The 115,343-nt window shown below is 48.5% G+C and carries 102 protein-coding genes, 1 tRNA gene, 1 pseudogene and 2 other annotated features (2 of these 106 running past the window's edge); of the genes and pseudogenes, 25 read left to right on the top strand and 79 right to left on the bottom strand.

What is annotated here, in order from left to right; translation table 11 throughout:
- The 7 genes from ACYUJT_RS03150 to ACYUJT_RS03120 all read right to left on the bottom strand — a co-directional run.
- A protein-coding gene (locus tag ACYUJT_RS03150) for a methyl-accepting chemotaxis protein (RefSeq protein WP_460318762.1) crosses the window boundary here: on the bottom strand, window positions 1-1,564 show its 5' portion. The gene continues 263 nt to the left of window position 1, outside the view; only the first 1,564 of its 1,827 coding nucleotides appear in the window; its start codon is at window positions 1,562-1,564; its stop codon lies off the left edge, out of view.
- Window positions 1,521-2,018 (bottom strand): chemotaxis protein CheW, encoded by a 498-nt coding sequence (locus ACYUJT_RS03145; protein ID WP_460318761.1) that lies wholly within the window; start codon window positions 2,016-2,018, stop codon window positions 1,521-1,523. The genes ACYUJT_RS03150 and ACYUJT_RS03145 overlap by 44 nt, the downstream gene beginning before the upstream one ends.
- A gap of 72 nt (window positions 2,019-2,090) precedes the next feature.
- Complete coding sequence (locus ACYUJT_RS03140; protein ID WP_460318760.1) at window positions 2,091-4,184, bottom strand: chemotaxis protein CheW; 2,094 nt, start codon at window positions 4,182-4,184, stop codon at window positions 2,091-2,093.
- Window positions 4,185-4,680: 496 nt separating this feature from the next.
- Window positions 4,681-5,766 carry a Gfo/Idh/MocA family protein gene (locus tag ACYUJT_RS03135; protein WP_460318759.1) on the bottom strand — a complete coding sequence of 362 codons (1,086 nt, stop codon included), beginning with the start codon at window positions 5,764-5,766 and terminating at the stop codon, window positions 4,681-4,683.
- Window positions 5,763-6,917, bottom strand: a complete 1,155-nt coding sequence (locus ACYUJT_RS03130) for a Gfo/Idh/MocA family protein (protein ID WP_460319749.1) — start codon at window positions 6,915-6,917, stop codon at window positions 5,763-5,765. Before ACYUJT_RS03130 ends, ACYUJT_RS03135 begins: the two co-directional genes overlap by 4 nt.
- A 289-nt stretch (window positions 6,918-7,206) precedes the next feature.
- Window positions 7,207-7,926 (bottom strand): DUF981 family protein, encoded by a 720-nt coding sequence (locus ACYUJT_RS03125; RefSeq protein ID WP_460318758.1) that lies wholly within the window; start codon window positions 7,924-7,926, stop codon window positions 7,207-7,209.
- Between the two features lie 111 nt (window positions 7,927-8,037).
- Window positions 8,038-10,314: a tetratricopeptide repeat protein gene (locus ACYUJT_RS03120; protein ID WP_460318757.1), complete on the bottom strand. Its 2,277-nt coding sequence runs from the start codon at window positions 10,312-10,314 to the stop codon at window positions 8,038-8,040.
- A 312-nt stretch (window positions 10,315-10,626) separates the two neighbouring features.
- On the opposite strand from ACYUJT_RS03120, the gene ACYUJT_RS03115 reads away from it, so the two are divergent.
- Window positions 10,627-11,274, top strand: coding sequence for a transcriptional regulator (locus ACYUJT_RS03115; protein ID WP_460318756.1), 648 nt, complete (start codon window positions 10,627-10,629; stop codon window positions 11,272-11,274).
- 645 nt (window positions 11,275-11,919) lie between these two features.
- Here ACYUJT_RS03115 and rbsK read toward each other — a convergent pair.
- The 5 genes and pseudogenes from rbsK to ACYUJT_RS03090 all read right to left on the bottom strand — a co-directional run bounded on the left by rbsK (window position 11,920) and on the right by ACYUJT_RS03090 (window position 17,214).
- On the bottom strand, window positions 11,920-12,837 hold the full coding sequence (rbsK, locus tag ACYUJT_RS03110) for a ribokinase (protein ID WP_460318755.1): 918 nt from the start codon (window positions 12,835-12,837) through the stop codon (window positions 11,920-11,922).
- A gap of 178 nt (window positions 12,838-13,015) precedes the next feature.
- A complete protein-coding gene (locus ACYUJT_RS03105; RefSeq protein WP_460318753.1) occupies window positions 13,016-14,548 on the bottom strand; it encodes a 2-isopropylmalate synthase in 1,533 nt (510 codons plus the stop codon).
- Between the two features lie 93 nt (window positions 14,549-14,641).
- Window positions 14,642-14,870: a binding site (T-box leader), on the bottom strand.
- 105 nt (window positions 14,871-14,975) lie between these two features.
- Window positions 14,976-15,491, bottom strand: coding sequence for a hypothetical protein (locus tag ACYUJT_RS03100; RefSeq protein WP_330163281.1), 516 nt, complete (start codon window positions 15,489-15,491; stop codon window positions 14,976-14,978).
- A pseudogene (locus tag ACYUJT_RS03095) lies at window positions 15,468-16,370 on the bottom strand (endo-1,4-beta-xylanase); the annotation flags it as partial. The gene ACYUJT_RS03100 and the pseudogene ACYUJT_RS03095, both read right to left, overlap by 24 nt.
- Before the next feature lie 286 nt (window positions 16,371-16,656).
- On the bottom strand, window positions 16,657-17,214 hold the full coding sequence (locus ACYUJT_RS03090; RefSeq protein ID WP_460318752.1) for a DUF1697 domain-containing protein: 558 nt from the start codon (window positions 17,212-17,214) through the stop codon (window positions 16,657-16,659).
- A 159-nt stretch (window positions 17,215-17,373) separates the two neighbouring features.
- On the opposite strand from ACYUJT_RS03090, the gene ACYUJT_RS03085 reads away from it, so the two are divergent.
- A complete protein-coding gene (locus ACYUJT_RS03085) occupies window positions 17,374-18,564 on the top strand; it encodes an oxalate decarboxylase family bicupin (protein ID WP_460318751.1) in 1,191 nt (396 codons plus the stop codon).
- Between the two features lie 44 nt (window positions 18,565-18,608).
- On the opposite strand, the gene ACYUJT_RS03080 is transcribed toward ACYUJT_RS03085, so the two are convergent.
- The 7 genes from ACYUJT_RS03080 to ACYUJT_RS03050 form a co-directional block, all read right to left on the bottom strand.
- Complete coding sequence (locus tag ACYUJT_RS03080; protein WP_460318750.1) at window positions 18,609-19,220, bottom strand: flavin reductase family protein; 612 nt, start codon at window positions 19,218-19,220, stop codon at window positions 18,609-18,611.
- Window positions 19,220-19,834: an alpha/beta hydrolase gene (locus tag ACYUJT_RS03075; protein ID WP_460319747.1), complete on the bottom strand. Its 615-nt coding sequence runs from the start codon at window positions 19,832-19,834 to the stop codon at window positions 19,220-19,222. Before ACYUJT_RS03075 ends, ACYUJT_RS03080 begins: the two co-directional genes overlap by 1 nt.
- Complete coding sequence (locus ACYUJT_RS03070; RefSeq protein ID WP_460318748.1) at window positions 19,834-20,784, bottom strand: ring-cleaving dioxygenase; 951 nt, start codon at window positions 20,782-20,784, stop codon at window positions 19,834-19,836. The genes ACYUJT_RS03075 and ACYUJT_RS03070 overlap by 1 nt, the downstream gene beginning before the upstream one ends.
- Window positions 20,785-20,809: 25 nt before the next feature.
- Entirely contained in the window at window positions 20,810-21,436 is a 627-nt protein-coding gene (locus ACYUJT_RS03065) for a nitroreductase family protein (protein ID WP_460318747.1), read from the bottom strand.
- A gap of 40 nt (window positions 21,437-21,476) precedes the next feature.
- On the bottom strand, window positions 21,477-21,872 hold the full coding sequence (locus ACYUJT_RS03060) for a DoxX family protein (RefSeq protein ID WP_460318745.1): 396 nt from the start codon (window positions 21,870-21,872) through the stop codon (window positions 21,477-21,479).
- 102 nt (window positions 21,873-21,974) lie between these two features.
- On the bottom strand, window positions 21,975-22,415 hold the full coding sequence (locus ACYUJT_RS03055) for a MarR family winged helix-turn-helix transcriptional regulator (protein ID WP_460318744.1): 441 nt from the start codon (window positions 22,413-22,415) through the stop codon (window positions 21,975-21,977).
- 97 nt (window positions 22,416-22,512) lie between these two features.
- Window positions 22,513-23,169: a YdeI/OmpD-associated family protein gene (locus ACYUJT_RS03050; protein ID WP_460318743.1), complete on the bottom strand. Its 657-nt coding sequence runs from the start codon at window positions 23,167-23,169 to the stop codon at window positions 22,513-22,515.
- 181 nt (window positions 23,170-23,350) lie between these two features.
- Between ACYUJT_RS03050 and ACYUJT_RS03045 the strand changes: the two genes are divergently transcribed.
- Entirely contained in the window at window positions 23,351-24,007 is a 657-nt protein-coding gene (locus ACYUJT_RS03045) for an SGNH/GDSL hydrolase family protein (protein ID WP_460318741.1), read from the top strand.
- A 507-nt stretch (window positions 24,008-24,514) separates the two neighbouring features.
- Here the strand turns inward: ACYUJT_RS03045 and ACYUJT_RS03040 are convergent.
- From ACYUJT_RS03040 to ACYUJT_RS03005, 8 genes are all read right to left on the bottom strand, one after another.
- Entirely contained in the window at window positions 24,515-24,988 is a 474-nt protein-coding gene (locus tag ACYUJT_RS03040; protein ID WP_460318740.1) for a low molecular weight protein-tyrosine-phosphatase, read from the bottom strand.
- A 105-nt stretch (window positions 24,989-25,093) separates the two neighbouring features.
- The gene (locus ACYUJT_RS03035; protein WP_460318738.1) at window positions 25,094-25,999 is read right to left on the bottom strand and encodes an aminoglycoside phosphotransferase family protein; all 906 of its coding nucleotides are present in this window, start codon (window positions 25,997-25,999) and stop codon (window positions 25,094-25,096) included.
- Window positions 26,000-26,118: 119 nt separating this feature from the next.
- Window positions 26,119-26,862, bottom strand: a complete 744-nt coding sequence (locus ACYUJT_RS03030; protein WP_460318737.1) for an SDR family oxidoreductase — start codon at window positions 26,860-26,862, stop codon at window positions 26,119-26,121.
- Between the two features lie 15 nt (window positions 26,863-26,877).
- Window positions 26,878-27,285 (bottom strand): GNAT family N-acetyltransferase, encoded by a 408-nt coding sequence (locus ACYUJT_RS03025; RefSeq protein WP_460319745.1) that lies wholly within the window; start codon window positions 27,283-27,285, stop codon window positions 26,878-26,880.
- Entirely contained in the window at window positions 27,260-27,682 is a 423-nt protein-coding gene (locus ACYUJT_RS03020) for a VOC family protein (RefSeq protein ID WP_460318735.1), read from the bottom strand. The genes ACYUJT_RS03025 and ACYUJT_RS03020 overlap by 26 nt, the downstream gene beginning before the upstream one ends.
- 217 nt (window positions 27,683-27,899) lie before the next feature.
- Window positions 27,900-31,865 (bottom strand): fibronectin type III domain-containing protein, encoded by a 3,966-nt coding sequence (locus ACYUJT_RS03015; protein WP_460318733.1) that lies wholly within the window; start codon window positions 31,863-31,865, stop codon window positions 27,900-27,902.
- 196 nt (window positions 31,866-32,061) lie between these two features.
- Window positions 32,062-33,177 carry a response regulator gene (locus ACYUJT_RS03010; RefSeq protein WP_460318731.1) on the bottom strand — a complete coding sequence of 372 codons (1,116 nt, stop codon included), beginning with the start codon at window positions 33,175-33,177 and terminating at the stop codon, window positions 32,062-32,064.
- A gap of 3 nt (window positions 33,178-33,180) precedes the next feature.
- Entirely contained in the window at window positions 33,181-36,282 is a 3,102-nt protein-coding gene (locus ACYUJT_RS03005) for an ATP-binding protein (protein ID WP_460318729.1), read from the bottom strand.
- 230 nt (window positions 36,283-36,512) lie between these two features.
- On the opposite strand from ACYUJT_RS03005, the gene ACYUJT_RS03000 reads away from it, so the two are divergent.
- The 3 genes from ACYUJT_RS03000 (at window position 36,513) to ACYUJT_RS02990 (ending at window position 39,737) form a co-directional block, all read left to right on the top strand.
- Window positions 36,513-37,184 carry a DUF559 domain-containing protein gene (locus ACYUJT_RS03000; RefSeq protein ID WP_460318727.1) on the top strand — a complete coding sequence of 224 codons (672 nt, stop codon included), beginning with the start codon at window positions 36,513-36,515 and terminating at the stop codon, window positions 37,182-37,184.
- 786 nt (window positions 37,185-37,970) lie between these two features.
- On the top strand, window positions 37,971-38,951 hold the full coding sequence (locus tag ACYUJT_RS02995; RefSeq protein ID WP_460318725.1) for a glycoside hydrolase family 43 protein: 981 nt from the start codon (window positions 37,971-37,973) through the stop codon (window positions 38,949-38,951).
- Window positions 38,952-39,107: 156 nt separating this feature from the next.
- A complete protein-coding gene (locus ACYUJT_RS02990; RefSeq protein WP_460318723.1) occupies window positions 39,108-39,737 on the top strand; it encodes a DUF2306 domain-containing protein in 630 nt (209 codons plus the stop codon).
- 7 nt (window positions 39,738-39,744) lie between these two features.
- On the opposite strand, the gene ACYUJT_RS02985 is transcribed toward ACYUJT_RS02990, so the two are convergent.
- The 7 genes from ACYUJT_RS02985 to ACYUJT_RS02955 all read right to left on the bottom strand — a co-directional run bounded on the left by ACYUJT_RS02985 (window position 39,745) and on the right by ACYUJT_RS02955 (window position 52,216).
- Complete coding sequence (locus ACYUJT_RS02985) at window positions 39,745-41,337, bottom strand: extracellular solute-binding protein (protein ID WP_460318722.1); 1,593 nt, start codon at window positions 41,335-41,337, stop codon at window positions 39,745-39,747.
- Window positions 41,338-41,394: 57 nt separating this feature from the next.
- A complete protein-coding gene (locus ACYUJT_RS02980) occupies window positions 41,395-43,638 on the bottom strand; it encodes an AraC family transcriptional regulator (protein WP_460318720.1) in 2,244 nt (747 codons plus the stop codon).
- 229 nt (window positions 43,639-43,867) lie between these two features.
- Window positions 43,868-46,288, bottom strand: a complete 2,421-nt coding sequence (locus ACYUJT_RS02975; protein WP_460318718.1) for an S-layer homology domain-containing protein — start codon at window positions 46,286-46,288, stop codon at window positions 43,868-43,870.
- A 244-nt stretch (window positions 46,289-46,532) separates the two neighbouring features.
- Window positions 46,533-46,649 (bottom strand): YjcZ family sporulation protein, encoded by a 117-nt coding sequence (locus ACYUJT_RS02970; RefSeq protein ID WP_460318717.1) that lies wholly within the window; start codon window positions 46,647-46,649, stop codon window positions 46,533-46,535.
- Window positions 46,650-46,771: 122 nt separating this feature from the next.
- Window positions 46,772-48,712 carry a TOMM precursor leader peptide-binding protein gene (locus ACYUJT_RS02965; RefSeq protein ID WP_460318716.1) on the bottom strand — a complete coding sequence of 647 codons (1,941 nt, stop codon included), beginning with the start codon at window positions 48,710-48,712 and terminating at the stop codon, window positions 46,772-46,774.
- Complete coding sequence (locus tag ACYUJT_RS02960; protein ID WP_460318714.1) at window positions 48,709-50,256, bottom strand: hypothetical protein; 1,548 nt, start codon at window positions 50,254-50,256, stop codon at window positions 48,709-48,711. Before ACYUJT_RS02960 ends, ACYUJT_RS02965 begins: the two co-directional genes overlap by 4 nt.
- A gap of 193 nt (window positions 50,257-50,449) precedes the next feature.
- On the bottom strand, window positions 50,450-52,216 hold the full coding sequence (locus ACYUJT_RS02955; protein WP_460318713.1) for a glucuronyl esterase domain-containing protein: 1,767 nt from the start codon (window positions 52,214-52,216) through the stop codon (window positions 50,450-50,452).
- Window positions 52,217-52,447: 231 nt separating this feature from the next.
- Here ACYUJT_RS02955 and ACYUJT_RS02950 point away from each other — a divergent pair, with 231 nt between their 5' ends.
- Complete coding sequence (locus tag ACYUJT_RS02950) at window positions 52,448-52,909, top strand: RrF2 family transcriptional regulator (protein ID WP_460318711.1); 462 nt, start codon at window positions 52,448-52,450, stop codon at window positions 52,907-52,909.
- Between the two features lie 86 nt (window positions 52,910-52,995).
- On the top strand, window positions 52,996-53,913 hold the full coding sequence (locus ACYUJT_RS02945) for an NAD(P)/FAD-dependent oxidoreductase (protein WP_460318710.1): 918 nt from the start codon (window positions 52,996-52,998) through the stop codon (window positions 53,911-53,913).
- Window positions 53,914-53,996: 83 nt separating this feature from the next.
- Here ACYUJT_RS02945 and ACYUJT_RS02940 read toward each other — a convergent pair whose 3' ends face one another.
- Complete coding sequence (locus ACYUJT_RS02940; RefSeq protein WP_460318709.1) at window positions 53,997-55,328, bottom strand: sensor histidine kinase; 1,332 nt, start codon at window positions 55,326-55,328, stop codon at window positions 53,997-53,999.
- A 1-nt stretch (window position 55,329) separates the two neighbouring features.
- The gene (locus ACYUJT_RS02935) at window positions 55,330-56,016 is read right to left on the bottom strand and encodes a response regulator transcription factor (RefSeq protein ID WP_460318708.1); all 687 of its coding nucleotides are present in this window, start codon (window positions 56,014-56,016) and stop codon (window positions 55,330-55,332) included.
- Window positions 56,017-56,251: 235 nt separating this feature from the next.
- Here ACYUJT_RS02935 and ACYUJT_RS02930 point away from each other — a divergent pair, with 235 nt between their 5' ends.
- The gene (locus ACYUJT_RS02930) at window positions 56,252-57,307 is read left to right on the top strand and encodes a DJ-1/PfpI family protein (protein WP_460318706.1); all 1,056 of its coding nucleotides are present in this window, start codon (window positions 56,252-56,254) and stop codon (window positions 57,305-57,307) included.
- 23 nt (window positions 57,308-57,330) lie between these two features.
- The gene (locus ACYUJT_RS02925) at window positions 57,331-57,963 is read left to right on the top strand and encodes a DUF2306 domain-containing protein (RefSeq protein WP_460318705.1); all 633 of its coding nucleotides are present in this window, start codon (window positions 57,331-57,333) and stop codon (window positions 57,961-57,963) included.
- A gap of 10 nt (window positions 57,964-57,973) precedes the next feature.
- Here ACYUJT_RS02925 and ACYUJT_RS02920 read toward each other — a convergent pair whose 3' ends face one another.
- Window positions 57,974-58,858, bottom strand: coding sequence for a DMT family transporter (locus ACYUJT_RS02920; protein ID WP_460319743.1), 885 nt, complete (start codon window positions 58,856-58,858; stop codon window positions 57,974-57,976).
- 376 nt (window positions 58,859-59,234) lie between these two features.
- Here ACYUJT_RS02920 and ACYUJT_RS02915 point away from each other — a divergent pair, with 376 nt between their 5' ends.
- Window positions 59,235-59,891 carry a transcriptional regulator gene (locus tag ACYUJT_RS02915; protein ID WP_460319741.1) on the top strand — a complete coding sequence of 219 codons (657 nt, stop codon included), beginning with the start codon at window positions 59,235-59,237 and terminating at the stop codon, window positions 59,889-59,891.
- 729 nt (window positions 59,892-60,620) lie between these two features.
- Here the strand turns inward: ACYUJT_RS02915 and ACYUJT_RS02910 are convergent.
- Entirely contained in the window at window positions 60,621-61,052 is a 432-nt protein-coding gene (locus ACYUJT_RS02910; RefSeq protein ID WP_460318703.1) for an SRPBCC family protein, read from the bottom strand.
- 57 nt (window positions 61,053-61,109) lie between these two features.
- Entirely contained in the window at window positions 61,110-61,655 is a 546-nt protein-coding gene (locus tag ACYUJT_RS02905) for a TetR/AcrR family transcriptional regulator (RefSeq protein WP_460319739.1), read from the bottom strand.
- 266 nt (window positions 61,656-61,921) lie between these two features.
- Here ACYUJT_RS02905 and ACYUJT_RS02900 point away from each other — a divergent pair, with 266 nt between their 5' ends.
- Together ACYUJT_RS02900 and ACYUJT_RS02895 are read left to right on the top strand one after the other, a co-directional pair.
- Window positions 61,922-63,289, top strand: a complete 1,368-nt coding sequence (locus tag ACYUJT_RS02900) for a cytochrome P450 (RefSeq protein WP_460318702.1) — start codon at window positions 61,922-61,924, stop codon at window positions 63,287-63,289.
- Window positions 63,290-63,319: 30 nt separating this feature from the next.
- Entirely contained in the window at window positions 63,320-63,889 is a 570-nt protein-coding gene (locus tag ACYUJT_RS02895) for a TetR/AcrR family transcriptional regulator (protein WP_460318701.1), read from the top strand.
- A 103-nt stretch (window positions 63,890-63,992) separates the two neighbouring features.
- On the opposite strand, the gene ACYUJT_RS02890 is transcribed toward ACYUJT_RS02895, so the two are convergent.
- The 3 genes from ACYUJT_RS02890 to ACYUJT_RS02880 form a co-directional block, all read right to left on the bottom strand.
- On the bottom strand, window positions 63,993-64,679 hold the full coding sequence (locus tag ACYUJT_RS02890; RefSeq protein ID WP_460319738.1) for a formylglycine-generating enzyme family protein: 687 nt from the start codon (window positions 64,677-64,679) through the stop codon (window positions 63,993-63,995).
- 2 nt (window positions 64,680-64,681) lie between these two features.
- Complete coding sequence (locus tag ACYUJT_RS02885) at window positions 64,682-65,065, bottom strand: DUF4180 domain-containing protein (RefSeq protein ID WP_460318700.1); 384 nt, start codon at window positions 65,063-65,065, stop codon at window positions 64,682-64,684.
- A gap of 163 nt (window positions 65,066-65,228) precedes the next feature.
- Window positions 65,229-65,861: a DUF998 domain-containing protein gene (locus ACYUJT_RS02880; protein WP_460318699.1), complete on the bottom strand. Its 633-nt coding sequence runs from the start codon at window positions 65,859-65,861 to the stop codon at window positions 65,229-65,231.
- Between the two features lie 157 nt (window positions 65,862-66,018).
- Between ACYUJT_RS02880 and ACYUJT_RS02875 the strand changes: the two genes are divergently transcribed.
- The gene (locus ACYUJT_RS02875) at window positions 66,019-66,705 is read left to right on the top strand and encodes a response regulator (RefSeq protein WP_460318698.1); all 687 of its coding nucleotides are present in this window, start codon (window positions 66,019-66,021) and stop codon (window positions 66,703-66,705) included.
- Window positions 66,702-67,781 carry a sensor histidine kinase gene (locus ACYUJT_RS02870; protein ID WP_460318696.1) on the top strand — a complete coding sequence of 360 codons (1,080 nt, stop codon included), beginning with the start codon at window positions 66,702-66,704 and terminating at the stop codon, window positions 67,779-67,781. The genes ACYUJT_RS02875 and ACYUJT_RS02870 overlap by 4 nt, the downstream gene beginning before the upstream one ends.
- Window positions 67,782-68,298: 517 nt before the next feature.
- Here the strand turns inward: ACYUJT_RS02870 and ACYUJT_RS02865 are convergent.
- Entirely contained in the window at window positions 68,299-68,745 is a 447-nt protein-coding gene (locus tag ACYUJT_RS02865; protein ID WP_460318695.1) for an SRPBCC domain-containing protein, read from the bottom strand.
- 123 nt (window positions 68,746-68,868) lie between these two features.
- Here ACYUJT_RS02865 and ACYUJT_RS02860 point away from each other — a divergent pair, with 123 nt between their 5' ends.
- Both ACYUJT_RS02860 and ACYUJT_RS02855 read left to right on the top strand, forming a co-directional pair.
- Window positions 68,869-69,303, top strand: a complete 435-nt coding sequence (locus ACYUJT_RS02860) for a DUF6597 domain-containing transcriptional factor (protein ID WP_460318693.1) — start codon at window positions 68,869-68,871, stop codon at window positions 69,301-69,303.
- Complete coding sequence (locus ACYUJT_RS02855) at window positions 69,300-69,668, top strand: helix-turn-helix domain-containing protein (protein ID WP_460318692.1); 369 nt, start codon at window positions 69,300-69,302, stop codon at window positions 69,666-69,668. The genes ACYUJT_RS02860 and ACYUJT_RS02855 overlap by 4 nt, the downstream gene beginning before the upstream one ends.
- Here ACYUJT_RS02855 and ACYUJT_RS02850 read toward each other — a convergent pair.
- Together ACYUJT_RS02850 and ACYUJT_RS02845 are read right to left on the bottom strand one after the other, a co-directional pair.
- Entirely contained in the window at window positions 69,658-70,236 is a 579-nt protein-coding gene (locus tag ACYUJT_RS02850; RefSeq protein WP_460318691.1) for a dihydrofolate reductase family protein, read from the bottom strand. The two genes, ACYUJT_RS02855 and ACYUJT_RS02850, sit on opposite strands and share 11 nt — an antisense overlap.
- A 401-nt stretch (window positions 70,237-70,637) precedes the next feature.
- A complete protein-coding gene (locus ACYUJT_RS02845) occupies window positions 70,638-71,009 on the bottom strand; it encodes a winged helix-turn-helix transcriptional regulator (protein ID WP_460318689.1) in 372 nt (123 codons plus the stop codon).
- A gap of 132 nt (window positions 71,010-71,141) precedes the next feature.
- Between ACYUJT_RS02845 and ACYUJT_RS02840 the strand changes: the two genes are divergently transcribed.
- Window positions 71,142-72,317 (top strand): MFS transporter, encoded by a 1,176-nt coding sequence (locus ACYUJT_RS02840; protein ID WP_460318688.1) that lies wholly within the window; start codon window positions 71,142-71,144, stop codon window positions 72,315-72,317.
- A gap of 771 nt (window positions 72,318-73,088) precedes the next feature.
- Here the strand turns inward: ACYUJT_RS02840 and ACYUJT_RS02835 are convergent.
- From ACYUJT_RS02835 to ACYUJT_RS02815, 5 genes are all read right to left on the bottom strand, one after another.
- Window positions 73,089-73,658: an SF0329 family protein gene (locus tag ACYUJT_RS02835; RefSeq protein ID WP_460318687.1), complete on the bottom strand. Its 570-nt coding sequence runs from the start codon at window positions 73,656-73,658 to the stop codon at window positions 73,089-73,091.
- An 82-nt stretch (window positions 73,659-73,740) separates the two neighbouring features.
- The gene (locus ACYUJT_RS02830; protein ID WP_460318685.1) at window positions 73,741-74,172 is read right to left on the bottom strand and encodes a hypothetical protein; all 432 of its coding nucleotides are present in this window, start codon (window positions 74,170-74,172) and stop codon (window positions 73,741-73,743) included.
- Window positions 74,162-74,629: a MerR family transcriptional regulator gene (locus ACYUJT_RS02825; RefSeq protein ID WP_460318683.1), complete on the bottom strand. Its 468-nt coding sequence runs from the start codon at window positions 74,627-74,629 to the stop codon at window positions 74,162-74,164. Before ACYUJT_RS02825 ends, ACYUJT_RS02830 begins: the two co-directional genes overlap by 11 nt.
- A 211-nt stretch (window positions 74,630-74,840) precedes the next feature.
- Complete coding sequence (locus ACYUJT_RS02820) at window positions 74,841-75,614, bottom strand: DUF2935 domain-containing protein (protein ID WP_460318682.1); 774 nt, start codon at window positions 75,612-75,614, stop codon at window positions 74,841-74,843.
- Window positions 75,615-75,864: 250 nt separating this feature from the next.
- Window positions 75,865-75,937, bottom strand: a tRNA-Ala gene (locus ACYUJT_RS02815).
- A 306-nt stretch (window positions 75,938-76,243) separates the two neighbouring features.
- Between ACYUJT_RS02815 and ACYUJT_RS02810 the strand changes: the two genes are divergently transcribed.
- Both ACYUJT_RS02810 and ACYUJT_RS02805 read left to right on the top strand, forming a co-directional pair.
- Window positions 76,244-78,064 carry a hypothetical protein gene (locus tag ACYUJT_RS02810; RefSeq protein WP_460318680.1) on the top strand — a complete coding sequence of 607 codons (1,821 nt, stop codon included), beginning with the start codon at window positions 76,244-76,246 and terminating at the stop codon, window positions 78,062-78,064.
- A gap of 89 nt (window positions 78,065-78,153) precedes the next feature.
- Window positions 78,154-78,428: a binding site (T-box leader), on the top strand.
- A 91-nt stretch (window positions 78,429-78,519) separates the two neighbouring features.
- On the top strand, window positions 78,520-80,190 hold the full coding sequence (locus tag ACYUJT_RS02805; protein WP_460318678.1) for a 2-isopropylmalate synthase: 1,671 nt from the start codon (window positions 78,520-78,522) through the stop codon (window positions 80,188-80,190).
- Window positions 80,191-80,257: 67 nt separating this feature from the next.
- On the opposite strand, the gene ACYUJT_RS02800 is transcribed toward ACYUJT_RS02805, so the two are convergent.
- Complete coding sequence (locus tag ACYUJT_RS02800; RefSeq protein WP_460318676.1) at window positions 80,258-83,659, bottom strand: DEAD/DEAH box helicase; 3,402 nt, start codon at window positions 83,657-83,659, stop codon at window positions 80,258-80,260.
- 225 nt (window positions 83,660-83,884) lie between these two features.
- Window positions 83,885-84,517: a DedA family protein gene (locus tag ACYUJT_RS02795; protein WP_460318674.1), complete on the bottom strand. Its 633-nt coding sequence runs from the start codon at window positions 84,515-84,517 to the stop codon at window positions 83,885-83,887.
- Window positions 84,518-84,673: 156 nt separating this feature from the next.
- Between ACYUJT_RS02795 and ACYUJT_RS02790 the strand changes: the two genes are divergently transcribed.
- Window positions 84,674-85,171 (top strand): hypothetical protein, encoded by a 498-nt coding sequence (locus tag ACYUJT_RS02790; protein WP_460319821.1) that lies wholly within the window; start codon window positions 84,674-84,676, stop codon window positions 85,169-85,171.
- Between the two features lie 201 nt (window positions 85,172-85,372).
- Here the strand turns inward: ACYUJT_RS02790 and pstB (ACYUJT_RS02785) are convergent, their stop codons facing one another.
- The 6 genes from pstB (ACYUJT_RS02785) to nrdR form a co-directional block, all read right to left on the bottom strand.
- Window positions 85,373-86,131, bottom strand: coding sequence for a phosphate ABC transporter ATP-binding protein PstB (gene pstB, locus ACYUJT_RS02785; protein WP_460318672.1), 759 nt, complete (start codon window positions 86,129-86,131; stop codon window positions 85,373-85,375).
- A 12-nt stretch (window positions 86,132-86,143) separates the two neighbouring features.
- Window positions 86,144-87,031, bottom strand: a complete 888-nt coding sequence (gene pstA, locus ACYUJT_RS02780; RefSeq protein WP_460318670.1) for a phosphate ABC transporter permease PstA — start codon at window positions 87,029-87,031, stop codon at window positions 86,144-86,146.
- A complete protein-coding gene (gene pstC / locus ACYUJT_RS02775) occupies window positions 87,028-87,930 on the bottom strand; it encodes a phosphate ABC transporter permease subunit PstC (RefSeq protein ID WP_460318668.1) in 903 nt (300 codons plus the stop codon). Before pstC ends, pstA begins: the two co-directional genes overlap by 4 nt.
- Before the next feature lie 75 nt (window positions 87,931-88,005).
- A complete protein-coding gene (locus ACYUJT_RS02770) occupies window positions 88,006-88,944 on the bottom strand; it encodes a phosphate ABC transporter substrate-binding protein PstS family protein (RefSeq protein WP_460318667.1) in 939 nt (312 codons plus the stop codon).
- Window positions 88,945-89,128: 184 nt separating this feature from the next.
- Complete coding sequence (locus tag ACYUJT_RS02765) at window positions 89,129-89,323, bottom strand: hypothetical protein (RefSeq protein WP_460318666.1); 195 nt, start codon at window positions 89,321-89,323, stop codon at window positions 89,129-89,131.
- Window positions 89,324-89,362: 39 nt separating this feature from the next.
- A complete protein-coding gene (gene nrdR / locus ACYUJT_RS02760) occupies window positions 89,363-89,839 on the bottom strand; it encodes a transcriptional regulator NrdR (protein ID WP_460318664.1) in 477 nt (158 codons plus the stop codon).
- A gap of 153 nt (window positions 89,840-89,992) precedes the next feature.
- On the opposite strand from nrdR, the gene ACYUJT_RS02755 reads away from it, so the two are divergent.
- Window positions 89,993-90,214, top strand: coding sequence for a small, acid-soluble spore protein, alpha/beta type (locus ACYUJT_RS02755; protein WP_460318663.1), 222 nt, complete (start codon window positions 89,993-89,995; stop codon window positions 90,212-90,214).
- 78 nt (window positions 90,215-90,292) lie between these two features.
- Here the strand turns inward: ACYUJT_RS02755 and ACYUJT_RS02750 are convergent, their stop codons facing one another.
- From ACYUJT_RS02750 to ACYUJT_RS02705, 10 genes are all read right to left on the bottom strand, one after another.
- The gene (locus ACYUJT_RS02750) at window positions 90,293-90,856 is read right to left on the bottom strand and encodes a lytic transglycosylase domain-containing protein (protein ID WP_460318662.1); all 564 of its coding nucleotides are present in this window, start codon (window positions 90,854-90,856) and stop codon (window positions 90,293-90,295) included.
- The gene (gene coaE, locus ACYUJT_RS02745; protein ID WP_460318660.1) at window positions 90,853-91,449 is read right to left on the bottom strand and encodes a dephospho-CoA kinase; all 597 of its coding nucleotides are present in this window, start codon (window positions 91,447-91,449) and stop codon (window positions 90,853-90,855) included. The genes ACYUJT_RS02750 and coaE overlap by 4 nt, the downstream gene beginning before the upstream one ends.
- A 75-nt stretch (window positions 91,450-91,524) precedes the next feature.
- The gene (mutM, locus tag ACYUJT_RS02740; RefSeq protein ID WP_460318659.1) at window positions 91,525-92,391 is read right to left on the bottom strand and encodes a DNA-formamidopyrimidine glycosylase; all 867 of its coding nucleotides are present in this window, start codon (window positions 92,389-92,391) and stop codon (window positions 91,525-91,527) included.
- Between the two features lie 62 nt (window positions 92,392-92,453).
- A complete protein-coding gene (gene polA, locus ACYUJT_RS02735; RefSeq protein ID WP_460318658.1) occupies window positions 92,454-95,120 on the bottom strand; it encodes a DNA polymerase I in 2,667 nt (888 codons plus the stop codon).
- Between the two features lie 166 nt (window positions 95,121-95,286).
- Window positions 95,287-95,946 carry a phosphate signaling complex protein PhoU gene (gene phoU, locus ACYUJT_RS02730; protein ID WP_460318657.1) on the bottom strand — a complete coding sequence of 220 codons (660 nt, stop codon included), beginning with the start codon at window positions 95,944-95,946 and terminating at the stop codon, window positions 95,287-95,289.
- A 19-nt stretch (window positions 95,947-95,965) separates the two neighbouring features.
- On the bottom strand, window positions 95,966-96,721 hold the full coding sequence (gene pstB / locus ACYUJT_RS02725; RefSeq protein WP_460318655.1) for a phosphate ABC transporter ATP-binding protein PstB: 756 nt from the start codon (window positions 96,719-96,721) through the stop codon (window positions 95,966-95,968).
- 192 nt (window positions 96,722-96,913) lie between these two features.
- Window positions 96,914-98,107, bottom strand: coding sequence for a methyl-accepting chemotaxis protein (locus ACYUJT_RS02720; protein ID WP_460318653.1), 1,194 nt, complete (start codon window positions 98,105-98,107; stop codon window positions 96,914-96,916).
- 232 nt (window positions 98,108-98,339) lie between these two features.
- Window positions 98,340-99,083, bottom strand: a complete 744-nt coding sequence (locus ACYUJT_RS02715; protein WP_460318652.1) for a response regulator transcription factor — start codon at window positions 99,081-99,083, stop codon at window positions 98,340-98,342.
- Window positions 99,084-99,261: 178 nt separating this feature from the next.
- The gene (gene pnpS / locus ACYUJT_RS02710; RefSeq protein WP_460318650.1) at window positions 99,262-101,058 is read right to left on the bottom strand and encodes a two-component system histidine kinase PnpS; all 1,797 of its coding nucleotides are present in this window, start codon (window positions 101,056-101,058) and stop codon (window positions 99,262-99,264) included.
- 3 nt (window positions 101,059-101,061) lie between these two features.
- Window positions 101,062-102,606, bottom strand: a complete 1,545-nt coding sequence (locus tag ACYUJT_RS02705) for a fumarate hydratase (RefSeq protein ID WP_460318649.1) — start codon at window positions 102,604-102,606, stop codon at window positions 101,062-101,064.
- 165 nt (window positions 102,607-102,771) lie between these two features.
- Between ACYUJT_RS02705 and yfbR the strand changes: the two genes are divergently transcribed.
- Window positions 102,772-103,380, top strand: coding sequence for a 5'-deoxynucleotidase (gene yfbR / locus ACYUJT_RS02700; protein ID WP_460318648.1), 609 nt, complete (start codon window positions 102,772-102,774; stop codon window positions 103,378-103,380).
- A 113-nt stretch (window positions 103,381-103,493) separates the two neighbouring features.
- Here yfbR and ACYUJT_RS02695 read toward each other — a convergent pair whose 3' ends face one another.
- Both ACYUJT_RS02695 and ACYUJT_RS02690 read right to left on the bottom strand, forming a co-directional pair.
- Entirely contained in the window at window positions 103,494-104,363 is an 870-nt protein-coding gene (locus ACYUJT_RS02695; RefSeq protein ID WP_460318647.1) for an SDR family oxidoreductase, read from the bottom strand.
- Between the two features lie 161 nt (window positions 104,364-104,524).
- Window positions 104,525-105,403: a glycosyltransferase family 2 protein gene (locus ACYUJT_RS02690; RefSeq protein WP_460318646.1), complete on the bottom strand. Its 879-nt coding sequence runs from the start codon at window positions 105,401-105,403 to the stop codon at window positions 104,525-104,527.
- Window positions 105,404-105,573: 170 nt separating this feature from the next.
- Here ACYUJT_RS02690 and ACYUJT_RS02685 point away from each other — a divergent pair, with 170 nt between their 5' ends.
- Window positions 105,574-105,921, top strand: a complete 348-nt coding sequence (locus ACYUJT_RS02685; RefSeq protein ID WP_460318645.1) for a helix-turn-helix domain-containing protein — start codon at window positions 105,574-105,576, stop codon at window positions 105,919-105,921.
- Between the two features lie 104 nt (window positions 105,922-106,025).
- Here ACYUJT_RS02685 and ACYUJT_RS02680 read toward each other — a convergent pair whose 3' ends face one another.
- From ACYUJT_RS02680 to ACYUJT_RS02665, 4 genes are all read right to left on the bottom strand, one after another.
- Window positions 106,026-106,451, bottom strand: a complete 426-nt coding sequence (locus tag ACYUJT_RS02680; protein ID WP_460318643.1) for a DUF2269 family protein — start codon at window positions 106,449-106,451, stop codon at window positions 106,026-106,028.
- Between the two features lie 168 nt (window positions 106,452-106,619).
- A complete protein-coding gene (gene mdh / locus ACYUJT_RS02675) occupies window positions 106,620-107,561 on the bottom strand; it encodes a malate dehydrogenase (RefSeq protein WP_460318641.1) in 942 nt (313 codons plus the stop codon).
- A gap of 20 nt (window positions 107,562-107,581) precedes the next feature.
- Window positions 107,582-108,877 carry an NADP-dependent isocitrate dehydrogenase gene (gene icd, locus ACYUJT_RS02670; RefSeq protein WP_460318639.1) on the bottom strand — a complete coding sequence of 432 codons (1,296 nt, stop codon included), beginning with the start codon at window positions 108,875-108,877 and terminating at the stop codon, window positions 107,582-107,584.
- 85 nt (window positions 108,878-108,962) lie between these two features.
- Entirely contained in the window at window positions 108,963-110,075 is a 1,113-nt protein-coding gene (locus ACYUJT_RS02665; protein WP_460318637.1) for a citrate/2-methylcitrate synthase, read from the bottom strand.
- Window positions 110,076-110,411: 336 nt separating this feature from the next.
- Here ACYUJT_RS02665 and ytvI point away from each other — a divergent pair, with 336 nt between their 5' ends.
- Window positions 110,412-111,530 (top strand): sporulation integral membrane protein YtvI, encoded by a 1,119-nt coding sequence (ytvI, locus tag ACYUJT_RS02660; protein WP_460318635.1) that lies wholly within the window; start codon window positions 110,412-110,414, stop codon window positions 111,528-111,530.
- Between the two features lie 71 nt (window positions 111,531-111,601).
- On the opposite strand, the gene ACYUJT_RS02655 is transcribed toward ytvI, so the two are convergent.
- The 5 genes from ACYUJT_RS02655 to accD form a co-directional block, all read right to left on the bottom strand.
- On the bottom strand, window positions 111,602-111,994 hold the full coding sequence (locus ACYUJT_RS02655) for an FxsA family protein (protein ID WP_460318634.1): 393 nt from the start codon (window positions 111,992-111,994) through the stop codon (window positions 111,602-111,604).
- Window positions 111,995-112,075: 81 nt separating this feature from the next.
- On the bottom strand, window positions 112,076-112,495 hold the full coding sequence (locus tag ACYUJT_RS02650; RefSeq protein ID WP_460318632.1) for an acyl-CoA thioesterase: 420 nt from the start codon (window positions 112,493-112,495) through the stop codon (window positions 112,076-112,078).
- 112 nt (window positions 112,496-112,607) lie between these two features.
- Window positions 112,608-114,029, bottom strand: a complete 1,422-nt coding sequence (gene pyk / locus ACYUJT_RS02645) for a pyruvate kinase (RefSeq protein ID WP_460318631.1) — start codon at window positions 114,027-114,029, stop codon at window positions 112,608-112,610.
- Window positions 114,030-114,163: 134 nt separating this feature from the next.
- Window positions 114,164-115,261, bottom strand: a complete 1,098-nt coding sequence (locus tag ACYUJT_RS02640) for an acetyl-CoA carboxylase carboxyltransferase subunit alpha (protein WP_460318630.1) — start codon at window positions 115,259-115,261, stop codon at window positions 114,164-114,166.
- Window positions 115,262-115,343, bottom strand: partial view of an acetyl-CoA carboxylase, carboxyltransferase subunit beta gene (accD, locus tag ACYUJT_RS02635; RefSeq protein WP_460318628.1) — the end only. The gene runs 812 nt beyond the window's last position; the window shows 82 of its 894 coding nt (coding positions 813-894); the start codon falls outside the window, past its right edge; its stop codon occupies window positions 115,262-115,264.

The following is a 115,343-nucleotide window of genomic DNA, read 5'->3' as shown; positions in this document are numbered from 1 at the left end:
AAGTCGCCGAGTTTGCCTGCACGACCTGCGACACCTGAACCAAGCCTAAATTGATCTGATTTACGCCAGAGGCCTGTTCGTTAGAGGCTACGGCAATCTCGTTCACCAATTCGGCTACCTTCGCCACATCTTCTACGATATGCTGCAGGGCTGATGCCGTTTCGTTAGCGATTTTCGTGCCGTCCTGCACCTTGCGGATGGAGCCTTCGATCATTTCCGTCGTCTCCTTCGCTGCATTTGCCGAACGGGCCGCCAAATTCCGTACCTCCTCGGCAACGACCGCGAAGCCTTTGCCGTGCTGTCCTGCCCGTGCCGCCTCAACGGCAGCATTAAGCGCCAGGATGTTCGTCTGAAAGGCAATTTCATCGATGACCTTAATGATTTTGGAGATGCTCTCAGAAGCTTTGTTAATGTCATCCATCGCGCCTAACATTTCCTTCATCTGCGTATTGCCTTGGACGGCATTGTCCTTTGCTGTCTCAACCAGCGTATTGGCCTCTGTCGCATTATCGGCATTCTGCTTCGTCTGTGCAGCGATTTCCTCTAGCGAGGCCGTTAGTTGCTCCACGGAGCTCGCCTGTTCTGTAGCCCCTTGAGATAAAGACATGCTTGTCTCGGATACCTGGCGCGAACCGGAGGAGACTTGTTCTGCCGCCGTATTAATATTAGACAGCACATCGTTCATGTTATGCACCATGATTCTGAACGCTTCGGACAGCGCTCCGATCTCATCCTTCGCATGCACCTGTACCGTGACATCCAGGTTGCCGCCCGCAACCTGCTCGGCCGCCTGCTTCACTTCGAAGATTGGGCGCGTAATCAATCTTGTAATGATGAAAGCAATCAACAGCGACAGCAATACGGCTGCAGCAGAACCCGCGATAATCGACGTTTTTGTCATCGATTCTATTCTATCGACTTCCTGGCTGCGTTCTAGCAAGAGTTTTGACTCCATGCCCGAGCTCTCCGCAATAATAGACCTGAATTCGTCAAAGGCTGCTTTGCCCTTCGCAGCTTGCTCTGCTTTAACGATATCGTCCATCGAACCTAACCCATTAGCCACGTTGCGTCTTTGCTGAATGCTGTTCTCGGCGATTTGCACCCATTCCTGATGCACGGTTTGGATTTTGTTCATCAACTCCTGCTGATACGGATTATCCGCAGTCAGCTCCTTTACGTGATTAAAGCTCTGTTCAAAGTTGGCTTTGCCGCTTACATAAGGTTCAAGAGAACTTTCATTCCCCGTCAGCGCAAATCCGCGCTGCCCGGTCTCCATGTTGACCATGCTGTCCAGGACAGTTTGCAACCCCATTAGCACTTCATAAGTATGTTCGTTCCAATCCATTGCTTTGCTAGTTTTGCTGAAGTTCTGGTAGCTGATCACGGATAATGTCACCAAAACGACCAAAACAGCCATGAATCCGATGTTCAACTTTTTTCCAATGCTTAAATTTCGAAATGCTCTAACCAGGGGAACCACTTCCTCTCCGTTGTCTATGATTTCATCCTGTATTGCCGGATTATGGCTGGACGATCTCAGCCAAACCCTCAAACTCCTGCTCATGAAGCAGCTTCTCGCAGTCCAGAACCAGCTTAACGTCCTGCCCGACTTTGCCGATAGCCTTTATGAATTTAGATGTCGATTTATGAAACTCAGGCGGCGGAATCATCTCCTCCTCCGGAATGAACAATACCTCCGACACGCTATCCACGATAAGTCCAATGGAAATGTCCCTAATATCGACCACAATGACGCAGGTACGATCCGTGTAGTCACGAAAGCTCTTCTTGAAGCGAAGCCTCACGTCCATCACCGGAATGATCTTGCCTCGCAAATTAATAATTCCCCGTAAATAGTCAGGCATTTCCGGGACTACGGTAATTCTCTGAATCCCGATAATTTCCGTGACATACTTGATTTCGATGCCGTAAAACTCCTCTCCCAATTGAAAGGTCAGAAATTTACCTGTCTGCGTGTCCTCGATTTCGATATCCTCCTGCTGCATCTGACTCGACATGCTATACTTCCTCCTCTCTTGGGTAACCTAACTTAGTCGCAAAATAAAAAACAAAATGCGTCGCTGCCTCGCCTAGTTGCCGTTCAACAAGCCCTGAACGTCCAGGATCAGGCTGATGTTTCCGTCACCCAGCAGCGTGCATCCGGATACGCCTTCAATTTGCGCCAAATTATTAATATAAGGCGGCAGCGCCTTAACCACCACCTGCTGCTGGCCGATCAATTCATCCGCAAATATGCAAATCTGCCGATCATTCTGCTCGACCATGATGAGTATCCCTTGCGTCAATCCGGTGACCTCGGTCTGAACCCCGAAGCGCTGATGCAGCCTTACGATGGAATAACATTGCCCGCGCACCATAATCATTTCTCCACCCTCCGGATCGGTGATAATATCGCTGGCCTTCGGGCGGAAGGATTCCTTGATTGCCGTAGTCGGCAGCGTATAACGCGACTCACCTACTCTGACGTTCATGCCGTCGATAATGGCCAGCGTCAGCGGTATTTTGATCGTAATCGCGGTGCCTTCATGCAGGGCGCTGTCGACGGTGACGATCCCGCCAACGGATTCGATATTTTTGGTAACGACGTCCATCCCGACTCCTCGGCCGCTAAACTCCGTAATCTGATCTTTCGTCGAAAATCCCGGCAGGAATATAAGGCTGTAAATTTCTTTATCCGTCATTTCGCTCTCATTCTTCACGAGCAAATTGTTCTGCCTGGCCCGCTGCAGCAGCTTCTCTTTATCCAATCCCCGGCCGTCATCCTTGATCCGGATCAGCACCTCGCCACCAGCGTGACTCGCTTCAAGCGTCAATGTTCCATACGCTGGCTTCCCTCTCCGTGTCCGATCTTCACCGCTCTCTAATCCATGATCGATCGCATTGCGCACCATGTGCATAATCGGGTCGGCAATATGATCAATAATGTTCTTGTCTACCTCAGTGTCCTCTCCTACAAGATTCAACCGCACATCCTTCCCCAGCTTCTTGCCCATATCTCGAACGATACGATGCATCCGCTGAAACGTGCCAGATAAAGGAATCATCCGAATCGACATAACCATATCCTGCATTTCCGACGTAATTTTACGAAGATGGCGCGAAGCCTTCTGAAACTGCTCCAGTTCCAGACCAAGTCCTTGCAAATCAGGGTTTTGCGTGACCATCGCTTCGGCGATCACGAGCTCGCCAACTAAATCCATAAGCTCATCGAGCTTGGCAATATGTACGCTGATAAAGCTTGACTGCTGGGAGGATGCATTCCGCCTCGTTTCCCCCTGCGCCTTCAGTATTACTTCTTTCTGTGGAAGCACGGGAGATTCGAGCTCATGATGCTCCCTGGCAAGTTCAGGTGTAAATTCGCCGGCAGCCTGAACATTCAAGTCAGACTGTTCTTCAAGCACAAAGCTCCGAACATAACTGATCTGATGAAGAAGCTGGTAAATCTGGTCGTACGTCTTGTCCGTCTGGAACGACAAACGCAGACCTTCGCGGCGGATTTGCTCCACCGCCTTCTCATCTTCCAGCAAATCCTCCGGAACATGAGAAATCATTTTCAGCTCATTCTGCAGATTGGTTACAGCTTGGTATGCGCGAAGGTTCTCCATCTCACAGCCTTCATCGTAGCGGAGAACAGCCGTATACTGCTTGGAATGCTCGCTTTCAAGCAATGGCCCTGATTTCTCTTGCTCCGTGACGGGCAGCCAGTCAGGAACGCTTACGTTAGTGCCGCTGGCTGCATTGCCTGCCCCGTATGACTGTTTCATTTCCTCCAGCAATGCCCTTAATTGCTCAATCAAAAATGAAGCATCGCCGTCTGCCGGGTCGCCGTTTTTGATTTTCAGCATCTCCACCTTCATGAAATCGATGCTGCCCAGCATCAGCTCAGAAACGGCGGAATCATCAGCAAGCTGAAGCTGCCTTTCCCGAATAAACGAAAAAAGATCCTCCGTTACATGCGCCAAGGTCGAAATGTTGTGAAACTCCATCATGGTAGATGAGCCTTTAATCGTGTGCATGATCCGAAAAATCTCATTAACTACGCCTAAGCCGTAATCCTTTGTTTGCTCGCAATCGAGAATGGTCTGCTCAAGCTGTTCCAGCAAGGTGGATGTTTCGAAGATGAACATCTCAAGAAGCGTATCGATTGACGAAAAATCTGACATGCGGAACGATCACCTTCTATCTCATATGGAATAATGGGCAATTAGTCCTCTTTTACTAGGTATTTTATCATGTTACATGCAAAAACGGAACGAGAATATGTCGAATTATGATTTATTTTAATTTATTTTGTCGAATTATGTCGGTCAGTCCAAATTAAGCCTAATTGTTCAAGTTTGGAGGTACAGGTTTATGTTAGGGGATTTGTGGATGATGATGATGATGATGATGATGACAGCCAATTCACCGAGCGTTCCGGCCTGAGCGCCAAGACACTGCGGTTACCGAGCAGTTCACGATTATGCACAACAACGTTATTTGTTAATGCTGCCGGTCATTTATTATCAAGATATTTAGAAAGGATGAGTTCGAATATGTCCAAGCCTACCCAAGACTGTGCATTCTACGACCCCGAAGGTAGAGAGTTCGGAATGCTCGAGTTCTAAAAAAAAGTCAGCCCAACGCATTGGATCGAATATCGTTGGGCTGTATCATTTATTACCGATCCTGCGCCCAGCGCTGTCTCGTTGATGTAACGGTCTCCCCGGTCTGAATCGCCTTCTCGATCAACATGCCCAAATAATGATCCTGCGACGCTTCCGCAAGACTATAAAACTCGGGACCGCCTTGGATATACTCAGCCATACGCTGCAAACAGCGGGCGATCGCGATTTCATCATCGTATAGCCTCGCCGGGGTAAACGGATTGTCGTAGAGCCATTGATCGCCGAACAGAATGCCCTGCAGGAAATATCCCTCCTGATTTTCGAGTTCCCCTTTGTTTATTCGTTTTAACTCCATTTGCAGCGGTATCGTCGATTCCTGCTGGATCAGAATGCGGCTGTCGAAAATTTCTCCGCGCTCCCCGCGAACGGAAAGATGGTTCGAGCGGACCCAAGAACGATGCTGGTCCTTCGTAAAATCATAAATGCCCAGCCGATCCCCGAAATCAAGCCACGCTAAATCCCGCTGCAAAGGAATCATCGCATCTTCCGTCGGCGGGCCCTGGCGCGTCGGGCCTTGCACCCATTCGGATTGGAAGCGCATGCCTCTGATTTTGACCTCTTCGAAAGTGATCCCTAGCATTTTGCGGATCAAGCTGACCCCATGATAAAGCTGGGAGATGGAAACGGTCGTTTCCGTAATTCTTCCCAGCCTTCCGGAATGAATGAGGGCGAGCCGCGCTTCTTCGATAGGGTGAAAATGATATTGCTCCGCTACCTGAACGCGTGCGCCCGTTGCCGTTAGCCGGTCATGCAGCACCTCAAGGCCCTCCAGATCAGGTGCCGGTGGGGTCTCCATTAGTGCTGGTATTCCCGCCTCAGCCAGCTTGAACAAATACTCCATCCCTGCTGATCCGCTGACCGAGACGACGATAAAATCGGGACTTTCGCTCTTCAGCAGCTGTTCAAGCGAACGATAAGACGTCACGCCCCACTGTTCCTCCATTGCTCTAGCTTTGGACTCGTTCCTGACGACCATGCCGCTGACCCGAAAACGCTCTGGCAAAGCCTCCGCAATGCGCAAAAAATACTGGGCCCGAAAGCCCGCTCCGCCAATAATGCTGAATTTAACTGGCTTCATCTCGTTTTCCCCCCGGCTTCTTGATTTTCATTTGCATTCGATGCTGGCTTCGTTTTGGCATAAAAACGTGGAGCACGAGCCAACAAGCCTTCCCGCGTATAAAAGGGGTTGTCTTTCGTCAAAGGCAGGCTAACGGACTGCTTTGTGATGGATGCCTCATAAATGGCCGTAATTAGCTCCAGTACATTTCTTCCTGCCTGCCCATCGATGAGTACCTGACGCGAGCCACTCTCGATGGCCGTCATAATATCATCGATTTGCCCTTCAAAGCCGCTATGCACCAGCGGCTCAACCCCATCCCGATAATCTTTGATTTCCGTCTCCAATGCGGGGTTCCGCTCAGGAAACCCATTGTCTTTCGGCGTCGAAGCGTACACTTTCCAAGGTGAAGAAATACGGGCACGCTCACCCTGAAATACCATCTGGCGCTCCTCCCCATGATGGATGACCGAACTCGTAATTTGCGCCAAGCTCCCATCCGCATAAGAAAGGATCGCAATGGATATATCCTCTACCTCCGAATTGCGGTGCGAGGTGTTGCTCATGACGGCCTGAACGCTTTGCGGCATCCCCATCATCCACAGCAGCATGTCCATATGATGGACGCCATGGTTGAGCGTGCAGCCGCCCCCCTCCTGCTCCCAGGTTCCGCGCCACCATAGATCGTAATAACTCTCGCCGCGCCAGTGATACGAATCGACTTGGGCGTGAACGATTTTCCCCAGCAAACCGGAATTAAGTGTGTGCTTCAGCTTCCAATTGGGATCATAGAATCTGTTCTGCCCAACAACGGATAGAATGCAGCCTGATTCAGCTGCGGCGGCAAGCATTTGATCGCATTCCTCAAGCGACATCGCCATCGGCTTCTCGACGAGTACATGCTTTCCAGCCCGCAGCAAATCGCTGGCAATCTCGGCATGCGTTTGAGGAGGAGTACAAATCGCCACCAGGTCGATATCCTCATCTTGAAGCAGTTCTTTATAATCCTGCACAATTTTGCACTCGAACTGGAACTTGTCCCGAAGCAAAATGGCTTTATCTTCATGACGATTGACTAAGGCAACCACTTTGCAGCGCTCCGAAAAAGAGGCAAAAGCGGCCGCATGAGAATGTGCTATAGACCCTGTACCGACAATAGCTATGCGTATTATGACGGTTCACTCCCCGATGACAATAAGATAGCGCTTCCATTTGGTAACTGGCGAGCGCTTCGAAAAAATCTTCCATATCCTATATTAGCAATTCACACGGCTTGTTGGTATAAGAACAATGCACAATTTATTTTTAAATCCTCCAAAATAAAATAAGACCACCCCAACCCTGGAGCGGCCGGATCTTGTTCAGCTTACGGCGTTAAGCCAAGGAACAAGACTAAAGCTGCAACCATAATCGGTTGCAGCCTCGCAGTCATTCGCTCTGTTACTGACAGTGCGGCTTTACTTACATCGTGTTAATGATTAGCCCGATATGCGTAAAGTAATTCAGCGCTCCGAACAAGACGAAGAGTATTCCCGTTACTCTCCAGCACAAACCCATAATACGGGTGACCACTGGATTTCGAGTGGCCAGGGAAAATGGCAGGAGGATCGCCCCAATGCCGGTAATGGCATATAGCGCGGATATAAAAGAAGCTTCCAGCATCGGATAATTCGCAAAGCGTCCGGATATCGGCTCCTCGGGCGGCGCGGCGAACAGCTGATAATATACGCCGGCAATAGCTATGGATATAAGCGCAAGCCCCATAGCGGCAGCAAAATAGGACAGAGGCCGAATCATCTCGATCAGTTGCGAAGCCAGCACTCCAGATTGCTTTTTGGCTTCCTTGTCGCTTTGCTCCGACTTATGATGGAGATTCGATCTGCGCCAAATCAGAATAGCTCCGCCCAGCAGCATGACGCCGAACGCCAATGTAGGCTCACCAAATATGATGTCATCGAACGGAAACCCGATTTTTGACAAAGGCCAGGTAAGCGTCATCGCCCCGCCCGTCAAGGTTAATATAAAACCGGGAATGGCGAAGCCAATAGACCAGCCTTCGAGGCTAATTTTATCTCCGCGGGTGACATGCTGGCTGAAGCGGACTAGCATCAGCAGCGCGATTCCTGTTGCTACGGACATGATGGTGTTGTACACCTGTGTATGTGACCAATCGATATGCATGTAGTGCCCCCCGTATACGTATAATCCGCGCGTTACGTCCATTTATTCCCATAAAATAACGCAGCATACTATACGGGTGAGATCAAACTTTATTTATGTAGCTAAGCAAAATTATCTTGTAAGGATGAATTTCAATATAAATAAGATCGCAAGTATAAGAAGCCCGTAGTTGACTGAACTTCGCTGACCCTGGCTTCCTTCAGGACTTTGACTGTATTCGATTAACTCACGCTCTGAATAAATTGATTTTGATGTGGTACGGTCTCTTTCTTCAATTTCAGAAATAGCGTGTAAAGCTTGGTTACGGATCATATAATCTCCCATGTCACTTGAAAGGGTCATATCGAGCACAAATCTAAAGCTGGCCAGAGCCTGCTCGCGCTGTCCTCGGGCAACATAGCAATGTCCCAGCAAAATTCTTGTTTCAAGATGTTCAGGCCACATTTCTATGATGAATTCACACTCCAACTCGGCTAGTTCAAGTTGCCCGCTGTAGTAGTAACACTGAGCCCGTAAGTAATGACTTTCGATTTCATCCGGCCGCAGCTGCAATTCTTTTGTCAGTACATTTACCGCCGGGCTATACTGTGATGTTCTATAGTAATACTCACCAAGCAGGCGAAGCAAGTCAGGATCATCATTAAATAATTGAAGGGCATGCTTCAAAGCTTGTCCTGCTTCCTCAAGCTTGTTCTCTTTAAGCGACCGGTAACCATGCTCACGATGCTGCAAAAACTCATCTATATTAATATTATCTGCCTGAAGCAAGAATTCGTAATTTAATCCGTCTTCGTTGAGTTGTTCCATATAATATTCTTTAAAAGAAACTGGAATCTCCACGATATGAAGCTCCAAAGATTCCTTAAATACCTCTTCCCAGTGAAAGCAATCCTCCAGCAGCCTCCATATTGCTGATGGAAGATATCTATAGGTTTGCACGAGTTCAAGCATAGCCCTGCTGAGATTCGCCCTACGTACGGTGTCCCAGACAATATCCGAGTTCAGCAGCTTCAGCCACAGCTCAGGATTGATCCGCGAAGGAAAATGTTGATATAAAGCTGCCGCTTGCTCGATAAACTGCTGAACTGGATCGATTTCGCGTTGATGAATATCATAATTATGTAAATTAACATTGAACGGCAAAATCGGAATAATGATCCCTTCCGGAATTTTGTCATTATTATGACCATTATTGAATGTTTGCTCCTCAGCTTCGTTACGCGCTACTGGATATTCAATTTCAAAAATAGCATACAAAGCTTGTTTGCGAAGTTTATAATTTGCTTTATTATTTGGATCAGTCATATTGAGGACAGATCTAAAGATGGCTAGTGCTTGCCTGAGTTGTCCGCAGGCATTATAGCATTGACCCAGTAAAATTCTTACTTCTAGATGTTCGGGCCACATCTTTAGGATGAACTCACATTCCAGTATGGCTAGTTCAAATTGTTTGCTGTAGTAGTAACTCTGCGCCCGTTTGTAATAGCTAGAGACATCATCCGGCAGTAGCTGCAATATCTTTGTCAGTACATCCACCGCAAGACCATATTGCGATATTCTAAAGTAATACTCACCAAGCAGCCGAAGCAGGTCAGGATCATCGTAAAATATTTGAAGGGCAGCCCTCAAGGAATGTCCAGCTTCCTTCAGCTTGTTTTCTCTAAGCGATTGATGAGCATGCTCTCGATACTGCAAAAATTCATCGAAATTGATATTTTCCGCCCGAAGCAAAAATTCGTAATTTAATCCGTCCTCGTTGAGCTGTTCCAGATAATATTCTTGAAAAGCACCTGGGATCATTATAATATGAGGCTCCAGAGATTCCCGTATTTCCTCTTTCCAATGGAAAAAGTCTTCCAGCAGCCTCCATATCGCTGATGGAAAAAACCTATGGCTTTGTACAAAATCGAGCATTGCCCTGTTTAGACTCCGCTTATATGTGGTGTCCCAGGCAACATCTGAGTTCAACAATTGGAGCCACAGCTCAGGATTGATGCGCGAAGGAAAATGTTGATATAGATCTGCCGCTTGCTCGATGAACTGCTGAACTGGGTCGATTTCGCGTTGAAGAATAGCATAATTATGTAAAAAAACTTCATCGTATGTTTCGACTTCCGGGCTGACCCAGTCATCGGCATGATCGGAGCTGTGTTCATATGGTGTTTCTGTTTCTGTTTCTGCTTCTGCTTCTGCTTCTGCTCCTGCTTCTGCCTCTCTACTTACCTGCTCCTTGACGAATTTCAGCGCCCTGTCATAAGCCTCGCGAAGAGCTTGATAGCCTTCGGCATCCTCTTCTGGGTGGTAGACTTGCAGCATTTTCGCATAGGCGCGTTTTATGGTTTTTAGATCATGGGTCGGCTCAATGTCCAGTCTCTCCCAGATTGTCATGGTTTCGTTAGTCCGCCTTTCAAATAGACTCTTTGGAATTCACTTATTGCAAAACGTATATTCCTTTTATCGGATTAAAAGTAAATTTTTCAAACCCTGGAATCAGGATACCTGAATAGCTTGCTGACCAAGACAGTTTCATTCTATACTTACCTTAGACGAAATTAATTTCAATATGGAATCGGTCATGGAGCACATGCCGCTTTGATACAAATATCCCTTTCTTGCCAAAAGAAGGAGATGCTTGATCGGAGCGGCTTTTTTTTGGTTCTAGCTGTTGCTGATTCAAAATAATGAAAGGGTGGGCAGCCAATGCAGCGTTTTGAAGAAGAATACGACAAATGGATGCAGAAGCACATTTCGGAGGAAAAGAACCATCGGCGACTAGAGCTGCTTGAAAAAGGACTCGGACATGGGACGGTGGCGTTTTTGAGGTCAGTTTGGTTTCCTGCGGCCGGTAATTTAAACAACTTGTATCCCGAATGGGAGGTACGCGATTTCCATAGCGGATATCGCTATTTGGATTTGGCATACATGCCTGGAGATGCGAAAGGCGGAATTGAAATTCAGGGATATGGGCCTCACGCCAGGGATTTGGATGTTAGAAGATTCAAGGATCTTTGCCGAAGGCATTGTTTGCTTGCACTGGATGGTTGGGTTTTTCTACCGATTGCCTATTTGTCCATCCAGGACGAACCCGAGGAATGCCAGCAGCTCGTTCTATCCTTTATTGGAAAGTTTATTTCCACGGAAGTCCCTTCTCATTTATCTTGGCTTGAAGCTGAAACGATGCGCTTTGCCCGCCGGCTGCTGCGCCCTTTTACTCCTATCGAACTTGCCCATCATTTGCGAATCAGCGATCGCCATGCCAGACGGATTCTCCATAGGCTACTTGACATGAGCATCCTAAGCATAGCTAGCGGAAAGCAGCGAGGACGGAGTTATAAGCTTAGGTTGTAAATGCAGGAGCGGTATTTGAACCGTGTTAACGTATTTCGTGTGATAATGCTTGGCGTGTGCGGTGTCCTAGTGTGTCATTGCTTCTTCGAAAGATCATTTTGGTTACTTAACTAAATTGTTTGATTAAGCTATCGGACAGCAGATCCTCTATTTTACATTTTTACCCGTTTTTTTGAGGCTAACGGACATTGGATCCGCTATTGACCTATATACAGTGTAATTCTAGACGAATTATGCTTAATAGCGGAACTACGGTCCGTTAGCTTCAGATTTTGCGGCTTTTTAACAAAATAGCGGAACCAGGGTCCGTTAAGATTTGCTTCACACCAAATTACTTCGCATCGTATCGAACCACATCAGATCGCTTCACATCGCATCTTTTCGCATCTTTTCGCATCACACCTCATGTCGGTTCATACCACATCATTTCACGTTCTATTCCACATGCCGCTTCACACTGCATCTTTTCACGTCATATCCCCATCCCACCACACCACTTCACTTACATCACTTACATCACTTACATCACTTACATCACTTACATCACTTACATCACTTACACCCTCTCGCATCAATATAGTCGCTGGACTCGCACCATTTCTCGCATTATAGTTCAAACGTAATCCATTAAGTTACCTGCTCCTCCTACATTATAACGTCGACCTCTCTCCGCTCTGGAATCGATGTCTGTGCGCCCGCCTTGGTCACGACAATAGACGATACTTTTGTAGCGAAGGAAATGGCCTCTTGCACGCTCTTCCCCTCGGACAAGCTGGCGGCAAAGGCTGCCACAAATGAGTCGCCGGCCGCCGTTGTGTCCACGGCTTTCACCACTCTTGCCGGAACATGAACCGTCTCATTCACATCCACATACAGGGATCCATTGCTGCCGAGCGTAACGATGAGGCTGTCCACTCCTTTAGCAAGCAGGACTTTGGCTGCGTCCTCAGCGGACGCTATAGAATCTACGGTCTGTCCGCTAAGCTTCTGCAGCTCGGTCTCGTTGGGAATCAAATAATCCAATTTACCAAGCACCTCATCAGGAATTGAATCTGGTGCAGGCGCCGGATTCAATATAATGGTTTTACCATGCTTTCTCGCTAAATCAACAGCCTCGTAAACCGCCTCATGGGGAATTTCCATTTGCAAAATAACGATATCCGCTTCCTTAATTAATTTCTCATGCGCTAACACGTAATCCTTATCGCAAAGATCGTTCGCACCGGACAGCACAACAATGCTGTTATCCCCCTCGTCATTAACTTGAATGGCGGCGAGCCCCGAGGATGCCGCAGGTTCAAGATCGATATGATCGGTATTGACGCCAGCCTGCCTAAGGTTATCAATGAGCGGTCCACCAAATTCATCCCCTCCGACCTTGCCCAACATGGAGACGTCTGCCCCTAGTTTTGCAGCGGTCACCGCTTGGTTGGCTCCCTTGCCGCCAGGTACCCGTTCGACAGAGCTGCCAAGCAAGGTTTCCCCGACCTGCGGAATGTACGGAACTCGAAGCACCAAGTCCATATTAATGCTGCCTATTACTAAAATTTTGTTTGCTTCCATAGATTACACTCCTCAATTGCATTACCTTGATACCTACTAACCTCAATCCTAAACTAATCCTACTTTATCCTAATTTTCTCTCCGATACCAGTTGATTGAACCGGGCAATGACAACCAATAACAATAAGGTGGAAGCCATAATGAGCCTCCACCTTTATTCGTTTTCACTGATTTAGCTTCATGGAATTGACTTCTCGAGCAGAACTGCGTTAATGCCATTTAAGAAGGCAATCCCGCTGGCTTTGATGATATCCTTATCCATCGCGCGGCCAGAGTATATTTTGCCTTCATATTGAATTCGAATGTTAACCCGGCCAACGGCTTCCTTTCCTCGAGACAAGCTGTTGATCTTGTAATCCTCAAGCTGTACATCCAGGCCGGCCAGAGATCTGATGACGCTATACAGAGCATCAATCGGGCCATCTCCTACAGCACTTCCTTTTAGAGATTCCGAGCCTTTCTTCATCTCGACGATGGCCGTAGGATACAAATCATTCGTGATCACTTGGAAAGAGACGAGCTCATAAAGATACTTGTTATGATCATCAATTGCCCGGTGATTTGTAACCAGATAGAACACGTCGTGATCATATACCTCCTTTTTGGCATCGGCCAGCTGCAAAAACTTCTGGAAGAGCTGCTCGAAATCCGTATCATTTCCCGTGTCGAAACCCAGTTTCTCGACCGTATTCTTAAAGGCGTGCCTACCGGAACGGGCCGTCAGAACCAATTCCATGCTGTCCGCTCCAACCTCCTCCGGCGACATGACTTCATAAACCTGCTTATCCTTCAGCAAGCCGTCCTGGTGAATACCGGAGGAATGCGCGAAAGCATTTTCGCCCGTAATCGCCTTATTCACCTGCACATCCAGTCCCGTCAAATGGCTTACCAGTCTAGAGGTTTGAAGCAGTTCCTTCGTTCTGACATCGGTATGACACTGATAGAAATTCTCTCTTACCTTAAGCGCCATAACGACCTCCTCCAGCGAAGCATTACCCGCCCGCTCACCGAGTCCGTTAATAGTGCATTCGATTTTCTCAGCTCCGTTCTTGATTGCAGCAAGCGTATTGGCCGTAGCCAGCCCAAGGTCATTATGGCAGTGTACGCTTAGAAGGACTCGGTCATCCAAGTTTTTAAGCCGTTCCTGGATTTTGCGAATCATCTCGCCAAATTCCTCGGGTACCGCATAACCGACCGTATCGGGCACATTAATCATAGTTGCGCCTGCCTTTACGACAGCTTCGATCGTCGTCCACAAATATTCGAAGTCGGATCTCGATGCATCTTCGGTAGAATACTGCACATGGGAAAGCAGAGTTTTGGCGTATTTCACCGCATCAACCCCCATTTGAAGCACCGCTTCCTTTGAACGGCTGAATTTCTTCTCTACATGAATGTTCGACGTACCCAGTACAATGTGAATCAGCGGGTCTTGCGCCAATTTTATACTTTCGTATACGGCATCTATATCGCTCTTAACGGCCCTGGCCAGCGCCGTGATGGATACGCTATCCCCGACGCTTCTGGCAATTTCCTGCACGGCCTGAAAATCCCCCTCTGACGATGCTGGAAAGCCGGCTTCAATGATATCGACATTCAGACGCTTGAGCTGCTGTGCTGTCTCGATCTTTTGCTGCATGTTTAGTTTTGCGCCTGGAACCTGCTCCCCGTCACGGAGAGTCGTATCCAGTACGATGATTTTTCGACTCATGGATGGTTTCCTCCTAAGGTAAATTATAAATATATATGTGAAGCAGGGTTGGCTAAACCCGGAATTTAACCAACAAAAAACCCCGTCTCTATGTATAGAGACGAGGTTTAACCCGCGGTACCACTCTAATTCATTTCCTGTGAAATGAGCTCATTCGATGGCTAACACCATCTATCCCTGTAACGGTGGAATTCCGGCTGGCCCTACATGTCAGGCAGCTGTTCATAGACGAGTTCGAATTGAATGACGCTGCCGTTTCCCACCAGCCAACGGCTCTCTGCAAGGTCATTTCACTTCTACTATTTCTATTCATCACATTTAAGTTTGAAGTTATTGGATATTATATGCCCGGACTTTCTCATTGTCAACCAGCTCTAACGTGAAAAACTTGCTTCACAAATTACTCGGAGTATAATAACTCGAACCATTAATTCCACAAATATACGTTATCCACATATACGGAGGTTTGGCCGGACGCATTGCTTGCACCGATGAATTGAACGCCATATTCCTTAATATTGGCCTTGTCTACGCCGGATAAATTCAAGGTCAGATCGGTTTGGCCGCCGGCGCTGATTGTTTTCCAGCCGCTGTCTGCCCAGGCATAGTTGTTGCCATATTTCACATACAGCTTCACGCCTAATCCGGAGCCGTAATTACCGGAATTAGCGCCTTTTACTGTTGCTCTAAGCTGGTTGTAGCCGGTGAAATCTGCGTTGCCGCTCTTGAACATATAATGCCCGCTGCCGCTGGACATGTTAATCGTCGACTTCAGCGATCTTGTATCCTTCGAGCTCCAATCGGCTGAGGAAGATGGTCCGGATACGACGTTGCTGGCGGACCATCCATCCGTACCCGATTCAAAGTTTGCATAGGCGCCCGAACCCGTGCCTGTTCCTGGCTGGCCTCCTCCTCCGCCTAAATACTGCTTCAGCCATTGCATGGCTGGCCGCTCGGCACCGGAGCTGGTCACCAGATGCGTATTCGACGCCCAGGTCTGTCCTTGAATATATCCCCACAAGGTTATGCCTTTAACGGATGGGTGCTCCCACAGTACAGGAAACTTCTGTTGGTATCTCTGTAATTGAGTATTATCATCGCCCGTAATATCCAGCTCGGATACATAAATCGGAAGACCCGTCGACGCTAACGTATTCAGGACGCTGTTCATCGTGCTAACCGATACGTTATCCATGTTGAAGTAATGACACTGGATCCCAATGCCGTCAACCAGCCCTCTGGCTTTGAGCAAATTGATAATTTGCACATATTGGGCGGCTGCGTTAGGATCACTAATGATTCCATAATCATTGATCAGCAATTTAGAGTTAGGGAAGGCTTGTCTTGCCTGCTGGAAAGACCAGATGACCCAATCCCAGCCTGTGGCTCCATCCCCGCCGATGGCGTTTCTATACGAAGGCTTAGCATGCAGCGGTTCGTTCACGACATCGACAAATTCTGAGTTTCCATATCTCTGGCCGGCAGCTTGAATCCACTGGGTCACCTCTGCCTTTTGCTCAGAGGCGGAGAGGCCGCTAATCCAGGATGGCTCTTGACTTCCCCAGACCAAAGTGTGGAATTTAAAAGGAAACCCGCGACTCTTCGCATAGTTGTACGCCGTATCGGCCGCACTCCAGTTCATGCTGTTGCGCGTCGATTCCACCGCACCCCATTTCGTTGAATTCTCAGGCGTAACCTGATCCCAATACGTAGCAAAATTAGAAGGAACACTGTTTGCAATGATGTTGCCCAAAAACTTGCTGCCGTTAGCTATACCAGCGTGGGCATCTTTAACCAATGCTGGAGAGAATAAGGAAGCCATAAATACAATTGATGTTAGCCAAACCGTCAATTTCGATCTTGTCTTTAACACTAAATTACCTCCTTTTCAGCTTTCTTTTGCGCGGTTCCTCTTGTTCTAGAAACGGCATCACCTCCGGCTGCAAAAAGGCAGGCTTATTAAGCGCTTACAATTTCCATATTATATAATTTATAGAAATTTAGATATACTATAAATTAAAGATTTTACCATAAAAATTACAGTTTTTCCTAAAAAAATAACCTAGGCTACTCCGCCTAGGTTATGTGAGCGTAGAAGATGCAATATTTTATTCCATCGCGCCCGCTAAATCAATGAGCTTGTTCAACGTTTTGAAGTTGCGAACCGTCGCGGGAACGCCTAGCTTATCCAGTCTACTGGACAGCTTTGAATTCCGCGAGCTATTGCTGTACAGCAAATAGATTTCCTTGCCTAGTATGACGTATTTATCTTCACCAAAATCAGCAGCTTGCAGCTTCTCTACCTGCCCGGCAGGCAATTCCTCCTGCAAAATAGAGACGTACAGACTCTCGCCAACGGATGATTGGGCCGCTTTGGCAAGCTCCTCTTCAGTGAAGGGGCAGCGCGCTGCAATGCTCCGCAGTTCCAGAGCCGTCCTCAGTATAACGCTTACTGAAATGCCAAATGCAGATTCGCTCTCCTGTTCGATCCGCTTGCGCAGTACGGATTGCTCTTCACTCGATTCGAACAAGACGTTTCCGCTCTGAATGTAGGTTTGCACTCGCTCAAAACCTAGTTCCTCTTCAAATACGCGCCTGAGCTCCGCCATTTTGATAATATTTTTGCCTCCTACGTTTATCCCTCGCAGCAGAGCAATATATACCATGTTCCGTCACCGCCTTGTCCCATTCTAAGCGAAATTATAACATAGGGAATCATCGTTAATAAACCTGACATTCACCCTTCGGCTTCATAATATCCAAGCATTCTCCCATATAAATAATTGAAGGATTCGTAATTCCGATGCAATGGAGGAACAACTACCATGAAAGAGGCTTATCCTGGGCATGCCAAGCCCCTTATCGTGCCTCAGCCGATCCGCAGCGATGGTGCGGGAGGGCCGGATTTTGGCCCGCGGGATGTTTGGAGAGACCTTGAAAATCCAGATCTCCTCGTTCCCCCTCCCACGGACGCTGGCTTAGTGCCTAATCTGAAAATGTCATTTTCCGATACCCATATGCAATTGAATCATGGAGGCTGGTCTCGCGAAATTACCGTCCGCGATTTGCCAATCGCCACGACGCTGGCCGGTGTGAACATGAGCTTGACTCCTGGCGGGGTGCGGGAATTACATTGGCATCAGCAGGCGGAATGGTCGTATATGATTTGGGGAAAAGCACGCATTACAGCGGTGGATCAGAATGGCCGCAATTTCATCGCTGACGTCGGCGAAGGCGATCTGTGGTACTTTCCTGCTGGAATCCCGCATTCCATACAGGGCCTAGAGACAGGCTGCGAGTTTTTGCTCGTGTTCGATGACGGAAAATTCTCTGACCTGAACACGCTGTCCATTTCAGATTGGTTTGCCCATACGCCCAAAGACGTATTGGCCGCCAACTTCGGCGTTTCAGAAAACGCCTTTGCATCGATTCCTTCCGGACAGGTATATATCTATCAGGATGAGGTTCCCGGCTCTCTTGAAAGCCAGATGGTCGAGTCCCCTTACGGCACTGTACCGCTCAGCTTCAAGCACCGTCTCCTAGCCCAACAACCTCTCATAACGCCTGGCGGAAGCGTAAGGATTGTAGACTCCTCGAATTTTCCTATCTCGAAGACCGTCGCTGCCGCTTTGGTGGAGATCAAGCCCGGCGCCATGCGGGAGCTCCACTGGCATCCCAATAACGACGAGTGGCAATATTACCTCACGGGCCAAGGGCGGATGACCGTATTTGCCGGTAACGGAATCGCCCGTACCTTCGATTACAGGGCGGGCGATGTCGGGTATGTTCCTTTTGCCTTCGGTCATTATATTCAAAATACCGGAACGGAACCGCTATGGTTTCTGGAAATGTTCAAGAGCGACCGGTTCGCCGATATTTCCTTAAATCAATGGATGGCCCTCACGCCCCGGAGCCTTGTCGCCAGTAATCTGCATGTCGGAGCCGAACTGCTGGATGCCCTGCGCGCGGAGAAGTGGCCTGTCGTGAAATATCCTGCTGGCACCAAAAACCCCTAGCATCAAATGCCAGGGGTTAATTACGTCTAAATTTATTAATTTGTTTATTGCGGCCGTTCTATCTCGAACAGCTTGCCAAGGCCGGCATAGGCGCTGCCGGCGAGCCGGCTGACCGGATTCAGCTTCACAGGATCGATGCGACCCTGATCATAAATTTCCTCATCCACAATAAATCGCACGACGCGGGCAATAAGCAGATCCGTGGTTGGCGCATCCTCCGTCCCACCCAGAGTCACATGCTTTTCAAGCACGCATTCCATCCGAACCTTTGCTTCCCGAATGCCTGGTACAGCAACGGCCTCGCTTACGACCTTCGTCAGACTTGTCAAGGCAATCTCGCTTTCCTCCGGCGGCAGATTCGCCGCAGTCTCATTGACGGCAGCGGCCATACTTTCATCGACGATGTGAACGACCAGCTCCCCGCGATTCATCGCATTCCTAGCCGTATCCTTCGCCACTCCGTTCTTGCGCTGAACAGCTATGGACAGCATCGGAGGCGAGCTCGAGACGATCGAGAAATAACTGAATGGCGCAGCGTTGAGCACTCCGCTCTCGGACAAGGTCGTCACGAACGCAATAGGTCTAGGAATGATGCTGCCTATGAGCAGCTTGTAATTGTCCCGCTCGCTCTGCAATAACGGATCAATAGATATCATTATGCGCTCCCTATTTTTTCGCGAAACCAGGCTGCCGCGGCGTTAACCTCGCTGCTGGTCAACTGATGCCCGAAATTCTCCCAATGCACAGTTACGTCGGCCCCCGCTCCGCTTAACAGCTTCTCAAGCTCTTCCGTCTCGCTAGGGGAACATATCGGATCATTACTGCCCGCACCGATAAATACGGGAACCCCGGCCAGACTCGGAAGCTCGATACCCCGCAGAGGAACCATCGGATGATGGAGAATCGCTCCTTTGAAGGCATGTTCATAATGGAACAGCAGGCTGCCGGCAATGTTCGCTCCATTCGAGTAACCGATCGCCACCAGATTCCCCCGGTCGAATTCGTATTCCTTGGCAGAGTGATCCAGGAACTCTTGCAGTTCCTTCGTGCGGAAAATCAAATCCTCTTCATCGAACACGCCCTCCGCGAGCCGTCTGAAAAACCGCGGCATCCCGTTCTCAAGCACGTTGCCTCTCACCGAAAGAACGGAGGAGTTCGGCGATACCAGCTTGGCTAGCGGCAGCAAATCCCGCTCCGTTCCGCCCGTACCGTGGAACAGCACCAGCGTGGGCGCCTTCGTGTCGATCCCTTTTTCAAAAATATGTCTCATCACTTCGTCTCCTCCTTTAGCACCCTAACTTCAATCGGCTCAAGATTAGCCTCGATCTGTGCACGCACCGGTTCGAACCATGACGGAAGCATCAGCTTTTCCCCCAGCGCCTCCGGCTCCTCATCATGGGCAAAGCCTGGAGGATCGGTAGCTATTTCAAATAATATCCCGCCTTCTTCCCGGAAGTATATGGCGTTGAAGTACTGGCGGTCGATGATTTGTGTCGGATTAAATCCGCTTTGCCCGACCATTTGCTGCCATTGCTCATGTTCGTCGAAATCCTTCGCGCGCCAGGCGATATGGTGAACGGTGCCCGCTCCGCCGCTGCCCCATTCCATGTCCTTCAGCGGCACATCGATGATGTTGCCGATCTCTCCCGAAGCTTGGAACCGGGCGTAGAATTCGTTCTCCGCCACTTTGCTTAATCCGAGAACTTCCTCCAGAACCCGCATCGTTTGCTTAGCATTCACGCTGTACAAGACTGCTCCGCCAAAACCTTTGATCGCTTTATCTGCAGGTATGCCCCCGAAAGACCAGGTGCTGTCCGCGCCAGCCTCGCGTTCTACGAGTTCAATCCACAACCCTTCATTATCCCGGAAATGCAGGTAGTCTTCACCGAAGCGTGAGGTTTTTGTCAGTGAGATATCGAATCCTTTCAGCCGTTCCTCCCAGAAACCGAGCGCTCCTGGAGGTACGACATATGTCGTAATTCCTACCTGTCCGCCTCCGACCTTCCCCCGCCGAGAACCCGGCCAAGGAAAGAAGGTAATGATCGTTCCCGGACTGCCGTGTTCATCACCAAAGTATAGATGGTACACTTCGGGAGCATCAAAGTTGATCGTTCTTTTCACCAGTCTTAATCCTAGAATACTGGCATAGAAATCAACGTTCTCCTGCGGACTCCGCGCGAATGCTGTAATATGATGAATGCCTGCTGTTTGCAATTTCATAGTTATACACCTCTTTTATATAATTTTAGAAACCGTTATACGTAACGAACTCGCCAACCGGCTTGCGATAACCGCGCAGCCGCTGTCCGGATACATCCTCTTTGCCCAGTGCAATCAGCATCACCGGAACATATTGGTCCGGAATGTTCAGTTCCTCCCGCATTTGCTCGGGATCAAAGCCAATCATCGGGCAAGTATCCCAGCCTTTGTCTTTGGCAATCAGCATGAAGAGCATCGCCGATAAGCTCGCATTACGAATGGCCTCATCCCGCTTGAATGAATCGCCCCGATCCTCATAGAACTGAGTTACCGAATCCACTGTCATATCGAGCTCCTGCTTATTTATGATACCCAAATGCAGCATTCCCTCGTTAAGCTGCCTCACATTCTCATAAGCATTCAAATCGCCCAAAACGAGAATGGCTGCCGAAGCGGTCTTGATCTTGTATTGCTTGTTCGCCGCCTCGTACACTTTGCTCTTCTTCTCTGGATCTTGCACGACAACGTAGTGGGCATGCTGCAAATTAAATGCAGACGGTGCATACTTTACTAGACTGAATATTTCCTCCAGCTCTTGCTCGGAAATCTTCGCCTCCGGATGAAACTTCGTCGCAGACCTTCTGTCTTTTAACACATTCATAAGTTCGCTCATGATATAATCCTCCATCACCAAACGTATTAGTTTCTAATCATTACAACAGAGCATCCAGCGAAAAACCACCTGCGCCCGTCAATGCCATGGCAATCGCTACAACGAGCAGTACCAGCGGATATTCATAGCCGTTTGCCGTCGCCCACAAGCCATTCTTAAAGTGCACCTTGACGATCGCTCCCAGCATAGCCAACACAATCAGGGCAGCTGCCAGTGGCATCAGAAATCCAAACGTGAAGAGCAGTCCTCCGACAAATTCCATGAGCCCTGCCAACACTGCCATCAGTACCCCCGGCTTAATGCCGATCGATTCCATCCATCCGCCGGTGCCCTTTGGCCCGTAGCCGCCGAACATTCCGAATAATTTTTGCGCGCCGTGACCGATAAACAATATCCCTACAACTAAACGAATCAACAATAGTCCTACATCCAACATGAATTTTCATCCTCCAAATTTAATTTATTTTGAACTTCATTATCTTTAATTCAAGATATTTATGAAAAAAAAGAAGCTCGAAGCTGCTGCATTTCTTCTTCGCTAAGAGCCCTCTGCCCCTTTACCCAGACGCTTTAGGAGCTCGATCGCCTCCAGCTTCTCTTCATGGCTAAGTCCGCCCAGCTTCGAATGAACGAATTCGGAATGATCGGGGAAAATCCGCTCAAACAATTCGGTTCCTGCCGCCGTAATTTCGGCGTAAATCACTCTTCGGTCCTGTTCGCAAGGCACGCGCCGAAGGAGTCCTTTCTGAACGAGCTTGTCGATATTGTAGGTCACACTTCCGCTGGTGATCAGAATTTTATCTCCGATCTGCTGCAAAGGAATCCGCCCTTTGTTATACAGCACCTCCAGAATTGTAAACTCCGAAGGGGACAAGCCGCGCTGCTTCATATCCTTGATCGCCTGATCCATGATCGTCTTGTAAGCTTTGGAAAGCACAACGAACAATTTCAGCGAAGCAGTATGTTCTTGGTCCGGCATTTCGGTCACCCCCCATTTATCTTGTATTCAAATATCTTGAATTAAAGATATCTCACTTTTCTCCGCCTGTCAATCCTTTTTATAAATTTCAAATTTCCTACTGCTCTCTCCTTCTGTAAAGATCCAGCGACTTATAGCCCTGAGCCAAAATATCCTTCATCTGCAGCAGACGCTTCTCCTGCGTTTCGCTTCTTTTCGCGCTGTATACATAACGTGCCCAGTCTTTCTGATATCCAAGCGTTAAATGATCGTATTGTTCCAGCAGTTCCTTGTCGCTGCTCAAATGCTCGCGAATGCTGGAGATATAATCCACGTAATCGTCAACCCGCTGACTGCTCTTAGCATTTCCAGGCTTGCCCTTCTTTGGAGCGTGCGATTTCAAGCCGACAACTGTGAAGACATCATCCATACTGACCATCCGCGAAAACTTCAACGTACTGCCGGATAAGTACCCTTCCTCATTCACTTCGTTTTGTTCAAAGAAACTGTCCCGGTCGATATACTCCTTGTATTTAGGGTTATTTTTCTTCGGGTAAGCAAAAAATAAATATCCATTCTCCTGAATGACTTGCTTTCGAATGACGAGATCCAAATACTCCTTAAACTGATCCATATTAAATATGAATGTAAAAATAAGATCATATTTCTCCTTCGTCATTTCAGTATCGTATTGCAGCTCATTAAAGTACGCTATATCATCCGGCTGATTCAGGATCAGCTTCGATTCGTATTTGTTCAGATTTAGTTTGGTCACAACATTATTTGGCGATTTCATCATCGTCTCAGCCTTTCTTTTTATGAAGTCATGCTGCCTCATCTAAATGATAACATAAAGGGTAAGCAGGAATTAAAGAAGCCCAGGTAGAAATGTGATGTTAGTAGCGTTTTCATTTATTGGTTGTCAGTCACATATCCGAAGGGAGATTGAAGCAAGAATGCTGTTGGAAAAAGGACAAAAACTGTTGTTCATTGGAGATTCGATTACGGATTGCGAACGTCAACGGCCAAATGGAGAAGGATTGTTTTTCGCTTTGGGCAAAGGATATGTTGCTCTGGTTGACGCCCTGCTGCAGTCCGTCTATCCGGAGCTGGGAATACGCGTAGTGAACAGGGGGAATAGCGGCAACACCGTGCGCGACCTGCAGGAGAGATGGCAAGAGGATGTACTCGACCAAAAGCCGGACTGGTTAGCCATCATGATCGGAATTAATGATGTATGGCGGCAATATGATACGCCGCTGATTACCGAATGGCATGTTTATGCCGAGGAATATGAGAAAACTTTGCGTAATCTCGTAGCAAAGACGAAGCCTCATCTGCAAGGGCTCGTATTAATGACGCCGTTTTATTTGGAGCCCAACCCAGAGGATAAAATGCGCAAGACGATGGATGAATACGGAGCAATCGTGAGAAAGGTCGCCGCCGATACCGGCGCGGTATTCGTCGATACCCAAGCGGCGTTTAACGTGGTGCTTGAGGAACTGTACCCGGCAACGCTGGCCTGGGATCGCGTCCATCCTTCCTATGCAGGGCATATGATCCTGGCCCGGGCGTTCTTGAAGGAAGTTGGTTTTGAGTGGAACCGGGGTTAAGACTAGCTATTTGGTTTTATAGAGCCTAATTATCCATGTGTATTAATAGATGACCTCTGGATGGTGTTCGATCCGGGGTCATCATTTTTTTCTTAACTCAACTTTTACAGAGAAAAAAATAGCTTGTACGTAGGCGTTTCGTTAGTTTGAGGGTGAGGAGATTAACGGCTTGACGAATTTGGTTGAGCAATGAAGCAACGGTGATACTGTGCAGCAACTGCCGGATCTGGGTAATTCGTCAGGCAAAAGTCAGGCAAAAGCTCTCGGCGCAGATTCAGCTTCAACTCCACTTGCCGGCCTTCGGACCGCCCCAGACGACACGGCGCTTCATTGAGCCGTAATCGTTAATGCGGGCGAACGTAGACCAATGAATTCCAGTTTTGTTCCGCTTGCATCATGCTGCACGAGTGATTTTGATTTATATTTCATACACATTCCCAGCAGCAAAAAAAAAGCATATCCTTATTAGCAGAAGGACATGCTGTTTTACATATGTTTGAGCGGATATTATTTCAATCCCTGCTCTTCCCGAATGACTTGCAGCAGACGCTGGCAGCCCTCGTTCACCATTTCATATACTTCTTGAAAATTCCCTGTATAATAAGGATCCGGAACATTTCCTCCGGCATGCTTCGGCACGAAATCAAGCATCTTCTTCACTTCAACCTTACGGTCTTCCGGGAACCACTGCGCCAAATCCTTGACGTTCATATCATCCATGGCAATGATGTATTGGAAGTCATGGAAATCATTTTTGATGACCTGTCTGGCGAACATTCCCGCGTCATCGATGCCGTATTGCTTTAAAATTTTGCGAGTCCCTTCATGCGGCGGCTTGCCAATATGCCAATCTCCAGTTCCCGCAGAGTCAACTACGATCTGATCCGCTAACCCGGCCTCATTCACCTGGCTGCGAAATACAGCCTCTGCCATCGGAGATCTGCAAATATTACCCAGACATACAAATAACACTTTAACCATTGAGTATATTTCCTCCTCACTCGTACCATGCTATCTCTATTTTTTAAACACCAGCAAAATGCGCTTCTGTTAACTTTACTATTGAACGGGCACTTTTTCAATGTCCTAGCTTGGCAAATACCAGCTTGGAACCCAGGATTCGAAGCCATTATACCATTCCAGCACTTGCTCCGCCCGTTCCAGCATATAGTTCACTTCTGCTTCACCATAAGGAACGGACCAGGGAACAGACGCTATCTGATTGCACGCTATATATAACGCCATTAATTTAAAAAACGATTCAGGAACCTCATCTTGAAAATACCCATGAATCCGGCCCGAGGCGAATTCCGCGCTCTCATTGGCGCACCAGGTAATACGATTGAACTCCTCCCAAGGATCTCCATAATCTAAGCGGTTGAAATCGATGATGCCCAGTTTCCCAGAGCTCGATACGACCATATTTCCGAGATGATAATCGCCATGCTGAAAAGTCATCGGCCTTCTCTCCAATAAATATCGATGGGTTTCAATGTAGTTTAGAACTTGCTCCGCTCCCTTAAGGTGAATCCCACATGCGCTGTAATTGGCGATATATTTATCGATTTTAAGATTATAGCGCTCGGCCCAGGACGAAGATTGATTCGGCGCCGGATTTTTATGCATAGCTCTTAATATCTCGCCTGACTTCATGCCAAGCCGATATTGTTCAGAGGGAGGGAGCTTAGGTATAGCCTCTCTTGCATCCTTGCCTTCAACCCAAGTGAACAGGGTATAGACTAACTTACCCTCATTGCAAATCCCAAAATCCACGGGACGGGACATCAAAATATCCGTACATACAAGCTTTTTTACAGATTCAAATTCCAATTTCTTCCGATCGCGCTGCGATATGTCCGCCAATCTAAGCAGCAATTCCCGATCGTCGTTCGTCTGAATATAATATTTACTATCGCTCGACCATCCTGCATGTATCTGATTTATATTCGTCCATGTCCTTGCATCCGGTATTTCTCTGTACATAACAGTCACCTTTTCACTAAGCTGCTACAGTTCCCGCCCAAAATCGGACGAGCTCCCCTGCAGATGATTAGTTAATTTTGTTCGCAAATGGATGAGCCAACTAGATTGCATTTAATAGAAATTTCCCGTCATCTCAAATAGCAGCCATTATTTAAATCAAAGGTAGCCCCTGTATAGTGCTTGGACTTTTCCGATAATAAAAATATGACGGTTTCAGCTACATCCTCAGGAAGTACGGGAGAATCGATCAGCTGGTGGCTGAGATACTCCTGTTTTCTCCACTCTGGGATGACGTCCATCATGGACGTGCCTACCATCGTCGGTGCAACCGCATTTACGCGTATATAGGGCGAAAAATTCATTGCGCAGCTTTTCGTTAGCCCAAGCAGAGCTGCTTTAGACAGCCCATAGACAGCATCTGAGCTTCCTTCGATCCCCGATACGGAAGAAATATTCACAATCGTTCCCTTCCGCTTGTTAGATTCATCTCCAATCAGCAGCTTTCCGAACATCTGAGAGAAATAAACCGCCCCTTTAATATTTACGTCCATAACCTTGCTGAGCTCATCCTCTTGGTAGTCTAGAATACTTTTGGCCAAATAAATTCCCGCATTATTGACTAGGCCGTTCACATCGCTATGCTCCTCTGCAACAAACGCAAAAAAAGCAAGAACCTGGCTGTAATTGCTGACATCCAGTTGATAGGTTATGAGATTCCGTGGTGCATCCATAAATGACTTCAGTTTATGAAGCGACTGCTCATTGATGTCACAGGCTATAACTGAAGCCCCTTCACGCAGACAATGCTGTACAATTTCTTTTCCGATCCCCGAAGCCGCGCCAGTTACGATTATTTTTTCATTTAACAGCAATTGAATCTCCTCCCGCTAAAGCTGTAACTCCCAAGTTTCCCCAATCAATGTTGGACCAAAGTTATTGTGCTCTTCCTCGAAAATTAATTGAAATCCTTTATTACGGTAAATATGCCGAGCTTCTTTAAGCACATGATTCGTCCAGAGGACGATTTTATGATATCCCTTACGTTTAGCGAACCGGATCGCTTCCTCAACAAGGCGTGAACCTACTCCCATTCCACGTGCCTTCGAGTCGACGATGAGCAAGCGTATTCTAGCTGTATTTTCATTTTCCTGAGCGAGTACAATGGAGCCGACGTTATCCCCGCCCATCTCAGCAATCCAGCAATGTTCTTTCTCCGGATTATAGTTGTTGATAAATTCTGCAGCAATTTGGGATTTTCTAAATAAAAAATTATTGTTCCAATTCCCACGCCGGATTCCAGACTACCTCCCACAAATGGCCGTCCGGATCAAGGAAATGAGCCGAGTATCCGCCCCAGAACGTATCATGCGGCGGATCCGTAATCGTCGCGCCTGCCTTCTTGGCCTGCTCGATGAGCTGATCGACTTCCGCTTTACTGCCCACATTGTGGCCAATCGTCATTTCCGTTGAACTGGGTGCCGTCAGCGGCACCTTGGCCTCGTAAGAAATATCCTTGCGTTTCCAGATGGCGAGCTTCAAGCCTCCATACAGATCGAAAAAGGCAACCGCGCCATGTTCGAACTCTTGCCCCACAATGCCTTCAGTAGGAAAACCGAGGCCATCCCGATAAAAATGCAGCGCTCTTTCCAAATCGTCTACGCCTAACGTAAGCACAGTTATTCGCGGCTTCATATGTAAAATTCACCTTCCTAAGCTTCAAATACCCCCTTGCACAAGCTCGGGGCTTCACTTTTCATTAAAGCCTTTTCCTTCCATTTTGGCAACACCATTTCACGTTCCCGAAACATACTAACAACTGCATATACGGAGCGTCACCGTTTGATCCAGACAGTAAGCAGCATAAAAACCAACGCCATGGCCTCATTGACGGCATGGCGTTGGTTTACAGTTAAATTAAATCGGACTTTTGCAGCAGTCGCTGCACGATGGCTGCAACCTCGGCTCGCGTAATATACGATTTCGCTGCAAGCTCTGTACTGCTTCTGCCGGAGACGATGCCAGCCTGCAAGCAGTTCACAAGGCTTGCCTGTGCCCAGGCTGATGTATTTTGAGCATCCCCGTAAGGGCTGAGCACCGTATCGGCTGTGGCTGGCTGCTGCTGAAGCTTGGCTTTCAAATTCGTAATCTTCATCGCCTTGGCGATAATGACCATGGATTGCTCCCGAGTGATCGACTCCTTTGGACGGAAGGTTCCGTCTTCAAAGCCGCTGATTAAACCGTAGGCTGAGGCCGTGGCCACCGCATTATTATACCAGTCCGCTGCCGTCACATCCGAAAATGCTATTGGACCATTTTCCGGTTTGAGTCCTAACCCGCGAACGACAATCGCCGCAAACTCCGCACGCGTAATATTTTTATTCGGATTGAACATGTCATTGCCCATGCCCTCGACAACCATGCGCGACCCCATATCATTAACGGTATCCTTCGCCCAGTGCTCAGCAGCATCCTTAAATTCAACCGGATGCCATACTACCGAATATGTGCTATTGGTCAAGCTGTTGATCCGCGCATAGTACTTGCCGTCAATCTGCACGACCCTTGTCGGTACGTGCCGGACGGAACCATCCGGGTCGACGATGACGCCGGTCGTGATTTTACTTGCATCCACACCGTCCGGAATGGCCATGGTTCGTTCCACATAAGCATTGAACTTGCTCACTTCAACGACTCTATCGCCATAAACGCCGCGAACTGTAAATTCGACCGGAGGTACCAGCATAGTAAAAGTTCCTTCGGCTGCTGCATTCTCGACAACTTTCAGCATGCTGGCATCCGGCGTGGCGATTTCAACCTGTAACTTAATATCTTGCAAAGCTATTTTCCCTCCGATTTGCTCGGAAACAGCATCGATATTGATTTGTTCAGCGGGCAGGGTATATGTCGCATGATCAGTCTTGATCTCGAGCACCGCCTGCTTGGACTCCATATTTTTCACCATTTGGCCATTCAGTTCCCCTACGACCACATCGTAATTCCCATGAACAGGAATCGTGACAACCGCATGCTGCCCTTCAGCTGCGAGCTTGCTCTCCAGCTTGTTCTGATCCACAATCACCGTAATTACGGTCTGATTATTTCGCTGGCTTGATGAGGCAATACCGGCATTTTCCACCTTGCCATTGACCAGGATATCCACACCTGCGCTTGGCGTTTGCGGCGTACTCGGCTGTACAGGCTGGGTCGGTGCTTGTCCCGTTCCTCCGCTCGATCCACTGGAACCACCAGGCTGGCTTGGCTCTGAAGGCGTCTCTCCGCCGCTAGCGGGAGAATCTGGAATTACCGCATTAGATTCCACCGAAGAAGCGCTGCTTCCGGCAGCGTTAATTGCCCTTACGGTAAACGTATAACTCGTACCGTTTAAAAGGCCGGCCACCGTAATCGGACTTGACGCTCCAGTTGTAACTATATTGCCGGGCTGTGCGATAACCTCATATCCCGTAATCGGGCTGCCTCCGGTGCTAGCCGGAGGGTTAAAGCTGACCGTGGCCTGACCGTTGCCGGCTACCGCTCTCACATTGCTTGGCGCGGAAGGGACCGTTGCCGGAATAGCGCTGACCTGATTGGACGCCGGGCTGTCTCCCCCCGTATTCGTCGCTTTGACTGTGAAATAATAAGTCTTTCCGTTTGTTAATCCTGCTGCAACATAATTGTACGTCGACCCCGTAACCGTAGCTATTTCAGTCCCAGGATGGCCAGAAGCTTCGCTCTGATATACCTTGAAGCCAGCAGCACCGAGCACCGGGCTCCACTCGAGCGCAACCTGGGCGTTGCCAGCCGTTGCCGGGGACAGGATCGGAGCTGGTGGTGCATCAGGTACCGTGTGCTGCTCCGTCGGAGTCACGCTTGCCGAAGGTGCCGATAACGCGGAATCTCCAGCACTGTTCATGGCAACGACCGAAAAAGTATAGGCTGTGCCATTATCCAGTCCCGTGATACTAATCGGGCTAACCGAACCGGTCGCTTCATGTCCGCCCGGATATGCGATAACCCTGTACCCCGTAATCGGGCTTCCCCCGTCGCTAACAGGGGGATCAAAGCTGACCGTCGCTTGGCCATCACCTGCGGCTGCCCTCACATTCTCAGGCGCGCCAGGCACGGTAACTGCCGCAGCCACGTTAACCGCAGCGGTAGCGGTATAGTTTCCATCGAAGGTGGTTGCGGAAATAATTGCAATTCCGGGTCCTACCGGGGTCACAATACCATTTACAACCTGCGCCACGGTCTCGTCACTGGTGCTCCAAATGACGCTTGGATTCGTCGCATCCGCAGGCTCCACCGTCGCAACCAGCGTTTCCGGCGCATCACCCACCGTCAAATTCAATTCGGTTTGATTCAAAGTCACGCCTGTCACGACGGTCTCTCCGGTATCTCGTACCTGAAGAATAAACGAGTAAGCATTGCTCAGAAGACCATCGCTAGTAGTAACTGTGATCGTAGTTGTGCCATAAACATTCACTGCCGGAGTAATGGACAACACTCTCGTATCGCCGCTGCCGCTGATCATCAGACCGCTATTCGGAACCAAAGCGGTATTCGAGGAAACAGCGGATGCCATGACCGCATCTCCTTCCGGGTCAATAACCTTGAACTCTCTCTCCGCAGGGATGTTCTTGTCCGTCACCGTCATGCCGAAGAAACCTGCATACTGCGCCCAGTTTGCCCCTGTGATCGTCCCGTTTCTGTTACCGAGAGAAGACGGCGTGCTGTACGCGATCGTCTGGTCATTGCGATTGTTCAGCTTGTAGTTTGCGAACAGATCCGGCTCCCCGCCCGTCAAGTCCAAATCCTTATCTCGAACGATCTCTTCCTGGCTCTTCGCCTTGCTCCAGAACCGGACGTCCTTCATCCCTCCGGTAAAGTCGCCGTCCTGCATCCACGTGCTTTTGCCAAGCCAGTTATTAGGTCTTGCTACGTCCCAAGCCGGAGTTAATTTCATCGTTCCTGCAGCCTTGAGGACACCGTCCCAATAAATCAATCCCTTGTTCTGGTTCTGATCATAGACTATAGCCACATGCACCCACTTGTCCTGTGGAAAATCCTCCAGCACCTGAACTTCTCCGCCCGTTCCAATTGGACCGGCCTTCGCAACGAAGTTCATTTTTTTGCCGTTAAAGCCGACGAACACGTTGTAATTGTCCATACCGACCGAGGAATCAAAAAATCTCATCCACGTCGTAAATGCATCGACCTTCAGATTTCCTTCCACAGTGAAAGAACCGCCATATAATCTGAAGTCTGGGATGGTCACATAATCGCCGTTCCCGTCGAATTTCAGATAGTCCCCGCCTTGCGGCTCTACCAGGTAAGGGGCATCATTCACCGGATCCACCGTAATTTGCGCGGATCCCGTCTCCGTACTAAATGCCGGAGGGAATAGCAATGTATCGACATTCTTTTGATAATTAAATCCATACATCAGTGTATCCCATAACTTATAAGTAATGGTCGCAGTGCCATTCCAATCCCGTGCCGGGACAAAACGTATTCTCGCAGTATTATTAAGCAAGAACGAGCTAGTCATAGATACAGGCTCAATATTGTACCAAAGCCGCGCGCCCGTATGGTAATACTGCCAAGCTCCGTTGGCGTTATCCATCCCTACGATCGCAATGCCTGTATTCGAAGGATTCGATACCTTTCCAGCCAGCAGCTCGGAGACAGCAACTCCCGTACTGTTCGTATCGTCCTCGTTGATACTCGGCAGCGCTGCCTGACTGTTGTCGATCCACCCGACCACGGATGCGGCCTGTGCGACCGAGGGCTGATACAGGTTTGCCCCAGGAACAACCAGGCTTACTGCCAGAGTAATGCTTGCAGCTATTTTTATGAATGATCGCTTCATCTTCATCATGCCTTCCTTCCCCTCTAACAGGAAATAACTTTCCTGATTTCGACAATTTACGAGCTTATTATACAAAGACACGATAAACAAAAAATAAACAAAAGAGCCTCTGGATTCTCTCTCGAATTCCAGAAGCTCTTTGGATAACTGTATAATAGCCACCCGGCAAATCTTGTCCGCATTGTTCGATAATATAAATTGAAGCTTACGGCCGCAATCCCTTAACAAGTTCTTGAATATGCGGCCCAGGCTCCACGCCCAGTTCCCGCTGCAGTTCTTCCGCTAGCAAATGATACTGCCCCAAAGCTTCATTCGGCCGGCCAAGCTCGATAAGGAGCCGGATGACTTCATGGCCTATATCCTCTCTGAGCGCATCCATCTTCAATATTTCGCCAAAGTAATATAGCGCTTGGCGAGGCTGAGTCCGCTCCAAGCAGGATCTTGCAGCGAACTCCAAATGTTGAATGAAGCCATGCTCCAGCCGGCGTACCCTTTCGCCCGCCCACTCATAGGCTTTTCCCTTTAAGAGCGGTCCCGTATACAAAATCTCAGCTTCTCTCATCCAATCCGTGTTCTTATCTGACAGCTGTCTTTGCCTCAGTAAGCGTTCAAATGCATATAAATCACAGTCGAGCGCACGCTCATCGATGCGGATTTCGTTCCGGTCCGCAATGATACAGCCTCCCGTCTTGCTCTGTCCTATCGCCTTGCGGATATAGTAAAGGGTCGAATTTAAGTTTTTCCATGCCTTTTCAGGCTCCAGTCCGTGCCACAAAGTATCGATGATTTCTTCCCTGCTTACCGTCCGCTTGCAGATAAGATAGACGAATAGTTCCTCCGTCTTCGGGCTCCTAAGCTTCAGGGGTTCTGTATCCCCTTCCCGGAATACCTTGAAACCGTTGAACAGGCGAACCGTTAGAGCAGCTGCCTGAGCAGGGGCAGGAGATGAAGCAGGCAAGTTCTGGCTTCTTCTATACTTATTCAGCGTCTTGGACACACGCTCCGCCGTGACTGGCTTCAACAAATAATCCAGTGCGCTCATGTCAAAAGCTTGTACTGCATACTCGTCATATCCGGTTACAAATACGATTTCAAGCGAGTCGCCCAGTTCAAGTAACCTACCGGACAGCTTCATTCCGTTGATCTCCGGCATTGAAATGTCGAGAAAAGCAATGTCGACCGGATTCGCTTTTACAAACTCAAATGCTTCCAGCGGGTTAAGGAACGTATGGCAGGAGCCGACCTCTCCGCTTTCGGTCAGTATCCGTCTTAGACGTTTGATCGATAGTTCCTCATCGTCCACGATAATCGCTCTCAGCATACCCTAACCTCCAATCCGCTGAATGGGCTCGCCTGGAATATCGAAGGAAACCCTCGTTCCGGCACCCTCTGTACTGTCTATCCTGATCGTCGTGCCATATAGAAGCTTGATACGCTGGCCAATATTCCACAGCCCTACACCTTGCTTATCCGGATCATGCTTAAGTACTTCCTTCAGCTTAGGCTCGCTCATGCCGCATCCATTGTCCTCTACAACATAGCGAATGTAACCCCCAGCTGCCTTCTTAACGGAAATTTTGACTTTGCCGCCCTTTAAATTGGACATCAGTCCATGCCGTATCGCGTTTTCTGCCAGCGGCTGCAAAATCAGCGGCGGAATACGGGTGTAAGGGTCGGCATTCAAATCATATTCCACCTGCAGCCTTGCGCCAAAGCGCGCCTTTTCAATATGAATATATGCCTGTACCAGTTCCAGCTCTCGCTCCAGTGTCGTTAGGGAATCCAACTGCTTGAAATCAAAGCTGCCTCGCAAATACTGCGAGAGATGCAGCGTTAATTCCTCGGCCTGCTCAGGATCCTCCATACACAGCTCGGCAATGGAATTCAAGGCATTGTAGAGGAAATGAGGATTGATCTGGGAACGCAAAAAAGCGATCTCCGCGTCCCTGGCTTGTTTCACAGATGATTTCAATCCAGTCAGGCTTTTAACGCGAGCCATTAACTCCTCAGCTTCAAACGGCTTGCCGACAAAATCATTGGCTCCATTCTCCATCGACAGCTTCATATCCGCCACGCTATTTTTGGCCGTAAGCATCAGCACTGGAAGCTCAAGGGGAGAGAACCTCTCCCGAATGCGGTTCAGCACCTCGTATCCGGTCATATCAGGCATCGTGATATCGAGAATGACGAGAAAGAAGCCTGGGTGCCTGGCAATTTCATCCAGGGCGAGCTGACCGCGGTTGACCACGACGACCGAATGCTTCTCTAGCTTAAACAAATTGATCATCGATTGCAGGTTGGGGAAGTCATCGTCCACGACTAGAATCGGCTCGTCGATTTCCCCATGAAAATAAAGAGGGTATTCCGTGGCAGTCAGCTGAATGTCATGCCCGAGTTGCTCCTTTTCGCTCGGTGGCCAGGCCATTTTATTCTCAGCAGAAGAGGCGAGCGGAATCGTAAAAATAAATGACGAACCCTGCCCGGGAACGGATTCCACAACAATATGCCCGCCGTGAAGCTCGACCAGCCTTTTCGTAATGCTTAGACCGAGGCCCGTTCCGCCATAGCGGCTATAGCGAGCCTCATCCGCCTGCTCATAATCCTGAAAAATCCGTTCCTGCATATAGGCGTCAATTCCGACGCCTGTATCCGCTACCCGAACCTGGGCCATTCCAGCGATCACCTTGGCGCTTATCCTCACCATGCCGTGATCGGTGAACTTGACCGCGTTTCCGATCAGATTATGCAGGATTTGCGCTAGTCGATTAACGTCCGCATCTACGTCGGGAAAATCGGCGGAAATGGCATTCTCCAGCCTGACCGGTTTCCCGCCAAGCAGAAACAAGTGAATCCGGATGACTGAATCAACAGCGGATTGCAAATCCATCCTGTTCTTATAAAGTGCAATATCCCCATGCTTCATTTTCGAATAATCAAGCAGTTCATTGACGAGATGCGTCAACCTCCTGCCGCTCCCCATGACAATCGCCAAATTTTGCGCTTGCTTCTCGGTAAGCCTTCCTTCTACTCCTCTTAAAAGACTGTCCGTAATGCTCACGATGGCATTTAAAGGCGTCTTCAGCTCATGGGAGGTATTCGATAAGAAGTCGTCCTTAACCTTGTCCAGTTGAAGAAGGCGATTCTTCATTTCCTCGATCGTATGGTAAGCCTCGAAAAAACGCAGTACAATCAGAAAGATCATGATGATATTAAAGAAAATGATATAAAATTGCCCGAGCCAAAGATTTTCCTTAATAGATAGAGCTAACAGTATAGTATCTACGGAGTATAAATTAATCGTGAGAATCGACATGAATACAAGCAGCGGCTTCAAGCCAGAACAGTTAATATACAGCACGGCCGCCCGAATAAGCAGCCATATTAACAGCAGCTCGTATAATACGATAATGTAAGACTGAATGGACGTGTAAATATGAATCGGCAAAAACGGCCCAAAAATGAGTGAAAGGCCAAGCACGAACGCCACACCTTGCGTAAATTTCAATGAAATTATACTCTTTTGAAATTGATAGAAGAAGAAAGCGAGAACAATGAAGCAGGCCAGCGAACTCATATCTTTCAGTTTATATAACGCCTCGAACGGAATGCCGGGAAAAAATATTAATAGCGAACGTTCTCCCACCAAGCCGTGATACAACGCAAACAGCAGACAAATCATTGCGGAAAGCAGCAGAGCATAATCCTTCTTATGATAAATAGCAGCCGCAGCAAAACAAATGAGATAAATCAGCGCAAGCATGCCGAGAATAGCCAAAGTGCTGGATTCGCGCATCATGCTTTTCTCCTGGTATCCAGTCATGACGGACTGCTCGCCAAAATATAACGATAGCGGAATCCCGCCGTTGATATAGTCGTAGTTGGCAACCTGCACAATGATTTCGATATCGCCCTTCTCCGCTGAGAAAATGCCAAACTGCGGAATATTTCCCGGCCGATAATTGCCTGGCTGCTCAGACGGCTGCCCGTCCTCGAACAGCTTGACTCCGTTGACATATACCGCGCTGGAGAAGCGTATATTCGTTTTTTTCAAAGCAAAGACGCCGCTGAAGGGCAAATCCTCCAACACCATACGGTAAGTGGCAGAGCCATGCGCTGGCAGAGGTCTTCCGTTGATGATCGTCCCGTTCCACTGAGAAGGCACCTTCATATAAGAACTAGGCGAAGGCCTGCTCGTCCCTTCTTGTCTAAAGTCCGCAGGCGTCAACAATTGATCCCAATAAAACTCCCATTCACCGTCGAGCTTAATTCTTCCATCACTTGTGTAGTCCCATGCCGAAAGCTGCATAACCCCCTGACGAACCGGCAAATCCTCTCTTTGCGTATCCTTGTCGCTCATAGTCGACAATGGAATGAGGAAAATAAGGATCAAGCTGATCAACGCTATAGCCAAAGTCCTTCTGGGCACCGTAACGCTCCTTTGCTTTGTTGAAATTTGTCGGAACGACTCTCATTTTAATAGATTTTGGCAAATTTGCACACTTATTTTATGAGCGAATGTGTTACTCAGACTCTTATTCTGCTGCAACTGGTGTAACGGAAAAATTGGCAGTATACTATAATTAATGAGACGAAGGACGTCCCGATCTATTCCTAGCGAATGGAGGCGGGGCGTTTTTTTATTAAGGAGGGATAGGGATGGCAAGCTTTGAATTGATGCATGAGTCTTTTATACAATACCATTTGCAGCAAAGAACAGGAGAACGAAAGGGGCGTTTGGAGAGGGGACATCGAGAGGCGGAAGCGCTGTTTTGCCGTAATGTATGGTGGCCGCTTCTTGGTAACTTTGACGGACTTCAGCCCGAATATGAAGTACTGGATTGGCGCGGACGCTCCTATTTTTGTGATTTTGCGTGGTTAAATCCGGCTGCAAAGCTGATCATTGAAATCAAGGGATTCGGCCCCCATGTAAGAGATATGGACAGGCAAAAATACTGCAACGAGCTCAACCGTGAAACCTTCTTATCCGCCATGGGGTTCCAGGTTATCTCTTTTGCATATGACGACGTGGCCCACCGCCCTGAACTTTGCATTACGCTGCTGCGCATGGTGCTTAGCCGCTATCAATTGGATATTTCGCCTGCCAACCTGGTCGGTGTAGCGGAACGCGAAATAATACGCCTTGCCTGTAGTCTTGCTCGTCCTCTGCGTCCTATCGATGTCGAAGTTCATTTAAACGTCAATCATCGGACGGCTGTAAGAACGCTGCAATCGCTCTGTGCCAAGGGGTATTTCACCGCCACAACCGGGCCGAATGGCAAGTATATCGTAAGATACGAAATGCAGCCCAGCGCTATTCGCATACTCTAAAATTAGAAGGGTTGGCGTTCCGGCTGGGATTTTCTCGTAACATGCAACGTGTAAGGTGTAACGTGTAACCCTTGGTCGGACACAGGTTAAATCCTGCAATAGTACATCATTTTACTCAAATTTAACGGTTCATATCGTAGATTCCTGCAATAGTACATCATTTTACTCAAATTTATCGGTTCACACCGTTAATTCCTGCAATAATACATCATTCCTACAGAGAAAATGCAAAATTAGCCGTATACTAACCGAATTCCTGTACTTTTGCAGTAATCTTCCTCCAATGAGACTAATTCCGGAAAAATGATGCACTTTTGCAGCATTCCAAAGTCAAAGCAGCTTCCAGAACCAACAGGGCTAATATCGAGCTACTTTAATCGTCTGGGCCAACTAGGGTCTATGGCGACCAGGAACTGAGCCAACTAAAATCTGAATCAACTAGACTCTAAGCCTACCAAGATCTTAGGCGATCAGTAGCTGAGTCGGGCAGGAGTTAAGCCTACCACGAGCTGAACCGAACAGGAGATGAGGCCTACCACGAGTTGAGCCTAATAGGAGTTAAGCCGAGCAGGATCCAGACAAATCAGCATGCAGGTATTTTGATATAGATTTAGCTTGCATGTAGATGAATTTCACTTCAGCAAGCACGCTCCCCTTCATTCTTCGGAAATAAATATAGTTTTTTGGTGAAAAACAAAACATTCTATGGGTCTATCTCCGCCGAAATTTTGCTAAAATAAAAATAGTTAGCCCATTTTTCAAGGACGCTACCAAGGAGGAATCCCAATGAGCAAACCAGTAAAGCAAAACGAGCCTATAGTTACTCATATTTATACCGCAGACCCTTCAGCCCACGTATTTGAGGGCAAGCTGTACATCTACCCTTCGCATGACCTCGATCATGAAATGGAATCCAATGACAACGGCGACCAATACGACATGGAGGATTACCACGTTTTATCCATGGAAGATGAGAACTCCCCTTGCGTTGACCATGGCGAGGTTTTGCATCTTCGCGATATTCCATGGGCCAAGCAGCAGCTGTGGGCTCCCGATGCCGCTTACAAGAACAATACATATTACTTGTTCTTCCCTGCCCGGGATCATGACGGCATCTTCAGACTTGGCGTAGCAACCAGTTCTTCCCCAGCCGGGCCGTTCACACCGCAGCCGGACTACATGCCGGGAAGCTTCAGCATCGATCCTGCCGTTCTGGTCGATGAGGACGATAAAGCATACATTTATTTCGGCGGCCTGTGGGGCGGACAACTGGAGAAATGGCAAACCGGCACATTCGAGCCGGACGCGGAGGGGCCAGCTGTTGACGCACCTGCGCTTGGACCAAGAGTAGCTGAGCTGAGCGACGATATGCTTACCTTCAAAGACACGCCTGTAGAAATATCCATCGTGGACGAGGATGGCAATCCACTGCTAGCCGGCGATGAGGATCGCAGATTTTTCGAAGGACCGTGGGTTCATAAACACAACGGGTACTACTATCTGTCCTATTCAACCGGTTCGACGCACAAAATCGTCTATGCAATGAGCAAAAATCCAATGGGGCCTTACGTCTACAAAGGAACGATTCTGACACCCGTTCTCGGCTGGACAACCCACCATTCCATCGTACAATTCAAGGACAAATGGTATTTGTTCTATCATGACAGCTCCCTATCCGGGGGTGCGGACAACAAGCGCAGCGTAAAATTCACGGAACTGAAGTATAACGAAGACGGGACAATCCAGACGATCGATTATAATAAGTAAGACAACCACGACGGGGTCGTGCGGCCAAGCTATCATTGGCGAGCACGGTCCCGCATTTTATTATTGTTAAATATTGCTTTGTGGGGTATCATGTAGCCGTCCCGAGTCGCTACCTTCGCGGCGGGGCTGCATAACAATATGTGAGGTTACTTTAAATTGCTGAACAAGAAAGCGCTCTATCTTCTCTCGATCATTTCACTGGCCTTTATCATTTACGTCGTCTATTTCAATTTTGTTCACGACCCGCAAGCCACGGGCTTTTTAGGCCATAAAACGAATCTTAAGCGGCCCCTCCAAATTCCCGTTTGGCTCAATGTCATGTACGTTCATGTCATATTTGCCTGCTTGGCCATGGGATCGGGTATCGTCAATTTTTCAAGCCGCATGTTCAATCACTCCCGCAAATTTCACAGAATCAATGGCTACATCTACTTCGTCTCCGTGCTCATCGTCTCCCTGACGTCCGGCTATATGGCTCCGTACGCTACGGGCGGGAAACTGACCAGCATTCCTTTCAATCTGCTGAATATCATCTGGCCCGGTATGACGGTTATCGCACTGTACTTCATCAAGAAACGAGACGTGATTCGCCATCGTAACTGGATGTTCCGCAGCTATGCTTTCTGTTTTACGAATCTGTTCATTCATCTGATTACCTTTCTGTGCCGTAATGTGCTTGGAATCGCTTATGAGACCAGCTACATCATTGGGGTGTATGGCTCGATCACAATGCTGCTTATTTTGCCATCGCTGGTGCTGGCACGCAAAAAGGGATTATTCATCTAATTCGGGATTAACGCTTCAAATACCGCTCGTATGCCGCCTGTTGAATTTCCAGAGCGCGCTCGATGCCCAGCCTCTTCATCTGCTCGACGTACTTATCGTGGGCTTCGACAGGCTCTGCGCCGAGAATAATTTTCAGCTCTGCTTCCTTGACGAGCACGTTAATGTCGTTCATGATGCTGGCCATTTCATCCGCTTCTTCGGCCGTTGGAGTCACCGATAGCAGGAGATGGCTCGCGTGATTCGTATTCCTCCAAATGTCCAGCGCTTCCGCCGTTTGCGAATATTTCACAGGCAGATTATTATCGCGCTGGATCATCGGAAAGTTCGTGCTATGGGAATATTTCATCATCACCTGGTCGCTGCCCAGCCCTTCAGGGTTATTCACGACAAGGCTGGTATATCGAGGAACGCCATCCTTTAACTCGTATGTGGCCCCTTCAATGCCGAATGTATTCAGCATGCTGCCTTCCTCGGAATAAGCGTAATCCAGCCAACGCATGGCGGCCTCAATATTGTTGGTATTGGCGGAAATAGCCGCCGAGCTCGTTCCCGCGTAAGCATTGTCGAGCTGTCCGAATTCCGGCTTCGTTCCTTTGATAAGCGTCGGGTATGGCGCTGCCACGAAATTGGCGTTCGAATCAGTTTCCCGCACGGTGGAATTGTATTTCTCGATGTAGAACTGCCAGCCGAACGTAGCTCCGCTGACGGAGGAGGTCATTTTTTTATCAACGGTCGCTGCATCGACTGAGGCAAAATCCTTGTCGATCAATCCTTCCTTGTACCATTGGTTCATCGTTATCAGATACTCTTTATATTCCGGCTCCAAATAACCGTACACGACCTTGCCATCGTTGACGTAATAGTTGCCCATGACGCCGAATGCACCGGCAAATCCGCCAGTCCTCTCCCCCAGGAACAGCGTACGGAAGGTAATCGGCGATGCTGCGTTCTTCTCTTCTTTAAACGCTCTCAATACGGTATGCCACTCGTCGATCGTTTCCGGGATGCCTAGCCCAAGCTCATCCAGCCAATCCTTGCGGATAATCGGTCCGCCATAGACTCGGCCCGCTTCGGAACGGATAAATGGAAACGCATAATACGTTCCGTTATCTGTTTTAATCATCTTATCGATTTCCGGATGCTCTTCCAGCGTTCGCTTAAAATTCGGCGCGTACTTATCGATGTAATCGTTAAGCTTCAAAATGTACCCTTGCTCTATCGCCTTTTCTGGCCCTCCAGGATACTGCAGCCATGTGTTGAGGAAAATATCCGGCAGTTCGCCGGCAGCGAGCATCAAGCTGAACTTCGGATCCGTCATCGGCGTTCCGCCCAAATGCTTGATTGAAATGCCCGTGCGCTCCTCATATTCATTATCGATCGGTTCTCTTTCGGGAATTCCGCCAGATGCTTCCGTCATGAACGTCAGCTCAATGTTTCCACGCAGCGGATAAGAGAAGGGGTTCGCCGCTGCAACCTTGCCCATCTGAGACCCGGTTTCCTTGCTCTCTCTGATATGTCCGCCGCTGCAGCCCGCAGCAAGCAGTGTCATAGAAACTAAACCCATGAGTGTCCATCTTAAACGGCTTATTTTCATATTCATCTTCTGAGCCTGACCTCCCATTGTGTTGTAGTCTACATCGTCCACTGTTTCGCCCTTCTATTGAATAGACTTGTAACGGCCCGGCGTAATGCCTTCGTATTTCTTAAATACGCGGATAAAAGCACTGCTGCTGAGGAATCCGACTTTGGACGAAGTTTCATCGATCGAGGCATCCTGCTCCAGCAACCGCTTAGCTTCCCGAATGCGCGTCTTGCTGATGTAATCATGAAGTCCACCGCCAGCATACTCTTTAAACAGCTTCGATACATACTGCGGCGTGATTCCGAATTGAGTCCCGATCATCGAGACACTGAGGTTCACGTCGGCATAGTTCTGCTCCACGAAACCCGCCACCTGTTCGCCAATGCCCGCATTCGAAGCCATAGCCAGTTTGGTCTGGGACAGCTCGCAAACCGTAGACAGAAGCTCCTGCAGTCCCTGTCTGAACTCCGCACGGGAAGAGCATGCGAGCAGGCGCTTCAACGGGCGGCGTTCCTCCCAGATCGCGGTCATGCAACTATCCTGGGGAACGGCTTTTATCATTGTACTTGCTAAATCGATTAATAAGCATTTCACCATTTCAATCGAAGCCTGCCGACTGAATATGTTCGCAATCATATCGTCTACCATTTCTGAAGCCTTAGGGAACTCCCCGCTCTTAATCCAATTGATGAGCACCAGCTCTTCATTCATGGAATAGGAGTAGGCCGTATCGTCAGGCTTAATGTCGCCATACCAGATCAAGGCATTCTCTTCGAGGATCAGTCTGTATTCCTGGGCTTCGAGCGCTTGCAGGAAAGCCTGATGAATCCCCTCCACGGAGCAATTCGCCTCGCTTCCTGAGACCGCAAAGCTCAGCTTGTAGCGCTGCTGAATGAAATCGATCGCTTCCGAAACCGTCTCTTCCGTCTCTTCCCTCCATGACTCCAATTGATCCGGCTCCAGGTTAAGGATAGCTGCCAGCAATCCATCCAGCTCGGTGAAATGGATACTATAGCTTCTGTTGACCAGATCCTTCACGATATTGGAAACAATGAAATGAGAAAGATTCAAAGGAATATCCGTTTCTTGTTTCGGATCCATATAGAACAGCAGGACGGCAAAAAACTCCGACTGCCACTCGATACGGTGCATTTTTGCCACTTCCTTTAACGACATCGCTTGCTCCGACTGACCCTTCAACAATCTGGCCAAATAGTAGCTCTGGAGCACCCGCATCTGCTGCATCTGATGATTGCTCATATCGTCCTTCTCCCGCAAAGTCTTCAGCATGCTCTCACGAATAAATGCATATTCGTCCGTTACCTTGTCTTCTCTTGTCACTTGGGGGAAAATGCTCATCAGCTCCTGTACCGGATCATAGTTCCTTCGCGCGAAATACATAATCACTCCCCCGCCGACCAGACAGCACAGAAGAAGCCCCAACAAATTCAAATTGCGGATTTCGCGGGCTTTATCCCAGAACACGTCCGTAGGGAAAACGCTTACAAACCGCCATGCGGCAATGTCGGATTCCAGGAAGGACACCATGCTCTCTTCATCGTTCTTTAGCTGTAAATACGAATCGCCCGCCGGCTTGGCAGTACCGTTCTGGAACAGAACCTGGTCATGCTCATCAATGATATAGACCTTCCCTTTATTGACCCAATCCACATTCCCCAGCAAATGCTGAATTTTGCTGCTGTTCAGCGGCATGATCAAAGTCCCTTGCTGCATCCCCTGGGCTTTTCTCTCCAAAGCTTCCATGAAGACAGCCGTTCTTTCCTTCTTGCCCGCCTCCAGCACAGGCATCCCATAATACTTCCTTGGCTGCGGATGCTGCAAATCGGACAGCCAATGATCATATGTGTAGCCGTCCGTCCTGTGGGTGATGTCAAAGAACAGCTCACTGCCCGCATAAGTATCATTCGTCAGCACCTTATCCAATTGATAAGAATAAAGATAAATGCTGCTGATAAAATCGTTGGACGACTTATATTTGTTTAACTCTTGCTTCGTTTTGTAAATGAAGTACGCATGTTCCTCTTCCGAATCCGCATCAAGCTCTAGGAATTTAAGCACATCACTGTGAATCGAGAGCTGGGCCGCCAGCTTCTCAGCCTGTTTGAGCTCACTATCCACGATGTATTTAACCTGCTTGAGCATCCCGTCATTCGCACGCTGAATTTCATATTCGACGATTTGCGTCGTTTGCAAATATACAATTGCGCTGGCAATCAGCGGAATGAGCATAATGACAGCATAAGAGACGACCCACTTAAACGCCAGGCTCTGCCTGAACTTGACTCGGTTACGAAACATCCCCCATTCCCCCATGTCGTCATAGTCTATTTCATCACTAGATTTACATTATACCGAATCGGTCTTTTCTTTTATTATACATTTTCAAAACTCGGCTGATGATTATGTAACTGGGACAATATACAATTTGAAAATGATCGCCAATTTTTAATCTGTATCTTAAAAAATCAAACCATTTCCACAAAGCAGAAAGCCACGCCCATAGGCGTGGCTAATGATTTATTATCCATTATTCTTGAATGATTACATTTACATTTGTATTATTTTCCGCAGGTGTGCTAGCAATAAAGTGAACGTTCGAATCGATTACCATTACATCCCAGCCGGTAATAGTCGTTCCAAAAGCTGCGGCTATTTTCGATGCTACCTCAGCAGTAGTTTCAGTGCCAGATAACTTAACATTTACATGTACGGGTGTTGTTCCGTCTGTGAATGTTACACGAATCGTTCCAGCTGCTTTCGCAGCTTTTTCTATCGTTAAGGTTGCAATTTGCTCATTACCAATATTTGGGTCAGCCCCTAAGGTTGTAATCATGCTAGCAGAAGCAACCACTCCTGATGAGAACTCCGCTACCGTTACTTCCACATCCGGATTATTCGCAGCCGGAGATGGAGCAGTAAATACTACACTCGTTCCAAAGGGCACAACCTTCCATCCAAAAAAAGATGATCCAAATGTATCTGCAATTTTAGCTGCAACCTCAGCGGCAGTTTCAACTCCTGTCAAAGGAACACTCAAATATGCAGGCGTTATTCCATCCGTAAACTTGACTTTAAGCGATCCCGCGCCTGTCGAACCGTTAGGGATTTCCAACGTTACAACTTGTGATGTTCCAGTAGGTGTAGGATCACCTTCGGTTGTTATTATACTATCAGGCATCCCTACTCCCGTCATAGCTCCCGAAAACTTTGCCACAGCCTTCTCATTATTGTCTGCCGGCATATTGGCTGTAAACACAACATCTATATAGTTAGAAGTTACGCTCCAACCTGGAATTGAATTACCGAATGCGGCAGCAATCTTGTCAGCTAACTGAGCCCCCGTTTCCGGGAAATCCAACATCATGACGTCTACAATGACAGTGGATACACCATCTGTAAACTTCACGCTCACTGGCCCCCCGCTTGCTTGGCTAGCTTGAAGCCTCAATGTCACTACTTGTGCCGTATTTGACGCTAAATCCCCTAACGTTGTAATCGTACTAACTGGAGCTCCTACGCCTGACGGTTCCAATACTCTTACTCCAACATTTGGATTGTTAATTGCTGGCGTTTGGGCTGTAAACAGAACTTTCGTACCAACAGCTGTTACATCCCAGCCGCTAATTGATGTACCGAATCCAGTTGCAATATTCTCCGCTATTTCAAAAGCCGTTTCTGTACCTACTATTGACATACTTGTATTAACGGTTATATTACCATCCGTGAATCTTGCATATATTGTTCCCCAACCTGTGGCTCCATTCTCAATCTCCAGGGTAACTACTTGGGCAGTGCCTGCTGTCACGTCATTACCCAGAGTAGTAATCAAACTGCTTAGCGCCCCTACTCCGGTTCCTAAATCTTCTACCACAGCTGTAACATTGGGGTTGTTGAGCGCAGCAACGCTGGCAGTAAAAAGTACATTCGCCTCGTTTGTAGTTACATCCCAGCCTGGTATAGAGGAACCGAATGCGGCAGTAATTTTCGCCGCTACTTCTTCAGCGATTTCTGTACCTATTAGTGTTACATCCACAAACACAGGAACAGTTCCATCTGTAAATGTTACCCGAATTGTCCCGGCATCTGCTGCACCGGAAATAATCGGTAGTGTTATTTCTTGCTTAACACCTGCCGTTGATTCAGTGCCAGGCACAGTAATCAATGTCGTTCCACTTACGCCTGTAGTCGCTCTTAGCGGTGGATAAGAGGGGTTCGGTGACCAGGATTTTGGTGATTCTGACGATGTAGACGGAGCTGGTGTTTCACTACTAGTTGTCTCAGTAGATTCTGGCAATGACGGTTTCTCGTTTATTAATTGTTCAGACAACTCATTTAATTTTAAGTTCCTTACCTTTTCCAACATGACTACGGCTTCAGCACGAGTAATATTTGCCTTCGGTTTGAATGTGCGGTCTACATAGCCTGAAACGATATTTTTCGAAGCAGCAGCGCCTACAGCTCCCTTACTCCATGACGCGATTGTTGAAGCATCTTTAAAAACATTAGAAGCCAGCTCCTCGTCAGGCAAGTTTAATAATTGGGCTACAATAACTGCTGCTTCCTGTCGGCTTAAAGGAGCAGAAGACCGGATAGTCTGATCTTCGTATCCCATGATATACCCTGCTTCAATTGCTTTCTGAACGTCTGTATATACCCAGTCAGATGTTTTCAAATCCTTGAAACTAATGCTACTAGTTTTATAAATCTGAAATGAACGGTTAACTAGAGCCATAAACTCTCCACGCGTAATTACGTTATTAGGCTTAAGAGTGCCGTCAGTATACCCCTTAATTAATCCCTGAGATATCCAGCTATTTAGTTGTGTTTCCGCCCAATGTCCTTGAATATCCGAATACATTGTTTGGCCATGTACTCCGCTAAGAGGCATTACAATACTTATCGACAAAGCCAGCGGCAATATTTTCCTCACGATATTATTTCCTAACATGTTAACCTCAAACCTCCACATTAATCTATGTATTCTTAGCTTTCAATAAATAGGATTATATTCCTACTCACCACTCCCCAAGAACTAATTACTCACTTAGTAACTTTATCGGTCTTAATCAACCATTTGTTAACGCAACAAGGAGTCATATTCCAACTGATTCATCATCCCCTATCATAATAAAAAATGCCCAAGCCTGTCGGCTTGGGCATTAACTATACTAACGACGAACACAGTGCATCACTTAGTAAAGAAACGTACGAGAAACAATAACCAGCAGAATAAAGAGAACGAGGATTGTGGCTGTGCTTGTAAACAGACCTCCGCCACAGCTACCTACTCCACCTACTAAGTCTCCCATTGTACATCCTCCCTTCCAGGTTTCTTCTTAATTTTATGAAAAAACACCGTTCAGGGATTGGACTCCTATCTAAAATGAAAAAAACTTACAATTTGCCTAAAAGGAACTATTATTGCAAAACACTACGGGAATGGATGGGGATAAGGATTAAGATCTTCGGGGGTAAGCTTACGGTTCGCGTATCCAAGCTTCATCGGAACATCCAGAACTCGATTAAGACCGTTCAACCGGGTAAATTGATGACCGAAAGTCATCGGCAGCATTCCCGGAATTAATACTTTCACACAGTACAGCCCATTGCGCAGCGTCTCTTTCGATGATTGATCAACGACAATGACATCCAGCTTCAAATCGCGGAACAGTTGAAGGACTGATTTTAAGTCCTCTGTTAAATCTTCATTAACCGGAAATGGGTTAAATTCTTCCTCGAAAGTCCGAAGGGGGCGCTGCTCATCCAGCAGAAACCGCAGTCTTTCCTCCGCTTGCGGCAAGCTGTACAGCAGAGAATGATCTTCCATGTTCTCCACAAGGAAAGAATCCTCCAGCATCGCCTCAGCCTCCTCCCGGCGCTCTCCCAGCCTTTTCTCGGCCGACGGAAGCATGCTTGCAAGCTCGTGGAGTGCACTCTTGGCTGCCCTGACCGGGTCCAGATGAGCACCCGCGGCACATAGCAGGTTTACGCTCTGCGCCCTGCTTCCTTTGGCCAAAGCCCATATGCTCGGAATTCCGTTTTCCATTGTCGTATTATACAAATGCACCTCGTAGCCTGTAACCGCCTGCAATCGGCTTATTATCAGCGAGAGCTCCGCATCCCCCGACGAGGTATGCTCCAAGCGCGGCACGGGTAGTCCGGCGTACCAAGTCATCAGAAAAGAGTCTCGTTCAACGACCTCGAAGATCCCGTATAGAATTGCCTCTTCTAGACTTCCCCCAACGGCGCATCCGTTAGAGGTCTCGTAAATGAATCCCCCTGCATTGCTTACGCTGTAATAAGCGAGCAGTTTTGGAACAAGAACGGGCCGCCTCTGCAGGAACGAATAACCCCATACCCACTCTATAGGGGAATCCGGATCAAACCGTTTAAAAGAAAAATCCACCTGACCGTATTGCTCCTCAGCATGAACACCCACCTTGGAAGGATCGATTGCGACATCCTTCAAGCTGGCATAGCTGTCAAACACGACGGTTCGTTTTCCCCGGGGCTCGATACCGCAATATCGCTCCAACCCCTCTAATATTGCTGCGAGCTCGCTGCTCTCATAGGAATTCGAACGCCCGCCAGTCACTTCATTATAATAACTAACCGGCAGGTTTAAGCCTACGCCGGCAAACGGAGAGGCCGGATCCCAATACTTGTCGTTAAAAAAACCGGTACGGCGATCCCAATAGTCCTTGATCAGAACGCCCTGCAAATCACTCATCGATCGGCAGCGGTAGCTTTGCCCTAGCTTGGGACAGGGCTTCAGCGATATTTCGGCCGCTTCCGGCGTGTCATCCGGCAATTGGCCGCAAACCGGACAAGCTCCGCGAGGAAGAATATAATGGATGGTACAATTCAGACTGCCGAAATGAACGAGATATACATGCTCCTCGCAATTGGCCTTGTCACCCCGCATAATCCTCGCTGCTTCCTCCGAAACGATGTGTGCCATGTAAGTCAATCCTGCCCGTTGCGGCCTAGCCTGGAAAGAAGGAATATAATCAGGATCGACCAGCTTCATCAGCATTTCCTCTACTTCTTCCCGATGGCTTCCTGCCAAGGACAGCCTTGCCTCCGCACATTGAAAACACCCGGTTTCCCCCGGGCGAACTAACGGGCCGATCACGCCTTCCCCCAAAGATACATAAGCACATAACCAAGGAATACCCAGTGGTTGCAAAATGTTCTCCGCTTGGCGTGACAGTGAGGAATCATCCTGCTCCTCTTCTTGAAGCACCAATATGAGCTTCGCGTCCGGTACATCTCCGCTGAAATCAGGCCTCCGAGTGACGGGAAATCCAAACAACTGCTTGCACACGGCGTCTGCAAGCCTTCCCTCCCCAATGATTAATACGGAATTCACGGGACCTCCTCCTCCTCTTTGAGGATGACTCCATATATTGCAAACGGCCCTGCGCCGAGTAATGACTCGCTTCGCAGATCGAACACCTTCATGGAAGCAGAGAACTGCATCAATGTCTTGAGGGCCTCCTGCGTCAATGACGAATAATCGACGGGTTCGCCGTCAGATATCACTGCGGCCTCAATCTCTTGAGCCTCTTCAATCACAGGCGTAATCTCCAGAGGTTCCGCCTTATTCAGTGCTTTCATGAGGGAACTGCGAAGAGCCAGTGTGAAGCTAAGGTCTGCGCTCACATACCATAAAGAGCCCGAGCAGACCCAGACTACGGAGAAGCCAAGCAGCGGTTCACCCGCAGCAATCAGCACCTCACCTTCCGTAATATTTAAAGCGTCCAAATAAAAGCGGCAGCGGATATCTTCCACTTCCATCCATGTTATGCTCGTTACATGCTGTCTCTGGGAATGCAGCCGCCCTGCCAGCTTCTGGGCCAGGCTAAACCTGAGTGCACGCCCCACCGCCTCGGCAACCGTGCTTCCCGCTCCGATGAACACCCCCTCCTGCAAATGGAGGGGCAAGCCGGCGAACTGCAGCGGCAGCATCCGAGCAGCATAAGCTTCCAGACCCGCCAATGCCGACTCTCGCCGCGCCTCTTCATGCGTCAGCCCGCTGCAGACGATCGCAGGCAATAGCTGCGCTGGGCCTTCCGTTAACAGATCAACAGGCTGAACAAGACACTGGGCCAGCGGGAGCTGGATTAAATCGCCTTCCCCCCAGGTATGGAATATGCCTGTTACCTCCGAAGTCAAACCTTTAAAATATTTGGACCATTCCTCTGGGTTCAGAGAAACATCCCTTATTTCAAGACTACGGCTAAGCTCCGGGGTTAGTAACTGCTGTGCTGCTTCATACCCGGATACAAGAGGATGCGGAAGAACCCTGTGCCAGCTTCCGGTTAACTTCTCCGGCTCCAGGACGAAACATTGATTTCTGCAATCGAGCGCCTCATTCTGGCTTATTACTTTATGCCATTGATGCACGACAATATTCGCCAATACGGCGGCAGCCGCGGTTGAGAGATATTCGTGCTCTCGATTCTTAGGTAGAGCCGAGACATGAATACGCCGCCAAGCGGATTCCCAGCGTTCACAAGCACCAGGATCAACCAACGGGCCTGCCAAGCCCAATCCTTGAAGGGCTATAGCCGGAAGCAACAGTCTCCTTTCTGCTATACAAGCATCCTGGAGCTGATGGAGCTCCCGCCACTCGCCAGTCTCCGCGACATATATAATAAATTGAAACGGCTCAATGATACTCCTCCAATCTGGTTCCTCATCTCCTGCAGCTGTAAGGATTTTTAGTGAAGCCTCCGGGTTAGCGCCAAGCGCGCCTTCCCGGAGCTGCATCAATTTTGCCGTGTCTGTAGCGTCCATGTCACTTATGAATACCGTGAGCTTGGATAAACCTGCTTCGTACCATGATTCAGCAAGTGCGAGCAAAATTGGGCCGGAACCGACCGCGAGCGTACTCTCTTCCTGATGAGACATTTCAATAGAACCTCCTTCCCTCCATCGGTATGACCGTTTCCCGAACGACAAAATTACTTCAAGATATGTCGCCGCTTTTTTTTATATGACTAAATCTCAGCATGTCGCGGCTGAATTTCCGATATAAAATAGAAAAAAGGCTAACCAGAGAATTGGCTAACCTCTTAACACGAAAAATAACACTAGTTAAATCTTAAGGTTCTACTCCCCATACAAGTATTCCATTCTGGTAGAAAGTTACGCGATCCCAATCCGCATAGGAGGTCTTTGTGGCATCATACGAGTAGTCATTCGTTTCATCGAAATTCGACCAATCCGATTTCGACATGCGCAGTTGAATATCTCCTGTCTGCCCCCCTACTGAAATGACTCCCGCTCCCGAGCCAAAACCTAATTCAACATAAGCATCCGTAAATAAAGTTGTAATATTGGCGCCGCCGATCTGTGCCCAATCGATCCAGGCGTTCACCGCCGCGCTGCCATCCTTGCTGAAATAGTAGCGAAGCTTGAGATCGCTCAAATTGACGGCACTGGTCCCGTTGTTCTTAATATTGAAATGCGGTTTAATCTGATTGTCGCTCGCATTCGTATCACCAGCCTTATATTGTACAACCAAGTTCCTGGGTTGACTTGGCGTCGGTGTTGGTGTTGGTGTTGGTGTTGGTGTTGGTGTTGGTGTTGGTGTCGGTGTCGGCGTTGGTGTTGGCGTTGGTGTTGGCGTTGGTGTTGGTGTCTGCGTTAGCGTGGGAATCGTCCAGTCTACCCATCTTGCTTTATCAAATGAATAACCTCTATCCGTCTTCATAATGTTGGTGTTGCCAGTCCCCCCGCCAATAAGGAACTTTTGAATGTAAGCGGTTACCTCAGGTTGCTGTGATGACGGGAATGAACAGTGACCATGACCACCTACCTGTGAAAAGCCCATTTTATCAGGAACACCGAGCGCTTCCCATACCATTCGCGAAGTCATTGCAGACTGATATGCACTGGAAGGACCTAACCATTCAAAGTCGGGATTTTCGATGATCAATAGCGCACGAGGTGCAACTAATGCTGCAATCGAATGCATGTCAAAAGGGAGTTTATTGACGGCATTTCCAAATTGAGAAAATGAAGAAGTGAACCAGGTATTTTCCGTCACAATCTGTGACAAGGTTTGTACGTTTTGTCCTGAAGCTAGCAGGCTGTCGTTTATCCGCCAGCTTGATGATCCCCCTGCACCTGGTTCTTGGGGTATAGTCAAAGCAATTCGCTCATCCCACGCACCTGCTGCCAAAGCCCCTTTTCCATTACGTGAGCAGCCTGTTACGCCTAGCCTTTGAGCGTCAATCCTCGTTGCTGAAGTGGTCTCAATGGCATCAATCAGACGGCTGACGCCCCAGGCCCATGCCATAATCGAGCCGGCAGAATGATTACTGCCATAAAGGTCATAGAACTTTCCTTTTCCCCTCGAACTCGCATTTGTCTGATTAGCGATATCATCATTAGGCAAATTAATGACAGCAACGCCTAGCCTGGATAATTCCGCAATATTCAGATTAGACATGCCTATTCCTATGATCGCGGGATAAGGCGCACTCCCTGTGCTCGGATACTGTATGGTAGCCGTGAAGGAGACTGATTTGGAGCCAAGCTTACTTGTTACTGTAATGTTGTTATTGCCGACCGATCCTGTAACGGAATCTGGTTTTGGAGGCTTAATGCCATATTGGAAGTTCTCCGCTAAAGCTTTGATTTCATCGCGCCGGGACGACCATTGATCTTTCTGTGTCATCCGTGTGCCATTCAAAAACATAAAAGGATCAGGAAGCTTCGAATTTGCCTGGAGAGAGGAGAATGGCGGTATGACAACAGCCGCGGCAGCGCTTACTCCCTCTGATACATGAGCGCCTATAACTAGACACACTACAATAGAAAAACACAATAAAACCGAGATAAATCTTTTGATCTGTTTGAACATTCTTTCTCCTCCTTAATCATTGAATAATTCAGAATTCTCCCATTAGATGATGAATCAAGGAAAAATTCGTACTATTTTGATATATTCAAGAATTACTAATTAATTACAAATAATTCAAATATTAGAGTTCGTTTTCGATTATTTCGATAATTGCAAAATGAAGCCGAATCAGTTAATATGGATATCACAGATCCGCAATAGGAGAGTAGTTAGGAAAGGAGGGAAATCAACATGCAGTTTTCAAAAAGCACCGATTACGCTCTGCACGCCTTAATTCACTTGGCTCACTCGGAGCGTAGGAACAATGTGGGGATCAAGGAGTTATCCGCCATGCTTGGCGTTTCAGAAAGCTATTTATCCAAAATCATGTCCAAGCTGCGGCAGGATGGCATTGTACGCGCCGTACCGGGAGTTAATGGCGGTTACGAGCTCGCAAGGCCGGCAGGAGAAATTACGTTTCTTGATGTCATCCACGTGATCGAAGGCCGGCAGCAGCTGTTTGATTGCTCGAATTTGAATTCGCAGCAGCACCGGTTGTTAACAGAAGAGAGCACGGCCCAGCAGCAGCATGATGAGCAAAAACATGGCGAATGCTTGGTAAAAAAGGTGATGGATGGTGCAGAACAGCATCTCTATCAATACTTGCGGGAGCATACGATCCAGTCCGTGCTGAACGCAGCTTTAAAGGAATAGGAATGCAGCTATACTGAAGACAAGAAGTGATGTGCTTCTTGCATTTTAATTATGGATATTATAGATCCACGGAGGTGTTTGAATACATGCAAAGTCAATTATTCGATGTAGCGATTATAGGCGGAGGTCCTGCAGGTTTGAATGCCGCCCTCGTTCTAGGAAGAGCAAGGAAGAACGTAGTAGTGATCGATGAGGGCCGCCCTCGGAATGCAGTAACTCGCGAGTCCCACGGATTTCTTACCCGCGACGGGATAAAACCAAGCGAATTCCGGCGAATTGCACGGGAAGAAATCAGCGCCTATCCTTCCGTGTCTTTTGTAGAGGATACAGCGGTGTCGATTGCGGGGACGGACGGTCAGTTTCAAATCGCGACTGCGCAAGGAACAATCTTTGCAAGCAAAAAGGTGCTGTTTGCTGTCGGAATGAAAGATCGACCGCTGGACATACCAGGACTAGCGGAAGTCTATGGGAAAAGCGCCTTCGTCTGCCCGTACTGTGATGGCTGGGAATTGCGGGACAAGCCGCTTGTCATCATTAACAAGGGGGCTGAGCTCATGCACTTCGCTCCATTGATATCCGGATGGACGAACCATTTTACCATCTGTACGAACGGCCCCGATGAACTTACGGATGCTCAGCGCGAGGAGCTCAGGCGGCACCGCGTTCCCTTATTCGAATCTCCGATTCGATCCATCGACTCTATCGACGGGGCGGTTGAGCAAGTTGTTCTCGAAGACGGGACGACCATTCCATGTATGGGGATCTTTTTTAAGCCAGAGCTGGTTACGGGATCGGACCTGCCCCGAGCCATAGGATGCCGCCTTACGGAAACAGAAATGATTATCGTCGATGAATTCGGAAAAACAAATGTTCCTGGCGCCTACAGCGTCGGAGATGCCGCGTCGCGGATGCATCAGTCCATTGCTGCCGCCTCTATGGGGGCATTCGTCGCTGCAGCCATGAACAATGAGCTGAATCTGGAGGCTTGGGTGCAAAACGGATGAAGATTGGACGATGTGCGGAGTTAGCGTATTGATGCCAGCAAGGGGCATCTCCCATTGCATACAGCTTAATAGGGTTTATCCTATTAAGCTGTTGCTAAAGGGATCCACCCTGACAGAAGGGCTCCTTGATCGGGTTGGTTCGCTGCGGTAAGCTCGCCTCCGTGCTGCCTAATAATTCTCTGTGCAATAGATAACCCTAATCCGGCCCCTCCTGTTGAACGATTTCTTGAGGCTTCTCCGCGATATAGCAGATCAAATACATGCCCCAGTTCGTCTGAAGCAAAACCTGGACCTGTATCCTGAATAGTAAAGATTACTTTATGTTCATCCTTCTCGCATTGGACGAAAATTTCACCATGGTTTGGTGTATGCCTTACAGCGTTATCTATAATATTATTCATGGCCCTCTCCAATAGGAGCGCATCGCCTATAACGCAGCAATCATTCCCAGAATGTTTCATAATCACAGTGATGTTCTTTTGTCGGGCAAGCGGCTCCAAGCTATCAACCGCCTTTTGCAGGATAAACTTAAAGTCAATCGTGCTTTGGGATAGCTCGGCCTCCAAATACTCGACTTTCGTAAATGTGAACAGGTCCTCTACCAGTCTGTCCAGCTGCGCTGATTTTTCCTTGCAAACCGCCAAATATTTTGCCAATTTATCCGGGGACTCCGCAATGCCTTGTTCTATGCCATCTAAATAACCCCGCAAAGCAAATAACGGTGTTCTTAAATCATGTGCGACCGCAGCAATTACGAATCGGCGTTCCTCTTCCATTTCAAGTTGTTTCTGAAAAGATTGCTGCAGCCCCTCCACCATCACTTCGAAACCATTGCGTACTTCGGCAATTTCCGTAATTTTGGACGAGGGCAGCTGAACATCCCAATCTCCGGCCGCAATTTGCCTGGCAGCCATGCTCATCCTGTCGAGGGGTTTGAGAATCAACCTCCGCATTGCTTCAGCTACTATAATAAACGCCAGCAAAATCCCCGAAGCGATCGCAATCATTGAAACCGCCTTTGAATTCGGCAGGTAAATGACGACTCGGCCAAGTACTTGGCCATCCTCAATCATAGAGAACTGTTCGGTCGACAGCCATGCCCTTTCGCGCCCCGTTTTGGATCGGTAAATTTCCTGATCAGAGGCATCCAGAATGACCGCATCTAACTTCGCTTCCTGTAAAAGAGTTTGCAGCTCGTTTTGCCATATAGGATCCGTCCAGTTGTCCGTATTGGCTCCGATCAGCTGGGTTATTTCAGACAGACTTTCTTGTATCCGCTGCTTTTGAAACTGGTTCTCGCCTAAGCTCAAAGTTTTCGTTTGCAGGAAATGTCCCGTTAAGAAAAAGATCCAAGGCACTAAAAGTATGAAAGACAAGCCAAGCATTGTGAAGGTACGAATGTGAACAGTCCTCATATTATCCTCCCTCAAACCGGTATCCCACGCCCCATACGTTGATCAGGTATCTAGGGTGATTCGGATTAGCCTCGATCTTCTCCCGAAGCCGGCTAAGATGAACGCGAATGGTGTGCTTATCGCCCACTCCGTCCCAAAATTTATGAAGCAATTGATCATACGAAAAAACATGCCGCGGATGCTCGACAAACAGTCGCAGCAGCTCAAATTCCTTAGGGGTGAGCGAGATACTCTGCTCCTCTACCAATACTTCCCGTGTGGATAGATCTATTTTAAGGCCTCCATAGTCCAATATCGCTCTGCTGATTTCCTGCCCAGGATCAGTACGCCGCAATACGGCTTTTACTCTAGCAACAATTTCTCCAATGGAGGCTGTCTTGACAATATAATCGTCGCCGCCAAGGGTCAATCCTCGGATTTTGTCCACGTCATCACTGCGCGCGCTCAAAAATAGGATAGGAACGCTGCTCTCTGCACGTATTCGTCTGCATAACTCAAAACCATCCAGTCCCGGCATCATGATGTCAACAATCATGCAATCAATCGTACTCCGCCGGAATTCGGCAAGCGCTTGTGCCGCATCGCAGGCGGTTTCTACTCGAAAGTTTTCATGCTCCAAAAAATCCTTCAAAAGCTCAACAATGCTCTCATCGTCATCTACGACCAAAATCGTGTTCAGCTCATTCACAAATACTCCACCTTTAAGCTTATGATTCTACCTCATACAAAATAGAGGTTCTCAAGGGAATTCGAAATAAGTTTATCATTTTTTCTATTCAAAAAACCAAACCTGGCGTTTTGTGATGAATTGTTTATAGTTTTGTGATTTTTTCATAGCCGGGTTCGAGATATCTGCTTGATATGATCCTGTTGTGTTACGACAGATACAAACTAAACTGAAGCGGGAAAAGGAGAATCTAGTTATGTTATCCGTTCAAATCGTATTATTTGATGGTTTCGACCTTTTAGATGCCATTGCGCCTTACGAGGTGTTTTGCGCTGCCGAAATGTTTGCAGGCGGAGCACTAAGCGTGGAATTCGTCACGGCCGAAGGGCCGAGGCCCGTGCCAAGCGGCACAAACGGGTTAATCATTGAGGCAAGCGGCCGGCTGAACCCGGAACTGGCGGGAATCATTCTTGTTCCTGGCGCATCCGGCGACTTAGAGGGAGATGGCCCTGATTCGGTGCCGGCTATATTGATCCGGGCAATGGGTACGGCATTAACCAGTCTAATCAGGCAGGCCTTCATGCAGCATAATACCGTGATCGCTACCGTATGCGGCGGCTCCATGCTGCTGGCCATGGGAGGCTTGTTGGAGGGTAGAGCAGCAGTCACCCATCGTTTGGGCATGGATTTACTTGGATCGACCGGGGCTATTCCCATCCAGGCACGTGTTGTCGACGACGGCAACCTGGTTACGGGCGGAGGCGTCACATCGGGGCTGGATGTTGCTCTGCATCTGGTGGAACGCGAGCTTGGACCGCGTATTGCCCACGCGGTAGAAGAGTTGTTTGAGTTCGAACGGAGAGGAACGGTTTGGCGAGAGAAAGGCATGGCGCCAAGGACTCAAAAAGAATTAACCAACAAAGACCCGAACGTTGCGGACCAGGTGACAACGTCGGAGACGCCTATACAGACAGCGACATTTGAGAACCAGTATATGAACAACACCCAGGTATCCGATTTTGACGGAGATTGGGATACAACGATTGCTACGCCCGTCGGGAAATTGCAGGTCAGGCTCTCGATTTCAACCCGGAATGGGCTGATTCGCGGAACGGCCACTCAAGGAGATGAAACGGTAGAGTTCACAGATCCCTTGCTTCAGGACGGCAAACTTGCCTGGTCGCTCAAAATCTCCAAACCTATGAGATTGAATCTGAGATTTGAAGTGGCTGCCGAAGGAAATCAAATGACCGGAATCGCCAAGGCCGGCTTACTGCCGGGATCTAAACTAGAGGGAATACGGGTTTCCTAACCCGATGGGGGATTTTAAATCATATGAAGAAACATAATACTCTGTTTATCATTTTGTCCGTGATAAGCATTGCCGTCATCCTGTACGCCTTGGTGAAAAATTATATGATTGATCCGGAAGCCACACATTTTCTGAGCCAGAAAACCGGATTGCGCCGCGAGTTAAAACTTCGGGCATGGCTAAACGTGATGTACGTGCATGTTGCCTTTGCCTGTATCGCCACGGCAACGGGGCTGCTCAATTTTTCGAATCGAATCTTAGCCAAAAACCGCATATTCCACCGCATCAACGGCTATATTTATGTCGTGTCCGTCTTTCTTGTCGTACTGACCTCCGGGTACATGGCGCCTTACGCAACCGGCGGAAAAATCAGCAGCATAGCATTCAATGCGATGAATTTGATATGGATGGCCTTTACCATCACGGCGCTTGTCCAAATCAAAAGGAAACGAGTCGCCCGGCACCGCAATTGGATGATACGAAGCTATGCCTTTTGTTTCACGAACATGTCGATTCATCTTGCGACCTCCCTTTTTCACCAGGGATTCGGCTTCAATTACGCTGCCAGCTACTCCATCGGAGTGTACGCCTCCCTGGTGCTGCTGCTGATTATTCCTAATCTCATCATATATAGAAGCCAGCCAAACCCAGTATAATAAAAAAAGGCTAGCCAGAATGGCTAACCTTTTTCTTTCGCTGAAAAGTGGATAAGACTACTCCCCCCACTATGAGGAGGGATCCTAATATCTCAACTCCTGTAATTGGCTTGTATAGCAAGACAAATCCCATGACCATCGCGACAAAAGGCTCTAAATTAGATAAGATAGACGCTTTTGACGCATCTACATGCCGGATATTTTGATTCCAAATTAGCGTAGCTATCCCATGTACAACAACGGCTGTTCCAATTAAAAATGCCCAGTCATTGAAATGGAGACTAATCCGAATGGGATTGTCCAATGCAGATATGAAAGGCAGCCCAACGATAAAGCCGACGATATTTGAATATAGAGTAATTGTAAGAGGATTGATTCTTTGAGATAGTACTCTCGTCATAATAATCATAATGGCAAATGTCACCATGGTGACCACAATCCATAAAAGCCCTTTATCCACATGTATCGTGGAAAATTTCCCTTTCGTCACGACAAAGTAAATACCTAAAATTGCAACTGTGGATCCCAGCAGCATGCGAACCGTTAACTTTTCCTTTAAAAATACCGCTGCTAATACCCCTGCCAAAATAGGTGTCGTCGCTAATATTAATGCTGACGTTGTAGGATCGGCTGTTTGCAGGCCCGCAAAAAAAGACCATTGATTAATAAATACGCCGATCACCCCGAGAACAAACAGTAATATGAAATCTGTTTTATTGATGCGTATAAATGCCTTTTTATAAGCAGCTAGTCCAACTAATAACATCACAATAAACAATAGTCTCAATTCTGTAAGCAGCGTTGGCGAGAAATGTTGGATTAACATTTTCCCAAATACAAAATTACTCCCCCACACTACTACGCAAAAAATGAGCCATAAATATGCCTTAACCATCAAAACTATCCGCTCCTAATCTAAAATCAACTACTCTATTCTATAGACAAAAGCTTCTCGCGTATACACTTGCCATAATTAACCACTTGCGATCCTCTATTTAATCAGACTAACTCCTCCTAAAAATTCAAAAATATCAATCCAACACAACTTCTACACGACTTCTCCGCCCCATCCTTCCACTTTAGGATGCTGATATATTTTTCCCACTTATCGCCTTCGTATCTTTGACTTAAGTGATTTGAAGGAACTACCATATTTTGTTACAATAGATTTTAAATTATCGGTGTAAAGCATATATCGCTTTGATACTCATGTTCTCGAACATTGGGTGTTGAGGCGGTTTTTGTATTATTGGGGATGGGAGTGATATGCAATTAGCATGTTTGAAGAAGTTTATGCGAAATGGCTGGATCAGCAGATTGCTGAGGAGACAAGTCCGCGAAGAAGGGAGATGCTTCGAAAGGGACTGAGCCGAGGAACGGTAGATTATTTGCGCAGAATTTGGTATCCCACCATAGGCAACCTTGATCACTTATATCCTGAATATGAGGTTAGAGATTATAATAACGGCTATCGTTACCTTGACCTCGCTTATTTACCGGGAAATATCAAGGGCTGCATTGAAATTCAAGATTATCGGAGTCACGCCAGAGATATTGAAGTCAGTCGATTTAAGGATTTGTGCATGAAGCAGTCTTTACTGGTTCTAGATGATTGGCTGTTCCTCCCGATCGCCTACTTATCTATCCGCGACGATCCGAGCGTCTGTAAGCAGCTTACACTTTCTTTTATTGGAAAGTTTCTCTCAAGCTCTGTACCCTCCGGACTCCATTGGGCGGAGGCTGAAACCATAAGATTTGCCCGCAGACTGCTGCGCCCTTTTACACCCGGTGAAATTTCCGCTCATCTTCAGCTTTCGGAGCAGCATACGCGTAAAATCCTCCGCCAACTCGCTAGCAAACAATTACTGCTGATCGCAAGCGGCAAACTACGATACCGAACCTACAGGCTCCCAGAGACCGAGTTTTGAGAGAGGTTTTGAGAGAGACATAGGGCGAGGATTATAGCGTGGAGTTTATTGCGAGGCTTTGACCGAAACTTAGACCGAAGCTTAGACCGAAATTATGACAGCGAGCGAGTAGGAATTAAGATGAGACCGAAAATGGAACCTTGAACGAAAACGAGTACGTGACCGAGACCAGGACTCAAAGCGAAAATGTGACCCTGTGCGTAACCGAAATTTTCTAACGAATCTCATGATCGCTATTTGTTTAAAAACAACCTTAGGCAAAATGTAACGAAGCTGAGGAACGTTATTTCATACTTTACTGCTCCAAACAGAACATAAACGGCAAATAGAGTGTCTGAGATTCGTTAGAATAAAAATAATAGCTAATATGTGCAAATAGCGTGGATGAGATTCGTTAGACTCGGGATAAAGACGGTTGCCTCCTACAGAGTACGTAGTGAGCTCGTCCGCCTTCGCCCCCTACGCAAGGTCTGAACCCCGGGGGGTGGCCCACTCCAAATCCAAATAAAACAAACAAAAAAGGTTAGCCACTAGGGCTAACCTTTTTATTCGTATGAAGCCTAGGGGGATCAGACCTCTAACTTCTAGCCTCTAACCCGGACCTCACCGCTGGCAGCGATGCGATCTACCAAGTTAGTCAGTTTCACTGCCATGACAGTAACGCTTTTCAGATTGTCACTCGAAGGTCGATATGGCCAAACTTATTCATATTCATCTCCTTTATCATGATTAATGACTTGTCCTTTCCCTTATCGCGGCAAGCACTTCTTCCCAATAGAGCTTCATTTGTTCGCGTGTATTTGCATGATCCAAGTTCTCTTGATGAAAGCTAATCGTTGTTCTGTCAGGTCTATCGGATATCAGCCGGATTTGCAGCGTGGATGGTTTGTCCCACCCGATCTTTCCCCACTTCAAACGAATCTGTTTCAACGGTTTAACTACCCTGAATTGCCCTGTAATTCCCTCATCGGATTTAAAGGTCTCTCCCTCCTTCATATTAAAGGTCGGAATAGTTCCAAGCCATAATTTCAATCCTTCAGAGGAGGTAAGAAACGCCCATGACTGTTCCTGTGAAATCGGCAACGTCCTCCGAACCCCGACTTGAAAACCAGCAGATGCAGTTTGACCAACCATTTTGGCGTCTTCGGTTTTTTTCATCATCCCTAACACCTCTCCAATTAAGTTTGTTAGCACTAACTAATACATTGAGTAAAAAATTTATGGGGTCAAAGCCTTAACAAATAGCTCGATACTCGAATCCATGAAAGTTTGCTGTGTAACTTTAGTAATCGACGCGCCGAACAGCTGCGACATGAATGCTCCGTAATTCATCCACATAAACGTGATCGCCTGGGTTTCCGCATCCGTAGATATCATTTTGTTCTTTCTCTGCATCTCATTAAAATAATCCGTTAACAACTCCAACAATTTGCGCGGATGCCTCTCTGCCTTCTCCCGAATGCTAAGCAGTTCGTTATCACCTAGGACAATGAGAAACAATTTACGGTTATGCTGCATGATTTCATGATACATTCGGCATATCGTATGCAAGTCCGCTTTCAAATCCCACTCGATCTGCTCCTCAAAAAGCTTTTCCATTTCAATCGAGTAATGATAACGATCAACCGCTTCCTCAAGCAGGTTTTGCTTGCTTCCGAAATTGCGGAACAAGGTCATCTCGCTGACACCTGCCGCTGCGGCAATTTCTTTAGTCGATACTCCTTTGTATCCCTTTTCAGCCATTAAGTCGATGGCCGCCAGCATCAATTTACTTTTATTGTCCAATTTCAGTGTGTTCACCAAATTTCTACCTTCCTCTGCTTGGCTCGCAATTGTTAGTTAGTAATCACTATCATTTGATTGTATAATAAATCCAATCATGACGAAAGTCAATCTGTTCAAGATTCATCGTTTTCAGCAAATGTGCTACATTCAAATACACAATCTAATGGTTATTCTTGACAAATGGAAAGAAATTAAATATATTATGACTGACTGTCAGTCATTTTATTAAAAGGAGAGCGATATCCATGAAAAGTTACATGATCCCCCCAGGGCCAAAGGCAGCGCCCTTCATAGGAAACTTAGCCGAATTCGGACGTGACCCGCTTGGATTTGTATCGATGTGTGCCAAACAATATGGCGATGTTGTCAAGATCAGGGTAGAAAAAGATCGGGATACTTATTTAATTAATCATCCTAGTTATATTGAGTATGTATTAGCGAATACAAACCGAGTGTTCTCCAAGGGCTATCACCGGGATCCAATCATGCGGCTTGTACTTGGAAACGGGTTAATTACCAGTGAGGGTGAGTTCTGGATGAGGCAGCGCAGGTTGTCACAACCCGCGTTTCATCACAAGCGAATCGCGAATTACGCTGATATTATGGTTGGTTTTACCGATCGAATGATATCCGGTTGGAAAAATCAAGAGGTGCATAGTATTGATGAAGATATGATGCGTCTAACTATGGAAATCGTATGCAAATCTTTGTTTCATATTGATCTTCGTGAAGAGGCCGATGAAATCAGTCATTCGATCGAAACATTGCTGCAGGAATATAACGTGCAGTTGACCAGTGTTTTTAAGCGAATACTCAGTCTGCTAGGTCTCGGAAAAATACCTACCCCGGGTGATTCCCGATTGAATTCAGCAGTCAATCAACTTGACTCCATTATCTATAACATTATCGCAGAACGTAGAAAGACTCCTGGCGATCGAGGAGATCTACTCTCCATGTTAATTGAAGAACATGACGAAGTTGATGGCACACACATGACAGATAAACAACTTCGGGATGAAGTCATGTCACTGTTTTTAGCCGGTCATGAGACAACTGCCAATACATTGTCATGGACATGGTACTTCCTCGCCCAAAACCCATCTATCGAACAAAAACTAATGTCGGAAATTCAACATGTACTTAATGGAAGGTTGCCCACTTTTGAAGATCTTCCTCAATTAAAATATGTTGAGCAGGTCGTTAAAGAAGTAATGAGACTTCGACCGCCTGTTTGGTGGATCTCCCGGGAGGCAAATCAAGATTGTGAGATAGGAGAGTTCCATATTCCTGCCGGTTCTGAAATAGGCATAAGCCAATGGGTTATGCATCATGATCCTAAATATTTTGAGGATCCATTGACGTTTAAGCCTGAGCGGTGGGACAATAGAGAAAATAGAGAAAAACACCTTCCCAAGTACGCATATTTTCCGTTCGGCGGAGGCCCACGAGTATGTATCGGCAACCAGTTTGCCATGATGGAAGCTATATTGCTTGTCGCAACCATTGCACAGCGTTTCCAATTGGAACTGGTGAATGATCATCCCGTGGCCCTTGAGCCTTCCATTACGTTACGGCCGAAAGATGGCATCAAGATGATACTGCGTATGAGGTAATGATAGTTTAAAGGAGTTTGGATTGTTATTATGAAACAGGATCGTCGCCAAGAAATCCTTACTGCTGCACGAGAAATTTTAGCCGAGGATGGATTAGAAGCAACCAAGGTCTCCAATATCGTCAAACGGGCTGGCGTGGCTCAAGGAACCTTTTATTTATACTTTGCCTCCAAAAACTCCGTCGTCACTGCTCTTGCGCAAGAAATGCTAGAAAGCGTTCTGGTCGCCGTTCGTAGTGAAACGGAGGGGCTCTATACCTTTGAGGATGTAGTCTCCAAGGGGATTTCGGCAGCCTGCTATCAGATGGGAGAATACCGTGATGTTTTTGCGATACTCAACAATGGCGGAGGAATTGTTGAGGACCCGCTTGAGTGGGAGAATTTATTTGAACCCTTCTATCACCTGGTTGAACAAATGCTTACTCGATGGCAAGGCACGGGGGAAGTGGATCCGTTACTGAACCCGAGTCTGGCAGGAAGATTTATCGTATCGATGGTGGAACAAGCGGTGGAGGACTGCTATATATATCGTACCGATATTTCAGTTGAAGACTATATCGCAAATGTCACCCACTTTGTCAAAAAAGCACTAAGAGCATAGTATAGTAATTAGATTAAGGAAACGGCCCCCCATTAGCGCCCTCATTTGGGGTCCTCCCCCCTTAGCAATCCGCTAAAGAACAAACGCAGCCTCAACGGCTGCGTTACAATGTTCTGGCAAGACGAAAACCAAGATCATCGATACGAAAAGATGGATGACTCCGCCGACGGCAAGTTGCTCCACATCCCCGTGATTCTTCCGCCCAACTGCCGCCGCGAAATACCCGGTAAGATCCGTACACCTCGATATCATACAGATCCCAGCACCATTCCCAAACATTGCCCAACATATCATGGAGTTGCCACGCATTCGGCAATTTTTGTGCGACTTCGTGCAATTGTCCATTCGAATTGCCACCATACCAGGCTATCGCATCAAGCTCACCATAGCGATATCCCGAGGTACCGGCCTTACAGGCATATTGCCATTCTGCTTCTGTTGGCAAACGGAATCCATTCGCTCCCCTGTCCCATTCGACAATCATTTCATCATCAGCTTCAATGATGGAATAACAACTGTGCAGACCCGAATACCTTGAAAACTGGTTACAAAAGAGAATCGCATCAAACCATGAGATATTGACCATCGGCATTTCTGGCAATGCCTGCGGTTCCAATGTCCCTTGCATGATCGCAGCATATAGCGATTGTGCTACTGGTACAGGCGCAAGCAAAAACGACTCTACCGATGCCGTCCAAGTCTCCTTTATTCGATCATCCCTTAAAGCAACAACGCCCGCAGGAATAGTGTTCATGCGATAATCTGCAAACATATCACCATATCCTGACATCTTCACCTTAATCCCCCCGGATTTGCGTTACTTAGTTTTTCAATCGCTTGCTGCTCCGTAGATAAGAAGAAAATATCGTTTCCATTGTTGCATTCATAAATAAAATCCTTCAGACTCTGACTCGAATACATCGAGAAGTCTCCAACAATAGCCGTCTTCACTTGATAGGTAATGAACTTTTGTAAAATTTCTCCCGCAAGGCGCGTTTTTAAGTCAAAAAATCTTTCGCTGATCAGCGGCTTCTCGATAACAATACAATCGCAGTCCGTTTCATATCTTACGGTTGCCATAAAATCCAATGCGGATTGAACATCATTGATAATAGGCTCGACACCGTTCACTACGGCAATAGCTATTCCACTCGTCTCGACTTTTACAATATTCATAGAATCCTCCTCCACTTGTCGCAAATGGTCATTCAACAGACAAGCGTATCAGCCGCATAGCTCCTGGAAATCACTTCTTGGAGACGTTGATCGAACTCCCGACCCCATCGCTGCCAGCGATGCGCCCTCCCACTAATGTTCGTTACACTGCCCCAAAAATCCTTCATCGTTCCGAGCGTAACAACCCGACCGAAGCAATGCCGATCCAGCAGAGGCTCATGAAGATAAACAGTCTTTCCGTTAGTCCAAAATAGAGCGGCGCCCCATTGGAGACAAAAATGGACATGATGGAGATCATGAACAGGATTAAGGAAACAGCAGTCAGAGCTGTAATTGGGACAATCCATTTTTGAACCGGCTTCCAGCGTCCGTCTTTTAAGAAGGTACGGGCAAGAAACAGTGCGGCCAACGTGATGGCTGTAAAAGCAAAGATGACTGCTGCAAAATGGGTCATGCCGCTCGCGGATGGAGGCTGATCCCAGCTTCCTTTGGGGTCCGTTGGAAAAACAGCCGCAGTCAATAAACCTACGGCCCATATACCGGTACATAGCATGCCGACTCTCGCATATGCTTCATTCTGCGTACGCCACAACCCCGCAACGAGCGCCAGCGAGCCAAGTCCAAGACCGAGAAGCCCTGCCCAGAACAACCACCCCGATTGTCCGTGTACATAATAACTCATGGCATCATAAAGTATCGAAATTTCCGGCTGCCATCCGTGCAGCAGTAAAATAGTAATCACAAAAATGAAAATTCCAGAAAAACCTGCATACCCGAGAAAATGTGTTTTTCGCATAGTTCCTGACCTCCGTCATCATTCTTTTGTTCTCCGTCATTTTATAAAAACAATGTGTAGAACTTGTGGAGGACTCCCGTATTTGTTGTGGATTTGTCCGATATGGAAACCAGGATGGTATAATGAAGCCAATCTACATACGAAAGGATACCATTGTATGGAAACCACATTGCTGATCGTGGAAGACGAACATCAATTGTTGGCATCAATGACGCATTATTTGGAACAGGAAGGCTTCCATGTCCTTACCGCGATGGACGGACTTGAAGCGATTCGCCTCGCCCACACAACGAAACCGGCCATTGTCTTGCTCGACTGGATGCTGCCAGGCAAAAGCGGTATCGACGTGTGCCGTGAATTGAGACAGAACTCCTCCTGCGGGATCATTATGGTTACGGCTAAAACAGAAGAAACCGATAAAATCATCGGACTGGAGCTCGGAGCCGACGATTATATCACGAAACCGTTCAGTCTTCGTGAGCTCGCCTCTCGCATTCGTGCGGTCTTGCGCCGGATTCAATCCAGACCGGAGGAACTGCCTGTTCTTCAGCGGGGGGATTTGACGATTGATCCAATTCGATACCTGGTCACCCGTGACGGGGAATCCGTCACGCTTACGCCTACTGAATTTCAGCTTTTACTGACGCTGGCAACCCGGCCAGGCGTAGTCTACAGCAGATTGCAACTGATGAGAGCAGCGATGGGTGAAGAGCTGATGAACTACGAAAGGACGCTGGATTCGCACATCAGTAAGCTTAGAAAGAAACTGGAACCGGACCCGGGCAACCCAAGGTACATCCAGACCGTTTACGGGTTCGGCTATCGGTTTGGTGATCCGTCATGACGCTTCGAACCAAAATATTCGGCGGAATGGCCTTGCTGGTATTGCTGGTAGGCGCCGCTTATGCCGGGACGACACAAGGATATCTGGGCAGTCTGTTTGCACAATACTTGTCAGATGAAGTGCCGAGCAAAATTGAACCGGATGAATTAGAGGGAATCCGGGACTATATCATGAGTCGAATGGGGATGAAAGCGATCCCGGTCACCTTGTTCACGGCCGGAATTGCGCTGATGATCGGCTATTGGCTGTCGGGCATGATGACCCGCCCCCTGAAGCGATTGATTGCCGAGATGAATAAAGTAGCCACCAGGCAACTGGATACAGTGATCCCCGTTCAAGGGTCAGATGAATACGGACAGGTAAGCAGGGCTTTTAACAAAATGACACGTCAGCTCCACGATTCTGAAAACAACCGTAAACGATTGGTTGAGGATGTAGCGCATGAGCTTCGGACTCCGCTATCGATCGTGCTGACCAAATTGGAGCTGGTCCAGCAGTCTGCCGTAGATGTTAAGCCGGAGACATTGCTGCCGCTTCACGATGAGGTGCTTCGTGTCATTCACTTGGTGGATGAGCTGCAGTTTTTGACTTCGGCAGAGGCTGGCGAGTTGCATTTGCAGCGGAAAGTGACCGATCTGTCCGGGCTGCTGGCTGACTTGGCGGAACTTGTCCGTCCTGAGGCTGAAGCTCGGGGCATTCGGTTAAACAGCCCAGATCGTAGTTTTCCAATCGAAGCGGATATCGACGCTAAGCGGGTCAAACAAGTGATCCTGAATCTGGTGGCCAACGCGCTGCGGCATACCCCTTCGGGAGGTGATATTTCGATCCAAGTTTCTCCCGCGGAAGATCCGGCATTCGTTGTCGTAACGGTGCAGGATACGGGACCGGGGATTCCGACAGAGACGATCCCGCATTTGTTCGATCGTTTTTACAAGGTCGATAAGTCAGAACGCAGCGGAGGAGCAGGTCTTGGTCTGGCGATCGCACGGCAAATCGTGGTCGCGCATGGCGGAATGATTGAGGTGCAGAACCATATGCAGGGAGGGGCAGTATTTACGGTTCATTTTCCCAGATGAATGATGTTCACGAGGCCAGTCGATGAAGACAACTTCGCGGTAGATTGCCATGCCGTGCTCCTCCGCCTTCGCTCCCCGCGCGCAGTCTGAACCCTGGGGCTCAGCCAACCGAACTCCATACAAAATCGGGACTTAGAGCAAGCTTATACCGGGACTAGACCGAGAACGAGAACGAAGCGAGAACGAGAACGTAACCGAAATTTTATAACGAATCTTACGAGCGCTATTTATGAAGAAATAACCCTTCTAAAAATGTAACGAAGCTGGGGAACGTTATTTCATTCTTTATTGCGCCAAACAGAAGATAAACGGCATATAGAGTGTCTGAGATTCGTTAGATTTAAAATCGTAGCAAATATGTGCAATTAGCGTGGATGAGATTCGTTAGAATCAAAGTATGTGCCGTGAGCTCGTCCGCTTCACTCGATGCACCCGGTCAGCCCCCCTGGATTCGCCTTCCTTCGCCGACATAAAAAAACCGATCCAGGAGGATCGGCTTCTTTACATGTATGGAGCCCTAAGCGAAATTTAAAGATTTTCCAGTTTCCGCGATGGTCTTAATATTACTTAGTATCATCGGCCAGTATTGATCTGTTTTATTGAAAAGAGGATTGTTCTCTGTCCATTGATCGTTAATAAGATGCAGTTTTGTACATCCCCCTACTGATTCCAAGGATAAGGCAACCCGGCTTTCCATCTGAGCATGTTCGGCGTAGTGAGAAGGACCAGGGTGATCCGTGTAGCTCAAAACTCGGTTTGGTTCATATTGAAGTAATTTGCCATAAATCTGAACAGTTTCATCCCCATCGGCGCCCGGTCCTACAAATTGAATGTCGTCACCCACCTGAAATGTTGATTGGATAATGCCACCCATGAATGCTTTAAACGATTTCTCCGGATTGACCAAAACATCCCACACTTGTTCAGGATTTGTACCGATATAAAATACATACTCCAATTTCACGATTATTTCCTCCCACTATAAAGTAATTTATAGTGAAATGATAATATGTCTCCTACATTAATTATTGTAAAATCGCGCCAACCTATGAATACAGTTTCGATTTTCGTGTCAGGAGGTGGAACGGTGAATAACAATCGCAATCCGAATAAGGGGATTTTGAACTATGATACGGGTAAAAATAAGTTTTCAATTTCCCGCCACGTTCCGTCTAAGGATCTCCAATTTTTTATTCAGCATTACTGGCTAGTCGACTGGGATTTACGAGAGCAGCCCTCTTATTCCCAAGAAGTTTTGCAACATCCGGGAGTAAATGTGGTTTTCCAGCGGGGCCATTCGTATATACGCGGTATAGAAAGCAGAAAATCTGTAAATGTACTGCAGGGTGAAGGACAGATTGTAGGTGTTCTTTTCAAGCCTGGGGCTTTTCATTGTTATTTTCAAGCGCCTGTTGCTACACTTACCGATAAAGTGGTCAATATTTCAGACTACTTTACCCTAGATATTAACACCTTTGAAGAGGACTGTTTTCTCTTAACAATAATGAAGAGAAGATTATGATCATTGAACAATTATTACGGCAAAGTATGCCTGACGCGGATAAAACGGTTGATTTACTTAATGAAGTGGTGGCTGAGATCGTTAATAATGCTGGCATCACACAAGTCGAAGACTTAGTCGATCAGTTCGGCATTCCCAAGAGGACATTACAACGTTGGTTCAATCAGTATATAGGTGTGAGCCCTAAATGGGTCATTCGGCGCTATCGAATGCATGAGGCAATCGAGTTCATCGAACGTGGAGTTGATTTGGCTCAATTGGCGATAGAGCTTGGCTATTATGATCAAGCCCACTTTAGCAAAGATTTTAAAGCAGCGGTAGGAAAATCTCCCAAGCAATATGCTAGGGGCAAAATCAATTCATGACCTCATATCGAAGTCTCATGGAGCCACTCTTTTCATAAAGCTGTGTCCCCGTAAGCTTCAGATCGCTCCTTATTGCAATGTTATCCAAGTATTTCCTACCGCTCCCTAGGACGACAGGGTGGATAATCATGTTGATTTCGTCTACGTAACCTGTATTTAATAGACTTTGCACAAGGTTGGCACTGCCCGGAATAATGATGTTGCCTTCGATGTCGTTCTTAAGCGCAGCTATACTTTCATTAAAATCGCTGGCGAGGAGTGAAATCGTGTCGTCGAAGTCCCCCCATTGCAATGTTGCAATCTCCCGGTTGCGGCTGACAACATACTTGGGGGTCTTGTTCATGGCGTCGGCAAATTCCCCCTCCTCGAATGGCCAAAAGCTCGAAAGGCCGTCGTAATTAACTCGCCCCATCAAAATGGCAGCTGCTTCCTGGAACATCATCAAATTGTCGGCGGTGGAGTCTATTATTCCAGGCATAGCCCAACTCACCATGTTACTCTCGTCACCATGCACACCTGTATAGATTCCGTCCAATGTACAGCTCACCGATGCAATAATTTTACCCATTTATATCACTCCATTCATATTTATTTAGTTGATATTCTCAATGACTTGCAATTGTTGGTCATTTGATCTCAATCAAATTATCAGCAAGCTTGTCTAACGACTGATTCATGCCCAAGATGGCGTATTTCATCATTTCCCCAGCTGTCCAACCGTACTCCGTAATTTTAAGCACCGTTCGTTGGCCTTAGGCTTGACCCGGCTCAAGCGGGCGTTCAGGATCACTGGTTTAACTATACGTACCTACCAGATCGGATTATTTTCGCCATCTGGACATGCCAAATACCCAATAACTTTGCTCCATTCATCTGTAATCGATATGTTCTTCCAAGGCTTCTCACCACAACACTCCCCCTACAGGGTTCCATCAAACACAAAAAAACACGCCTTAATCAGCGTGTCGATTATTCCTCTAGAACGCCCTCTCTCCATCGAATCGCCCAATTTTCCATCTCTCGAAGTGCCGCTTGAAAGTCCCGTCCTTTATCCGTCAAAGAATATTCAACGGTCACAGGGACGCTCGGGTACACTTCGCGATGTACGATCCCATTACTCTCCAGATGGCGAAGCACATTCGTCAATGACTGCGTGCGGACAACAGCAACATCCCGAAGTAATTGCTGAAATCTTCTCGGTCCTTTGTGCAATTCAGCGATGACAAGAAAGGCCCATTTTGCCCCCAGTATTTCTAGGACTGAGCAAATATGAGAATATCCCGGTTTATTATGGCGCCTTTCCTCACTTGAGAACTGCTGTTCATTCGTTAAGTTATTCATGCGCACCCCTTTCACTAACGATTGGTAAGTTAGTCATTTTTTTTGGATTACATCCATTTGATTTGCGTACTTACTTAATTAAAGAAGCTTAAATATAATAAATTTAATCAGAATGAAAGGGATTGATAAACAATGAAAACAAACACTTTCTTGATCTACATTCTCGCTGTCGGCGTATTCCTTACCGCCACATCAGAATTGGTCGTATCTGGAATTTTACCCCGGATTGCAGAAGATGTAAATATTCCCTTGGCTATTGCCGGACAATTTATTACTGTTTATTCTTTGTCCTTCGCCATTGCTACCCCGGTTTTAATTGTTCTGACAAACCGTGTGAAACGGAAGTCGCTGCTCGTTGGTTCGCTGGCTGTCTTTATTACCGGAAACGCCCTGTCCTCCTTTAGCACACACGTCGAGATGTTAATGGCTTCCCGCATGCTGCTCGGAGCAAGCTCCGGCATTTTCCTCGTCGTTTCACTAGGCATCACCGCAAAGCTTGTTCCAGCCGATAGGCTTGGCCGTTCAATCGGAACCATTATTTTGGGCTTTAGCAGTGCGATGATTCTGGGCGTACCGCTTGGCATCGCCATAGCCGATTGGATGAATTGGCAAGCCATCTTTATGATACTAGGCGCGCTTAGCGTTCTAGTCGGTACGGTCATTTTTCGCCTCTTGCCTACGGTCGAAGGTGATAACCCCGTTCCATTTTCACGCCAGTTAAAGCAAGTAGGCAGCGCGGTCATCCTCACTGCCTTTTTATTTTCGCTGTTTCGTGAAGGAGGAAACTCCGTTTTCTTAACCTACATTTCGCCTTATATGCAGCAATTACTTGGCTTCGGAACAGCGGATATTGCCTTTATGATGCTTGCTCTCGGCTTGATCGGCGCTGTCGCCTCTCGGCTCGGAGGCAACTTGGTCGACCGCTGGGGAACTTCGCGCACGCTCGGATCCGCCTTTCTCATTCATCTGTTTGCTTTGGTGCTGTTGCCCTTCTTTACGTTCTCAACCCTGCTCGCGGTTGGGCTGATTGCGATCATGTTTATCTCGTTGTTCGCTTCCGGCCCTGCTGTGCAGAGCTATATCATTCAGCAAGCGCCTAAATCTGCTAACTTCATTCTAAGCTTGAACACCTCCGTCATCCATCTCGGCATTGCCGGCGGTGCGGGAGCAGGAGGATATTTGGTGAATCAATCGGCTACGCTGCAGCATCATCCTTTGCTCGCGGCTGCGTTTATTACACTTGGCCTAGCAGCCGCGCAGGTTAGTTTTGCGCTAAGCCGGAGGAAAGTGGGATCTACTCTCCGATAACCATCGGAGCAGTAGATATCAACACAAAAAAACACGCCATTTTTTGGCGTGCTTTGTCATTTTGGATGGTAGGCAAGGGGGTATCGAAATCCTGATTAAACTTGCTGCGCTGACGAGCTGCAATGCACACATGTTACGGGGAAATAACGATATCTCGAGCGACCTCGATATGTGTTTCCGAAATTATTAATGCGATCTGTGCCTGTATCGATCCCCGGAGGTCATCCCAACCGAACTCCGTACAGAGAGCGAGGCTTAGAGCAAAGCCGTAATTTTATAACGAATCTCACGATCGCTATTTGTGTAAAAATTACCCTTCTCAAAATGTAACGAAGCTGGGGAACGTTATTTCAGCCTTTACTGCTCCAAACAGAGTATAAACGGTAAATAGAGTGTCTGAGATTCGTTAGATTTAAAAATATCGCAAATATGTACAAATAACGTGCATAAGATTCGTTAGAATCAAACAACAGTCGGTTGCCTCTTACAGAGTACGTGCCTCGCTCGCCCATTTTCGCCTCCAACGCGCGAGCGAATCCCTTGGGCTCTTTTCTCCAACTGCCCGGTTGATCAACAGATGTTCGTCCTTCAAAAAACGTATAATATTCTCGTTTCGTTTAACAACTATACTCAATAATGGATCTGGAATAAGAATTAAAAAATCTGATACTGATATTTTTCATTGCATGACAAAACCCGCCAAACACCCGGAAGTTTTGTGTTAGCGGGTTCTTTAGTTATAACATAAGCTGGCCCTATCGCGATGTCCCATTAGAACGTACTGAGCCTTAACTTATAAAAATATTGCACAACCGGATGCTTCAGCTTGATTTTTTCGGACATGTTTAAAATTCGCTTTTTCCCGACTCGCCTGTCCACTAATGCCAAGATATTCAATAATATATCCTTGCTTTCGATGCTCTCCTCAATAGACGTGGACAAAAATTGATTAGCTACAGCTATAAAATTGGACTTACTGAGTGAGGATTGTGCTGCCATAAGCTCTTTTGCCAATTCGGATATTTTTCTGCCTCGCGCAATGACGACTAAACGATCTTCCGGAATCTTGCCATCCGTATCATTTCTGACAGCATCTATTTGTTCATGGCTGATCGGAATATCGATACTCGTATCATTTTTAATGTCCTGCTCCGATTGATACCATTTGATTAATGTAGTCGTATCGTTCATGTTCAGTATATTTTTCTTATCAACCGCGATATAACAAATCCCTGCTTTATCGGGCAAATAACGATAACCAGTTGCACGGTATTCCACTTTCCCCTGTAACGAAGAACTTAGAAAACTCTCTAATTGCTGCTTCAATTTGCTCCAGGACATGATATTCTCCTATGTTTGATTTTTATGTTTGACCAAGAATAGTCAGATATTATACTTGCTTGCTTTGAGCGAGTCTACAAAGTTACTGTAGCTGCGGACCACCGGACTGTTTTTTCTTCATACTTATTCCCAGTATGATCAGGGCGACATAGATTACGATGGCAATCGAATCTATAATTGTATCCGAAAGCGCCGAAACGTCAAGCAATGCCGTTACGCCAAGAATAACCATCAGTCGGACGATCAAGATCGCCACGATCATCCATGCAGCAAACCAGGTCATTGATCGCTCACTTTGAAATGACATAAAAATGAATGCGATGCCGAAGAGCAGATTTTCAACCGTGATAATGTGCCAAACATACGTGAATACCGTCTGGGTATCCATAGATATCGCCTTAATATCGAGCGTCGGCAGCACAGCGGATTGTCCGTTCCATGCGTGCGTGACAGCAAACAGCATCGCAAGAATACCTGCAATCAGATAATAAAAATTCCTAACCTTAATGTTCATCACAACCCTTCTTGAGAATTTCTGGGCTACTCTTTGTGATATCCTTGTAAATCTCACGGACGTATTCTGCCAACCGTTGATCGCTTTCCTTATTAAAATCTCTTAACGTTTCGGCTGCTTTGTTGAGCAGCCGACTGACCTTTTCCAGATGGTCAATCTTCTTGCGCGTTTCTGCGTTTTTGGCCTCGAGGAACGACGCAACCTCTTCGCAGTAAGCAGGATCGATATTTTCCGTCTTGCCGAAACTAAATTTTCCCCTGATTTCGTCAAGAGAAAGATCCGCGTACTGCATGATTTGAATGTTCATCAAGTTTATGAGATCATCCTCCGAATACCTGCGGTACCGATTGTCTTCCCGAAACGGCGTGACGATCCCAATCCGGTCATAATACCGAAGCGTATCCTTGGAAATCCCAAGCATCTGTGAAACCTCTTGTATAGAATAAAGTTTTTCCATGAATTCAGAGTAACATTTGAGTTGACTCCAATGTCAAGACGTTTTTTGACTTTTTCTCGATACGTGTGCCAACGTGGGGACGATGTAAACAGCCGGTCATTAAACAAAATAAAAAAACGGCATTTCTGCCGTTTCGAGTTTTGTCTTATGGTGAACCCTAGCCCCAATTCCCCCGATAATTGCGTCTCATATTTTTTAAGTAGATAAGCCTTTAACGCACAACACCGTCTTCTAAATTTCTCCATAGGTGATGCGCTTCCCTAGCGATATGTTCCAACAAGTCGGGCGGGGAAGTCGTCGCAGCCGCACATTCTTTAATTAAAGCATCCAATTCCAATTTGAACGCTTCTAGTTCCTTAGCTTCTTTAATGATGGTTTGGTTGAAGGCATTTAATATGGGTGACGTGTCATGGCGAGGGCGGCGAAACATGGTTTGATGAGCTGTTGCTTGCATGAGTAAACGTTCAAATTTTTGCATCATATTCGTCACTTTAAAATTCAGGTCGTAATTAGATATATCTAAATAATGTCGTATATAACCAAGATGATCCGCCATTTGCCTCAACCAAAAGACGTTTTCATGAATGGTTGCGTCAGCGGGTGAAAGTTGGGCGCCGCTCTCGATTAATTGAAATACTCTTTGCGACTCCTCCGCCTCGCGCACCATATGATCAAGCAAAGATACCGGAGTAGAAATTATTATATTACAGTTCAAAGACCGATCCATTGTGTGAGTTAATAAACTATGGAATTCGTGGGTAACGTGCTGTGCCTCATGCAATAAACTGCCGATTTCGGCATTTTTTGATTCCGCTTTTTTCCAAACTTCCCCTAAGCGCTGAATCATATGCTGGTTCGCACGGGCCAATTCTAATTCATAATGGCTAATTTCGCGATCCAAAAATCGGCCGTGGTCATAATCATTACGCAACCAAAAAGCAAGGATCCCGTAAACATCTCTCTCGTAATTATCTGTATAGGGCATAGCACACCTCAATTTTATAGTTATATCCACCTGTTATTTGTTGCTTGCTGATCAATATATGTGGATGCACTTGTCTGGGTTCGTGCCTATATGATGAAGTGGCCTATAAATGCAAGAAGAGACTGCTCCGTACGGAACACCCTCTTAGTTATGGAGCCAATGGCGCCGGTCTGAACCCCGGAGTTCGGCCCAACCGAACTTCGGGCAAAATAAAAAAGGCTAGCCAAAATGGCTAACCTTTTTCTTATTATGGAGCCTAGGGGGATCGAACCCCTGACCTCATCGCTGCCAGCGATGCGCTCTCCCAGCTGAGCTAAGGCCCCGTAGACGACTATTTTAGTATATTAAATTGCTAGTTAGAAGTCAAGCTCTTTTTATCCAATTGCCTAATTCGACATAATTCAACAAAAAAATAATTTCAAAAATGACCTTCTGCTCATGCCTGAAGTAATCCCTCTTCCTCCGTCCCATTTCATTCTGCTTCCAAAGCTTCATAACCTAGCGATCTACCATAAAAGAAAAATAATTACATATACATAGGAATATATGCTCTTCGTGGGATTAATTATATTTCATTTTAAAATCATAATGTACATATCTTGCTTTCAAAAATGAGAGGAGTGGAATATTTGTTAAAATCTCTGATCCGCAGCTCAAGCTTATGGTTTACTGTCTTGGTCATGTTGTTGTCCGCCATGGGCGGGCTCCCCGGCTTCACTCAGCATAGTTACGCAGCATCCGGTACGGAGCAGACCGTCATGGAATGGTCCAGAGACTACGGAGTGCATTCCTCCGGCAAAGGAGTCATCGCCACATCAGACGGAGGATATTTATTGTTAGGCGATATCCGGGAAGCAGGCCCGTGGGGTTATTCGGATACGGTAGCTTATATCGTTAAGACCGATTCCGAAGGCAGCACGGAATGGGAGACGAAAATCAACTACTCCTCAAATGATCAGGCCAGAAATGCCGTAGAAACGCAGGACGGCGGTTACTTGGTCGCAGGTACGATCACGGATTACAGCGGTAAGCCTTACAGTGTGATCTACTTTGTAAAGTTGGATGCCCATGGCAACATTCAATGGGAGAACACTTATGATGACCCACATCACAACTACCCGCTCTCTATTATTGAGACTTCTGATGGGGGTTATGCCGTAACAGGCTTTGGCGCAACCAGCGCTGGCATATATTCCGCTTTCGCCCTTCGGACGAATATCCATGGCGAGCAGCTATGGTTCAAAAAATATTGGTTCGGGGAAGACCAGGACTTATATGACATCGTCCAAACCCCAGACGGCGGATTTCTCGCCGTAGGCAGCATTACGAAGCAGAGTTATGACGAGACGCCCGACATCGAGAATGCGCTGCTCATCATCAAGCTGGACGCGCAAGGAGTTATGGAGTGGAATAAGCAATACCAGGATAAGACAGCAACCTTCCTCACCCATACCCTTACTCCAGCGAAAGACGGCAATTATCTGATCGGGTATCGCAAAATGGCATACGGTAAAACCGCAAATATGCTGGCCAAAATCGACGCTAGCGGCAATCTGCTGTGGGAAAAGGCATATCCTTCGGAATACGATTCGGGGATTAGGACGTACAGCAAACTGGTTCCGGCGGAGTACGGCTACGCCTTGATCGGAGCTAATACAAAAGGAGATTATCCGAACGTAAGAAGACAATATGCCGTACTGACCGTCGATGACGAGGGGCAAATGCTGAACGACTATCTGTACGAAGGCCCGTCGCTGTACAACCATGGCGATGCGGCCGTAGCTATAGACGGCGGGTTCATTGTGACGGGTACGATCAATCGCGGCGACATTTACAAAGCCCAACTGAGCAAGCTGCCCCAGCCGCAGGAATTCACTCCGCCCGGCGAGCGGACGCTAACGAAGATCGCTTTTACGGAATCCGAGAAAAAAGTGCTCAAAGACCATACCGCGCCTACGGTCATTCAGGCGGTCTATTCAGACGGCTATACGAATACGCTCTCGGCTGCTGCACAATATCAAATCGAAGATCCATCGATTGCGGCGGTTGACGGCCTGGGCCGGATAACGGGAATCGAGCCGGGCACTACGCGTCTTGTCGCAAGCTATCAAGGCTTTCAAGCCACCCTGCCGATTATCGTACTGCCCGAGGATTCAGGTGAACTCGAGCCGGCTAGCTTCAACCTAGACTCCACCGAGTATTCGCTGTCTGTCGGAGACAAACTGGACACGAGAACATATATTTCCGACTACTCGACTTCTTACAAACGTGTAGACATCACCCATCTGACAACGTTTAGAAGCGCGAATCCAGAAATCGCCGACTACGACGATAATGGCGACCTTGTGGGACTCAAAGCCGGAACGACCAAAATTTACGCATATTACAAAGGGAGCTACAGATCAGCAACCGTTCAGGTGGTGCGCTCATCCGTCCCTAATTCACACTGAATATCCCATCGTTCCGAAAAAAACTTTGCCAAGCCATCCTAAAAATATCTTGATTCCCTTGCAACGTTGTAGTAAACTAACGTCAATATTCAAATACGTTGAAGAGGAATAGTAGGATTGACGCAGGCGCCCAGAGAGCTGTTGGCCGGTGCAAAACAGTCGCAAGCCAAATCCGAACTCACCTTGAAGTAGCTCGCTGAAATTGTATTAAAGTAGGTGGAGCCGGAGCCTAACCGTTACAGTAGGAGGATATAAGGCAGTGGTCTCATTTCGAGTGCGCAGCCCGTATCCGGCAGAGTGCATACCTTACGGTATGAATCAGAGTGGTACCGCGTAAAGCTGACAACAGCCTTTCGTCTCTTATGTTTATGGAGATGGAAGGCTTTTTTATATTCCAAATACAAATAAGTTGTACATTAATGAAGATCCAACACGAGGGAAAGGTGGTCATTGCTATGAAAAATTTCGAAAAATACACCAGAGGATATTTTATGCCTCCAAAACCGAGCCTGAAATGGACGCAAAAGGAGTATATTACTGAAGCCCCTACCTGGTGCAGCGTCGACCTGCGCGACGGAAACCAAGCCCTGGTCGTACCGATGAACCTGGAGGAGAAGCTGGAGTTTTTCCAAGTGCTTGTCAAGCTGGGTTTTAAAGAAATCGAGGTCGGTTTCCCGGCGGCCTCCGAGACAGAGTACACTTTCCTGCGTACCCTGATCGAGCAGGACCTCATTCCAGACGATGTGACGATTCAAGTGCTGACCCAGTCCAGAGAGCATATCATTCAGAAAACGTTCGAATCGCTGAAGGGCACCAAACAGGCGGTCGTCCATCTGTACAACTCGACCTCCGTAGCCCAGCGCGAGCAGGTATTCCGGAAATCCAAGCAGGAGATCATCGATATCGCGGTGACCGGAGCAGAGCTTCTGAAAAAATATGCGGCCGAAACCGAAGGCAATTTCAAATTCCAGTACTCGCCGGAGAGCTTCACCGGCACCGAGGTCGACTTCTCGCTGGAAATTTGCAATGCGGTGCTCGACGTATGGCAGCCGACCGCGGATAATAAGGTCATCATCAACCTGCCGGCTACGGTATCCATGTCAATGCCGCACGTCTATGCCAGCCAAATCGAATACATGAGCGATCATATGAAATACCGGGACAACGTCATCCTGTCCCTGCACCCTCACAATGACCGGGGAACCGGAATTGCCGACACGGAGCTGGCTTTGCTTGCCGGCGGACAGCGCGTCGAAGGTACGCTGTTCGGCAACGGGGAGCGGACAGGGAACGTGGACATCGTTACCCTCGCCTTGAACATGTATTCCCATGGTGTCGATCCGAAGCTGAATTTCGAGAACATCCTGGAAATCATCGAGGTTTATGAGCGCATGACCAAAATGAAAGTGAACGAAAGACAGCCGTATGCGGGCAAGCTCGTGTTCGCCGCTTTCTCCGGCTCCCATCAGGACGCGATCGCCAAAGGCATGAAATGGCGCGAGGAGCATGATTGCGACCATTGGACAGTTCCTTATCTGCCGATCGATCCGAAGGATATCGGGCGCGAATACGAAGGCGACGTCATCCGCATCAACAGCCAATCCGGCAAGGGCGGCATCGGCTATCTGCTCGAGCAGCATTACGGCCTGGATCTCCCGCCGAAAATGCGCGAGGACTTCGGCTACCGGGTCAAGAACGTCTCCGACCGTCTGGCCAAGGAACTGGTGGCGAATGAAATTTACGATATTTTCAAAGAGGTCTACGTCAACATCCAGTCGCCTGTCGAGTTTCTGAATTATCGCTTCACACAGCATGATGATTACGAGACGACGATTACGGTGAAGCAAAATGGAGAGATCCAAGAGATTAACGGCGCTGGCAACGGACGGCTGGACGCTATCAGCAACGCCCTGCAATCGAAGCTCGGCATCAGCTACAGCAACCTGCTCTATAAGGAGCATGCACTTGAAGTAGGCTCCAGCTCCCAAGCGGTATCCTATGTTGGCATTACGGCAACGGACGGCAAAGTCCATTGGGGCTGCGGCATCGATGTCGATATCATGACCTCATCGGTCAAAGCGCTATTCAGTGCCGTGAATAATATGACCCAGGAGCAAAGCAAGTAAGAGGCCATATTCATCAAATAACGAAACAACCATGTTCCTCGAAGGGAGCATGGTTGTTTTATTTTCGCTAGATCATCAGAATCTCGCGAATTTCTTCCTCCGTCAACGAGGACAGCGTCTCCTGCCCCGGCTGAATGACCTCGTCGATCAGATTTTTCTTCTTCTGCTGCAGTTCATACATTTTATCCTCGACAGTGCCCTGCGTGACCAGGCGAATGACGTGAACTACGTTCTTCTGCCCCATGCGGTGTGCACGGTCAGCAGCTTGCTCCTCTACAGCAGGGTTCCACCACAGATCGTACAATATGACAGTGTCGGCCCCGGTCAAATTGAGCCCTGTGCCGCCGGCCTTCAAGGAAATCAGGAACACATCCTTTTCCCCATCGTTGAACCGGCTGCACAGCTCCACCCGTTCTGCTGGCGGCGTACTGCCATCCAAATAGAAGAATGGTACGCCCTCATATCCCAATTCCCGGCCGATCATGCCCAGCATTTCCGTAAATTGCGAGAAAATCAGCATCCGTTTACCCGCGCTCCGGCATTCCTCAACGATTTCCAGCAACTGCTCGAACTTGGCTGAGCTCCCGTTATAGTCATCTACGAACAATCCGGGATGGCAGCAGAGCTGGCGCAGCCGAGTCAGGCCGGCCAGTATTTTAATCCGGTTCCGCTTGAAATCATCCTGATCTAGATGCTTCAGCGTCTCCTGCTGCAGCTTGGCCAAATAGGCCAGATACAGCTTCTTCTGCTCGGGAAGCAGCTCGGAGGCCTGCAGCGTCTCGATCTTCTCCGGCAGTTCCTTCAATACGTCGCTTTTCAAGCGGCGGAGCAGGAATGGGCGGATTCGGCGGGCAATCTTCTCTCGGGACAATTCATTAAATTCCCTCCGCCCCGGGAACAGATCCGGAAACACCGCCTCAAAAATCGACCACAGCTCCTCCAATGAATTCTCAATCGGAGTTCCGGTCAGCGCAAACCGGTACTTCGCGTAAATCGACTTTACGGCCTGTGCCGTCTGGGTCGTATGGTTTTTGAAGGCTTGCGCCTCATCCAGCACAAGCGTATGGAACGAGCGCCCTTCGTATAAATCGACATCCCGTCTCAAGAGCGGATAGGACGTAATGATGACGTCGATGTCGGTGGAATTTCTCATCGCCCGGCCCCGCTCCGTACGGCTGCCATCCACGACGACCGCTTTGATGTCCGGAGCGAATTTTTTCAGCTCATTTCGCCAGTTATACACGAGGGAAGCCGGCGCAACGATCAGAGCCGGGAGATCCTGCTGACGGATTTCCGGGAGCACCGAGACGATGAAGGCGATGCTTTGCAGTGTTTTGCCAAGCCCCATATCATCAGCCAATATACCGCCGAACCGGTAATGCGCCAGCGTCTTCATCCATTGGTAGCCGTATTTCTGATAATCCCGCAAAACGGGATCGAGCTGCTGCGGAACGGGAAAATCCAAATGATCTGGATTCCGCATATGATCCAGCAGACGCCGCAGCGACTTACCCAGCTTCACATTATTGCCCGTTCCCGCATAATTCATGAAATGCAGTCCGCGAACAGCCGGCAGTTGAATTTCCGTACCGTTCAAATCGGCCCGGCGGATACCTACCTCGTTCATGAGCTTAACCATCTCCTGAAACTCGCTGCTCTCCAGCGGCAGCAAGGCGCCGTCCGGCATCCGGTAGTATTTTCGCTTCTCCTCAAGCGCGCTGAGAATGTTCTTGATTTCCGCCTCCGGAATGCCCTGCATCTCGAACTTGAATTCCAGCCAATCGGTTCGCTCGTCCACATCGATGCGAATTTGTGGCGGCGCATGCTCTGTATACAGTCTAGCCTTGACCGCCGAGGTCGCGTACACATGGACCAGTTTCTCCAGCTCCGGCAGAACGCGATATAGAAATTCGTATTCGTCATCCTCATCGTCCAGGAAATAGCCGCTCTCCGTTTGCGCGAACAATCCGGTTTCCATTAGGCTTAAGATTAGCCCTTCTTTATCCCCGTCGCGCATAATGATGCGGCTCTCGCCGCGCCGCTCGTCATGGGGCGCTAGCGGATTAAAGATGATGTCTCCGTACTGGAATTCCAGTCCGGCCAGCAGCCGATCTCTTACCCGGTCCAAATAAAGCCGGGCCGTCAAAGCTGCATGGACGATTTGCCCCGAAATAGCTTCGCTCATCTGAACGACGCCCAGCTTCCTGAGGCCGGGAACGACCTTTTCGATGAATGGCTCCATCTGCTCGGCTGAAATATAAATCTCCTGGCTTCGCGAATAATACAGCATATGCTTCAGCTCGGACAAACGGCTGCACTGCTCGGCAGGCAGCGGGATCAGCTTCTCACCGGTCAGCACGAGTCCATACGCCTCCAAGACGACCAGCTCATCCAGCCCCTCGATCCGCAGCTGATATCCCCCCGAATCATGGGCATCGAACTCAAAATGAAGCGGAACCCTCTCGCTTGAAATCTCGAAAGCGTGCGTCCTTTGCTGCTCCCGCATAATTTGTACCGCAGAATTTCCCGACAGCAAAGGCTGCAGCGCATCCCAGGCAAACGGCGGAACAAGCAGCAGCCGGTCATCGCTGATTAGCTTGTCATACGCCGAATAGGAACCGAGCTTGGAGTTCGTCTCCTGGTACATCCGCTCGTTGCGATGGATTTGCAGCAGTTGGCGGATGACGATTTCATCCTCAGGCTGAAAGAAATGAAGCTCCGGCACATACGTGAAATGCTTGGAGAACTCATAAGGCTCCCCGCGTTCAACGCAATCCAGAAACTCGCGGATTTTTTGTACAATATATAGCCGCTTCGTACCGACCTTCAGCTCCACGCCGAATAAATGCTTCTGGGAGCGGTAAGGATGCAGCTTGCAAATAATTTCGACCTCAAGCGGCGTCTTCAGAGCCGCTAGATGATTAGTGCGGACGAATCGCCCCTGCTGTCTATCATCAAATATCTTCAATATGCCCTTGGTCACACCCGTATCGCGCGCAGCCATCGAATCGCGTCTGAATCTTGGCGTCATAAATTCCTCGTTTAACGAACCTATACCTGCCCTTGTTTGTGCAGAACCCGCCTTCTTCGCAGCAGTTCCAGCGTTATTTCCTGCCCGCAGTCCGCCGGTCTCGTCCATTATCGGGGTTAAATTATAGGTACGGACGGGCTTAGCCCCGTCATGCTTAAGATTGTGAATAGCAATTAATGCTGCAGCAATATGCCCGCAATAACGATCGCTGTTCCCATACGCAGGGCATGAGCAGTCGGCCTCAACATCACCGTCGCTATCGATAATAATAGATACGCTGTAACTCTCCTCGCCCCGCACCGTCGCTGCATACGTCAAAGCTTCAGGATCGGTATGATTCAAATACACCCGTCCAGCTTGAACGTAAATATTCCCTTGCTCAAAACTAGCCTCGCCGCAAAGCAATTTGATGACCCTAGTCGTCAACTGAAAGCTCATTCCCCTGTCCCTTCCTAATTGAAAATCAAGTTATGCCTCATCCCGAACTATTCCGAATATATATTATGATAACAGAGCGCCAGGGTTTTAATCAAAGAAACTGGCCCGTAAGTAATAAAAACTAAAAAAGGCGCCGAAGTAAAAGACCTCGCACCTTTAGTCTACCTGGGGCCTGAATGAAATTAACTTACCTGTTCGTTCGCCTGAATTCCAGCTGGCCTAGATCTAACTCGTCCCTTTCTCGGACTTTGTCTCCTTTAAGCGCAGCCTCCGCCATTTCCAAATGAACCAAAAAATCAGCAATGCCCCAACGCCCGTGCATATGTACTTCAAGTAATTCTCGACCAGAGTAAATATATGCTGCCACTGCTCGCCGAACACATAACCGATGCTTACGAATACAAATACCCAGAGCGCGGCCCCCGCGTAGGCGTAAAACGCGAAAGTCTTGAAGGGCACCCGGATAATTCCCACGAAATAGCCGAAAAATTGCCGGACGCCCGGGACAAAAAAGCTAATCAGCAGCATTTTATTGCCATACCGGTCGTAGGTACGCCTCGTTTTCTCAATTTGGGATGGTTTAAGAAATATCCATTTGCCGTAGCGCTCTACGAGCGGCGCCCCTACCTTGTATCCGATCAGATACGTAACTGTAATTCCGATAGCCGCTCCGGTAAAAGCCATGACCATCGCCGGAATCCATCCGAACACACCTTTATAGGCTAAATAACCTGTAAAAGTTAGCGTCGTCTGCCCGGGCGGCAGCGGCAAGGCGATAAAATCTATGGGAAGTCCAATCAGCAATACCAAATATCCGTACTGCTTGAACATGAGCTCAATCCACTCTAACACATTCATTAGAAATCTCCTTATTTCAAACCAATGCTTCTCGAACGTTAAATATGTTACCAAGCCCTTGCATCCGTTTCAAGAAAAATATCACGCACCACCATCTGGGCTATAGCATAGGATGTCAGCAGAAAGCACTTTGCATGATTAGTGGAGGTTAAACCTATGGCGTTAAGTGAAGGGAAGCAAGTGGTCTATCAAGCCAATCCAAATGCCGTCCAAACGGTTAAGAGTATGAAGGATCATCTGCATAAAATCTGCAAGCAACATGCGAATCGTCCTGTTCGCGTCCAAACGGTAGAAGGGATAACTTACGAAGGCGTATTGTCCCACACAGACGGCGGCCTGCTATTCCTCGTCATTCCTGGCCAGCAGACCGGCAAAGATCCGGATCCGCCATTCGGGCCGTATGGTTACGGCCAAGACCAGTTCGGAGGTTACCCGCAGCAAGGTTACCCGGGACAATATGGGAGTTTTGGCCAACCGGGCTATCTAGCTCCCCCCGTCCCGACCCCTTATGGTTCACCCGGATATCTGCCCCCGGCTCCCTACGGTTCCGAAGAATACGGCTACAGCCGCGGATTGTTCGGCTCCTCTTACTATAACAATGTCATTCTCCCGCTAGTGCTGTATGAACTGCTCGTGATTACCTTGCTGTCGTAAAGTTCATATAGTTATTTCGATTACTTGTAGTCTATCCAATAACTCATGAATAATAGACATTTTCTTCCGTAATAACTATTGTACTCGAACACCTCAGGATACGCCAATGTATGCTAATTTCATAAACAGCCCGTTTCAAAAAAGGCAGGCCGGGATACCTCAATCCCGCCTGCCTTTATGGTTCATATGCCTTTTCCGGCATTATCCAAATCTTCCGGAAATATAGTCGTCCGTCCTCTTTTCCTTTGGATTCGTGAAAATTTTGTCCGTGTCATCAAACTCGACGACCTCCCCCATTAGGAAGAACGCTGTCTTCTGCGAGACCCGTGCCGCTTGGTGCATATTATGGGTTACGATAATAATGCAGTATTCCTTCTTCAAATCGGCGATTAGCTCTTCGACCTTGGAACTAGATACCGGGTCAAGCGCCGAGGCAGGTTCATCCATCAGAATGATGCTCGGGCTAACCGCAATGGATCTGGCGATGCATAGCCGCTGCTGCTGCCCGCCGGACAATGCAAGCGCGGAACGGTGCAGTCTGTCCTTTGTCTCATTCCAAAGCGCGGCTTTCGTCAAGGATTCTTCGACAATCTGATCCAGCTTCTTCTTATCCTTGATCCCGTGATAACGGGGACCAAATGCAATATTTTCGTAAATTGATTTATGGAAAGGGTTCGGTTTTTGCCAGACCATCCCGATCTTTTGGCGCAGAAGCACTACGTCGGTTTTGGGATCGTTGATATTCTCATCACCGATCCATATTCCCCCGGTAATTTTTGCACCGCTAATGAGGTCGTTCATCCGGTTCAAACTGCGCAGGAATGTTGACTTCCCGCAGCCGGACGGGCCGATCAACGCCGTCACCTGCTTAGTTTCGAAGTCCAGCGAGACATTTTTGACCGCCTGCTTCTCCCCGTAGTACACGCTCAAATCCTTGACGGATAGTTCGATATTGCTCATAGAGGCTCCTCCCTATTTCGTTGCTGTAAATTTCTTATGCATGACACGCCCCAGCCAGCGGGCCAAAAGATTGAACGCCAGCACGGTGAGTATAAGTACGGCTGAGGCTCCTGCAGCAATTTCCGGAGCATCCGGAGCCAAACCTTCCGAATTGATTTTCCAGATATGAACGGCCAGCGTCTCGGCAGGCCTGAACGGATTCAAGGGAGACATCGGGCTGAACGGATTCCAATCCGTGAAGTCGAGTCTCGGGCTGCTCATTCCCGCGGTAAATAACAGAGCTGCCGCCTCACCGAACACGCGGCCCGCAGCGAGGATTGTGCCCGTCAAAATAATCGGCATCGCAATCGGCAGCATAATCGAGCGAATCGTTTTCCACTTCGACAGGCCGAGAGCCAAACTTGCTTCCTTTTGGGCTACCGGCACGCTTTTCATCCCCTGCTCCGTAATACGCACCATTAGCGGCAAGTTGAACACGGTCAATGCGAGGGCGCCAGAGAACAGCGAGAAGCCGAAGCCGAATACGTTAACGATAACCAGCAAGCCAAACAAGCCAACCACAATAGACGGAAAGGAGGACAGCACCTCAACGATCAGGCGTATAAAATCAGTCACTTTTCCCGGCTTCGCATACTCGCTCATATAAATTCCCGCGCCAATTCCTAGCGGAACCGTAATTAGCAAGGTCAAGACGAGTAGAAATAGGGAATTGAACAACTGCGGCCCGATCCCGCCGCCTTCCTTAATCGTCTCCGGTGGGGAAGTCAGGAAGTCGAAGCTGATATGTCCTAGCCCCCTGACCAGAATGAAGCCTAGAAGTCCGGCCAATATGAGGACGATAAAGCCGGCCAAAGTCACAATGACCGCGGTTGCGATTTTATCTGCTGTTTTTGCGCTCATCGATTAGCTCTCCTTTCCAGCCACCGTACTACGAAGACGAAAACAAAAGTCATCATCATCAGGATGAGAGCCATTGTCCACAGAACATTGTTCTGCATCGTGCCCATAACGGTATTACCCATGCTTAGTGTAATGACGCTCGTCAAAGTCGAAGTGGATTCGAACAGCGAACCGGGGATATGCGGAGCATTCCCGATTACCATCTGAACGGCTAGCGCTTCCCCGAAGGCCCGCGCCATACCGAGAACGACACCCGTCATCAGAGCCGGCAGCGTCGTAGGCAGCACCGTACGGTACAGCGTCTGCCACCTCGTTGCTCCAAGCGCGTAGGAACCTTCCTTCAGACCCGGAGGCAGCGCGGCCAGCGCATCGGTGGCAATGGACGTAATCGTCGGGAGAATCATGATCGACAGCACGGTGGCACCGGCTGCAATCCCTAACCCCTGCCCCGGAAATACGTCGCGGTAAAATGGCACGATGACACTCAGGCCCACGAACCCGTAGACAACGGAGGGTATTCCCGCCAAAAGCTCGATGACAGGCTGCAAATATTTTCTACCGATTTTCGGCATGATTTCAACCATGAAAAGAGCCGCACAAATACCTAAGGGAGCAGAAATGAGCGCAGCGAGCAGCGATGTGCTGAACGATCCGATAATAAATGGCAAAGCGCCGAAGAACGGAGGCTCCCCGTCCGGCTTCCACTGCGTACTGCCGAATATTTCGGCCACGCTGATTCCGTCCTTTATAAACGTGCTTAGTCCTTTGGTAGCCACGAAATACACCATGGAGAAAATAGTGACTACCAAAAGGACGATGCATAGCGATGTAAATATTTTACCGGTCCATTCTTCGATTATATGTTGCTTTGGCTTTTGTCTTCTGCCGGTATGAGCCATAAGACCTCTCCCTTTACACAGCACAGAGAGAGGCAGAAGAATCCGCCTCTCGTCTTGCCGAAATGATGTCGTATATTATTTCGTAATGTTGCCGTCTACGTCGCGTTTTACTTGCATTTTTCCGGCTGGAATGTAGCCAAGCTCAACGACATCGTTATTTTGTACGTCATCAGAAGCCATGTACTCAAGGAATGCTTTTACAACTTCGTTTGGCTCGCCTTTCGTGTACATGTGCTCATACGCCCATACCGGATAGCTGCCGTTAGCAACATTCTCTTCGTTTGCATCGACGCCGTCGTATTTCACAACTTTGATGGAATCGTCGAGGTAAGACAGAGCAAGGTAGCCGATCGCGCCTGGCGTTTCTTTTACCAGCTTTTTAACCGTACCCGATGAATCCTCTTGGATAGAGCCTTGAAGATCTTCCGTTTTCGTGCCTAATGCATATTTCTCGAACGTCGCGCGCGTACCCGAGCTGGACGGTCTGTTTACGATTTGAATTTTTTGATCCTGTCCGCCGACTTCTTTCCAGTTGGTGATTTTACCTGTGAAAATACCAACCAATTGATCCTTCGTCAGATTATCAACTGTGATGTCAGGATTGATGACTGCTGCCATAGCTACAACCGCTACTTGGTGGTCAACCAGTTCGCCCGCTTGAGCTGCATCCAGCTTCTCTTCGGCAAATACGTCGGAGTTGCCAATATCAGCTTGTCCCCCGGAGACTTGCGTCAAGCCTGTGCCGCTGCCGCCGCCTTGTACTTGGATAGAAACCTTCGGATTTTGATCCATGAACTTTTTGGAAGCTTGATCCACCAGTGGTTGAAGTGCTGAAGAACCAACAGCAAGGATTGAACCGGATAGTTCAGATACTGGTGTTTCATTTGCCGGAGTTTCGTTAGCAGTACCTGGAGCTTCTGCCGGATTATTGGACTTCGCCGCGTTATTTGGACCGCATGCGGCCAACGTGAATGTCAATGCCAAAGTCAAAACTAACATTAAACTCTTTTTCATTGTTTAAGTTTCCCCCTCATTTGTTTGTACAATCTGATTATAGAAACCGAATATCAAACCCATGTATGAGTTTTGTAAACTCTGTGTAAAAAATAAAAATAAAATACCCGCTTCTTTCACTTATCGTGAATTAAACGGGTATTTATTATTCCAATTTCTTAAATTTTACTGTCGCTCTTCACACTTAGTTAGCATTTGAGGTGCCGCCAATAACTCTATGCACTATCCACGCCCCTGCGGCTGCGCCAATCACACCGCATGCGCTCACGATCGCAACCATATCGTAAGATTGCCAGTGAAGCAGAAAGCCGATTCCGCTGCCAAACGTTGTTCCGGCTAAAAATCCAAGCGCCATTCCGGCCTGGCTGTTCCATTTCATGAACGCAAACCTCCAGCGTGTCCAAATTAGACGGTCGGACTATATGGAATCCGACGGGCCACTGCTCTTTGAGAGCAGGCCTTTCAATTCCTTCATGAACATATTGATGTCCTTGAATTGACGATAGACCGAAGCAAATCGTACGTATGCTACCTCGTCTACCGGGTACAATTGTTCCATAATAAGCTCCCCGATTTCCCGGCTCTCTACTTCGGCGTTAGCGGTATGGCGCAGCGACCTTTCCGCTGCCGACACGATCGATTCAAGCTGCTCGACGGATACCGGCCGTTTCTCGCAAGCGCGAATCAAGCCCCGCAGCAATTTCTCCCGATTGAATTCCTCCCGGCTGCCGTCCTTCTTGATGACAATCAACGGCATTTCCTCCACCATCTCGAAGGTAGTGAATCGGCGGCTGCATTTCTCGCACTCCCGCCTGCGGCGGATAGAACGGTTCTCGTTCGCCGGTCTAGAATCCAGCACCTTCGTTCCGGAATAGTCACAATATGGACATTTCAACGTGTATTTACCCCCTTTTTATAAAGAAATTTGGTTAAGCTATCGTCACTGTTGTCGGAAGCGTCAAGGAATGCCAATAAATAACTAAAATATTCGTAATGAAGATGTCTATTTCGGCACATAATACTTTTACCACAAGGAGGTGAACATATCATGGCCCAAAATAATAATTCTTCGAACGACCTGGTGGTTAGACAAGCTTCCGGCGCTCTGGAGCAAATGAAATATGAAGTAGCTCAGGAGCTTGGCATCTCTTTCCCACAAGATGGATATGCCGGCAACCTGACTTCTTACGAAAACGGTTCGATTGGTGGTTTCATCACCAAACGTCTGGTAACTTTGGCCGAGCAGCACCTGGCAGGCCAATATCAATAATTAAGCTAGGCTCAAGGAAGCATTGGCGCAGGCCCCAGCCTGTCCAATGCTTTTCTATCATAAATGAGTACCGTTATCTTAAAGGCGCTCGTAAATGTCAACGTATTGATCGTAGTAATGAGTGACTCTCTGCACATAATGCCTCGTTTCGCCGAACGGAATATTTTTGACCGATTCGAGCTTCCCGTCCCACCTGCCGCTTCGCAGCCAGTTCCGGACATTGGTCGGCCCCGCGTTATATGCTGCAATCATGGCGATCTCATTTCCATCGAACTGTTCGTGCAGCGATTTCAAATACCAGGTTCCAATCGCGATATTCGAATCGCTCTCTTCCTTTACCTTCTTTAAAGATACATCCGGCAGCTTCGACTGTTCTATGACCCATTTCGCAGTATCCGGCATAATTTGCATGATGCCGAGCGCGCCCTTCTTCGATTCGGACCCTGTCTTGTAATTGCTCTCCACCCGAATGATCGCTGCCACCATCAAGGGATCGAGATTGTGTTTCTGTGCATGAATCTTAATTTCCTCTTTGTAATGAATCGGGTAAAATAAGGCCAACCATTTGGAATTAAAAAATAAAATTACAGTAAAACCGAGAAACAACAAAAGCAGCACTCTTTTTTTACGCAGCCATTTCATAGCAAAACCTTGTTCCGCCAAAAATCTTCGATCTGCAACTCCGTCTTGTCCATTCCGAGGCTATTATCAATCAAAATATCCGCCCTCTCCTTCTTTTCCTCAATATCCATTTGGGCTCGTATTCTTGCCTCTGCCTGCTCTAAAGTCAGTCCGTCTCTCTGCATCAGCCTGTTAAGCTGCACTTCACGGGGCACATACACGACCATCACTTGTTCAAACATCGTTTCCAGTCCGGATTCATACAGCAGCGGTATGTCCACGACGACAAGTCGTTTAGGATCCGCCGCCTCATGATCTGCCATCCGCTGCCTCATTTCGGCGCGAATGGCAGGATGGGTAAGACCATTCAGCGCTTTAAGCTTCTCCGGATCGGCGAAGACGATTTCGCCCAGCTTTTTGCGGTTTAATGTACCATCATCATGGATGACGTCCGGCCCGAACCGCTCCTGTACCGCCTGCAGCACAGGATGCCCGGGCTCCATTACCTCTCTGGCAATAACATCGGCATCGATTAAAGCGGCTCCCCGTGTGACCAGCATTTGGGAGACCGTACTTTTGCCTGTTGCGATCCCGCCCGTCAGCCCGATATTCATTGATTCACCTCGCTATCCCTTTTTACTTCATACTTGGGGCTAGGCCGTTTCGACTTTCAAATTGTCCGGGTCATATCATGACCCTATTCTCTCTCTGCCTGAATGCTCGTCCAGCGCACGAACCTGGCAAATCGGACAATAATGCGTCCCCCGGCCGCCAACCACGCTCTTCTCAACCGGATGGCCGCATTTTACGCATGATTCGCCTTTGCGCCCATAAATTTGCAGCGAATGCTGGAACATTCCCATCTCGCCTTGGCCGTTAACATATGATTTAATGGATGAACCGCCAGCTTCGACCGCATCGGTCAAGGTAAAGACGATCGCTTCATGAAGCGTTGTCCACTCCTGCGCCGACAAGGTGTTCGCCGCACGCTCCGGATGAATCCCTGCCCGAAACAGAGCTTCATCCACATAAATATTGCCGAGGCCCACCACATATTCCTGATTGAGGAGAGCAACCTTGATCTTCGTCGATCGCTTGAACAACAACTCCCGAAGAACGTCTGCCGTAAAGGTATCTTCCAGCGGCTCGAGCCCCAGCTTCATCAGCGGCTTCTCCTTAAATTCCTCCCCGGGGAGGAACAAATGCATCGTGCCGAATTGCCGGACATCCTTATATCTAAGCTCCGTGCCATCGGTAAACCGGAAGATGACATGGGTATGCTTCTCTACTTCCTCATTCTGATCATATACCCCGTACCTGCCTTCCATCCGCAAATGGGAGACCAGCACGAGCTGATCCATAACAATTCTTAAAAATTTGCCGCGTCGGCCAACATCTACAATAGTATGGCCCGCCAGTTCTATCTCAAACCGCTTGATATCGTCGGGACGCTGAATAATTCGCGGCAGCAGCACCTTCACCGACTCGATCGTCTTTCCGACGATGAGAGCCGACAATGTCCGCCGAACGGTCTCCACTTCCGGCAGCTCCGGCATGTTCTTTCACCTCAAACTTTAATTTATCTTGATCAAAAGCGATCTTTTTGAACTACCTCTAACTATTTGGCTTCGTACCAGTTGGATCCGTAGCTTACCTCCGCCTTCAGCGGTACCGACAACTGTAATGCCTTCTCCATCGTCTCGGGTACGAGCTTGCTCATCGTCTCCACTTCCTCCGGCGGCACCTCGAACACCAATTCGTCATGCACTTGGAGCAGCATACGGCTCTTCAGCCCATGATTGCGCAGCGTCTCGTCCATAAGCACCATCGCAAGCTTGATGATATCCGCTGCGGTACCTTGGATCGGCGTATTCATGGCCGTACGCTCGGCGAAGGAACGCAGGTTGAAGTTGGACGCGTTGATCTCAGGAAGATATCGTCTGCGCTCAAGCAGCGTCGTTACATAGCCGTTGCGCTTCGCCTCTTGAACGATCTCATCCATATAACGGCGCACGCCTTTAAAGGCCTCGAAATATTGTTCGATGAACTGCGCAGCTTCCTTCCGGGTAATATGCAGGTTCTGCGATAACCCGTAATCGCTAATTCCATAAACGATTCCGAAGTTCACGGCCTTGGCCGAACGACGCATGTTTGCATCCACCTGATCCTGAGATACACCGAAAACGTCCATGGCTGTCTTTGTATGAATGTCCATATCATGTAGGAAAGCTTCCTGCAATCCCTTATCTTCCGATATATGCGCTAGCACCCGCAGTTCAATCTGTGAGTAGTCCGCTGCAAGTATAGACCAGCCCTCTTCGGACGGCACGAACACCTGGCGGATTTTGCGCCCTTCCTCCAAGCGGATCGGAATGTTCTGCAAGTTCGGATATTGACTGCTGAGTCTGCCCGTAGCGGCAATCGTCTGTCGATAGAACGTGTGGACCTTCCCAGTATCCTGGCGAACCTCCTTCAGCAAACCTTCTACATAGGTCGATTGCAGCTTCGCTAGCTGGCGGTATTCCAGAATGAACTGGACAATCTCATTATATGGTGCCAGCTTCTCCAGCACCTCAGCATCCGTAGAATAACCCGTTTTCGTCTTCTTTACGACCGGCAGTTCCAGCTTATCGAAAAGAACCTCGCCGAGCTGCTTTGGCGAATTCAGGTTGAATTCCAAGCCGGCGATTTCATAAATCCGCTTCTCCAGCTTGCTGATCTGCGCTTCGAACTCTTTGCCGAGCGCGGCTAGCGCGTCGCGGTTAACCGCAATCCCCTGCTTCTCCATATCCGCTAGAATGCGGGACAGCGGCATTTCCAGCTCAAAGAACAGCCGGTTCATTTCATTTTTCTCAAGCTCTTCCTTTTGCAGCGGAATCAAACGCAGCATCGCCAGCGCCTTGCGGGCCAAATGAAGGCTGAGCGTTTCGGGATCGGGCACCTTGAACTTGGCACCTTTCCCGTATACCTCGTCATCCGAAAGCAATTGCGGCAAATGATATTTGGCAGCCAGTCCGCTGACCGTCTGGTTATTGTCCGTTGGATCAAGCAAATACGCCGCGAGCTCGATATCAAATTCGGCTCCCGCGAACGAAATCCCTTGCCAGTACAGCGCTAAATCGGCTCGATGAAGATCATAGCCGCGCTTTGGTATTTGCGGATCCGCAAGCCAATCCTTGACAGGCTTCGCCGCCGCACTCAACAAAAATTCGCAAGACACAAAGAAATGACGCTCCTTCGAGGAGAAGAGCAGCCCCATAACTTCGGACTGATGCGGATTATCGCCTCGCGACTCCACGTACATGACCTCGATCTGCGGTAGCTCGCGCACAAGTTCCTGCAGTGAAGTCTCATCCACGATCGTTACTTCGACTTCGTCCTGCGCCTTGCCGGCTTCGACCGCTGCCCCGGTGTCTCCTGCCCCTTCACCGAATGACAATCTTTCGAGCAACGATTTAAACTCCAGCTTGCGAAGCATCGGTGCCGCCTTCTCTTCCTGCAGCCCATGAAAAAGCATATCCTCAAAGGAACGGTCAACCGGCACCTCACGATGAATCGTAGCGAGCCTCTTGCTCAGCCGCGCATCCTCAGCATGCTGCACAAGATTCTCCTTCATCTTGCCCTTTAGCTCGTCCGTCCGGGCAAGCACTTCCTCCACGGATCCGAACTGATGCAGCAGCTTCAATGCGGTCTTCTCGCCGATTCCCGGAACGCCGGGAATGTTATCCGAAGCATCGCCCATCAGACCTTTCAGATCAATAATCTGATCCGGCGTAAGCCCGTATCTCTCTTGGATTTCCTGCGGCCCATAAGGCTCTACTTCGCTAATCCCTTTCCGGGTCAAGGCCACCTTGACCTTATCGCTAACTACCTGCAGCATATCCTTGTCTCCGGTTACGACTAGCACATCTTTGCCGGCAGCTTCGGCCTGCATACTGATCGTTCCGATAATATCGTCAGCCTCGTAGCCAGGCAGCTCGAACCAGCATATTCCAAAGCTCTCCAGCAGCTCACGGGTAAGCGGGAACTGCTCGCTCAATTCCGGAGGCGTCTTCTCACGCCCCCCTTTATAGTCTTCGTAACCTTCGTGGCGAAAAGTCACCTTTCCCGCATCAAACGCTACCATAATATGAGTCGGCTTCTCGTCCTGAATGAGTCTTAGCAGCATATTCGTGAATCCGTACACAGCGTTCGTATGCAGGCCGCTTGAATTGTTCAGAGGCGGCATGGCGAAGAACGCCCGGTAAATAATACTGTTTCCGTCAATAAGAATTAATTTTTCCATACAGCACCTCGTTCTTGGGCATACTCCTGACTATTATTCTAACACATGCTCCCCCGATATATAAAAACATTGCAATAATTCACGATATTCATGCACAAACAGCAAAGCGCCGGAGCATTCCGGCGCTTTAACTGTTCTATGATTATATTCACGTGTTGTATTCTTATTATTGATTAAGGTCTGGGCGGTGGCCGGTAACGAGGTAAACGGCGCTCTCCCCGATATTCGTCGCATGATCGGCAATACGTTCAATATATCTTCCCACTAGCGTAAGCAGCATCACTTGCTGCAGGGAGTCGGGATGATTAATAACGATCGAATACAGCTCGCTGATCGTTTGACTGTAAAGATGGTCGACCTCGTCGTCATCCTTCGCCATTTTATAAGCCAGATCCGTATTTTCGTCCAAATAGGATTGAAGGGATTCTTCCACCATGAGTTCGACCAGCTCCGCCATTTTCGGAATGTCAATCAGCGGCTTCAGCAGCGTCTGCCCTTCCAAACGAAGCGTTACCTTAGCGATATCCACCGCAAGATCGCCCATGCGCTCCAAATCGCTGGAGATTTTAAAAGCAACGATAATCCGGCGAAGATCCTTGGCAACAGGCTGCTGCGTAACGATCAATCTGGAGCCGATATCCATCACTTCTTCTTCCATTTCATTAAGCTTCAAGTCCAGGGCAATAATCCCTTTGGCTCTGCTGACGTCCAAGTTCTGCAGCGATACAACGGATTCCTTGAGGGCATGCTCCACGTGCTCTCCCATTTCCCTCAGCAACTGCCGCAATTCCTCCAAATTTTGATCGAATTCTCTTCTTTGGATCATGTTCCACTGCTCCCTTCTGTTAACCAAAACGTCCTGAAATATAATCTTCGGTACGCGAATCCTGCGGCGTTGAGAACAGCTTGCGAGTATCGTCTGCTTCTACAATTTCACCATTCAGGAAAAATACAGTGCGGTCCGAAATACGGGCCGCTTGATGCATGTTATGAGTAACCATCACGATTGTATACCTGTCTTTTAACTCCTGGACCAATTCCTCGATCTTTAGCGTCGATATCGGGTCCAGCGCGGAAGTCGCTTCGTCCATAAGCAGGATGTCCGGCTGAACGGCAATAGCCCGGGCGATGCAAAGACGCTGCTGCTGGCCGCCGGATAAACTGAGTGCGGAACGTTTCAGGAAGTCCTTTACCTCTTCCCACAGTACGGCTTGGCGAAGGCTCTGCTCCACGATTTGATCTAGCCTTGCTCTATCCTTTATGCCATGAAGCCGCGGCCCGTAAGCAACATTGTCATAAATCGATTTCGGAAAAGGATTCGGCTGTTGAAACACCATGCCTACCTGCTTGCGCAAAGTTTCAACCTCCACGTCGTCACTGTATATCTCCTTCCCGCCAATTTGCACGGATCCCTCGATTCGGGTTCCCGGAATCATGTCGTTCATCCGGTTCAACGTCCGCAGCAAAGTGGACTTGCCACAGCCCGAAGGACCGATGAATGCCGTAATCGCCTTCTCGGGAATATCGAGGGACATGTTCTTCAGCGCTTGAAACTGGTCGTAATATAAATTCAATTTATCAATATGGATGATCGGTTCCATGTCATTTCTCCTTCATATCTTAGCAGCACCCTGACAATAACCTGTAGGTCAGTTCAGTGATTAGTGTGTATCAAACTTTAGACATAAAACCATTTTACCTTCCCTATGTAAAAGATATTACCCAGGAATGTTAACGCAGTGTAAAATGTTTTCCGAACATTAACATCCAGGTGCGCTGCTATCACACCAGTTTCAATTCTTCGACGACAATTGCTCAAGCTCATGCAGCACGATTTCTGTCTGCTTTGCAGCGTTCCCGGCGGTCTGGAACATTTCCCTTCCCCTTGCTTCCACCGTTCTTACCGAATCGACAAGCATTTGGAATGTATGGTCTGCGCTATTCACCCGGTCGTGGCTGAGCTGCATTTCTACCGTTGTCAGGGAGGAGGCCTCTGCCGTTTGCTTGACCAGCCCGCTGACGATATCCAAGGTTAACCCGATATCATCTGAGAACATTTTCGTTTGCAGCGCCAGCTTCCTGATCTCGCTCGCGACGACAGCAAAACCTCTGCCATGCTCCCCGGCATGAGCCGCTTCAATTGAGGCATTCATCGCTAGCAGGCTGCTTTGATCCGCCAGTACCCGAATCGAAGCCGCGATGGACGAGATGTTGCTTGCATGCTCCAGCAAAGCCGCTACCTGCTCCTCCTGGGACTTCGTCATCTTCAACACGCGGCTGAACGAAGCCTGCACCGCCTCAAGCTCGGTCCGTCCTGCCGTCGCCAAGTCGCTCATCTCCTCCGATTGCCTCAGGCTGCGCTCTGAAGTAGCGGACACCTCGTTAACGGACCGGTCGATTTCCAGCACTTTGGTATGACTTTCCCTTACGATTTCTTCTCGGATTTGATCCGCTTCCCGCTGCAGTTCCCTCGACATCAGCATCAGATCCTGAACGGTCATGACGCCCTTGAATTCGCCTTGCTCCGTCAGAATCAAGCTATCATAGAACACTGCTGCTTCCCGGTTCAACGCAGCGTCGATAAGCCGCCGGGGCGAAGTGGTGATCTCGGTGATCAGCGGCGATTTCTCCGCAAACATCAGAGCCGGCCTCTCATAGAACAAATCGGCAGCAAAGCGTCCCGCCAATCGGCGATAGAAAGTATCCCTCATCAGCAGCCCCAGCGGTCTGTTCGCATGATCGCACACAATGACGCACGGCAGCTTCGCATCGGACTGGAATCGCTTCAGAACGTCCAGGCACGATTCTTCAGGACCCGTCGTCGGCACGGCTCGGCAGTAAGCGTCCGCTCTCACCGCACTTCCTCGCTCCCCCAAGTCCACAGATGGCTTTTCTTCCTTGTCTTCTGTGTCTTCTTTTGCATAGACTTCCACAAAACCACGGGAGGATAACGCGATTTCCCGCTCAACGACGGCCTGATTAACCACTCACACCACTCCTGACCCATACTTTCTCTTCTTATGTCTCTTATCTCTCTGACTGCATCATAGAAAAGATTTGTTAAGGGGGTGTTAACGGTGCTTTGGACCTATGTTAAATGTTTTACAAAACGGCAAATTTTACTCCGTGATCTATGCAAAAAATGATCTGAAATGTTCTTCTCCATAAACAAAAAGACCCCTGATTGATCAGAAGTCATCCTTGCGTTCATTATCTTGCCTACGACTCAGCGGAAACGGTCGATGCTTTCTTCTTGTTGACGACGAGCTTATAACCGACTCCGCGAATGGAATCAATATACACCGATCCGGGATCAAGCTCCAGTTTCTTGCGCAGCGAGCTTACATGCACATCGACGGTTCTTTGCCCTCCGATATAATCAAATCCCCATACCGCATTCATTAAGTCGTCTCGCGTCATGACAACCCCGGGCTTGCGTGCCAAATACAGCAGCACTTCGAATTCCTTCGGCCGCAGCGAAATTTGCTCGCTCCCCAAAGTCACCTCATATTTCTCCGGATAAATGACCAGATCGCCCAGCGTAATTTGTGAGCCTGCCTCTTGAGGCTGCGGTTTCTTCTCCGGCTCTTCCACGCCCGAAGATCTTCTAAGCACGGCAGTAACGCGAGCCAGCATCTCCGCTACGCCGAACGGCTTGGTAATATAATCGTCTGCACCCGATTTCAAGCCTTGAACGACATCTTCCTCCGCATTTTTTGCGGTCAGCATAATCACGGGTGTCTTCACGCCCTCACTTCGAAGCCGGGACATGATCTCGTACCCGTTCATGCCCGGCAGCATCAAATCCAGCAATATCAAATTAAAATCGTTCTTCAATGCCGTGTCCAATCCAGACTGTCCATGCTCTTCAACCACAACTTCATAGCCTTCGCGTGACAGGTTATAAGACAGTAGCCGCGAGAGCGTTGGCTCATCTTCAATTACTAACAGCCGTTGAGTCATAGTACCCCCCATTTTCTAGTCCGGCATAATCGATGTCGACGAATCATGACAAGCCCAGCATATCATGGCATTGTTAACGCGGTGTAAAATTTTCAAGCATATTTCACATTGTTTTTAAAAATTAATTTCCTATTTTTCATTCCCTGCATATTCTAACTAACTTTTGTTAATCAAACCATCATTCAACAGGATGCATAAGCGGCAGCTCCAGAATAAACGAGGTGCCTTCGCCCACTTTGCTTTCTACTCGAATCGTTCCCCGGTGCAGATCCACCAAGTGTTTTACGATCGACAGCCCGAGTCCCGTACCGCCCGACCCGCGGGAACGAGCTTTGTCTACCCTGTAGAAACGCTCGAAAATTCGCGGCAAATCCTTCTTCGGAATGCCGATCCCTGTATCACTGACCGTAAAACGAATCGCCTCATGCTCTCCGCCCTCGTTCAGCACTTCAGCAGCAATCCTCACTCTTCCGCCTTCGAGAGTATAGCTAATGGCGTTAGAGATGAGATTCAGGAAGATTTGCCGCAGCCGATCCTCGTCCCCCTCGATAAATAAATGCTCCGGAATTTCCTGCAGCAGTGCGATGGTTTTCTTGTTTGCCGCCGGTAGCAGTACCTCGACGACGCTGTCGAGCAGCTCCTTTAGGTGAATCGGCGCATATTCCAGAGGGGCGCGCTTGGACTCGATCTTCGACAATTCCAGGATGTCCCCAATAAGGCGATTCAATCGATCCGCCTCATCGTAAATGATCTGCAGGAAGGAGCGCATCGTCTCCGTATCCTTGACTCCACCGGCGAGCAAAGTCTCGGCGAAGCCCTTCACGGCCGCAATCGGTGTCTTGAGCTCATGGGATACATTGGCAACGAATTCGCTGCGCATTCTTTCCAGCCTGCGAATATCAGTCACATCCTGAAGAAGGAACAGCATCCCACGATAGCTTCCGTCATCTTCGCTCATCGGTACGCCATCGAAATGAAGTATTCTCTCCTCCGGATCATATACGTTGCGTTCCTCCTGCAAATGCTCCTTGAGCTGTATGCCCTCCTCCACGAATTTCATGAATTCGTAATTCCGTTTCAGGACGGTAAAAGGCTTGCCTAAGAGCTGATCCCCACGCATGTGCAGTATCCGTTCGGCTTCCCGGTTCACCAAGGCGATCTGGCTCCCGGCATCCACCATCACGATTCCCCCGGTCATATTCGCCAGCACGCTCTGCATCAAATCCTCGTTATCCCTAATCCACTTCAGCTGCTGCTGCAGGCTGTCCGCCATGCCGTTAATCGCAAAGCCCAACTGGCCGATCTCGTCCTTGCGCTGCAGCTTGACCCGGGCATCGTAATCCAGGCGGGAAATCCGGTTGGCCACACGCGTAATATGTTCCAGCGGTTTCGTTAGTCCGCCGGCAATCCGGTAGCTAAGAAGCGCAGCCGCCAGGAACAGAATGACGAGGCCCCCGGCCATCCAGGTCCAGCCTCGATTCATTCCTTCATCAATAGCCTTCAGGCTCATCGACAGGCGGATATATCCTTCAAAGCCTTCATCCGAGTATACCTTGTGAGCGACATAGAGCATATCTTCATTAAGGGTCCCGCTATGCCGGATTACGCTTCCGAACTCCCCTTGGGAGGCCGAGACGATTTCCTCGCGGTTCAAGTGATTGTCCATATCAGCGGCATTCTTCTCCGAATCCCCAACGACTCGGCCGTCCAAGGCGATGAAGGTAACCCGGGAGTTGATGCGCTGCTCCAGTTCCTTCGCTTCCTGCGTATAATATTCCACCATGAGTGGACTATTATCAAGCGGATGAAACGGAAAAGTGTACTCGAGCAAACTGATTTCCCGGACCATATTCTCTTCCAGAGCGCGAATATGTGAATCCTTGAAAACCTGGACCATAGATAGCCCCGCGGCAAGCATGGATATTCCAATCAGGCTCATCAATATGAGCGTCAACCGTGTCCGAAACGTCTTCATGCCTTATTTGAATACCGGCTCTTTGAATGCCGCCAGCTTCTCTAGCGAAGACTTCTCGACATCCGCGTGCAGGCTCTCGCCATGTGAATCCATCGTTACGATGGCCGCAAAGCCATCCACTTCCAAATGCCACATGGCCTCAGGTATGCCGAACTCCATGTAATCCACGCCGTTGACCTTCTTGATGCACTCGGCGTAATATTGCGCCGCACCGCCAATAGCATTCAGATAAACTCCGCCATGCTCTTTCAGCGCCGCAAGCGTCTTCTGGCCCATACCGCCCTTGCCAATCACAGCGCGAATGCCGAATTTCTTAATGATATCGCCTTGATAAGGCTCCTCGCGAATGCTCGTGGTCGGCCCGGCAGCCTTCACATGCCAGCCTTCCTCGTCCTTCAGCATGACCGGTCCGCAGTGATAAATGACAGCGCCATTCAAATCAACCGGAGCATCATGATCCATCAAATATTTATGAAGGGCGTCACGGCCCGTATGGATTTCCCCCTTGATAACGACAACATCTCCAACCCGCAGGCTGCGAATCTGCTCCTCCGTTATCGGAGTTTGCAGAACGACTTCCCGGTTAGCCTGGGGAGCTGCATCCGCTTTCACCGAAGCAGCTGGTTCGTTCTCCTCCATTGCAACCTCGGATCCCCGCTCGTACAGCCAATTCATAATTTCGCCGTTAGCGGGATCAATGGCTACCCCTTGCCGGCGGAACGCCCAGCAGTTATATGCTACCGATACGAAGAAGCTTGCCGGCAGTCGGTTTGCCGCTCCGACCTTGCAGCCAAGAAGCGTCACTTCGCCGCCGAAACCCATCGTCCCGATGCCCAGCTTGTTCGCATTGTCTATAACGTATTCTTCCAGCTGTCTTAGCTCTGCCACAGGATTCACGTCATATGCCGGACGGAACAATTGCTGCTTCGCAAGCTCATATCCCGTTGTCCGGTCCCCTCCAATGCCGACGCCGATAAACCCGGCGCTGCAGCCTTGGCCTTGGGCCTGATATACCGCATGCATGATGCACTTGCGGATGCCGTCCAAATCACGGCCAGCGCGCCCAAGCCCTTCGAGCTCGGTTGGAAGGCTGTATTGAATATTCTTGTTCTCACAGCCGCCGCCTTTGAGTATTAGGCGGATATCCACGAAATCCTCTTCCCATTGCTCGAAATGAATGACAGGTGTTCCAGGCCCCAGATTATCCCCGCTGTTCTCTCCGGTTAGCGAATCAACCGAGTTGGGACGCAGCTTGCCCTCTTTCGTCGCCCGCTTGATCGCGGCGAGAATTCCCTTCTTCATTTCAATTTGGTTCACGCCTACAGGAGTGTGAATGATAAAGGTAGGCATCCCCGTATCCTGGCAAATCGGCGATATTTGATCCTCCGCCATCTTAATATTCGTCGTGATCGTGGACAGGGCCAGCCCTGCTCTTGTATCCCGATTCTCTGCCAACGCTCCCCGCTTCACTGCCCGGCGCACATCTCCAGGCAAATTCGTTGAAGTCTCCACAATGAGTTCATACACACTCTGTTCAAACTGCAGCATAATCCAAGATCCCCTCTCTTGTCTTCGTGTGACTAATGGACATAAAATTGCCGTGAATCTTACTGTTGGATTAACCTGTTCTTTAGTCTTATAATAACATAAACAAACTGACACGTTGACATATTCTGTTCAAATTTGCCCATCAAGAAGAGAGGTAATTCACTGATGAACTTTCATTTCTCCGCCTACATGTACCGCCTGCGCTCCATTAAACGCTGGAGCCTTATGCGCAGCACGGCTACCGAGAACGTTGCCGAGCATTCCTTTCACGTCGCCTTGCTGACTCACTTGCTCTGCGAAATAGGGAACCACCTGTACGGGCGCAGCTTGAATTCAGACCGGGCGGCGACGCTCGCACTGTTCCATGACGCAACAGAGGTGTTTACCGGCGACATTCCGACCCCCGTAAAGCACCACAACCCTCGCTTGCTCTCGAGCTTTCGCGAGATGGAGGAAATAGCTGCAGAACGCCTCCTCTCCATGGTCCCTCTGGAGCTGCAGCAGACGTATGGACCGCTGCTATCCCCGAACCATTATGCAAGCCGGAACGCGGAGGATGACCTGCTGCTGAAATATGTCAAAGCTGCTGACAGCCTGGATGCATACCTAAAATGCGCCTGGGAGCTCACTTCGGGGAACCGTGAATTTGCCGTGGCGAAAGAGCAGCTGCTGGATAAGCTTCAACGCCTGAGCCTGCCGGAGATCGATTATTTCCTTGAGCATTTGGCTCCGAGCTTCGACATGACGCTCGACGAACTGTCTGAGCAAGGCTGAGCTAGTTGTGAAGCAAAACAAATCGCTCCAAGGATCAGGCTTCCCCTCTCCTTAAGAGCGATTGTCGCAATTGGCTGCTTATGAAACGAACCATGGGCGCTGCATACGGCCTATTATCCGTTCACAATCTCGCCGCCATTGATATGCAGCACCTGCCCGCTAATGTAAGATGAATCATCCGAGCCCAGATACACATAGGCGGGAGCCAGCTCTTCCGGCTGGCCCGGGCGCTGCATCGGCGTATTGGCTCCGAACTGGGCCACTTGATCCTTATCGAATGTGGAAGGAATCAGCGGTGTCCAGATCGGCCCTGGTGCAACCGCGTTGACACGGATTCCTTTCTTGCCGACGATGTTCATGGAGAGCGCCCGCGTGAAACTGACGATCGCCCCTTTGGTCGCGGAATAATCGATCAGCTGCGGATTTCCGCGATAGGCCGTTACAGAGGCAGTATTGATGATCGCACTGCCTTTCTTCAGATGAGCCATTGCCGCCTTCGTCACGAAGAACATAGCAAAAATATTCGTCCGGAACGTCCTTTCGAGCTGCTCGGCCGTAATGAGAGTAATGTCCTCCTGTGGATGCTGCTCGGCGGCGTTGTTGATTAAGATATCGAGCCCGCCCAATTCATCGACCGTCTTCTGCACCACCTGTTTGGCGAACTTTTCATCTCCCAAATCACCGGGAATAAGCACGCACTTCCGCCCTTCCTGCTCTACCTCCTGCTTCGTCAGCTTCGCATCTTCATTTTCGTTCAAATATACGATCGCTACGTCAGCGCCTTCTTTGGCATAAGCTACGGCAACAGCACGACCGATGCCGCTGTCTCCGCCTGTAATTAGCGCAACTTTGCCTTGGAGCTTGCCCGCTGCTTTATAAGTCCCTTCATATTTTGGGCGCGGTGTCATTTCCGCTTCGATTCCAGGCTGCTGGTTCTGGTGCTGCGGAGGCATGGTTTGTTTATTTTGTCCGCTTCCTGACATGCTGCATTCTCCTTCCTCGCTTGTGTATTTCATTCCCTTACCTTGTTAGAATAACCCTTGTCTGCCGGCTTATGCCGCTTGTCTGCAAATACATGCGCTTCAAGGGCCAGGTCAATTGAAAATTACCACAACAAGCAAAGACCTAAACAAAATCCACTGAATTACAGCATAATATCAAAGCGGTCCGCGAACCATACCGAGTCATATCGGCGAAGCCCTGAATACTTCTCCCTCGCTTCTTCAAGACCTTCCCGGGCAAGGCCGTCTGGCTGCTCTCCGTCGCACGCCTTAACAATCTCCCGAGTCTTGGCAACGGTCTCCTTCTCGAAATGCATCCGGGTTAGGGCAATAAGGTCGCTGCCCCAGTAAGCATGCCGGTGGTCCGGCGGATAATTATACCTGAAAACAAGCGTCAGGGACACATGCGGAACGTAATAACATGTCCGGCCAAACAGCCAGGCTCTTAACGAAAACTCGGCAGTCTCAATTTCCTTCGTATAGAAACCGTTCGCAAGCCCGCCCAATTCCTCCAGTGTACGACGCCTTATGGCGAAGCAATCCCAAGATAACCATGGAATGTCGCCCTCCATCGAAACGGCAGGATAATTGTAAATCGAAGCGCATAACCCTCCCGGAGGGTAGTTGCATTGCCGGATATTCCCGGGACGGCCTTGCGACGTAAACGAAGGCGTAGAACAGTCCGCCCTGCCTTGCTGGATCGGTTCCAGCAGAGCCTCCATCCAACCGTCCTCGAAATAAAGCCTGGGGCTGCAAAAAATCAAATATTCCCCCACAGCATGGGAAGCACCCAGCTGCCGGGAGGATATTCCGCTTTGCACCTTCAATTTGCGAAGCGGCATATCGAATTTGTAGTGCATTAGAAAATCACAACAGCCGTCCACGGAACCCTCATCTACAATAATGACTTCATAACGGGAGGCGACCCGAGATACCTTCATGGACTCCAGCGTTGTCTGTAAATCAATTCCTTCGTTCTGCACCGAAATAATGACGGATACAAGAATAGGTTGAGCAGACATGATTTCTCTCCTTATAAATGGCAATAATGAAATATTGAATGGAAATACAGAAAAAATTAATCATTGATTACATATTAACCCATTTAATGCTTGGAGTAAATACAAACAAAACTAATAGTATATTATCTTTACCTCTCATACTTACTATGGTTAATTACAGGAGGGGTGTTATGGATTACAGATCATTGGGTAAAAGGCTGCGCCAAGAACGTCATAAGATGCATTTGACCCAGGAAAAACTTGCCGAGAAGATAGAAGTTTCCGATGCATACATAGGTCAAATTGAACGGGGCGAAAGGAGCTTATCATTAGAAACTCTGGTCAAACTAGCGAATCAATTAGGTGTAACCGTCGACTACTTGCTTCACGATTCCATCGAAATCAATGACGACCATTTCCTGAACCAAATTAATCAGATCATGATTCACCGGTCAGCGAAGGAGAAGCAGTTGGCCTTAGACACAATCAAGATGATATTTACTCACTTGGACGATATGCAAAGTGACAACAACTCCTGATGGTTCCCATAATGCATAATTAAATATTTCGCCGTCACATGAAAAAAAACCTCCGCTTTTCGAAAATTCGAAATGCGGAGGTTTTTTTATAATTCATTCTCTACTTAAATAATCGTCGAAAATACCATCAGGAAGGAAATAAGGATAACGCTGACCGACAGCAGCACGCTTAGCGTACGGAGCTTGCCGGCTTCTGCCGTAATATTCTTATTCTCGCGAATGCTTTCGATCGCCAGCTTCAGCGGTTTGGCCATAACTCCGCCAAATGCCCCAATCGCGAGGAAGAGAACAACCACCACAATCATCCAAGGCACGGAATAGCCGCCCTTGCCAACCAAATATCCTCCGGTCAACAACTGAATCACAAGTCCGAACTGAGCAAAGCGATTTAATGATTTAACCGCCGAAAGGGTTCCCTCCTGGGCAGCCAGCGAAAGTTTGCCGATAGCAGCGAATACAAACGGCAGAACCAAATAAAAGCCGAGCGCCAGGGCCCCGATAATGTGAAGAAAAAGCATAACTTGAGACATACTACAACCGCCTTCCATTCGTCAATGAGATTGATTACTATATAAGACCTATTATAGCTGTCTGTAAAGGGAAGAACAATGTCTATAACTTGTTCTCCTGCTACAGAAAAGCAAACCTGCTCCTAAAAGAGAGGTTTGCTCATCTAAGGTCCATGTGCGGACATTATGTTAGCCTTGAACTACTTTGATCACGCTGCGTACCGAATCCGCGGATTTATCAAGCGCAGCCTTCTCATCGGCCGTCAGCTCTAGCTCGAATATTCTCTCGATGCCGTTACCGCCCAGGATGACCGGAACGCCCATGAATAAATGATCGTAGCCATACTCGCCTTCCAGCAGTGCGATAACTGGAAGAATGCGTTTCTTGTCCTTCAGGATCGCTTCCGTCATCTGGACGAGCGAAGCCGCAGGCGCATAGTAGGCACTGCCGCTGCCTAGCAGGTTAACAATCTCTCCGCCGCCCACGCGAGTCCGTTGAACGATCGCTTCAATACGCTCCTTGGAGATCAGCGTGTCGATTGGAATACCTCCGACGCTGGAGTAACGCACAAGCGGCACCATATCATCGCCATGACCGCCAAGCACGAAGCCGCGCACGTCTTCGACGGATACGTTAAGCTCCTGTGCGATAAACGTGCAATAGCGGGCCGTGTCGAGAACGCCAGATTGGCCGATAACGCGATTCTTAGGAAATCCTAGTGCTTGATAAGCCGCATAGGTCATGGCATCCACAGGGTTGCTCAAAATAAGAACGGTAGAGTCCGGGCAATACTTCTTCACGTTCTCGCAAACCGAGCGAACGATGCCCGCATTCGTGCTTACGAGATCATCCCGGCTCATTCCCGGCTTGCGGGCGATCCCCGCCGTAATGATCACGATATCGGAATCCGCGGCATCCTCATAGGAGGAAGTACCTACGATGTTGCTGTTGAAGCCCTGTACGGGGCTTGCTTCCAGCATATCGAGCGCCTTACCCTTCGTTGGATTCTCCAATTGGGGGATATCCAGCAGAACGATATCGCCGAGTTCTTTCTGTGCCAGCATCAGCGCAGTCGTTGCGCCGGTAAATCCGGCGCCGACGACTGTGATTTTTTTACGATGAGTGGCCACGATAGTCAAGACCTCCTACATTACATGTTTTTGATGATTTGATCTGCAAATTCAGAACATTTCACTTCTGTTGCGCCTTCCATCAAACGTGCAAAGTCATAGGTAACAGTCTTATTGTTAATCGATGCCTCAAGTCCTTTGTAAATGAGGTCAGCCGCTTCCTGCCAGCCCAAATGTTCAAGGAGCATGACGCCAGACAAGATTACGGAACCAGGGTTAACCACGTCAAGGTCCGCGTATTTAGGAGCCGTACCGTGCGTAGCTTCGAAAATCGCGTGTCCTGTCACATAGTTGATGTTCGCACCCGGTGCAATACCGATACCGCCTACTTGAGCTGCGAGAGCATCAGACAGATAGTCGCCGTTCAGGTTCAGCGTCGCAATGACGTCGAAATCTGTCGGACGAGTCAATACTTGCTGCAGAGCAATGTCCGCGATAGCGTCTTTGATAATGATCTTGCCGCTGTCCTGAGCATCCTTCTGCGCCTTGTTGGCAGCTTCCGTGCCGGACTCTTCTTTAATCCGGTCGTATTGCGCCCAAGTGAACACCTTATCGCCGAATTCCTCTTCCGCCACTTCATAGCCCCAGTTCTTGAAGGCTCCTTCCGTGAACTTCATGATATTGCCTTTATGAACAAGGGTTACGCTCTTGCGGCCGTGCTTGATTGCATATTCAACCGCAGCGCGAACGAGGCGCTTGGAGCCTTCGGCAGATACCGGTTTGATTCCGATGCCGGACGTTTCCGGGAAGCGGATTTTGTTTACGCCCATTTCCTTTTGCAGGAACGCAAGCACCTTCTTCACTTCTTCAGAACCTTCTTTATATTCGATACCTGCGTAAATGTCTTCTGTATTCTCACGGAAGATGACCATATCTACCAGTTCAGGATGCTTGACTGGGGAAGGCACACCGTCGAAATAACGAACAGGACGCAGACATACATACAAGTCGAGCTCTTGGCGAAGAGCCACGTTCAGGGAACGGATTCCGCCGCCGATCGGCGTTGTCAATGGACCTTTAATAGCTACAATATACTCGCGGATCGCCGTCAGCGTATCGGCTGGCAGCCACTCTCCGTATGTATTGTATGCTTTCTCGCCGGCAAACACTTCATACCAGGCAATTTTCTTGTCGCCGCCGTATGCCTTCTCGACTGCGGCGTCCAAAGCGCGCTTGGAAGCTCTCCAAATGTCGCGGCCTGTACCATCGCCCTCGATGAATGGAATGATCGGATTGTTAGGGACCTGCAGTTTACCGTCCTGAATTTCAATTTTCTGCCCTTCTGTTGGCAGAGCAAATTTTTCTAATTTCAACATGTTGATGGTTTCCTCCTCAATCGAATTAGTAATACTTGTCCGGTCTCCATTCTATCATAGATTGAAGACCGGTTGCTTCATTCAATTATCTCATATCGATCGGAATATAGCGTTGATTCGCTGGGCCGACATAGTCAGCGCGCGGACGAATAATCCGATTGTCATCGAGCTGCTCCAAAATATGAGCCGACCAGCCCGATAAGCGGCTGATTGCAAAGATTGGCGTAAAGAGGTCGCTAGGGATGCCCAGCAACGTGTAAACGGAAGCGGAATAGAAGTCCACGTTCGGCTTCAATCCCTTTTGCCCGGTGACAAGCTCCTCCACCTTCACGGAAATGTCGTACAGCGTGGAATCGCCCTTCAAGACGCTAAGCTCACGGGACATCTTCTGCAGATGCTTGGCGCGCGGATCCCCGTTTTTGTATACGCGATGGCCGAAGCCCATAATTTTCTCCCGGTTGTTCAGCTTGGTCTGAATATAAGCTTCCGCCTTATCCAGCGTGCCGATTTCACTCAGCATATTCATAACGGCTTCGTTAGCGCCTCCGTGCAGAGGGCCCTTCAACGTTCCGATGGCCGAAGTGATTCCGGAATAAATATCAGATAGCGTAGCAATAGTAACCCGCGCCGAGAACGTCGAAGCGTTAAGCTCGTGATCGGCATGCAGCACAAGTGCTTGATCCAAGGCGCGAACCGCAACCTCTTCCGGCTTCTCGCCGGACAGCATGTATAGGAAATTGTATGCGAGCGATACATCCTTCAGCGGCGCAATCGGCTCCTTACCGTCGCGGATGCGCGCATAAGCGGCGATGAGCGTCGGCAGCTGGGCTTGCAGCTTGATCGCCTTCAGCTGATTGCTCTCCCGGGAAATATCGTTTGCAGTCTCATCATACAAAGCAAGAGCCGACACGCCGGTCCGCAGCACGGCCATCGTATTGGCATCCTTCGGATAAAGCTTCATTTGTTCGAGTACCGCTTGAGGTACTGCTGCGTAATCGCTGAGCTGTTTTTGCAAGGTCAATAATTGGTCTTTCGTAGGCAATTTGCCGTACCAAAGTAAATAAGCGGTCTCTTCATAGCTAGCACGTTCTGCCAATTCGTCGATATTGATCCCGCGGTAAGCGAGGACGCCGTCATGAATGGAGCTAATCGAAGATGTAGCTGCCACAATACCTTCGAGGCCTTTAGTAGCTGTCATAGTATATCTCTCCTTTGTTACGAATTATGATAAAACTAGCGGTTGAAAACATTTACATTTTAAAAGATTAAAATTTTTAAAATATGGCCGGAGGAAGCCAATTACGATATAACGTCTACTCTAAATACCTCCTAAATCATCATACTGGATTTACGGTAGCAAGGGAACAATCTGAGAGAAACAGGTTTATCAAAATGTTTTATTACAGTGATAAAGTTTTTTTGTAAACGATTGCAGATTGCAATGACATTCATCACAATGAACGAATTTTTAGAGCCATCCGTCATACTCGTCCATCCGAATTAATAGATTTATATTAGGGAAGGAGGAGACCATGTGGACAACGTATTCGTCAAACGCGTGCTGCGAGGCGCCTGGGTGTGCTCCTTGCTCGTGGCTCTTCTGCTGCTTGCTTACTGGCTGATTCCTCTGCTGTATCCCTTCCTGATTGCCTGGTTTGTCGCCTACCTTATGAATCCATTCGTCTCGTGGCTTGCGCGGCATTTCCGCCTCCCTCGCTGGTTATCCGTAATCCTGGCGCTGCTGGTCTATTTCGGGAGTGCAATCATCGTCTTCTCCGCCGCGATCGCCCGGCTCGTCAAAGAATTAATTCATGTTACGGAGTCCCTTGATCTGAGCATCGAAAAATGGAAAAACGCCTTTATGGAATGGAGCCAGAACGAAAAGCTTCAAAGCATCCTGAATGAGATCAACCGTTTTATAGCAAGCCATCCCAGCTATTCTAACACCCTGCATAAAAACATCGATTCCACAGCCGTTAACATCAGCAGCGCCATCTCTCGTGCCGTTGCCAGCCTATTAAACGGCGTTATCAATTTGCTGACTTCTCTTCCCAGTCTTGGCATCATCGTGCTGGTCATTTTGCTTGCCGCGTTTTTCATGAGCAAAAACTGGAATCAAAATTTACTGATTCTCACCCGTTTCATCCCTGAGCCATTCAAGCAAGCAGCCCGAGAGATTTGGAACGACCTGCAAAAAGCTTTATTCGGTTACCTCCAGACTCAGTTTATTATGATTTCGATTACGGCTGTCATCGTTTTGATCGGGCTCTTGGTTCTGGGCGTCGAGTCCGCCTTCACTTATGCCCTTTTAATCGGTTTCGTAGATCTTTTGCCCTATCTTGGCGTCGGGACGATCATGATTCCCTGGCTCATTTACGCTTACGTCAGCGGAGACCTGTCGCTCGGCATCGGATTATCAATCCTGTACGGTCTGCTTCTCGTCTCTCGCCAGCTTATTGAGCCCAAGGTTCTAGCTACAAGCGTAGGGCTAGAACCCTTGCCCGTACTAATCGCCACGTTTGCCGGATTGAAGTTGTTTGGCGTGCTTGGCTTGATTATCGGCCCCGTGTCCCTGGTCATTATCGGAGCGGTCATTCGCGCCGGGGTCGTCCGGGACATCCAGAATTATATCGTCAACGGGCGGTTCCGCTAAATCTGGACGCCTAATCCCCTTAATAGACAGAGCCGGACTCCTGGGAGTCCGGCTCTGAACGCGCACCGGTATTAACGGCGAAAGAACGTAATTTTACCTTCCTTGATCTTCTTGCCGATCCATTTCATAAGCAGCAGGCGATAAAGCGGCCTGGTCAGCGGAAACACCATAGTAAAACCGATGATATCCGTAATAAAGCCCGGGACAAGCAGCATGATGCCTCCGGCGAACACGCAAATGCCATCCAGCATCATTCGGCCGGGAACCTGCCCTCCGGTCATTTGCTCCTTGGCATCAGCCATAACCTTACGTCCTTCGAACTGCATCATCAGTCCCCCGATAATCGAGGTTGCCAGGGTAAGAAATATCGTCTTGCCAACTCCGAGCCGTTCACCCACTTCGACGTAAGCCCAAAATTCAGCGACAAACACCAGAGCAATAATGACAGCGATCCATTTGCGCATGTAATAACTCCTTTACAATGAAACATCCGAGACGGATGAGAATGGTCAATAAGAGTATTTTACCGCTTCATGCCCGCTTTTTCAAAGTTTACTCGCTCGCTCAAAGGCCGCGTACCATTCAGGAAACACTTTTTTGAAGGCTACGGGCTTAAAATCCTCGCGTCTCACAACATAATGCGAAGACTTTCCTTCGACACACAGCGTCCCCTCACCGTTGAAAAGCTCATAGCCGTACGCCGTTTTGACGCCCCCGTTATCCAAAATCCGGGTCTGGAGAATGACCTCGTCTCCATACATGATGCCTTTATGATACTTTACATTCATCTCATGAACCGGAGAAATATAGCCTGCCCGCTCCATATCGATGTATTTGAATCCCAGGTCCTCGCATAGCTTCGTTCGCCCGAGCTCAAACCATCCTAAATAATGGGCGTGGTAAATAATACCCATCATATCGAATTCAAAATATTTCGGGACGATCACCTGCTCGCTGACAAACATTTTGACTTCTCCTCCTTCTGATCAGGAAACAAAAAGCAATGGTATCCGGTATGATCCGGAATGCCCATTGCCTTTGTCCATTTATCCTTAATCGTATATAAGCTATCGCAAACTATTTACGAACTTGGCCGATCTTAACCAGATTCGTGGAACCGGAACGTCCAAGCGGCACTCCTGCCGTGATTACGACAAGATCGCCTTCCTTGACCACTCCGCTGTCCAGTCCGCCCTTCATTGCTTTATCGAACATTTCATCAGTAGAAGAAGCCACATCGCCTTTAACCGGCGTAACTCCCCAGTTCAAGGCAAGACGGCGCATCGTGTTGTCCTGCGTTGTCACCGCGATGATTGGAGCTTTCGGGCGATATTTGGACACCATGCGGGCCGTATAGCCAGTTTCCGTCGATGTGATGATCGCCTTAGCGTTCAGCTCAAGCGCAGAGTTAGCAACAGCTTGGCTGATCGCTTCCGTAACCGTAGTTTGCTGCGCATTACTTTGTTTAATGAAGATTTCGTGATATTCCAACGCAGATTCCGCTTTCTCGGCAATACGGGACATCGTCAGTACAGACTCAACCGGATATTTACCGGCAGCCGTCTCACCAGACAGCATGATCGCATCGGTACCGTCGAAAATAGCATTCGCTACGTCGCTCGCTTCCGCGCGTGTCGGTCTTGGGTTACGCTGCATGGAATCCAGCATTTGCGTTGCCGTGATAACTGGTTTACCGGCCCGGTTACATTTCTCGATCATTTTCTTCTGAGCAAGAGGTACGTCCTCCGCCGGAATTTCAACCCCAAGGTCTCCGCGGGCAACCATCAAGCCGTCCGAAACCTCCAAAATTTCATCCAGGTTGTCGATGCCTTGCTGGTTCTCGATTTTGGAGATGATTTGAATGTGAGATGCATTGTTACGCTCAAGCAATTGACGGATCTCAAGAACGTCGCTAGCTTTACGTACGAAGGATGCGGCAATGAAATCGATGCCTTGTTCAATCCCGAATAAAATATCGTTAGCGTCTTTCTCGGTGATGCCCGGAAGGGAAATGTCAACTCCAGGAACGTTAACGCCTTTCTTGCTCTTGATCGGACCTTCGTTGATTACGCGGCACTTGATTTCCGTACCTTGGATATCAACTACAGTAAGGCCAATCAATCCGTCGTCGATCAGAATGGTCGAACCAACTTCCACGTCATGCGGAAGGTTTTGATAAGTGATCGAGATGCGGTCCTTGTCGCCGAGGATTTCCTCTGTCGTCAAGGTAATGAATTCATCCTGAACGAGCTCAATCGGTTCTTCCTTCAATTTGCCGGTGCGGATTTCTGGACCTTTCGTATCTAGCAGTATGGCGACTGATTTCCCCAACTCTTCGCTCGCTTGGCGAATCACTTTGATCCGATTGCCATGCTCCTCAAAATCTCCATGGGAGAAGTTCAGGCGAGCGACGTTCATTCCGGCCATGATCAATTTCTTGGTGTTCTCTAACGATTCGCTTGAAGGACCGATAGTACATACGATTTTTGTTTTGCGCATTTGGGTTTCCTCCGTTTTGTTTTGTTCTCTCTATATCGTCTTTTCCAACATCTAAATTTACTACAGTTTTCCCATTTTGTATAGGAAGTTTGTCATATCGTCAAGATCCTGGGCATTTTATACTTTTTTTTATACTACTCATTACCCACTGTCGCAGCGTCTGTTACGTCGCTTTTCTCTATGTCTTTTTCATTTTTATCCACGGTCTCCAAGGCGGCTTCGGCTGTGCCTTGGCGGGCATCCACTACCGGTTCTTCCGTACGCTCGTCGGATTTACGCGCCTCGGCAAAACGGCCGATTTTCCGGAATTTACGGTACCGGTCTTCAAGAAGCTCGTCCGCATTCAGCTCGGACAACACCTCAAGCTGGCGCACCAGAGCATCCTTGATCGATTCCGCTGTAGACTCGTAATCCCGATGCGCTCCCCCGCGGGGCTCGGGCACGATTTCTTCGATGACTTCCATCGAAAGCAGGTCCTGAGCCGTAATTTTCATCGCTTCCGCGGCCTGATCGGCTTTGGAGGCGTCCTTCCACAAGATGGAGGCCGCTCCGTTCGGAGAAATAACGGAGTAAATGGCGTTCTCCAGCATGACAACCCGGTTCCCGACGCCTAACGCAAGAGCGCCCCCGCTGCCGCCTTCGCCAATGACTACGCACACAACGGGCACGCGCAGCATCGCCATATCGCGAAGGTTGCGGGCGATCGCTTCGGACTGTCCCCGCTCCTCGGCAGTAATGCCGGGATAAGCTCCTTTGGTATCGATGAACGTAATGATCGGGCGTCTGAACTTGTCCGCCTGCTGCATTAAGCGCAGCGCTTTGCGGAAGCCTTCCGGATGCGGACTGCCGAAGAAACGGGCTATGTTATCCTTCGTGTCCTTGCCCCGCTGCTGCCCGATCACCGTTACCGGCATGCCGTTCAATTTGGCCAATCCGCCGACAACGGCCAAATCATCGCCGAATACACGGTCACCATGCAATTCGATAAAATCGGTAAAGATGAGATTTATCAAATCAAGCGACGTAGGACGCTGATGATGACGCGCCAAATGCATCTTCTGGGAAGGGGAAATATTGCTGTAAATCTCGTCCTCAAGCTGCTTGTAGCGTTCCTCCAGCCTCGCGATTTCTTCCGTGAAATCGATTCCCTTCTCATTGCCGAACTGCTCAAGCTCCTGAATCTTCTCGCGAAGCTTCACGAGGGACGTTTCGAAAGGCAATTCTCCAGCCACTTATACTCCTCCCTTCACGCCGTGCAGATCAAGCAGTTTGCATAGCGTCGCTTTGATCTCTTTGCGATGGACGACCATGTCC

The organism is Paenibacillus sp. YSY-4.3 (genome assembly GCF_054767475.1).
This window is presented reverse-complemented; position numbering and strand designations above follow the sequence as displayed.

What these genes read in the sequence shown, in the direction of transcription:
- ACYUJT_RS03065 (WP_460318747.1), bottom strand. Translation starts at nt 21,436, where the DNA reads ATGAGCGAACTTATGAATGTGTTAAAAGACAGAAGGTCTGCGACGAAG.
- ACYUJT_RS02845 (WP_460318689.1), bottom strand. Translation starts at nt 71,009, where the DNA reads ATGAATAACTTAACGAATGAACAGCAGTTCTCAAGTGAGGAAAGGCGC.
- ACYUJT_RS03040 (WP_460318740.1), bottom strand. Translation starts at nt 24,988, where the DNA reads ATGGTTAAAGTGTTATTTGTATGTCTGGGTAATATTTGCAGATCTCCG.
- ACYUJT_RS02715 (WP_460318652.1), bottom strand. Translation starts at nt 99,083, where the DNA reads ATGACTCAACGGCTGTTAGTAATTGAAGATGAGCCAACGCTCTCGCGG.
- ACYUJT_RS02910 (WP_460318703.1), bottom strand. Translation starts at nt 61,052, where the DNA reads ATGATGAAAAAAACCGAAGACGCCAAAATGGTTGGTCAAACTGCATCT.
- ACYUJT_RS03105 (WP_460318753.1), bottom strand. Translation starts at nt 14,548, where the DNA reads ATGAGTCGAAAAATCATCGTACTGGATACGACTCTCCGTGACGGGGAG.
- pstC (WP_460318668.1), bottom strand. Translation starts at nt 87,930, where the DNA reads ATGGCTCATACCGGCAGAAGACAAAAGCCAAAGCAACATATAATCGAA.
- ACYUJT_RS02970 (WP_460318717.1), bottom strand. Translation starts at nt 46,649, where the DNA reads ATGGGAGACTTAGTAGGTGGAGTAGGTAGCTGTGGCGGAGGTCTGTTT.
- icd (WP_460318639.1), bottom strand. Translation starts at nt 108,877, where the DNA reads ATGTTGAAATTAGAAAAATTTGCTCTGCCAACAGAAGGGCAGAAAATT.
- ACYUJT_RS03085 (WP_460318751.1), top strand. Translation starts at nt 17,374, where the DNA reads ATGAAAGAGGCTTATCCTGGGCATGCCAAGCCCCTTATCGTGCCTCAG.
- ACYUJT_RS02795 (WP_460318674.1), bottom strand. Translation starts at nt 84,517, where the DNA reads ATGAATGTGTTAGAGTGGATTGAGCTCATGTTCAAGCAGTACGGATAT.
- ACYUJT_RS02790 (WP_460319821.1), top strand. Translation starts at nt 84,674, where the DNA reads ATGGCGTTAAGTGAAGGGAAGCAAGTGGTCTATCAAGCCAATCCAAAT.
- ACYUJT_RS03000 (WP_460318727.1), top strand. Translation starts at nt 36,513, where the DNA reads ATGGCAAGCTTTGAATTGATGCATGAGTCTTTTATACAATACCATTTG.
- ACYUJT_RS02695 (WP_460318647.1), bottom strand. Translation starts at nt 104,363, where the DNA reads ATGTCAGGAAGCGGACAAAATAAACAAACCATGCCTCCGCAGCACCAG.
- ACYUJT_RS03100 (WP_330163281.1), bottom strand. Translation starts at nt 15,491, where the DNA reads ATGCAATGGCTGAAGCAGTATTTAGGCGGAGGAGGAGGCCAGCCAGGA.
- ACYUJT_RS02655 (WP_460318634.1), bottom strand. Translation starts at nt 111,994, where the DNA reads ATGCGCAAATGGATCGCTGTCATTATTGCTCTGGTGTTTGTCGCTGAA.
- ACYUJT_RS02920 (WP_460319743.1), bottom strand. Translation starts at nt 58,858, where the DNA reads ATGGTTAAGGCATATTTATGGCTCATTTTTTGCGTAGTAGTGTGGGGG.
- ACYUJT_RS02835 (WP_460318687.1), bottom strand. Translation starts at nt 73,658, where the DNA reads ATGTCCTGGAGCAAATTGAAGCAGCAATTAGAGAGTTTTCTAAGTTCT.
- polA (WP_460318658.1), bottom strand. Translation starts at nt 95,120, where the DNA reads ATGGAAAAATTAATTCTTATTGACGGAAACAGTATTATTTACCGGGCG.
- rbsK (WP_460318755.1), bottom strand. Translation starts at nt 12,837, where the DNA reads ATGGAAGCAAACAAAATTTTAGTAATAGGCAGCATTAATATGGACTTG.
- phoU (WP_460318657.1), bottom strand. Translation starts at nt 95,946, where the DNA reads ATGATCCAAAGAAGAGAATTCGATCAAAATTTGGAGGAATTGCGGCAG.
- ACYUJT_RS02855 (WP_460318692.1), top strand. Translation starts at nt 69,300, where the DNA reads ATGATCATTGAACAATTATTACGGCAAAGTATGCCTGACGCGGATAAA.
- ACYUJT_RS02650 (WP_460318632.1), bottom strand. Translation starts at nt 112,495, where the DNA reads ATGTTTGTCAGCGAGCAGGTGATCGTCCCGAAATATTTTGAATTCGAT.
- ACYUJT_RS02880 (WP_460318699.1), bottom strand. Translation starts at nt 65,861, where the DNA reads ATGCGAAAAACACATTTTCTCGGGTATGCAGGTTTTTCTGGAATTTTC.
- coaE (WP_460318660.1), bottom strand. Translation starts at nt 91,449, where the DNA reads ATGAATATCGGGCTGACGGGCGGGATCGCAACAGGCAAAAGTACGGTC.
- ACYUJT_RS02905 (WP_460319739.1), bottom strand. Translation starts at nt 61,655, where the DNA reads ATGCTGGCGGCCATCGACTTAATGGCTGAAAAGGGATACAAAGGAGTA.
- ACYUJT_RS02765 (WP_460318666.1), bottom strand. Translation starts at nt 89,323, where the DNA reads ATGAAATGGAACAGCCAGGCCGGAATGGCGCTTGGATTTTTAGCCGGA.
- ACYUJT_RS02850 (WP_460318691.1), bottom strand. Translation starts at nt 70,236, where the DNA reads ATGGGTAAAATTATTGCATCGGTGAGCTGTACATTGGACGGAATCTAT.
- ACYUJT_RS02980 (WP_460318720.1), bottom strand. Translation starts at nt 43,638, where the DNA reads ATGTTTCGTAACCGAGTCAAGTTCAGGCAGAGCCTGGCGTTTAAGTGG.
- ACYUJT_RS02900 (WP_460318702.1), top strand. Translation starts at nt 61,922, where the DNA reads ATGAAAAGTTACATGATCCCCCCAGGGCCAAAGGCAGCGCCCTTCATA.
- ACYUJT_RS02680 (WP_460318643.1), bottom strand. Translation starts at nt 106,451, where the DNA reads ATGTCTCAAGTTATGCTTTTTCTTCACATTATCGGGGCCCTGGCGCTC.
- ACYUJT_RS02800 (WP_460318676.1), bottom strand. Translation starts at nt 83,659, where the DNA reads ATGAGCTTTCAGTTGACGACTAGGGTCATCAAATTGCTTTGCGGCGAG.
- ACYUJT_RS02665 (WP_460318637.1), bottom strand. Translation starts at nt 110,075, where the DNA reads ATGACAGCTACTAAAGGCCTCGAAGGTATTGTGGCAGCTACATCTTCG.
- ACYUJT_RS02925 (WP_460318705.1), top strand. Translation starts at nt 57,331, where the DNA reads ATGAAGAAACATAATACTCTGTTTATCATTTTGTCCGTGATAAGCATT.
- ACYUJT_RS02885 (WP_460318700.1), bottom strand. Translation starts at nt 65,065, where the DNA reads ATGAATATTGTAAAAGTCGAGACGAGTGGAATAGCTATTGCCGTAGTG.
- ACYUJT_RS02750 (WP_460318662.1), bottom strand. Translation starts at nt 90,856, where the DNA reads ATGAAATGGCTGCGTAAAAAAAGAGTGCTGCTTTTGTTGTTTCTCGGT.
- ACYUJT_RS02690 (WP_460318646.1), bottom strand. Translation starts at nt 105,403, where the DNA reads ATGTCTGCTCAACCTATTCTTGTATCCGTCATTATTTCGGTGCAGAAC.
- ACYUJT_RS03135 (WP_460318759.1), bottom strand. Translation starts at nt 5,766, where the DNA reads ATGAAGCCAGTTAAATTCAGCATTATTGGCGGAGCGGGCTTTCGGGCC.
- ACYUJT_RS02685 (WP_460318645.1), top strand. Translation starts at nt 105,574, where the DNA reads ATGGATTACAGATCATTGGGTAAAAGGCTGCGCCAAGAACGTCATAAG.
- ACYUJT_RS02770 (WP_460318667.1), bottom strand. Translation starts at nt 88,944, where the DNA reads ATGAAAAAGAGTTTAATGTTAGTTTTGACTTTGGCATTGACATTCACG.
- yfbR (WP_460318648.1), top strand. Translation starts at nt 102,772, where the DNA reads ATGAACTTTCATTTCTCCGCCTACATGTACCGCCTGCGCTCCATTAAA.
- ACYUJT_RS02805 (WP_460318678.1), top strand. Translation starts at nt 78,520, where the DNA reads ATGAAAAATTTCGAAAAATACACCAGAGGATATTTTATGCCTCCAAAA.
- ACYUJT_RS03080 (WP_460318750.1), bottom strand. Translation starts at nt 19,220, where the DNA reads ATGATATCTATTGATCCGTTATTGCAGAGCGAGCGGGACAATTACAAG.
- ACYUJT_RS02955 (WP_460318713.1), bottom strand. Translation starts at nt 52,216, where the DNA reads ATGTTCAAACAGATCAAAAGATTTATCTCGGTTTTATTGTGTTTTTCT.
- ACYUJT_RS02825 (WP_460318683.1), bottom strand. Translation starts at nt 74,629, where the DNA reads ATGGAAAAACTTTATTCTATACAAGAGGTTTCACAGATGCTTGGGATT.
- ACYUJT_RS02830 (WP_460318685.1), bottom strand. Translation starts at nt 74,172, where the DNA reads ATGAACATTAAGGTTAGGAATTTTTATTATCTGATTGCAGGTATTCTT.
- pstA (WP_460318670.1), bottom strand. Translation starts at nt 87,031, where the DNA reads ATGAGCGCAAAAACAGCAGATAAAATCGCAACCGCGGTCATTGTGACT.
- ACYUJT_RS02930 (WP_460318706.1), top strand. Translation starts at nt 56,252, where the DNA reads ATGTTATCCGTTCAAATCGTATTATTTGATGGTTTCGACCTTTTAGAT.
- ACYUJT_RS03015 (WP_460318733.1), bottom strand. Translation starts at nt 31,865, where the DNA reads ATGATGAAGATGAAGCGATCATTCATAAAAATAGCTGCAAGCATTACT.
- ACYUJT_RS03125 (WP_460318758.1), bottom strand. Translation starts at nt 7,926, where the DNA reads ATGCATATCGATTGGTCACATACACAGGTGTACAACACCATCATGTCC.
- ACYUJT_RS03010 (WP_460318731.1), bottom strand. Translation starts at nt 33,177, where the DNA reads ATGCTGAGAGCGATTATCGTGGACGATGAGGAACTATCGATCAAACGT.
- ACYUJT_RS02985 (WP_460318722.1), bottom strand. Translation starts at nt 41,337, where the DNA reads ATGAATATGAAAATAAGCCGTTTAAGATGGACACTCATGGGTTTAGTT.
- ACYUJT_RS03120 (WP_460318757.1), bottom strand. Translation starts at nt 10,314, where the DNA reads ATGACAATCTGGGAGAGACTGGACATTGAGCCGACCCATGATCTAAAA.
- ACYUJT_RS03020 (WP_460318735.1), bottom strand. Translation starts at nt 27,682, where the DNA reads ATGAAGCCGCGAATAACTGTGCTTACGTTAGGCGTAGACGATTTGGAA.
- ACYUJT_RS02945 (WP_460318710.1), top strand. Translation starts at nt 52,996, where the DNA reads ATGCAAAGTCAATTATTCGATGTAGCGATTATAGGCGGAGGTCCTGCA.
- ACYUJT_RS02755 (WP_460318663.1), top strand. Translation starts at nt 89,993, where the DNA reads ATGGCCCAAAATAATAATTCTTCGAACGACCTGGTGGTTAGACAAGCT.
- pnpS (WP_460318650.1), bottom strand. Translation starts at nt 101,058, where the DNA reads ATGAAGACGTTTCGGACACGGTTGACGCTCATATTGATGAGCCTGATT.
- pstB (WP_460318672.1), bottom strand. Translation starts at nt 86,131, where the DNA reads ATGAGCAATATCGAACTATCCGTCAAGGATTTGAGCGTGTACTACGGG.
- ACYUJT_RS03070 (WP_460318748.1), bottom strand. Translation starts at nt 20,784, where the DNA reads ATGAAATTGCAAACAGCAGGCATTCATCATATTACAGCATTCGCGCGG.
- ACYUJT_RS02895 (WP_460318701.1), top strand. Translation starts at nt 63,320, where the DNA reads ATGAAACAGGATCGTCGCCAAGAAATCCTTACTGCTGCACGAGAAATT.
- ACYUJT_RS03075 (WP_460319747.1), bottom strand. Translation starts at nt 19,834, where the DNA reads ATGAGACATATTTTTGAAAAAGGGATCGACACGAAGGCGCCCACGCTG.
- ACYUJT_RS02890 (WP_460319738.1), bottom strand. Translation starts at nt 64,679, where the DNA reads ATGTCAGGATATGGTGATATGTTTGCAGATTATCGCATGAACACTATT.
- ACYUJT_RS03060 (WP_460318745.1), bottom strand. Translation starts at nt 21,872, where the DNA reads ATGTTGGATGTAGGACTATTGTTGATTCGTTTAGTTGTAGGGATATTG.
- mutM (WP_460318659.1), bottom strand. Translation starts at nt 92,391, where the DNA reads ATGCCGGAGCTGCCGGAAGTGGAGACCGTTCGGCGGACATTGTCGGCT.
- ACYUJT_RS03145 (WP_460318761.1), bottom strand. Translation starts at nt 2,018, where the DNA reads ATGTCGAGTCAGATGCAGCAGGAGGATATCGAAATCGAGGACACGCAG.
- ACYUJT_RS02820 (WP_460318682.1), bottom strand. Translation starts at nt 75,614, where the DNA reads ATGCCCTATACAGATAATTACGAGAGAGATGTTTACGGGATCCTTGCT.
- pstB (WP_460318655.1), bottom strand. Translation starts at nt 96,721, where the DNA reads ATGGAACCGATCATCCATATTGATAAATTGAATTTATATTACGACCAG.
- ACYUJT_RS02960 (WP_460318714.1), bottom strand. Translation starts at nt 50,256, where the DNA reads ATGTCTCATCAGGAAGAGAGTACGCTCGCGGTCGGTTCCGGCCCAATT.
- ACYUJT_RS03140 (WP_460318760.1), bottom strand. Translation starts at nt 4,184, where the DNA reads ATGTCAGATTTTTCGTCAATCGATACGCTTCTTGAGATGTTCATCTTC.
- pyk (WP_460318631.1), bottom strand. Translation starts at nt 114,029, where the DNA reads ATGCGCAAAACAAAAATCGTATGTACTATCGGTCCTTCAAGCGAATCG.
- ACYUJT_RS02940 (WP_460318709.1), bottom strand. Translation starts at nt 55,328, where the DNA reads ATGAGGACTGTTCACATTCGTACCTTCACAATGCTTGGCTTGTCTTTC.
- ACYUJT_RS02950 (WP_460318711.1), top strand. Translation starts at nt 52,448, where the DNA reads ATGCAGTTTTCAAAAAGCACCGATTACGCTCTGCACGCCTTAATTCAC.
- ACYUJT_RS03055 (WP_460318744.1), bottom strand. Translation starts at nt 22,415, where the DNA reads ATGCCGGACCAAGAACATACTGCTTCGCTGAAATTGTTCGTTGTGCTT.
- ACYUJT_RS02995 (WP_460318725.1), top strand. Translation starts at nt 37,971, where the DNA reads ATGAGCAAACCAGTAAAGCAAAACGAGCCTATAGTTACTCATATTTAT.
- ACYUJT_RS02875 (WP_460318698.1), top strand. Translation starts at nt 66,019, where the DNA reads ATGGAAACCACATTGCTGATCGTGGAAGACGAACATCAATTGTTGGCA.
- ACYUJT_RS02975 (WP_460318718.1), bottom strand. Translation starts at nt 46,288, where the DNA reads ATGTTAGGAAATAATATCGTGAGGAAAATATTGCCGCTGGCTTTGTCG.
- ACYUJT_RS03115 (WP_460318756.1), top strand. Translation starts at nt 10,627, where the DNA reads ATGCAGCGTTTTGAAGAAGAATACGACAAATGGATGCAGAAGCACATT.
- ACYUJT_RS02705 (WP_460318649.1), bottom strand. Translation starts at nt 102,606, where the DNA reads ATGCTGCAGTTTGAACAGAGTGTGTATGAACTCATTGTGGAGACTTCA.
- ACYUJT_RS03090 (WP_460318752.1), bottom strand. Translation starts at nt 17,214, where the DNA reads ATGGTATATATTGCTCTGCTGCGAGGGATAAACGTAGGAGGCAAAAAT.
- ACYUJT_RS02870 (WP_460318696.1), top strand. Translation starts at nt 66,702, where the DNA reads ATGACGCTTCGAACCAAAATATTCGGCGGAATGGCCTTGCTGGTATTG.
- ACYUJT_RS03045 (WP_460318741.1), top strand. Translation starts at nt 23,351, where the DNA reads ATGCTGTTGGAAAAAGGACAAAAACTGTTGTTCATTGGAGATTCGATT.
- ACYUJT_RS02840 (WP_460318688.1), top strand. Translation starts at nt 71,142, where the DNA reads ATGAAAACAAACACTTTCTTGATCTACATTCTCGCTGTCGGCGTATTC.